The sequence below is a fragment of the Sporomusa sp. 246TCP1 genome (assembly GCF_057319775.1).
In genome coordinates this window covers 2476961-2592303 of sequence record NZ_CM170492.1, presented here as the reverse complement: position 1 = coordinate 2592303, position 115343 = coordinate 2476961, and the positions used below count along the sequence as shown (strand labels likewise).

Genomic DNA, 115343 nt, shown 5'->3' with positions numbered 1-115343 from the left:
AAATTAACAAGATTAGATGAGTGTATTAACTAAGGAGGAATAATAATGATTGTTTACATTTTCCCCGGGCAAGGTTCCCAGTGTAGAGGAATGGGGGAAGCACTATTTGATGAGTTTAAAGAGTTAGTAGCAAAAGCAGACTGTATTCTAGGCTATTCAATTAAGCAGCTTTGTCTGGAAGATCCATACGGGAATTTAGGTCAAACCCAATTTACCCAACCTGCCTTATACGTTATTAATGCATTAAGTTATCTAAAAAGGGTTGCTGAAGCCGGTAAAAAGCCTGACTATGCTGCGGGGCACAGTTTAGGCGAATATAACGCGCTTTTTGCAGCAGGAGTCTTTGATTTTGAAACAGGATTAGAGCTGGTTAAAAAAAGAGGGGAGTTAATGAGCCATGCTACAAGCGGCGGAATGGCGGCAGTCATTGGTTTAGATCAGGAACAAATTGCTGCTGTGTTACAACAGAATAATCTACAGAATATAGAGATGGCTAATTTTAATTCGCCTACGCAAATAGTAATTTCAGGGTTAAAAACTGAAATTGGAAAAGCAAAGGATATTTTTGAGACGGTTAAAGATGTGGCAATGTTTATTCCTTTAAAAACGAGTGGAGCGTTTCATTCCCGGTATATGTCGGGAGCTAAAGAAGAGTTTAAAGTATTTTTGGATGACTATAAGTTTTCTGATGTAACGATTCCTGTAATTTCAAATGTTCATGCCAGACCTTATCGGTTTTCAGCTATAAAACAAAATTTGATTGATCAAATGACAAGTCCGGTTAAATGGACGGAAAGTGTTAGATATTTGATGAGCCGTGGGGAAATGGAATTTGAAGAGATTGGCCCAGGCAATGTATTAAGTGGATTGGTACGCCGTATTAAGAGGGAAGCAGAGCCACTAATAATAAAAAACGATGATATTGACGAATGTATTATGGAGAAAGAAACTCAATGTAAAGACAGCTTAGTAAGCAAAAACCAACAAATGAAAGCTAAAAGATACGCCGAGGTACAAGCAATTGATGATGCAAGAACAACCAATGGAACTCCTTTTTGCATTACCCCTACATCGTTAGGAAGTGCGCAGTTTAAAAAAGACTATAAGCTTAAATATGCATATTTAAGCGGTGGAATGTATCGAGGCGTTGCTTCCAAAGAAATAGTTGTAAAAATGGGAGAAACTGGTATGATGGGTTTCTTCGGTACAGGCGGCCTGGAATTAGCTCAAATTAAAGATGGAATTCGGTATATCCAAAAAGCGCTTGACGCTGGACAAGCTTATGGAATGAATTTAGTACATAATATCCTCGACCCTGAAAAGGAAGAAAGAATGATAGACATTTTTCTTGAATACGGAGTTAAGCATATTGAAGCAGCAGCTTTTTTAAGTATAACGCCGACTTTAGTAAAATATCGCGCCCAAGGATTAGCTCGGGATAAACAGGGCAAGGTCACCACTACCAACAAGATTATTGCAAAAGTATCCCGCCCGGAGGTGGCGGAAGCATTTTTAAGTCCAGCCCCGGAAAGGATCGTCACAAAACTTCTGACTCAAAACAAGATTACTCAAGAACAGGCTAACTTACTAAAGGAAATTCCTATGACTGATGATATTTGTGCTGAGGCGGACTCCGGAGGTCACACGGATGGCAGCGTGGCATACGCTTTGATGCCGGCGATGATAAAATTGCGAGACGAAATGATGGAAAGGTATCAGTATCGTAATCAAGTGCGTGTTGGCGCCGCTGGCGGTATTGGAACTCCTGAAGCCGCTGCAGCAGCATTTATAATGGGTGCTGACTTTATCGTTACCGGCTCCATTAACCAATGTACGGTGGAGGCTGGCACCAGTGACATAGTGAAAAATTTATTACAGCAAATGAATGTTCAGGATACTGAATATGCGCCATCTGGTGATATGTTTGAACTTGGTGCTAAAGTTCAGGTATTGAAAAAAGGACTGTTTTTTCCAGCCCGCGCAAACAAGCTATACGAATTATTTCGGCAATATAATTCACTTGACGAGATTGACGAAAAGACAAAGAAGCAGCTTCAGGACAAGTATTTTAAAAAGAGTTTTGAAGAAATCTATGAAGATGTTAAAGCCTTGTATTCTTACCAAGAAATTGAGCGAGCAGAACGTAGCCCTAAACACAAGATGGCTTTAATTTTTAGATGGTATTTTGGGTATAGTAATCGTCTTGCTTTAACAGGTAGTGACGAATCCAAATTGGATTATCAAATTTATTGTGGACCGGCGTTAGGCGCATTTAATCAATGGGTTAAGGGAACGGCGCTGGAAAACTGGAAAAATCGTCATATCGATCAAATTGGTGAAAAACTTATGACAGAGACAGCAGAATTGCTTAATCATCGCTTGCAAGGTTTTGTGTTGAGTGGAATCTAAAAGTATCAGGGGAGAAGTTTAAGGAACCCTCCTGTTCAGTGTTGACAGGGGGGATTTTCATTGATTCCGAAAAAAAGCAAAAGGATATAATTCGGATGTTTAAAGTACTCAAAATCGTTTGAGGGATAGGGAGTTTGCTATATCATTAAAAAATGGGGTGTAAACATGTTTGGTATTTTTAATGACTACGCATATGGCTATGTGTTTATTTCTGTTGTCCATGCCTGTAAGAGACATGGACTTTTTGAAAGCATGAGTTCAGTTCATGCCTGTCGTTTCACAGAGCTTGCCCAAAATCTGCAAGCCAACAGCGGACATTGTCGAGTAGCATTGCAGATGCTGGAATCTTTGAACTGGGTATCGAGAACCAGTGCAAACGAGTACCTGTTAACAGAAGAGTCTAGTATTCAGAAAAATATTCCTGAAGATATTACCGAGCTAATTAACTTTTCCATGAATGACTATTTAAATAAAAATACGACAGAATATGGACTCGGTAAATGGATGGAATTGATTAGACGGAGATGGGATATCAACAACCCGGTATTGGCAAATTTCCTCGATGGCGTATTGGTAATCCCCCTGTTTCTTGCTTTGCAAGAAACAGGATTGTTAGACGGTTCGGCCACGTCATTGCTGACCAAACTAAATTCTCCAGCTAAGGAAGAAATTACAGGTTTGTTTATAAATCAGGACTGGTTATCGCAAGATATGGGCGAATTTGTTTTTACCGATACGGGTCGGTTTCTTGTTGAGAGGATAGCTGTTTGGAGCAAGGATCTCGCAGAACTTCGGGCACTGATTCCACACATTCCCAAACTGATTTTTGGTGAGTGTAAATCCATTCTTTCATCAAACGACGATAGTTTCCGGCAGGAACAGTGGCTTTCCAACATGGAGGAGATTATTCTTTGCATATTTAATACCAGATCTTTGGCCGAACAACCTAAATATATAGTGAATATAGGGTGTGGAAACGGCACGCTTCTTAAATATATCTACGAAATTGTTAAAGCTAAGTCCGCACGCGGTAAGGTTCTCGACAAGTATCCCCTAAAAATGATCGGAGTTAGTTGGGATGAACATGCATTAGCGGAAACGGCCAATACGTTAGAAAATATTGACTACATAGTCTTAAAAGGCGATGTCGCCAATCCGCTGCAGTTGATGGCTGACTTACAGGCAGCCGGAATTCATGATCCGGACAGCATACTGCATATTCGCTATTTTCAAGACCACCGGCGTAACTTTGTACCGCCAGTTGACGGTAACATTTGGCCGAATATTTCATGGGGTGCCGCATATGTTGATGAGAACGGTGATGAAATACCAGGAGATTCAGTTCTGCAAAGCACAATGGAGCATTTTAAACGATGGACTCAGCTATTAGGCAAACATGGTCTTATTATATTTGAAAAACATTGTTTCGAACCTGAAATAGCCCGGGATTACTGGAACAGGATAGAGCATGTCCCCTGTGATGCGGTTCATCAATTTTCCCGGCATTTATCGGTGCCAGCGGACAAATTTCTGTTGACAGCGGCGGCGGCGGGTATGTTTCCCAGCGGGCATTATTTTTCTAAATACCCTGCGACGCTGCCACTTAATCAAGTGTCGATTAATCATTTGGAACAAAGAGAGTATAAGATTCGGTATGCTCGGGAAACTGATTTGCCGGTTCTTGAGCAATTAGAAAAAAAATGCTGGAATTCGGAATTGCAGAGGCCTATATCAGTTCTTGCCAAAAGAATAAAACGATATCCGGAAGGGCAGCTTGTGCTGGAATTTGGCAATCAAGTAGTAGGCGTCATCTACTCTCAGCGCATTGCTGCCCCGGAGAGTTTAAAAACCGCTTCGCTTAGAACGGTAGAAAATCTCCACCAGGCAGACGGAAAAGTAGTCCATTTATTGGCTATTAACATTTTGCCTGAAGCGCAGCATAAGAATTTGGGCAATCAACTACTGGAGTTTAGATTGCAATTATGCAGCCGGATGAATGGGATCGAAAAAGTGGTTGCTGTTACGAGATGCAAGAACTATCCTAAACACTCCGCCATTTTGCCTACAGAATATATCAAGTTTCGTAATGCCCAAGGGAGATTGGTCGACACTATATTACGGTTTCACGAACTGCATGGCGGGCGGATTATAGAATTGGTACCTGAATATCGGCCAAAAGATAAGGATAACCGGGGATATGGCGTTTTAGTGGAATATGACGTAATTAATCGGCAATGTTGCAGTCTTGAGGAGGGTGGCTCGCTTTCAGAAAAGGCGGTTGAAGGGTTCCCGACCAAGCGTAATTCTACCGAAAAATTTATTGCCGAGGTAATAAGCTCCATTTTAGGAACAGCAGCAGAAAATTTTTTCTTGGAGCGGCCGTTAATGGAAATGGGACTTGATTCAGCGGATTTACTTGAACTTAACGAGCAAATTAGTTATAAGTACCAACTAGCGCTTGAACCGACGTTTTTCTTTAAACACAATACACCGGAACAAATTATCACATATTTGCAAGAATACATTAATCAAATAAAGGATGAAACCGATGAAAAGGTAACCGGAGATAGTGATGTCTCCCAACAAAAACAATGTAATAACAGTGATAAGGAAAAACCGGCGATTGCAACAGCTAGTTTACAGTCACTGAGCGGGATAGCAGTTATAGGAACGGCTTGCCGTCTGCCGGGAAAAATTAGAAATAGTAATCAGTTATGGGATTTGCTGATAAGAGGTAAAGATGCGATTAGCACAGCTCCACCGCAAAGAATTAAATGGTCGGAAGACATCAATCCGGACAAAGAACACCGTGGAATTAACAGAGGCGGTTTTTTGGATGATGTGACCGGTTTTGACGCCGCATTTTTCCGTATATCTCCCCGAGAAGCGGAGTTAACCGATCCACAGCAGCGAATTATGCTGGAATTAAGCTGGGAATGTTTGGAGAATGCCGGATATCCGGTCAGGATGCTGGCCGGCAGCAAGACCGGAGTGTTCATTGGCGCCAGCGGGTCTGATTACAACCGCCTGCTTGACAGGCATTTGTCTGAAATTGAAGCTTATTACGGAACTGGAACATCCATGGCAGTACTGGCGAACCGGATTTCATACTTTTACGATTTCTGCGGTCCCAGTATGCAGATTGATACCGCCTGTTCCAGTTCTTTGGTGGCTGTTCACGAAGCGGTAAAATCGCTACAGATGGGAGAATGCGAACAAGCTTTGGTTGGCGGCGTCAATGTCATTTGTCATCCGGCGAACAGTATCGCCTACTACAAAGCCGGAATGCTGTCCAAAGACGGAAAATGCAAAACGTTCGACAAATCAGCCAACGGCTATGTGCGCGGCGAGGGAGCGGTGCTGCTGCTGTTGAAGCCGTTGGATCAGGCTATCCGTGACCAGGATTCAGTACTTGCCGTAATAAAGGGCACAGCAATAAATCATGGCGGACAGGCAGGCGGACTGACAGTGCCAAATCCGGGGAAACAAGCCGCTTTACTAGTGGAAGCTTATAATTCAGCGGGTTTTACGCCGGAAACGGTCGGCTATATTGAAGTACATGGCACAGGTACTTCATTAGGTGATCCCATAGAAATTAGCGGACTAAAAGAAGCATTTTCCCTGTTGGCGAAAAATGGGCTGAGCATGCAAAACCCCTCATGCGGACTTGGCTCCATTAAGACCAACATTGGCCATTTGGAAGCCGCGTCCGGTATAGCCGGCCTATTGAAAGCTATACTGTGCCTGCAGCGGCGGATGCTGCCCGCTTCGCTAAATTTTCGCGAATTAAACCCCCACATCAGTTTGGACAAAACTCCTTTTTACATCGTAAGCAAGAACCAGTCTTGGACTTTGCCGGAAAATCAGGCTTTGAGACGTGCCGGGGTGAGCAGTTTTGGATCAGGCGGGACTAATGTGCATGCGGTTCTGGAAGAGGCGCCCCCTATTACCAGACTTCCAATAAAGAAAAGTCCTTATTACTTGATTTGCTTATCAGGTAAAACCGAAGACGTTTTACGGCAAAAGGAGCAAGACATGGCGCACTGGCTTGAAGGGGAAGGACAGAATTATAATTTAGCTGATATTAGCGCTACTCTGATGTTAGGTAGGGAACATTTCGATGTTAGAGCGGCTTATGTAGTCGAAGATATTTCGGAATTTCTGGAAAAACTCAAAGTTATTTCGGAAAAAGGGCGGAGTGAGGGCTGTTTTTATGGTAATAGTGTCAAGCAAGAAAAACAGATTCAGCCGGTTTTTGCCGAAATGGGACAGACCATTCTTAAAGATATGAGTGTTGACCAGAATGTAAGTAATCAGGAATATCGTAATAAGCTATTGGCTTTAGCGGATTTGTATACTCAAGGTTATGATCTAAATTTGGATTTATTATGTGGGCATGAGCGGAGAATTCGCGTCAAGTTGCCCACATATCCCTTTTTCAGGGAGCATTATTGGCTACCTAAGACCAGCGGCAACGTCGGCGGGGGAATACTGAGTCAGGAGACGACAAAGATAATTCACCCTTTATTGCATGAGAATACATCCAATGTCACAGAGTTACGTTTTAGTTCGATTTTTACGGGACAGGAAACTTTCTTGGCTGACCATATGATAAATGGGCAAAAGATACTGCCTGCGGTGGTACATTTGGAAATGGCGCGGGCGGCGGTAGCGCAATTGGCAGGACTAGGGAGCAGTGACCGGAATATTATCTGTCTCAAAAATATAGTTTGGATCAGACCTGTTAGTTCGGGGGCGTGGCCTATCCGGTTACATATTGGACTATGTCCCGAGGTCAGCGGCCAATTTACTTATGAAATTTACAGTCAGCAGCGGGATAATGATTCCGAATATGTTGTTTACAGCCAAGGCAGTGCTATGTTAAGTCCGAAGGCAGCGCTGCTTTGCTTGGATTTGGCAGCTATTCAGGCTGAGTGCCAAAACAGTATCAGTTCCCATCAATGTTATGAGGCTTTTCGGGCTATGGGCCTTGAGTATGGTCCCGGGCATCAGGGAATTGAAAAAGTGTTTATTGGCTCGAAACAAATTTTGGCGAGGCTGGCTATGCCAACTGCCGTTGCGAAGATGAAAGAACATTTCGTAATACATCCAAGTATTGTAGATGCGGCTTTACAGGCTGCGTTACTGATTAATTCCGGGGAAAGCAGACTAGCGCTGCCTTTTGCTATGCAAGAGCTTGAAGTCTTCGACAACTGCCTGTCAGTACAGTGGGCATACATTCGTTACAAATCCAGCAGCGAAACAAGTGGTAAAATGCCAAAGTTTGATATAGATTTATGCGATGATCAAGGTGTGATTCGGCTTCGGATGAGGGGATACACAACGAGAGTTATGGAAGAAGCGAGAAACACTACAGAATCTTCAGCAGCAAATGGCACGTTAACCCTTTATCCATGCTGGAAAGAAAAAGCAATTCTTTCGGGCATTGATCCAATCGTCTATGACCAGCGTTTGGCAATTTTCTGCGAGGTGGATGGTGTTTGCCAAAACAGCACTGAAATCTCGAAAAAAGGCGTGCACTGTGTTACGTTGCAGATGTCACGGCGGCAAAATATAGCTGAACGGTTTCAGGATTACACAGCTCAGATTTTTGGCGAGATACAAAAAATTCTCAAAGAAAAATCTTTGGGTAGAGTTCTGGTACAAATTGTAGTACCAATTAACGATGAGCGACAACTCTTTGCCGGATTTTCTGGGCTGATAAAGACTGCACATTTGGAGAACCCGCAATTAGTCGGGCAACTAATTGAATTAGACATTATGGAGGGAATTATCGAAATACTGAAAACCAACAGCAGTTTTCCCCAGGACAGCCGGATTCGCTATCAGGACGGAAAACGATGGGTAGCTGGCTGGGATGAAACGGAGGCTTTTCTGGAAGCAACAAAAATCCCCTGGAAAAATCAGGGGATCTATTTGATTACTGGCGGTACTGGCGGTTTAGGTTTTATTTTGGCTAAAGAAATTGCTGGCAGAATTAAAGATGCGACGGTGTTTCTTATCGGTCGCTCGGAACTTAGTGAGGCTCAGCAAGAGAAGATAAGGGAATTGAAAACACTTGGTGCAAGGGTTATATACAAGCAAGTTGATGTAGTTGATGCCCAGGCTGTCGCCGCGTTATTCCGTAATATTCAAGATGCTTTCGGGAGAATTGACGGCATTATTCATTGCGCAGGAATAATACGGGATAATTACATTCTCAAGAAGACTAAGGATGAGTTAGGAGATGTTATAGCACCTAAGGTTTCAGGATTGGTAAACCTTGATGAGGCAAGTAAAAAATTTCAACTTGATTTTTTTCTGCTTTTTTCCTCGATAGCGGGAAGTTTCGGGAATGTTGGGCAGGCTGACTATTCTGCCGCAAACAGCTTTATGGACGCATATGCTAAGTACCGGAACTCTTTAGCAGCAGCGGGACAGCGGTATGGACAAACATTGTCAATCAATTGGCCGCTGTGGCAAGAAGGCGGCATGCAAGTTGCCAAGGAAACAAAAGAGATGATGCTGCAGGAAACGGGTATGGCGGCTCTGCCGACCGAAACCGGTATCTTGGCTTTGTACCAAGCTTTGGCGTCAGGTCAGGATCAAATGATGGTGCTAAAGGGAAATACCACCCGATTGAAGCAGAAACTGTTGTCGCCAGTGGCATTTATCGATATGCAAGAGAGAAAAGGTGGTAATTTGGCCGGTTTGGCTGTTATAGGAAACGAATGCAGTGGACTTACGGAAAAAATACAATTATTTTTAACGGGAAAGGTCGCCAGATCGCTTAATGTTAATATGGAAGATATTGACGCTGACAGTATATTGATAGAGTATGGATTTGATCAGATTATGTTGAATGATCTGATTAATGCGATCAACCAGGAGTACAAACTGGAATTGACTCCGACCCTGTTTTATGAACAACCAACTATTCACAAAATTACCGCATATCTGCTTACTGTGTGTAAGAGTGCTGTTTTGGAGCGGTTGGGGCAGTCGTTGCCAGAGATTGGAGAAAGGTACTCAATGTCGGCGAGAACAGAAGAAAAGACATTACCTAGTTTAAATCAGGATTTTCTTAAGGGAAAAACGACAACTTATCTAAAAAAATTGCTGTCAACTGTTCTCAAGCTGCCGTTAAGTCGGCTTGAAGCAAGTGATCCGTTTGAGAAATACGGAATAGATTCAATCATGACCATGCAATTGACTAACCAACTGGAAAAGGTGTTTGGCTCACTGCCGAAAACGTTGTTTTTTGAATACCATAACATTCAGGAACTAGCCGGGTATTTTCTTGAACTGCACCACAACCAGCTAGTAGAATTGGCGGGCATTCAGGAAACGGCGGCAACAGGAGGAAATCCCGCCGATGCCAGGAATACGGCTGAACCTGTAATATTGCAAGGCAGAGAGTGGCGCTCACATTTTTCCCCTCTTACTTCCAGGTTACGGATTGCGACGGAAACTTCAGATATTGCAATTATCGGCATAGCCGGACGCTATCCGGGTGCGAAAAATATTTACGAATTTTGGAAAAATTTACGGGAAGGCAGGAACTGTATTACCGAGATTCCCAGAGAGCGTTGGGACCACAGCCTATATTTTGACGAAGACAGGACTAAACCGGGAAAAACCTATAGTAAATGGGGCGGCTTTTTACAAGACGTGGATTTATTTGATCCGCTGTTTTTCAATATTTCGCCCCGTGAAGCGGAAATCATGGATCCTCAGGAGCGCTTGTTTTTGGAATGCGTCTATGAAACTTTGGAGGATGCTGGTTACACCAGGGAAAATCTTGCCGCTTGCAAGGGAACTGGGTTGGAGGGAAATGTCGGAGTTTATGTGGGAGTAATGTACGAAGAATACCAGTTATATGGTGCCCAGCGGACAATCCAGGGGCAGACGGCGGCTGTCTGGGGGATTCCGGCTTCAATAGCCAATCGGGTGTCATATTTTTGCAATTTGCATGGTCCCAGCATGGCGGTGGATACCATGTGCTCTTCCTCGTTGACGGCAATTCATCTGGCGCGTCAGAGTTTGCTGCGGGGCGATTGCGAAATGGCAATTGCCGGAGGCGTCAATGTTTCAATTCATCCTAATAAATACCTGTTTCTTGGACAGGGCAAGTTTGTCTCTAGCAAGGGGCGATGCGAAAGTTTTGGCCTAGGAGGCGACGGTTATGTGCCGGGAGAAGGGGTCGGTGCGGTATTACTGAAACCGCTCGCCAAGGCTGTTGCCGACAGGGATCACATTTACGGTATTATCAAAGCAACCGCAATCAATCATGGCGGAAAAACCAACGGATACACGGTGCCTAATCCCAACGCCCAGGCCGGCGTTATAAGAAAGGCTTTTTTGGAAGCCGGTATAGATCCAAAGACTGTCAGCTATATCGAGGCACACGGCACCGGGACGGTGCTAGGGGATCCAATCGAAATAGCAGGGTTGCAGAAGGTTTTCCAGGAATATACAACAGACAAACAGTTTTGCGCCATCGGCTCAGTCAAATCGAACATTGGGCATTGCGAGAGCGCGGCAGGTATTGCCGGCGTGACAAAAGTGCTGATGCAGCTTAAACATCGCCAGATAGCGCCGTCGTTGCACTCCCGGGCACTTAACCCCAACATTGATTTCAGCAATACCCCGTTTGTGGTTCAACAAGAACTTGCCGAATGGAAACGCCCGATAATCGAGGTCGACGGTCAAATCAGGGAATGTCCGCGGCTTGCCGGCATATCTGCTTTTGGCGCCGGCGGCGCGAATGCCCACATAGTGCTGGAAGAATACATACCTAAAGATCAGGTGCAGCCGTCAATAACAATTACCGCCGACAGTCCGGCAATAGTTGTATTATCGGCAAAAAGCGAACAACAGCTTAAAACGCAGGTGCAACAACTGCTGTCTGCAGTTGTTGCGTGGCACGCTGACAGCTTGGCAGATCTGGCCTATACCCTGCAGGTGGGGCGCGAGGCTATGGAAGAACGTCTGGGGCTGATAGTAGGCTCAATTACCGAACTTGAAGAAAAACTGGCCGATTTTTTAGCCGGGCGGGATGATGTTGAAGACTTATACCGGGGGCAAGTCAAACGCAATAAGGAGACCATGGCTGTTTTTGCCGCTGATGATGACATGGCGAATACAATCGTTGCGTGGGTAACCAAAGGGAAATTTGCTAAACTTGTCGATCTTTGGACCAAAGGTTTGGTATTTGACTGGAATCAACTGTATGGGCAGACAAAGCCCCGCCGGATTAGTCTGCCAACATATCCTTTTGCCAGGGAACGCTACTGGGTGCCTGAAGTCAGCCAAGAGGATAATGCGATGGAAGTTTCCACTCAGAATGACAGAGTCTGCTTAGTACCAAGGGAAAGATGGTTGCTGAAAAAACAGTGGGAACTGTGTTCGGCTGCGTCCACGCAGCACTTCAACCGTACTATCGCTATTCTTACAACAGCGGAAACGTACCAATTAGCTATCGAGCTTTCACGTTATTTTCCCGAGAATGAAATTTTGGCGATGGATGACTGCCGGGTATCTGTTCAGGCCGAGAATTGGAAAAAATATGATGGCTGTGTGGATATTACCGGCTGCGGCAAAAAAAGGAGCGAGTGGCCCGATTTGCTCATCTGGTTGCAGGGATTGGTTGAGTATGGACACCGGGAGGGCTTGCTGCTGCTTGGTGCGACCCAAGGGTTGGAGTCGCACCAAACGACGGACGTTAATTTGTCTGGTGCTTGCCGCGCCGGATTGTACCGTATGCTGCAAAGCGAATACAGTCACCTGCGGTCTCGTCATGTCGATTTGGCTCCGGATATGGATGTGGCAGCGGTGGCAAAACAGATTGCCGCAGAGTTTTACGTAGACAGTGAGGATGGGGAAGTTTGCTATCACAACGGGGCTCGTTACCGGGCTCATCTTAAAGCTGAACCGGTGGTGGAGCAGGTAAAATCGGAATTGGTGTTTTCTGCAGATCAAGTGCTCCTGATCACTGGCGGAACCCGCGGCATCGGCTATTTGTGCGCCAAACATTTTGTATTGCATTACGGGGTCAAACTTCTGGTACTTACCGGACGGGAGGCATTGCCGCCACGGGAACAGTGGGATTGCTTTCAGGGTCAGGATTCTTCCGCCGCGCAGAAGATTCAGGCAATAAAAGCTTTGGAAGCACTGGGGGCGAAGGTCCAGGTCCTATCGGTTCAGTTGACGGATGAACAAGCTGTGCAAAATAGTATAGAAAAGATAAGGAGAACGCTGGGGCTGATAGGAGGGATTATTCATTGCGCGGGAATTGGTGATTTTGAAAGTCCGGCGTTTATCCGTAAATCCCCTGCAAAAATTCAGCAGGTGTTGAGTCCTAAAGTTAACGGACTTGAAATCCTTTATCAAAGTGTTAAAAGTGAGCCATTAAAGTTTTTTGTGTTATTTTCTTCAGTTTCGGCGATTATTCCCACCTTGGCTGCGGGACAAAGCGATTACGCCATGGCCAACGCGTATATGGATTATTTTGCGACTGCCAACATTGCAGGCAATTGTCCGGTTATCAGTATTCAATGGCCCAGTTGGAAAGACACCGGTATGGGTGAAATTAAAAGCAAAGCTTATAAACTGACTGGTCTATTGAGCATGGCAGATGAAGAAGGCTTGCAATTGCTGGATCATATCCTTGCCCGCAACATAGGTCCGGTTGTAATGCCTGCCGTCGTTAACCCAGACTTGTGGCAACCGCAGCAACTGATGCAGCGCAGAATTGCCGGAAGCGTTGCATTGGATGGTTTGTCCCGGAATTTCAATATGCCGGATTCTCCGCCAAGTCCGGATAGTCTTATACAAGCCACGCAAGCCTGGTTGAGTTCATTATTTGCCCGGGAATTAAAAATAGATCCGGTAAAGTTTGACATAGATATTCCATTTCAAGATTATGGCATAGATTCGGTTTTATTGGTTCAATTATCGCGGCAAATTAACGCACTGTTGGACCAGGACATAGATCCCTCGCTTATGTTGGAATATTCCACAATCGAGTCGCTGGCAGCACGGCTGACAGGCAATTATGCCGCCGCTTTGGCTAAAAAGTTGGTGCCGGCAACATATAACCGGCCTGTTGCGCCAATTATCCAGGCGACAGAGTTGACCAAGAAAACTTATCAAGCGGCTAATCATTCGGACATTGCCATTGTGGGGCTGTCCTGCCGCTTTCCCGGGGCGGATTCATTGGATGGGTATTGGGAGATGTTGTTAGAAGGCCGGTCGGCTATACGGCTTGTGCCGGAGGAACGATGGGGTTATGCGACATCATTTTATGCGGGTTTATTAGACGATATTAGCCATTTCGATCCCGCTTTTTTTCTGATTCCCGAAGAAGATGCGCGGGCGATGGACCCGCAGGCTTTGGTGGTATTGGAAGAAAGTCTTAAACTATGGCATCATACGGGATATTACCCGCAGGAAATCAAGGGTAAACCAGTCGGAGTATACCTTGGTGCCCGCAGCCAGCACCGGCCGGACGAAGTCAGGCTTCGCCAGGCGCGAAATCCCATTATCTCAGTTGGTCAGAACTACCTAGCTGCCAATATATCGCAATTTTTTGATTTACGTGGTCCCAGCGTGGTGGTGGATACGGCCTGTTCTTCGGCCCTAACGGCGATGAATATGGCGATTCAGGCATTGCGGGGCGAGGAGATTGATTCAGCGCTTGTCGGAGGAGTAAGTTTGTTGACTACGGACGCGGCGCACCGGATATTTGAACAACGAAAAATATTAAATAAAGGTTTGGATTTCCATGTTTTTGATCAACGGGCGGGGGGAGTAGTACCGGGAGAAGGCGTGGGGCTGGTTTTATTAAAGACAGTGGAGCAAGCCCTTAAGGACGGAGATCACATTTACGCTGTGATTAAAGCGGCGGCCATCAATAACGACGGGCGGACTGCGGGTCCGGCGACTCCTAACCTTCAGGCGCAAAAAGCGGTAATGCAGGCTGCATTGGCGAGAAGCGGCAAAAGATCGGAAGAAATCAGCTATATTGAAACTAATGGATCAGGATCTGAGGTTACTGATTTGATTGAACTGAAAGCCATCCAGGCTGTTTACCGATCTGACAGTTCGGTTGCTTTAGGGTTGGGTTCGATTAAGCCTAATATCGGACATCCGTTGTGTGCTGAGGGGATGGCAAGTTTAATTAAAGTTGCATTAATGCTGCATTACCGGCAATTTACTCCTTTTATTTCTGGACAGCAGGCGATGACCCATTATGATATTGTAGCATCGCCTTTTTCCTTCTGCCGAAAAGCAATCGCCTGGTCGGAAACCCCATTAGGGGCGGCCATTAACTGTTTTGCTGACGGTGGGACCAATGCTCATGTAATTTTGGAAGCCTGGAGAGACGCAACTCTGCGGCAGGTAGCACGGCAGCCGCTACCGTTTCCGGAATTGAAGCGAAAGACTATTTATAATATTCCGCAGGTTATTTCTCGGAAAATGGTATGGGAATCATTCAATTAGGAGATTCATTTAGGAGGTAAGTAGAAAATGATTGCTGAGCAATTTAAGCTGTCTTTGAATAATCCCATAGTGAGTAATCACAAGGTATACGGTCAAGAGCTGTTGCCGGGTTTAGCGTACATAGACTTGATTTATCAAATATTTCGAAAAAATCATTATGATTTTACCGAACTTGAATTGCGTAATTTATCTATATACAGCCCGCTACTTATCGGGCCGGATTACGATGTTCTGCTCAGCATTCAATGCCGGGAAACTAGTGAGGGACAGTGGCTGATTACTATTGAAGGCGATGAGGAGCGGCAAGGAATTCCATTGTCAGGTAAAAAACGATATGTTACTGCCGAAATGTATAGACAGAAATCCGGATTGTTTGCCGAAGAACTGAATCTGTCGCTAATAAAACGGTCGTCCTCGCAGATTATCAGTTTGGAAGAAGTATATCAACAGTACCGTCGTCAAGAACTCTGTCATGATGGATTTATGAAAGCGGCGGGACAGGTTTACCTGGTGGATTCAGCCGTTGTCATCAATGTTGCCGCCGGACAGGATGCCTGGTCTACTGCGGACAGCTTTATGTTTCATCCGGTTCTCATTGACGGCAGCGCAATAGGAGCAGGGGCATTGCTTGCGGCTTTAGTACAAGGAGAGCAACGATTGTTTTTGCCACTGCATTATGAATCATTCCGCGCTACAGCTTTATTGCAAAAACAGTGTCTTACCAGAGTGCAGTCAACGAAAATACGCCGGAAAAATGAGCTTCTGTATTTGACGCTGGAGTTTTTTGATCAATCTGGAAAAAAGGTTGGGGAATTGGTAAATCTTGCTGTCAAACTAGTGCGGGATGCCGAGTCTATTAATCCTAACTTAAAGAAAAATATGCGGCAAACACCGGAAAATAAGTCGGACGAAAGCGCAGTTCACGCGGTACAATTACCGCAGTCAAGCGCGACAAGACATCCGGCTGAGCATGAACCGGTGATTTCTCCCCGGACGGAGTTTACCGACTCGGATACCGGTTTGCTAAATGTTGTGCAAAAATTTTTACAACAGGCAATCGCGGCGCAATTAAACCGGTCGCCCGAGGAAATAGAACCTGCGGTCGGCTATTACGATATAGGGCTTGATTCAGCATCATTGTTGGAACTGGTGAAGGTGTTGGAAAGAAAAACTGGTACACCGCTTTCCCCAACTTTGTTGTTTGAATATACGTCAATTCTCGTATTAGCCGATTATTTAGCCAGTAGCTATCCCGAATGTTTTTTGGAAGCGTCTGATGGCTGGCAAACCGCGATTCATGATAACAAGGTTGAGGAAGAAGCTTACGCTGCAACTGAAACTTTCCCGGAAATCGTCCACAGGGCGTTTGAACCCAATTCTGATGACGACATAGCCATTATCGGCATGGCGGGTCGTTATCCCCAGGCCAAAAACCTGCAGGAGTTTTGGCTCAATTTACAAGCGGGAAAAGATTGTATTGGCGAAATACCTGAATCGCGTTGGGATTGGCGGCGGTTTGCCGCTTTGAAATCCCCGTCAGGAAAGGATATGTCTAAATGGGGCGGTTTTCTTGACAATCCGGATTGTTTTGATGCTCAGTTTTTCCGGATATCACCTCGGGAAGCCGAGCTTATGGATCCGCAAGAGCGGTTGTTCCTGGAAACCTGCTGGGAAGCGATAGAAGATGCCGGTTATACACCCAAAACGCTGGTAGAACCATGCGGCAGGAATAACCGTCGGCAAGTTGGGGTGTTTGCCGGGGTCATGCATAAGGATTATACTTTACTGGGGTCAGAAGCTACAACCGGCGGGCAAGTATTTCCCGTATTGCCAAATACTGCGCCGATTGCCAATCGGGTTTCTTATTTTTGCAATTTTCATGGTCCCAGTATGGCGGTTGATACCTTGTGTTCTTCTTCGCTGACGGCAGTGCATTTGGCATTGGAGAGTATTAAACACGGGGAAAGCGAAGTGGCGTTGGCGGGTGGCGTGAACTTATCACTGCACCCTCACAAATATTTGACATATGGCATGATGGATATGTATTCCAGTGAGGGGCGTTGTCGCGCTTTCGGTAAAGGAGGCAACGGCTTCGTATCAGGTGAGGGTGTTGGCGTGGTTTTGCTGAAGCCGTTGCGAAAGGCTATCCAGGATCAAGATCATATTTACGCGGTCATTAAAGGTAGTATTCTTAATCACGGCGGCGCTGTAAGCGGGGTTACAGTGCCAAGTCCGGTAGCTCAGGCGGACATGATTCTGGCTTGCTGGGAAAAGTCCGGAATTAATCCGCGGACTATCAGCTATGTTGAGGCACACGGAACAGGGACGTCCTTAGGGGATCCCATTGAAATTGAAGGATTAATGAAGGCTTTTGAACGTCATACGGCGGATCGGCAATTTTGTTCACTTGGTTCAGTGAAGTCAAATATCGGACATACCGAGGCGGCTGCCGGGATCAGTGGTTTACACAAGTCCGTCTTGCAGCTTTATTACCGGACCCTTGTTCCTTCCCTCCATTCTGCGGAACTTAATCCGTATATAAATCTGGCCCAGTCTCCATTTTATGTGCAGGGCAAAACCGAGCAGTGGCAACAGCCGGAAATAATGGATGGCGGACGGCCGGTTGCTTTTCCACGTCGGGCAGGCTTAAGTTCATTCGGCGCTTATGGGTCAAACGCCCATATTATATTGGAAGAATATATTTCGCAGCAACAACAATTTTCGCAAATTGATGCATCCCAGACGGAACAGGTAGTAATTCCCCTTTCCGCCAGGAATAAAGAACGATTATGCTGCTACGCCAAAAAAATTATTAAATTTTTAAAAAATACTCTTTCTCCATCCCCGAATGACCCTGGGGGTCTTTTCGGCGAAACAGCCCGGACCGGTGGCCCGGTTGTTTTGATGGATTTGGCCTATACCCTGCAAGTCGGGCGAGAGGCGTTAGAAGAACGGGTGGCATTCGTGGTGCGGGATATCAACGAATTAATTCAAAAATTGACGGCATTTTTACAGGACCAAGTAATTGCCGATTGCTACTGGGGCCATGTTAAACAAAATAAAGACGCCGTTGCATTGTTGAAGGCGGATGAGGACTCCTGGGAACTAATCCAAACATGGATTACTAAACGTAAAATGGAAAAATTGGCCGAGTGGTGGGTAAAGGGGTTGGAATTAGATTGGCACTTACTATATACCGAGATTAAACCGCGTCGAATCAGTCTGCCAACTTATCCTTTTGCCCAAGAGCGTCATTGGATTCCTGAACCCGCCAAACCTGTTGGTGGTGCAGCCGTAAACCGTATGCTAGTCGGTGATCTTCATCCGCTGCTGCAGCAAAACACGTCGGATTTTACTGAACAACGCTTTAGTTCAGTTTTTTCCGGACAGGAGTTTTTTTTCGCAGATCATCTGGTGCAAGGCAAACGGGTATTTCCCGGGGTAGCATACCTGGAAATGGCATATGCGGCATTGCAGCGGGCCGCGGGAAGCGTGCGGCGAGACGCAAGGAACATGCGGTTGAAAAATGTGGTTTGGATCCATCCCATTGTCGTGGTGGATCGGCCAGTTCTGGTACATATAGGACTCTTGCCAAAAGACAACGGAGAAATTGCCTACTCAATTTACAGTGAGGTGGGAGAGGGAGACGGAGAATTAACGGTGCACTGTGACGGAAGTGCTGTTTTCGATCCGGTGGCGGAAATCCCGGCTTTGAATTTGCCTGATTTGCAGGCTAAATGCGATGGAAAGAATTATTCATCCGACCAATGCTATGAACTCTTTCGGGTGCTGGGGCTTGACTACGGGCCAGGACACAGGGGGATTGAGCAGGTTTATCTGGGGCAGGGGCAAGCGCTGGCAAAGCTGTCTTTGCCTGCTACGGTTGCCGTGACCATGGATCTGTTTGCACTTCATCCCAGTTTACTGGATTCCGCCGCGCAAGTATCGCTGCTACTGAATTCCGGTAATCCACAACTGGCGTTGCCTTTCGCCTTGCAACAGTTAGAAGTTGTTGGCAAATGCGAACCGGTTATGTGGGCATTTGTCAGATACGGTATTAATGGCGGGGCCCGGGACAACGGCAATAATCTGGATATTGAATTGTGTGACGAAACCGGCCGCGTTTGTGTGCGGCTACAAGGGTTAACAACAAGATTGCCTGAAGGAGGAATCAAGACCGACAGTATATCGCCGGCTGTTTCTTGCGCTGACGGAAAGGATAGCTTTCTGGCCACGTTTAAAGACCCCACGGGTCTTTCTAACAAGTTTTCCGGTGAATCGCTTGCGGGGACTGTAATGCTTAGCCCGGTATGGGACGTAACACCGCCGGAGCAGGGACAAGCCTATCCGGGCATTGGCGATAGGGTGGTAATTATTGGTGGGACGGAGACAGGTAGAGCCGCTATTAAACAGTGCTACCCGCAAGCACGGATTATTGATGTTACGGTTGATGATAGTATTGACGAAATAGCAAATAAATTGGGAGAGCAAGGTGCCATTAATCACATCTTTTGGCTTGTTCCCCCAAGTGTGGTAGCGCATCCGGGCGAAGAAGCAATTATTGCCGGGCAGAATAATGGTGTGTTGCAATTTTTTCGGTTTATAAAAGCCTTGCTACAGTTGGACTATGGAACTATGGATCTGGGGTTGAGTATATTCACTGTAGCAAGTCAACCGGTTCACAGCCAGGACATCGTGGACCCAACCCACACCAGTCTGCACGGATTGGTAGGGTCACTGGCTAAAGAATATCCCAACTGGCAGACTCGGCTGATTGACACCGAATCTGGGTGGGACTGGCCTGTTGCCGATATTTTGGCCTTACCGCCTGATCCCCAGGGAAATGCCTGGATTTATCGGGGGCGGGAGTGGTATAGGCAGAAACTGATTTTAAATCATTGCCCCAACCGGGAGCGGTCACTGTACAAACCCGGCGGCGTATATGTGGTAATTGGCGGCGCCGGCGGCATTGGCGAAACCTGGAGCGAGTACATAATCCGCAATTATCAGGCGCAAATCATTTGGATAGGTCGCCGACAGCAGGATACGGTTCAAGATAAAATTACCAGACTGGCCGGGTCGGGGCCGGAGCCATTGTATATTACCGCCGATGCTACCGACCAACAAGCTTTATACCAGGCCTATATGGAAATAAAGCAGCGTTTCACCAAAATCGATGGCATAATACACTCGGCAATTGTACTACAGGATCAAGGTTTGGCTGGAATGAGCGAGGAGAGATTTAAAGCCGGACTTTCGGCCAAGGTTGATATATGTGTGCGCATGGCACAGGTTTTTCAACATGAAACTTTGGATTTTGCACTGTTTTTTTCTTCTATTAATTCCTTTATCAAAGCAGCCGGACAAAGCAATTACGCCGCTGGTTGCACTTTTGAGGATGCATTCGCGCAGCGGCTTTCACGGGAATGGTCCTGCCCTGTAAAAGTCATGAATTGGGGTTATTGGGGCAGCGTCGGCGTTGTTGCGTCTGAAACTTACCAAAAGCGGATGGCGAAGGCCGGTATCGGCGCAATTGACGGGCCGGAAGCTATGGCGGCATTAGAGAAGCTCTTGGCCGGGCCAAGCGCTAGCATGGCGTTGGTTAACATCACCGGGCAGCAGGCATTGGTCGGAATTGACGCTGGAGAAGTTATTACCGTTTATTTGCCAAATCGCCTGCCTGGTATTCGAACCATTGCGCTGTCCAAAACCGAACAGTTTTCGGCAATTCCGGCGGTTAAACCGGAAGCAGGCGGGTTTACCGCAAATCTGGACGAACTGCTGGCCCGTTTGCTCTGGAACCAACTGCAGGCGATGGGTATGTTTACTGAAGAAAAATCAGTCAAAGCAAATCTTATTACCCAGAATGGGCTGGGTGAGATATATGAAAGGTGGTTAAGTGAAAGCATTGAAGTTCTGATCCGGCATAATTACTTGACCTGCGAAGGAGACGTTTGCACTGTAATCGCTCCGGCGGTGCCGGATGCGGCAGCAGCCGCCTGGACGGAATGGAATCGCAACAAAGACATCTGGTTGGCTGATCCCGACAGCAAAGCGAAAATCATCCTGCTGGAGAAAACTTTGCTGGCGTTGCCGGAAATTCTAGCCGGCAAGGTACGGGCGACAGATATCATTTTTCCCGGAGCTTCGTTTGAACTGGTAGCGGGAATATATAAGAACAACAATGTTGCCGATTTCTTTAATGCGGTTGTTGCCAATTGGTTGATGGCCTATATTGTTGAGCGGATAGGGAAAGACCCGGCTATCCGTCTGCGGATTATTGAACTCGGTGCCGGTACTGGGGGGACCAGCGCGGCAATTTTTGATAAACTGAAGCCTTATCAACAATATATTCAGGAATATTGTTATAGTGATATTTCCCAAGCTTTCTTGCGGTACGCAGAAGGGGAGTACGGGCCGCAAAATCCTTATCTGACCTACAAGATTTTTAACGTGGAAGCGCCGGTTGCCGGCCAAGGGATTGACCAAGGCGGTTATGATATCGTAATAGCGGCTAATGTGTTGCATGCTACTCGCAATATCCGACAGACCTTGCGCAATGTCAAAGAGGTTTTAAAAAACAACGGGGTGGTTATTTTAAATGAGTTAAGTACCAATTCATTGTTTACTCATTTGACTTTTGGCTTGCTTGAAGGGTGGTGGCTGTACGACGACGCTTCTTTACGCATACCGGGGTGTCCCGGCTTGCTGCCGGACACCTGGCGGCAAGTGCTGGCAAGCGAAGGCTTCAGTCCGGTTCTGTTTCCAGCACAAGCCTGTCACGAGCAGGGGCAACAGGTTGTCATCGCTCAAAGTGACGGAATTGTCCGACAAAAACGGCAGATTAATCGCCGGGCGGAACCAAAAGTTAAGACAGTGGAGCCTAAGCAGTTACTCCGGCAACAGTCCGCTCAGTGGTCGGCAACAACCAAAATAGAGGATTTGCTGCGGGAAAAGAGTACGGAATATTTCAAAAAGCTGGTGGGAGAAATACTTAAAATGCCGGTCGGCGGGATTGATTCCGCTGAACCACTGGGCGAATATGGCATAGATTCGATTCTAATCGGGCAATTAACTTATAGTCTGCGTAAGGTATTCAGCAATATCAGCACTACTCTATTCTTTGAACATCAAACTATTGACGCCTTGGTGGAACATTTTCTGCAAACGCAGAAGGCAGCTCTGGCTGCGCTGACCGGATTGGACGAACAGGAAAATGACGGAGTTGCCGAAAGTAATGGAAAAATGTTCGCCAAGGCGTCAACGGAGACGGTTACGCCTCGGTTGAGTAAGAACCGGCGGTTTCTTTGCGGATCGGGATTTGTCAGATCAGCACCGCAGATGCCTCTGGTGAGGGATATTGCGATTATCGGTATGGCCGGACGTTATCCGGGTGCCAATAATGTAAATGAATTATGGAAAAATCTGCAGGAAGGGAGAAACTGCATTACCGAAATACCTCAAAACCGGTGGAATTGGCGAAAATACTTCCTTGAAGGAAAAGGAAAATCGGGGTCAATATATACTAAATGGGGCGGCTTTATTGACGATATAGATAAATTTGATCCGTTGTTTTTTCAGATTTCTCCACGTGAAGCCAGGCAGATGGATCCTCAGGAACGACTGTTTCTGGAAACGGCTTACGTGAGTATCGAGGATGCCGGATATACTCCGGCATCACTGGGTGACAATAGAAAAATCGGTGTGTTTGTGGGGGTAATGAACAGTAACTACCCCACGGGAGTCAGTTATTGGTCAATTGCCAATCGCATTTCCTATATTTTTAACTTCCAAGGCCCGAGCATGGCTGTGGATACTGCTTGCTCGTCTTCCTTGACAGCGATTCATTTAGCGTTGGAAAGTCTGTACAGCGGCACAAGTGAATATGCCATCGCCGGTGGCGTTAATTTGATTGTAGACCCGGTTCATTATGTCAGGCTGGCGGAAATGACAATGCTGTCAGCCGGTGATCGGTGCCGGGCTTTCGGCGATCTGGCCGATGGATTCGTTGCCGGCGAAGGCGTAGGAGCAATTGTGTTGAAACCACTGGCTAAGGCTGTCACCGACGGGGATCATATTTACGGAATAATTAAAGGCAGTATGATTAATACTGGCGGAAAAACTAATGGATACACTGTGCCAAATCCCAGCGCCCAGTCTGAACTGATCGCCGGGGCATTACACCGGGCACAGGTTAATCCCCGGACTATCAGCTACATGGAGGCTCACGGAACAGGTACGGCATTAGGGGATCCAATTGAAATTGCCGGCTTAACTAACGCCTTTCGGCGGAGTACTGAGGATAACGGGTTTTGCGCAATCGGTTCAGTGAAATCAAACATTGGGCATTGCGAAAGCGCCTCCGGCATTGCCGGGGTGACTAAAGTGCTGCTGCAGTTCAAACACCGCCAAATAGCACCGTCATTACATGCCAAGGTGCTTAACCCCAACATCGATTTCTCCAGTACTCCTTTCATCGTACAACAGCAACTGGTAGAATGGGAACGGCCGGTAGTTGCTATTAACGGGGACAGCAAGGAATGGCCAAGAACTGCCGGCGTTTCATCCTTTGGTGCGGGAGGGGCCAATGCCCAAATAGTACTTGAGGAATACATTCCGGCCGAGGTGCATTCACCAATTACCCTCACACCGGAAAATCCGGCGATTATTGTCTTGTCGGCCAGGAATGAGGAACAATTGCGGGAAAAGGTAAAGCAATTGCTCACCTTTATCGAAGCAAGGCAACTTTCGGCTGCCGATTTAACCGATATAGCTTATACATTGCAGGTAGGCCGGGAAGCAATGGAGGAGCGTTTGGCGGTAACCGTCCATTCCTCTGTAGAATTAGCGGAAGAATTGAGGGATTTCATAGCAGGTAAGGACGGTATAGCAAGTTTATACCGCGGTCAGGTTAAGCGCAATAAGGATACTCTGGCAGTGTTGACTGCAGACGAAGATATGGCTAAGACAATTGATGCCTGGGTAGAGAAAAGAAAATACGGCAAAATTTTAGACCTGTGGGTTAAGGGGCTAGCTTTTCCCTGGGGCAAATTTTATGATAATGTGAAGCCTCGCCGGGTAAGTTTGCCCGGCTATCCTTTTGCCCGGGAACGGTTTTGGCTGTCTGAGCGGATTTCGGTCGGTGGCAAGCCAACAGGACGGGAGATGCGTTTAATTGGACGGGAGGAGGTACAGGAAACAACCTGCGCCTCCTCCCGAAAAATGTGCCTGTTAACAAAACAGTGGGAACTGTGTCCAGGCAAGCCGGGTGCGACAACCGATCGGAATGTTGTTATAATAACAACTCCTGAGACCAAGGAATTGGCGCTTAAACTGACACGGTTGATTGCTGACAGTAAAATTATGGACTTAAGTGAGGCTGGGCTAAAACTCCGACAGTCGGATGGTGAATGGCTGAATTTGGCGGGCTGTATTGATTTGGTAGGCTGCGGCCGGGAAAAGAATCATTCGGTTGAGTGGCTAGAGTGGCTACAGAGGCAGGTGGAGCAAAAACCTACAGACGGTTTCATGCTGCTTGGTGTAACCCGGGGACTGGAGTCTTTGGAGAACACCGCCGTGAATTTGTCCGGAGCTTTCCGGGCCGGGTTGTACAGAATGCTGCAAAGTGAGTATAAATATTTGCGTTCAAGGCATATGGACGCCGATCCGGCTACCGGTGACGTGGTGTTAGCCGAACAGATTGCCACAGAATTTTGTCAGAATAGTGAAGATATGGAGGTATGCTACCGGAATGGGATCAGGTACCGGGCCCGGTTGACGGAAGTGTCGGCAGGAGACGCTGATCAACCTTTATTAGCGTTCCCGGATAAGCATGTATTGTTGATTACCGGCGGGACAGGGGGACTGGGTTACTTATGCGCCCGGCATTTTATCAGCCGGTATGGTGTCAAGCGCCTGGTTATTACCGGACGGGAGGTAATGCCGCCGCGTGAGCAATGGGATTCATACCAGCGGCAGGATACGTCCGTGGCCAAAAAAATTCGGGCAGTGGCTGAACTGGAGGCGCTGGGCGCAGAAGTGCAAGTGCGGTCAGTTTTGCTTACCGACGAACGCGCTGTTCGGATGAGTATGCAGGAAATAGTAAATACCCTGGGTCCGATAGGCGGGGTTATCCATTGCGCGGGCCGGGGGGATTTTGATAATCCCGCCTTTATCCGCAAATCTATGGCCAATATGCGGCAGGTACTGGATCCCAAGGTGGTCGGGCTTGATGTTTTATATGACAGCGTAAAAAATGAGCCCCTACAGTTCTTTGTCCTGTTTTCGTCAGTATCGGCTATTATACCGACTCTGGCTTCAGGCCAAAGCGACTATGCGGCAGCAAACGCCTATATGGACTATTTCGCCGAGGCTAATGTTCATGGCTGTCCGGTCGTCAGTATAGAGTGGCCTAGTTGGAAGGAGGCCGGCACAGGTGAAGTCAAAAGCAGGGCCTACCGGCAAACCGGACTGCTTAGCCTGACAAATGAGGAAGGTTTACAATATCTTGACTATATATTATCTGGCAATATTAGTCCTGTTGTCTTGCCGGCAATGGTTAATCCGGATCTATGGAATCCTTCACGGCTGCTGCAGCGGAGTATTGAGGATACGGCAGCACCGGACGAAAAACAGGAAAAATATATAAATATTGCTGGCGTTAGTATAACAAGTACCCTGGCGCAGGTAACACAGGACTGGTTAGGGGCGTTGCTTGCCAGGGAATTGGGCATGTACCAGGCGAATCTGGAGGCAGATGCCCTACTGCAAGACTATGGCATGAATTCTATTTTGCTGGCGCAGGTCATTACCAAGATTGACCGGGATTTGGCGGGTGTGAGTTTGGAGCCTTCCGCCTTCTTGGAACACCCTACACTAAAAGGTATGACTGGTTATTTGCTGCGGACTTGTCCAGAAGCATTAAAAGCTCTGATGCCGTCAAATTCTGCGGATCAGGAAAACATTGTGCCGAGTAACCGGGAGAGACAGATATCGCCTCACTGGCGGCGGAGAAGAAATCAGCAATCAGTTGAGAACGAAGTTCACGACTGTCAGGAAAGAATCGCTGTAATAGGGATGGCCTGTCATTTTCCCGATGCAAGGAATATTGCTCAATACTGGGAAAACCTAAAATCGGGCAGGGATAGCATACGAGAAGTTCCGCAATCGCGGTGGAATTGGAAAGAGTATTATGAAAATCGAGGCTATCAAGAAGGGAAAAGTATAAGCAAATGGGGGGCATTTTTAACAGGAATTGAAGAATTTGACCCCCGTTATTTCAAAATCCCGGATTCTCTGGCGCCGCAGATTGATCCGTTGCAACGGCAATGGCTGGAGGTGAGCATGGAAGCGCTGGCAGACGCCGGTTATGCGAATAACTCTTTGTGGGGCCAAAGGGTAGGGGTATTTACCGGAGCCCGGACCGGCTGCTTCGCCGCTAAACTTGCCGGTTTCAACAAAAATAGGGTTATTGGTACAGGACAAAATTTTATCGCGGCGCATCTGGGCCATGTCTGCAATTTTACAGGGCCCAACATGGTTATAGATACCGCGTGTTCTAGTTCACTGACGGCGATTCATCTGGCGGTGCAGAGTATTCAAAGCGGCGAGTCGACGGTCGCAGTGGCTGGCGGTGTGGAAATTCTGCTGGACGAATCAGTTTATCTTAGTTTGAGCGCCGAAAAGATATTATCCCCGGGCGGCAGTTGCCGGACTTTTGACGCCGGGGCCGACGGAATCGGCATTGGGGAAGGGTGTGGCGTGCTGGTTTTAAAACCTCTGTCCCAGGCAATAAGGGATCAGGACAAAATCTACGGAGTTATTGACGGATCGGCGGTGAATAGTGACGGAAATACCATGGGAGTAACAACTCCCAATCCTGATGCCCAACGCAAACTTATTAAGACGGTAATTACCCAGGCCGGGATTAACCCGGAAACTATCGGCTACATTGAAGCGCACGGTACGGGAACGTTAATTGGCGATCCTATTGAATTAAAAGCACTGACTGATGTATTTACCGAGTACACCGGGAAAAAACAGTTTTGCGGTGTGGGCAGTGTAAAGACCAATATCGGCCATCTGCTCAGCGCGGCCGGAGCGGCTAGTATTATCAAAGTGCTTCTGGCAATGAACCAGCAGGAAATTCCGCCGACTTTGCATTGCAACAATCCCAATCCCAGGTTTAAATTTAAGGATTCGCCATTTTATGTTGCTACGCGCTTAAAACCGTGGGCTGGTGAAGGTAGTGTCCGGCGGGCTGGGATAAGCGCGTTTGGGTTGGGTGGCAACAATGCCCATATTATTGTCAGTAACGAGGGCGTACCTGCTACCCACCAGGCATCACTCACGCCGCGGGGAGATGAAATAATTTTTAACCGTAAGCGGTATTGGCCGCAAATGACGAAAAATTGCCAACAGGAAAGTGATGTGATGCAGGATTTTTTGGTGTATCATCCGCATAGCGAAGCCGAAGAATTTGAAGAATTCTTTCATCTGGAGGGGGAGTAAATCTTGGATACAAATAAAAAACCAGCTCAAACTTATGCACAGATAATCCGGAATTCAAACTATATTCTTCGTGACCATCGTGTACATGGTATCCGGACGCTGCCGGGCGTAACCCTGTTGGATATGATTTACCGGATATCTGCTACCTATCTTGGCACATTAAATATTGAACTGCGGCAAATTTTATTCAAGCAACCGGTAGTTACAGCAGAAAATTTTGATCAAAATGTAATGGTAACTTTTACACCGCAACAAGCTAATTGGGAGGTAGTTGTCACAAGTAACAAATTAGTGGACGCTAAGGTTGCTGATGCGCAGCGCGATACAATTATGGAATGTCTGCTTGTTTTGCATGATGCTGGACAAGACGGAGAAAAAATGGATGTCGGCAAATTCATTGCGGATTCAAAGCTGAAGTGGGACATGGATGACGTTTATGCTATGATTCGCCAGGTGGATATCAAACACTTTGAGTTTATGAAAACATTGGGAACTGTATATCAGCGGGATGATGAAGAGCTAATGCAGCTTCACTTAAGCGGGTTGGCGGAAAAATATCGTGATAAATTCCAGGCGCATCCCGCTTTTCTCGATGGTTCAACTTTGGCTGGGGCTTCTTTTCAGTTGAGTGGTATACAACCTCACAGGTTTTACAGCCAGGTACCCTATATTCCATTAATGATTAAGCGCTTTTGCATCCGGCGGCCTTTTCCCCAGGCAATTTACACTTATACCAGGAAACACGATTCTATTGGGGAACCCGAACCACTGCCGCCGGATCTTATCTCAACTGACATTACTATTTTCAACGAGTCAGGTGAGGTGTTGGCTGAATTCGAAAAATTAACCATAAAGCAGGTTAGGGATCCGCAACTGATTAGAAAATTGGTGGAACACAACAACCATATATCCATGTCGACAGTGAAATATTCCGATTTGCGGCAATTAGATCCCAGCGAAGTTGCGCCGCAGCCGGCAAAAGCCGCTCAACCCCATAACGCATCCCAGCAGGATATCGCCAGCTATCTGCAGCAGGAGATCGGCAATTTGCTGCACAAGGAAGCCGACGCTATTGGATTGGATAGTGGATTCTATGATTTGGGGTTGGATTCTACACAATTATTAGGATTAGTAAGAGTGTTGGAAGAAAAAATAGGGAAACAGCTTTATCCTACGCTCTTATTCGAATACTCAACAATCCGGCGCTTGGCGGAATATTTCACCGGGATGTGTGAAAATGGGCTGTATTTCAACCAACCGATAGATTCTGACGGCCAAACTCCCGATGATTTTACACCTAACAGCGATGACAATTTATTATTTTTTGAACCTGTCTGGAGCAGACAGAATGTTGTTGGGCAAAATATTACTACCAACCGTCATCAGGTAATCATTCTCTATAGCGAATGGCCTGAGTTGGAATTGGCTCTGGGGAGTATTGCCGATGTTGCCCAGATTTTTACTTTGGCCTCTAATAGTGCTGAGGTATCATGTCAGATAGAAGATAAATTTAACCAGCTTTTAGATATTTTGCAAAAACAGCTGCAGCAGAATTTGTCGTCAGAACTTCTCTTGCAGATTGTGACAGATACCAACCAAGAAGATATGTTTGCCGCTGCGTTAGGCGGATTACTAAAAACCGCCTATTTGGAAAATCCTAAAGTACATAGTCAAATTCTGGTTTTTGAGCATCTGCGTTCACAATCAACCCAGACCATAATTGAACGGCTGCAACAGGATGCCGCCGACCATGGACAAGGCAGTGTAGATATTTATTATCAGGGTGAAAGCCTTCTTAGGCATGTCCGGCAGTTGCGGGAACGGAACTATAAACAGGAACAGACGGTTTCCTATTGCAAAGAAAATGGAGTTTATGTTATTGCTGGTGGATTGGGTGGTTTAGGTTTTATAATCGCTAACCACCTTGCCGATAAATGTAAAGTTAAACTAGCGTTGATAGGCCGTTCCCAGCTGGATGCCAAAAAGGAAGAAAAAATTCAGCAACTAAGGAAAAAAGGCGCGGAGATTTTGTATTTAGCAGCAGACCTAAGCAACAAAACTGATTTGGAAACGGCATTTGATTCGATAAACGCAAAATTCGGCTATGTAACAGGCGTTTTTCATAGTGCGGGTGTGTTAAATGATCAGGTAATCATTAAAAAAAGTTCATCTGAATCTGAACCTGTATTTCTGGCTAAAGTGCGAGGACTTGATAATTTAGACAATATTACACAAAATGAAAAACTTGATTTTTTTGTTATCTTTTCATCTACTTCAGCTATTACCGGCAATTTAGGGCAGGCGGATTATGCAAGTGCCAATGCGTTCATGGATATATTCGTCCTAGTACGGCAGGAAAAGGTAAAACACGGCCTGCGTTACGGTAAAACACTTACTGTTAATTGGCCTTTGTGGTCCGAGGGGGGAATGCAAGTTGACAGTGGGCTGAAACGAAGAATGTACCTTTTATCAGGTATGAAACCATTGCCGACGCAAGCAGGCTTGGGTGCTTTAGATAGGTTGATGGATCAGGATATGGTCCAAGGCACCGTTTTTTGGGGCGAGGAAGACAAGATACGCAAATACATTGGCCAGTTGCCGGGCTTAGCCGGTGAAGACAGGGAGATAGTTGCAGACAAGCCAAATACTATGAATATTGCAATTAAAGCGGTGCTAAATCCGGGACAAGCGGTAGTCAGCATGGATGACATTGCAATTATCGGCGTAGCAGGCCGGTATCCAATGGCTGATACGCTGGAGCAGTATTATGAAAATTTGAAGACAGGCAAAGACTGTATTACAGGTTTACCTAAAAATAGATGGGAAAACTACAATTTTGCGTTTAACTTGGATGAATTTTATCAGTACGGCGGTTTTCTTACGCAAATAGATCAATTTGATCCGCTTTTTTTCAATATCTCGCCCCGACAAGCGGAAATTATGGATCCCCAGGCCAGGCTTTTTTTGGAGACAGCCTGGGAAGCTTGCGAGAACGCCGGATTTTGTCCGGACAGATTAAAACACAATTATCCAAAGTCAAGTGACCTGAGTGTCGGGGTGTTCGCCGGGGTATTTTGGAGTCATTACGAATTGTTTAGTGCGGAAATAACGCAGCGTGGCGTGCCAACGGCTTTTGGCGTGAGTCCGGCTGTCATACCGAACATTGTATCTTATTGCTTAAATTTTCATGGGCCGTCCTTGGCTGTTGATAGTATGTGCTCATCAGCTTTGACCGCTATTCATCTGGCATGTGAGAGTATAAAAAAACGTGAATGCAGTTATGCCATTGCCGGCGGAATTAACCTTGTTACCCATCCGCATAAATACATATTTCTTAAAGAAGCGCAATTTCTTTCGTCAGACGGGCGGTGTCGGAGCTTTGGGGAAGGCGGTGACGGATACGTGCCTGGAGAAGGAGTTGGGGCTGTGCTGTTAACAACGCTTACCCAGGCCGAACAAGAAGGTTATCCTATATACGGCTTAATTAAAGGTTCGGCATTAAACCATGCCGGAAAAACTGCAGGGGCGACCGTTCCTGATCCGGTTGCGCAATCAGAGGTTATTATTGATGTATTGGCAAAAACCGGAATCAATCCCCGGACAATCAGTTATCTTGAAGCTCACGGAACAGGCACCTCATTAGGCGACCCGATTGAGATTCAAGGACTTAAGAGAGCATTTAACAGATGGACTGATGACAAACAATATTGTGCCCTGGGTTCGTCTAAATCCAATATCGGCCACTTGGAAGCCGCGGCTGGGATTGCCGGGCTTACTAAGGTGTTATTGCAATTTAAACATCAAGAAATATTTCCGTCATTGCATTCGGCAAAACTAAATCCCTATATTCCTTTTAGTGATACCCCTTTTTATGTGGAAAAAAATCTTAAAAAATGGGGACAGCCCGAAGTTGAATTAAACGGAGAAAAGATATGTTGCCCCAGGCGGGCGGGCTTGAGTGCTTTTGGCGCCAATGGCAGTAATGCGCATATTATTATCGAAGAATATATTGCGACCGACAAACAACGACCAAGGATTACCATCCAGGAGGCAAGCCGGGTTATTATACCGATTTCCGCCAGGAATGAGGACTGTCTGAGAAAATACGTCCAAAAGCTCCTGGTATTCCTAAAGAACTCCAACAATGCACTTGAAGCCCCGAACGGGATTAAACCGGCGGAACTGGCCTATACTTTCCAAACCGGGCGGGAAGGGATGGAAAGTAGGGTCGTTTTTATTGTTAGCCATATGGTTGAATTGGTGCAAAAACTGGAGTTGTTTGTTGCCGGAAATGAAGATATTGACGACTGTTTTCACGGGGTAGTGAAAAAGTGTAAAGAAATAATTTCTCAAGCTACTGTTAATGAGGCTGTTGAGCAGTGGATTAAGGAAAAGAGTCCTCTCTTGGCAAAATTGTGGGTTCAGGGGGCAAGAGTTGAATGGAATAAACTTTATGGCGCTGTTAAACTTCGGAAAATAAGTTTGCCTACTTATTCTTTTGACCGGGAGAGGTATTGGATTCCTGAGACGGAATGTAATGATCAGGCAGCCGCGGGTACTGTTCTTCCAGCCGTACTACACCCTTTGGTACACCAAAACACCTCGGATTTAACCAGACAACGCTTTAGCGCGACTTTTACCGGCCAGGAATTCTTCCTGGCGGACCATGTGGTGAGAGGACAGAAAATGCTGCCGGGGGTGGCTTGCCTGGAAATTGCTCGGGTAGCGGTGGAGTTATCGGCGGGGGCAGTAATTGGGGACAACAGTATCTATCTGAAAGATGTGGTCTGGGTCCGACCGCTTATTGTTGACAGCCAGGCAGTTAATGTGCATATTGATATCTTTGCCGCAAGTAACGGAGAAATTACCTATGAAATATATTGCAACCCGGAAGACAGGGATGGAGAACCGGTAGTGTACTGTCAAGGAACTGCCGCCTTTAATACGGTGGCGGAAGTTCCCTGGCTGAATATCAAGGCTTTACAGGCGGAATGCAGTCAAGGCAGTCTATCGGCAGATCAATACTACGATGCCTTTAGAATGATGGGTCTTGAGTATGGACCGGGCCAGCAGGGAATTAACATTGCTTATGTGGGAATAAATCAAGTGTTGGCAAAGTTATCCTTGCCAACCTCGGTATTGAATACAGAAAAGCAATATGTTTTGCATCCAAGTTTGGCAGATGCCGGCTTACAGGCGTCAATCGGCTTATTGACAGGCACAGACGGTCATATTTTTTCCGTCAGTGCAGCCTCCCAACCGGCGTTGCCTTTTGCCTTGCGGGAAGTTGCAATCCTCGGGCAATGCATGTCGGAAATGTGGGCATTCATTAAATACAGTAGTGGCAGTAAAGCCGGGGATGAGGTGGTGAAGCTTGATATAGATTGGTGTGACGACCAGGGTAAGGTTTGCGTGCGGATGAAGGAATTATCATTAAAGAGTCAAGGCGGCGAAACAGGCCGGGATGATTTTGGCCCATTGATGCTTGAGCCTTGCTGGAAAGAACAAACCGTGGCGGCAGAGACAGCTGCCACGGTGCACGCCCGGCGGGTAGTGATATATTGTGAACCGAAGCAAGCTGTCATGACCAGGATAGAATCTCAACTGAACAATGGGCGATTTGTTGCATTAACGTCCGAACACAATAATGTGGCGGAAAGATTCTGCATTTATGCCGGCCTTGTATTAGAGGAAATTAAAAGTATTCTTCAAGACAAATCTCCGGATAAAACGCTGGTTCAGGTAGTGGTTGCCGGCCTAGGGGAAAACCAGTTGTTTTCCGGACTTTCCGGAATCTTAAGGACCGCGCAGCTGGAAAATCCGAAACTGATCGGGCAGTTAATTGAACTGGAATCAAATGATGATGAGGAAAATATTATAAAAATACTTGAAGAAAATAGCTGTTGTCTCGATAATAACTGGATCCGGTATCAGGACGGCGGGCGTCAAATTTCCGCCTGGAACGAGGTGGAATTTCAAGAAGCGAAAATGATCCCCTGGAAAGACCGGGGGGTCTATTTAATTACCGGCGGCGCCGGTGGCCTGGGACTTGTTTTGGCCAAAGAAATTGCCTGTAAAACTGGGGACGCGACCCTGGTTCTGGCGGCCCGATCAATGCTGAATGAGAATCGGCAAGCCAAACTTAAAGAACTGGCAGAATTAGGTGCACGGATCATTTACAAGCAAGTTGATGTGAGCCGGGAGAACGAAGTCAATGATCTGATTCGGACAATTTTGGAGGAGTACGGCAGTCTTGATGGCATCATCCACTGTGCAGGAGTGATCCGGGATAATTTCATCATTAGAAAAAGCAGCGAGGAATTGCAAGAAGTACTAGCGCCTAAAGTCACCGGACTGGTAAATCTTGATCAGGCAAGTAAAAATGTAAAACTTGATTTTTTCATTATTTTTTCTTCGCTTGCAGGTGCTTTAGGCAATTTAGGTCAAGCTGACTATTGCGCAGCCAACGCTTTTATGGATGCCTATGCTAAGTACCGTAATACCTTAGTGGCTATCAAATGGCGGCATGGTCAAACTTTATCCATTAATTGGCCGCTCTGGCAAGAGGGAGGGATGAGTGTTAATAAAGAAAGTGAAAAAATGATGAGGGAAAAATTGGGAATGATCGCCATAGGGACTCCGACTGGTGTTCAGGCATTGTATCAAAGTCTTACTTCTGGTAAGGATCAGGTGATGCTAATAGAAGGAGATATTCAACGACTCAAAGCAGAATTCCTAAAACCAATGTCCGCAACAAAAGCTGTTTCTTTTACTATAAAAGAAAACAAAGCAGTGCCGATATTTGCACAAGATTTGCTCCAAGAAAGGGCAACAAACTACTTCACAAAGCTGCTTTCTTCAATAATCAAATTGCCGGCGCACCGCATTGAAGTGGATACTCCCCTAGGAAAATATGGTATAGATTCAGTTATGGCCATGCAAATGACCAATCAATTAGAAAAAACATTTGGCTCATTATCGAAAACGTTACTTTTTGAATATCAGACTATCCAGGCGTTAATAGGATTTTTTCTTGAATTCTATCGGGACCGACTGATAGAATTGTTAGGGATTGAGGAGAAATCACTAACGATGAGGAATGACCAAAACAATGTAACTGTTATAGAACCTGTAAAATCAGGCCGTAGTCGCGAGGGTATGCGTTTTGCCTCTTTTCCTGCCCATCAAAAAGAAAAAGATAGCTTAGATATTGCAATTATTGGTCTTTCTGGACGTTATCCAGGTGCAAGGAATATACAAGAATTCTGGGACAATTTGTGCAATGGCAAGGACTGTATTACTGAAATCCCCAAAGAGCGTTGGGATTGTAACCAGTACTATGATGAAGATAAAAGCAAGCCGGGAAAAGCCTACTGCAAATGGGGAGGCTTCATCGAAGGTGTGGATCAATTTGATCCTCTTTTCTTTAATATTTCACCTCGCGAAGCGGAAATAATGGACCCGCAGGAACGTCTTTTTTTGGAGACGGTTTGGAATTTATTTGAAAGCATAGGATACACACGAGACATTCTACAGCGTATATATCAAGGCCAAGTTGGCGTTTACGTTGGAGCCATGTATCAGCATTATAATCTGGAGTCTCCAGTTTTCGGGTCTTTCTACAGCTCTATTGCTAATCAGGTCTCCCATTTTTTTAATCTCCAGGGACCCAGTATAGCTATTGACACCATGTGCTCATCTTCTGCAGTTGCAATTCATATGGCTTGTCAAAGTCTGAACAACGAGGAATGCCAGTTAGCAATTGCCGGAGGCGTAAATCTTTCAATTCATCCTAAAAAATATCTGGGAGCAAGTCAGGCTCAAATACATGGTAGTCATATTAACAGCAGAAGTTTTGCGGAGGGAGATGGTTTTCTTCCTGCCGAAGGAGTGGGAGCAGTATTATTGAAGCCGCTTTCTAAAGCAATTCAAGACAGGGATTCTATTTTAGCTGTTATTAAATCAACAGCAATCAATCATGGTGGATGTTCAAACGGCAATTTTGCACCCAATCCAAATGCACAGGAACAATTGATTGAAAATAATTTTCTAAAATCAAGGATCAATCCCGGGAACGTAAGTTATGTTGAAGCTGCGGCTAATGGTTCGGAATTAGGGGATGCCGTGGAGATTACCGCACTAACTAAAGTATTTGAGAAATATACGACCAATAAACAGTTTTGTGCAATTGGATCCGTAAAATCCAATATAGGCCACGCCGAAGCCGCTTCGGGAATTTCTCAACTGACAAAGGTTGTCTTGCAATTACAATATAAACTAGTAGTTCCATCAATCAAAGCAGAGCATTTAAACCCTAATATATGTTTAAATAATACCCCTTTTTACCTGCAACAAGAACTTCAAGAATGGAAACGGCCTGTGGTAAGGAGCCATAGAGAAGAAAGAGAATTACCACGCTGCGCAACGGTAAGTTCATTTGGAGCGGGCGGTTCAAATGCTCATTTGATTATTGAAGAATATATTCCCGCATATCAAGAGACAATTCAAAATTGTCCTACCACCCTGCCCCAAATTGTGGTCTTTTCGGCTAAGAATCAAAACCAGCTGCTAGAAGTTATCAAGCAAATGCTTGAGTTTATAGAACTTCAACAGGAGCTTTTCTTACCGGATTTCGCTTATACGCTCCAAGTAGGGCGTGAAGCAATGGAAATTCGATTGGCTATGGTAGTGTGTAATCAAGAAGAAATAATCCAAGGACTGAAAGATTGTCTTAAATTGATAGAAGAAGATAAAGAGATAGAGACTTCTGTACCTATTTTTGTAGGAGATTTGGCAGATGATAACTCGGAATTTAATAAGCTGCTTGTTGGGGAGGCGGATGGAAATGTAGTACAAGCATTTCTTGCCGAAAAAAAATTAGAGAAACTCGCTCACTATTGGACCAAAGGTGGCAAGCTTCGATGGGAATTACTACATGAAGGGGAAAAAGTTCGTAGAATAAATTTACCTACATATCCTTTTGCTAAAAAGCGCTATTGGATTTCTCCACGTAGAGAGGGCCATGGACAGGCAGAATTCATTCAACAAATCACGGAAATAAAGCAAGAAGCAAGAGTAAATCCTAACAATTCAACACAGGAAAATATCCAGAACCATATTGTATCTTTTTTGTCTCATGAACTAAAACTGCCTTGGGAGCAAATCAAGTTAAACAAAAATATCCAAGACTATGGTGTTGATTCAATCGTCAGCATGAAACTCATACGTAATTTGGAGAAATGCTTTCAAATCAAAATTGCAGGACGAGAGATGTTCGAATATAGAACAATAAACTCTTTATCAGACTTTCTCAATCAAAAACTAGAAAGCCGAAATAATCACGGAAATAAAAATATTGAATTAGAAACAATGCCTCGTCAACAGAGTGAATATGCAGGTGACTCAGTAATAGAAGCGTTGGAAAAATATAAACAAGGGATTCTAACGTTAGAAGAAATGGCAAATCTAGTGTAATAATGGGGAGGGAGCTAGTATGACGAAAAATGAAATTCTCGTTGCATATAAAGATGGAAAATTGTCAATAAGTGAAACTTATAAAAAATTGAGCAAACTTAAACACCATCCTCTTTCAGAAGGACAAAAAGGGTTGTGGATGCTACAAAAAATAGCCCCTGAAATGAGCGCTTATAATATTCCCATATGCTTTCGCATAACTCGGAATTTGGACATAGAAAAGTTTAAACAAGCATGCGAATTTATTTTAGAACAGTATCCAATTCTCAAAAGTATAATTGGAGAAGATAACGGAGTTCCTTACCAAAAAGTACAACTATCTCAATCTCTTGCCTTCCAGCAAGAGAACATTTCAAATCTGGAATCCCATGAAATTTTGCCGTATCTCAAAAAAATAGCAAAAGAACCCTTTTTTTTAGAATATGGCCCCTTAATGCGTGTTCATCTTTTATTTCGGACAGAGCTAGAACAATTAGTACTCATAACAATTCATCATATTGTCTTTGATGGAGCCTCCATTCTACCATTTATGACAACATTATTTGATATATATCAGAAGCTAGTTCAAGGCGAGATGCCAGTAGTAGTTTTAGCTTCAACAAGCTATTATGATTTTGTAGAATGGGAACAAAGGATGCTTATAAGCAAGGAAGGAGCGGAGCATCGTTCATACTGGCTACAGCAGCTATCAGGAAGTCTTCCGGTTTTGGAACTCCCGACTGATCGTCCCCGCTCTTTGCTTCCTAACTTTGAAGGGGAAGTATATTCAAAGTTGCTTTCATTGGAATTAGGCAATCAAATAAAGTCTTTTGCTAAATCTCAAAACATAAATCTAGCTGCCGTTTTTTTAGGGATTTTCAAGATGTTGTTGCATTGCTATACCGGTCAGGAAGATATTATTGTTGGAATGCCAACGATGGGACGTACACAAGAAAATTTTTATTCCCTAATTGGTGATTTTATCAATATGATGGCAATACGCAGTAAAATAACGGGGTCCCAGGTTTTTTCAACTTTTGTCAAAGAATTGCAGTTAACCATTCTTGATGGATTGGATCATGCCGTCTATCCTTTTCCTGCTGTGGTTAGGGAGCTGAATTTGCCTCGTACACGAGCGACGGCGTCGCCTGTATTTCAAACAGTCTTTGCCTATCAAAATTTTATGCCAGCCACAAGCTTGCACCACTATCAAGACATACTCTCGATAAATTTTGTAGAGGAATTGCATCAGGAAGGCGAATATGAGTTTGGATTGGAGGTTTTTGAACAGAAAAATACATTTATTTTGAATTTTAAATACCACCCCAATTTATTTGATTTACAAACAATTAATCGTATGATGAAGCATTATACAAATTTGCTTGAAAGAGTTATTAATAATCCTAATTTAACTTTGGATGAATATTCTTTATTATCCGCTGAGGAACAAAGAATGATGCTCTTTGATTGGGGTACGATCAAGAAAGAATATCCCCAAAATGGATGTATCCATGAACTTTTTGAGCAGCAGGTACGGAAAACGCCAAATGCTACCGCCGTAATTTTTGGAGATCAATTTCTAACTTACCGGGAACTGGATGAAAAAAGCACCAGACTGGCAATATATTTGCAAACACAAGGAATAAGTCCGGATTGCTTAGTGGGGATTTGTGTGGAGCGTTCAATAGAAATGATCTTAGGAGTATTAGCAATTCTTAAGGCGGGAGGAGCGTATGTACCTTTAGATCCAAATTATCCTGTAAAACGGGTGGAGTATATGATCCAAGATAGTAACACATCAATTATTCTTACCCAATCAGGATTAAGACAAAAAATATCTCAGATGAGTAGTAAGGCTAAAGTAATTTTATTAGACGAGTGTTGGAAAGAGGCGGAAGAGGCGGCAAAAAGGCAACGATCACTAAATCGAGAGGTGCGCTCTAATCATCTAGCGTATGTAATTTATACATCTGGAAGTAGCGGGGAGCCAAAAGGGGTGCTAGTTCAACACAATAATGTTTGCCGCTTACTTTCTTCTACAGATGAATACTTTAATTTTAATCAATCTGACGTATGGACACTTTTCCATTCATTAAGTTTTGACTTTTCGGTTTGGGAAATATGGGGTGCGCTCTTATATGGAGGGAAGCTCGTCATTGTTCCTTATGATGTCAGTCGTTCTCCGGAAAAGTTTTTTACTTTAGTTATCAAGGAAAAAGTAACCGTACTGAATCAAACTCCTTCAGCATTTATACAATTCAGTAATGTATGTTTATCAAGAACCGAAAGAAATTTAAATCTTCGATATGTTATTTTTGGTGGAGAGGCGCTGATAATAAAGAAGCTAAAACCTTGGTTTAGCAAGTTTGGAGATACCAAACCTAAGTTAATTAATATGTATGGAATTACTGAAACGACCGTGCATGTTACTTATTATCAGGTATGTGAGTCTGATACCGAAAAAGAAATTAGTAATATCGGAAGACCAATTCCGGATTTATATCTTTATATTCTTAGTCGAAAGCAGAAAGTAAACCCTGTTGGAATACCGGGAGAGATGTATGTAGGTGGAAATGGGGTAACTCGTGGTTATTTAAATCAACCAACTCTCACAGCAGAAAAATTTATTGATAATCCGTTTAATCTGGGAATGAAATTATATAAATCAGGTGATATGGCCCGATGGCTTCCAGATGGGAATATTGAGTTTTTAGGACGTGCTGATAATCAAGTCAAAATCCGCGGGTTTCGCATTGAATTGGGTGAAATTGAAAACCAGCTCAATAGCTATCAGGACATTGAAAATAGTGCCGTAATAGTGAAAGAACAGGAAAACAATAAGCAGCTAATTGCCTATTACGTTCTAAAAACTATGGATTCTGACAGGGAAGGGGGGGATAATGAGAGGCTTGATCCCGGTCTATTGCGCAGCCATTTAAAATCTAAATTACCCGATTATATGATTCCGGCAGTGTTTATTGCGATTAAAACGATTCCCTTAACAGTGAATGGGAAAACCGACAGAAAAGAATTGATGAATCGTAGTGAAATAGTTAGTAAACCGAAAAATACAAATCTTTCTATTCCCCAATCGGAAATAGAAAAAGAACTTTTAGAAATATGGCAAGAAGTTCTTAGGATTAGTGATATAGATGTTGACGCTGGCTTTTTTGATGTCGGAGGAGACTCTATTTTAGCAGTATCATTAGCGGAAAAAATAAAGAAAAACATGAATTGTGATTTTGATGTGACTACATTATTTGAATACCCGAGTATTAAAGACATAAGTAAATATATTAAATACAAACGGTCTGATTCGTTTGTGGAGATAAATAAGGGATTAGAATTTAATAATTTAAATGATGAAAAAATAACTAATTTAACAATTCATGAAAAGAGACTTTATCCTGAATATTATCAAGACAGCTTAGCTATTATAGGAATCTCTTGTCATTTTCCAGGAGCAAAAAACCAATTTCAATTTTGGAATAATTTATGTGAAGGTAAAGAAAGTATTAAGTTTCTTTCTAAAGAGGAACTTCGCAGATTTAATGTTCCGGAAGAATGTATTCAGGATACAAATTATATTCCTGTGCAGTCAACTATAGAAGGAAAGGATCTTTTTGATCCAGGGTTTTTCAATATTTCTGCCCGGAATGCGGAACTAATGGACCCTCAGTTTAGACATTTATTATTTCATTCATGGCAAGCTATCGAGGATGCCGGTTATATTCCTAAACAAATTCCTGAAACAAGTGTATTTATGTCGGTAACTAATAGCAATTACTTAGAACCAATGTCCCGGATAAAAATGAAATCAGCCAATATTATGAAGGATTCGAATGAGTATGTATCCTTTGTTTTGGCTCAAGAGGGAACAATTCCAACAATGATATCTCACAAATTGGGATTAAATGGGCCTAGTATATTTGTACACTCAAATTGCTCCTCGTCTTTAGTAGGATTGCATTTGGCTAGCCAAAGTTTACGATCGGGTGAAGTTAAGTATGCCTTGGTGGGTGGGGCTAGTATATTTCCTTCGTTAAACTTGGGGTATGTGTATCAATCCGGATTAAACTTTTCAAGTGACGGACACGTTAAAACATTTGATGCATCAGCAGATGGGATGATATCAGGTGAAGGTGTTGCCGTAATTTTACTTAAAAGAGCCATAGATGCGATAGAGGATAGGGATCATATTTATGCTTTGGTTAGAGGAATTAGTGTTAATAATGATGGAGCAGATAAAGCAGGATTCTATGCGCCAAGTATTAAAGGTCAAACAGAGGTAATTCAGAAGGTATTAGATTCAACAAAAGTCAATCCTGAGACAATTAGTTATATTGAAGCTCATGGAACCGGAACAAAATTAGGAGATCATATAGAATTAACTGCTCTAAGAGATAGCTATAAACGTTATACGACAAAAAAACAATTTTGTGGAATTGGATCTGTAAAAACAAATATTGGACATTTGGATGCAGCCTCAGGGTTAGCCGGGTGTATTAAAGTTGCAATGAGTTTATTCTATAACGAAATTCCTCCATCGATTAACTGCAAAATATCAAATCCTAATTTTGATTGGAATAATAGTCCTTTTTATGTTGTTGATAAACTTACGAAACGGGAAATAAGTTCCGTTCCATATAGAGCCGCATTAAGTGGTTTTGGGCTTGGAGGGACAAATGCCCATGTAATCTTAGAACAATATATAACTGCCGCGATACCAAAAGAATGTCATCCAGAATGTAATAGTAACAGTATTTCATATATCATTCCTTTGTCTGCTAAAAAGGATGATCGCCTTAAAGCCTACGCAGAAAAAGTCCTCGATTTCTTAAAAACGTCTTGGGAGTATAGTGGAAATAAGTGTAACTTAAAAGAAGAATCAATTGATGGTAGCACTCAATCTTGTATTAACTTAGCGGATTTAGCCTATACTTTCCAAGTAGGGCGAGAGGCGATGGGGAGTAGATTAGTCTTTATTGTCAATAATAGAAATGAACTAATTCAAAAATTGGAAGAGTTTATTTGTGGAAAAGAGAAGATAAAAAATTGTTTTAAAGGAAAAATAAAACAATCAAAAGATACTATTCAATTATTTGAAAAAGATGAAGATTTCGAAGCGGTAATTTACAAATGGTTTACAAAAGGAAAGTTAAGATATTTAGCGGAATTATGGATAAAGGGATTTGATTTAGACTGGGAGTTACTCTATTTCGATTCCAAACCTCGCCGAATCAGTTTACCAACGTATTCCTTTGCTACAGAACGTTATTGGCTGCCAGAGATTGATACCAGATTGGGCGAAAGCAAAATGCCAACAACTTCAACTAGTGCATCATTAATTCATCCTTTGCTGCATCAAACCACTTCAGACCTTACCAGGCAGTGTTTCAGTTCAACCTTTACGGGTGAGGAGTTTTTTCTGGCAGAACATATAGTGAAAGGTCGGCGGGTCTTATCTGGTGTTACTTATCTTGAAATGGCCCGAGCGGCGGTGGAGCAGGTAGTAGGTTTCAAGGAAAAAGATCAGGCTAGAATTCAGATGAAAAACGTGGTTTGGACCCGACCCGTTGTTGTAGGAAGTGAACCAGTACAGATACACATCGCATTGGTACCTGAAGATGATGGAGAGATCACATATGAAATTTATAGTGAGCCAAAAGGTATTGACATGGAACCTGTGGTTCATAACCAAGGCAGAGTGGCTTTGTCTTGGTCGACAGATGCTCCAACTTTGGATATTAAAAGCTTGCAGGATCAGTGCACACAAAGATTTCTGAGTTCTAACCAATTTTATGAAGCATTACAGGCAATTGGGGTTGACGATGGTCCAAGCCGCCGGGCGATTAAGAAAATATACATCGGTCATAATCAAATCTTGGTGAAGCTCTCCTTACCGTATTCTGTAACTAATACAATAAATCAATTTGTTTTACATCCAAGTTTAATGGATGCGGCTTTACAAGTGACAGCAGGCTTCATGACAAACTTATGGGATACAACAGTGTCTGATAGCATACCGCATGTCAAGCCAGCCCTGGCATTTGCTCTACATGAAATGGAAATTTTTAGTAATTGTACTTGCCAAATGTGGGCATTTATTCGTTACAGCGAAGCCATTAAACCCGGGGATAAGATAGGAAAATTTGATATTGATTTGAGTAATGAAACTGGGACAATTACTGTGCGAATGAAGGAATTTTCAATGAAAATGCCTGAGGAAAAAATTTCGACAAGTAATTTAGTGAATACAGTTTCTTCTGAAATGTCTAGAGATCCGTTTACGGGAACTATATTGACATCTGTATGGGACGCAGTATCGGTAAAGAAGGGTAAAAGGTTGCCAGCCACAACAGATCGGATTGTGATCATTGGCGGTTCTGAAGATAATCGGAACGCTATTCAACGATTCTATCCCTATGCACAGGTACTTGAGATCCAGTCTGAGGATACTATAGATGACATAGTTAAAAAACTGGAAGCACAAGGCTTCATTGATTATTTTCTGTGGATAGCTCCTCAATGGTCTTTTGAATCCCTAGCGTCGGATACATTAATTGATGAGCAAAATCAAGGTGTTCTTCAAGTTTTTAGAATAATTAAAGCCCTAGGTCTTATCGGTTATAGTGATAGGGACTTGGGCTGGATTGTTATCACCATACAGACTCAGCCCGTGCACAAAAAAGACGCAGTGAACCCAACCCATGCAAGTCTTTATGGGCTGATGGGCTTACTGGCTAAGGAATATCCGAACTGGAAGATCAGGGTAATTGATCTTGAAACCAATTGTGAATGGCCGATTGCCGATATTTTTACTATACCCTCTAACCCTGAGGGTAATCTTTTAGTTTACCGCGATCAAGAGTGGTTCCAGGAAAGGTTGATTCCTATTGAAAGCATACAAATGGATAAAATGTTGTATAAGTTGGGAGGAGTATATGTAGTAATTGGGGGTGCAGGTAGCATCGGAGAGGCTTGGAGTGAATATATGATTCGTACTTACCAGGCTCAGATTATTTGGATAGACCGACGGCTAAAAGACGAAACAATCCAAGCCAAACTGGACAAGCTTGCAACCTTTGGACCTGAACCCTATTATATTACAACAGACGCAACCGATCAGAAGGCTCTGCACCAAGCCTACGAAGAGATTAAACAGCGATATCTTAAGATTAATGGGGTAGTTCATTCTGCAAGTATGTTATTGGAACAAAGTCTGGCAAATACGGATGAAGAAAGGTTTCAGGCCGAACTGATAGCCAAGGTAAATGTGAGTGTGCGAATAGTCCAAGTTTTTCAAAAGGAACCATTGGATTTTGTGCTGTTTTTCTCTTCGGTCAACTTATTTGAAGAAGCTCCGCGACAAAGTAATTATGCTTCAGGCTGTACTTTTCAAGATGTTTTTGCTCACCGGCTCTCGCAGGAATGGTCTTGTGCGGTAAAAGTGATGAGATGGGGACAGTGGGCCAGTAGGGGGAGCGTTGCTTCTAAAACTTATCGGGAGCAAAAGTCCCAGGCAAGTGTAACATCCATTAATCTCCAGAAAGTTATGAAAAACTCTGAAATACTTATTAATGGACCGGTAGATCAGATTGCATTGTTAGAAAGCATGAACCTTTTGGCTATGGAAGGAATTAATTTTGAGGAATTAATTATGGTTTATCCGGAAGACCTTGTATCAAATATTCAAACTATCAAAAATTATATCCCAACTACCCTGAAAGAGGAAATATTTTTTAAAACACCTTTCATTAAGGAACCCCCGGGCGATTCAAAACAAGATTTACAAATTCAATATATAAAATCAGAATTCATTCAACGCATAAAGGATATCGATGAGGTTCTTTGCCGATTACTTTGGGGTCAATTACAGTCTATCGGATTATTTTCAGAAAAGAATCCGGTGATAGCTGACATCAAACAAAAAGTGGGATTGTGTACCTTATATGGTAGGTGGCTGGAAGAAAGCATAGCGGTTTTAGTTAGGAATAATTATCTCAGGTATGATGGTTATTCATGTACTGTGATTGATACGACGCCGATGGATATAGGTGCTATATGGCAGGAATGGGAACAAAAAAGAAGTATATGGTTGGAAGATCCTATCATGAAGGCGCAAGTAATCTTAGTAGAGGCAACCTTGCGAGCCTTGCCAAAAATTCTGACCGGAAAAGTACGTGCTACTGATATTATGTTTCCAAGTTCTTCTATGAAACTGGTTGAAGGGATTCACAAAAACAACATTATTGCAGATTATTTCAATGAAGTACTTGCCGACACAGTCGATGCATATATTCAAACACGACTCAGGCAAGATTCTTTTTCGCGAATTCGGATTCTTGAAATTGGAGCAGGAACTGGCGGAACAAGCGCTAGGATTTTTCCAAAATTAAAGCCATATCAGGAATACATCCAAGAATATTGCTATACCGATATTTCTAAAGCATTTTTAATGCATGCGGAAAAAGAGTATGGATTGCAGAACCCGTATTTAACTTACAAAATTTTCAATGTAGAAGTACCAGTTGCAAGACAGGACATTAACGCGGGCGGATATGATCTTGTGATTGCTACCAATGTATTGCATGCTACTAAAAATATTCGAGAAACCTTACGTAATGCCAAAGCAGTCTTACGTAAAAATGGTTTGATTCTATTAAACGAGATGAATGCTAATTCTTTGTTTGCCCACTTGACCTTTGGTCTTTTAGAAGGATGGTGGCTATATGAAGATGCAACGTTACGCATTCCGGGCTCTCCGGGATTATATTCCCAAACCTGGCAAGCGGTATTGGAAAGTGAAGGATTTCGGTCGATTTTGTTTCCAGTACAAGAAGACCATGATTTAGGTCAGCAAATTATTGTTGCTGAAAGTGACGGGGTTGTTAGGCAAAAAGAAGGGTTTAGAGCTAAAATAACCCCAGAAAAGCAGAGTATTAAGACCGGACGGTCACTCCTTATCCGTAAGATTCTAGCTCAAAATAAGTATCAGAAGCTTAACCCTATTTCTAGCGAGCCTGGTGTAAACGATTGTGAGGTTGAGAATCGTGTGAGGCGGATTGTCCGCGAAAGCATAGCGGAAACGTTGAAAATAAAGAAGGGACAAATCAAAGATGATCAAAGTTTTTTTGAATATGGCATAGATTCGATAATAGCTATCAATCTGGCCGACTTAATCAACCAACAGTGTCATATTACATTACAAACCATAGCGCTGTTTGATTATAATAATGTGGATCAACTGGTTCAGCATATTACTCAGGAACATAAACCGTATTGAAATGTTCACTAATGCTTCTTAAGAACTCAACTTTCTAAATTATAACAAGGCGTACATGCCTAATTTGTGCTGCGAAAGTTGAAAAACTTAAAAAATTATAAAAAAATAAAAAAACTAGAAGGAATTTTATTGAAAATATAGAATAAATTATAAAACATTAAAAAATTTTCCTTTTGCTTCTATCGCGGAGGCGCGGAGAAGTGAAAGGAGAAGTCATATAGCCTGAATGGGAACCGTATTTTAGGTGCTAATAGTATTCTTATGCCTTTTTACTCATAATAAAAATTACTTGATACTTATAATAATTTAAACTTAAAACCCTCCTGTTTACTTATGTAACAGGAGGGTTCAGTTACATTCCGCGCGAAGCGGTTTTACGCCTTTTGCTGAACCATCCGGCAACAGCGGGTGGACCGGATAACGCTGCCCAAGAGAAACTTGAACTTATTTCATATTCGCTGCCAGTCGTTTTTGTGACATCCATTAAAGATGGTTCTTTATTCCAAAGGGGGAAGGTCTATAGAATTTTCTATTCATTCATTAAAGAATAGGTAATGAATGACTGATGAGTATCATGGGAAAATAATACATCTCTAAATCACAGAATGTGCGGTAAAACAAATAAAAACTATATTTGGAGGAATGTTGCGGTATGAAAGAACAGATTGAGGAAAAAGTTAAACAATTATTATGCGAAGTATTGGGATTAGAGGACTCAATTAATGAAATCACTATGGATTCTAATCTAATTGATGATTTGGCGGCAGAGTCAATAGATTTTATTGATATTAGTTTTCGCTTGGAAAAGGATTTCAGCCTCGGTAAAGTTTCACTAAATGATATTTTTACATCATATCTACGGGAAGAAAATTCATATGATGAAAACAAAAAACTGAAAGATGAAAAAATTGATCAGTTAAAAGAATATCCGCATATTAAGGATGATCTACTTGAAGAAATCAAGCAAACCAAGGATTCGAAAAATTTGTTAAAGGTCAAAAATCTAGTGTACTTTACAGAATGGAAACTGTCCCATGGCTAAGGTGGAACCGGTTGTCATATCAGGTATTGGCATGGTAACTCCACTGGGCTGCGATTATGATAAAGTTTGGCGTGCGTTGCTTGCTGGAGAAAATGGTGTTAGTCGCTTGACCGGCTCCTACGAAAAGTTAGCAAAATACAATGTTTTTCTTGGCGGCGTGGCTCATAAGTTTTCGTTCGATGAGTTGCAAAATATTGCTAAACAATATAAAGCCAAACTTAGTAAATTGAATTTGACTACCAGAATGCTTGTTTATTCCGGACTCAAAGCTTTGGAAGACGCGAAATTACAACCAGCCGAAGATACAATAAAATATAACGTCGGCGCAATAATTGCATGTGGGTCACCGCTTTGTGAACAATATGAAGGGATTCCTGTGGAGGAAAGAAACCCAAAATGGTTTCTTGAGACATACCCCAATCTAATCCTATCATATCTTTCTATTGCGGCCTCTTTGAAAGGATACGGCAGTACAATTGTATCCGCATGTACTGGCGCTAATCAGGCTATTGGCGAGGGTTTTAAGAAAATACAACGCGGGGAGGAGAAGATCGTGCTGGCCGGCGGAGTGGATAATAAATTATCCGGTTTACATGCTGCCGGCTTTAGCCGCCTGGGGATGACCACTGACTGCGAGGATGTAGTCCATGCGCTGCGACCATTTGACCAGGACAGGAGTGGAATGGTAATTGGACAGGGAGCCTGTGTTCTAGTACTTGAGTCATTAGAAAACGCGAAAAAAAGAGGTATTGAGATAAAAGGCATGATTGCCGGATACGGGTGCGCATTGGATGGGGTTAGCATTACCGATTCATCTCACGAAGGAAAAATTCGGGCGATGAAAATGGCATTAAAGGATTCAGGCATTTCACCTGATAAGATTGGATATATCAACGCCCATGGAACTTCAACAAAGTCTAATGACGGCGAGGAAAGCATCGCGATTAAGCAGGTCTTTGGCAAAACAGCCTATTCAATTCCCATTAGCAGTACAAAATCAATGATGGGCCATACTTTTGCCGCTTGTGGTGCAATTGAAGCGTTTGTCTGTCTAAAAAGTCTCGCTGCGCAGAAAGTTCATGTAAATAGGAATTTCGAGAAAGGTGACCACATTTGTGATCTGGATTATGTAAAAGGTTGCGCGAGAGATGTCAATATGGACTATTGCCTAAGCAATACCAGCGGCCTTGGTGGATATAATTCATCAATCGTTTTGGCCAGAGTTTAATTGTTTAAGGAGGAGCTAATGAGCAAAAAGGCGGTAGTTACCGGAATCGGAATGTTGAGTCCAATTGGAATAAGAACTGACGATCATTTAGCCGCGATGCAAGAAGGAAGGAGCGCTGTTATTGGTGCGAAAAAATCTGCTGCCTATAATTATGGTCATATACCTGATTATAACCCGGGAAATTTTATAAAAAATAAAAAATCAATCAGGTATTTTAGTAAACAAACGATAAATGGCTGTTCAGCGGCAGAACTCGCGATGCGTGATTCACAATTATCATTAGAGCAAATAAGTAAAGACAGCCGGCAAAATGCACTCATTATCGGTGCCGGAATTACTCAAGGCCTTAAAACGTTGGGAGAAGCAATCGGGTCTTGCGTCAATTGTGATGGCGCCATTGATTATGATAAATTGGGCAATACCGGTTATCGTTTATTGCCTCCATTATGGATGCTTAGCAAATTGCCCAATACTACGGCAGGGCAAATATCAATTCAAAATTCAATCCAAGGCTTGAACTACAGTCTGGTGAATGGATTGAATAGCGGAATTGTGGCAATAGGCGAAGCGTTTTTGGCTGTGAAAGATGAGCGGGTGACCCGAGTGATTTGCGGTGGAAGTGAAGATGAAATCTTTGCCGACTATTTTTGCCGATTGAGTGAGGAAGGACTTGTTTGTGAATCAGATGATGATTCTAAGCCGTTTTGTTGCGAAAGCAAAGGATTTTTTTGCAGTGAAGGCAGCTGCATGTTTATAGTTGAGAACGAAAATGAAGCCCAAATTAGAGAAATTGGGGTTTATGGAGAAATCATCGGCTATGCAAATCATTACATACCTCACCTCACAAGCTTACATAATCCGGACGATATTGCAAAACATTTCAAAAAATCCATGTTGAATGCTTTGGAAATGGCCGGGATTTGTTATAGTGATATTGACTTTATTCAAGCCAGTGCTTGTGGCATTCCCCGGCTGGATTTAGCCGAAGCCGCAGCTATTAAAAACGTATTTGGGAAAAGTCCGTTTATAACTGCGGCACAATCCTATATTGGGAATACTCTTGCCGCATCCGGAGCCATTTCAGTGGCTTTTGCCTGTCTGGCGCTTCAGGCTGATATTGTTGCTCCCCTTGTTTACGCTGATAGTCTTTTCTTGGATAGTGAACTGAAATACGTTAAGTACAAAATGGTGGAGAATGAAAATAACATATGTTTAGTTAATGCATTCAGTTATTTGGGAGAGATTTGCAGTCTAATTATTAAAAAGAGGGAAAAAAGATGAGACGAGTAGTGGTAACGGGAATGGGAGCCGTAGCTCCGTTTGGTTTTGGTGTTAATGTATTATGGAACTCCCTTTTAGAAAACAAGAATGGCATCACAAAAATTAACAACAAAAACATCGGAGGTGAGATAGTTCAAATTGCAGGAGGCTTACCATCGGCAAATTTTGATCAATTAATTCAAGACGACCAGGAACTGTTTGCTCAACACCCGGAAGATGACAGTGTGAAAAGTTTTTTTGTTGCGGTTCGTGAAGGGTTAAAACAAGCAAATCTTGATCCCCGCCGTATGGAATCAACCGACCATATTGCAACATGCATTGCTGATCGGAAACTAAGTCTGATCCAGTATATTGATCAGTATGCACCGCTACTTAAAGAAGCAACAGATAACAGTGGTTTTAATAATGATAAGTATTATACGCTTCTAAATACGGCTAAAATTGGTAAAAAGGAACTATTTGATGATTGCGATTCAATTAACCATTTTGTTGCTCGAAACTATAATATAACTGGTCCGCAATTGAGTATAGCTACGGCTTGCGCGTCCGGAAACAACGCTATCGGGGAAGCTTTCTTGAAAATAAAGCATGGCTATATTGACATAGCCATCACCGGAGGTGCATACAATTTTGATTTGAGCAGTATGATCGGGTTTACCCGACTGGAAGCACTTACCCGTAACCCTGATCCTGAAACCGCTTGCAGGCCATTTGATGCCAACCGGGATGGTTTTGTTATGGGAAGCGGTTGCGGCATTTTAGTACTTGAAAGCCTTGATTCGGCCCAAAAAAGAGACGCCAATATTTTAGCGGAAATTTTGGGATACGGATATTTTAGCGACGCATACCGCTCAACTGATCCGGATCCGGAAGCGAAATCAAGTACAGCGACAATAAACGCATGCCTTGAAATGGCCAAGATTAATCCGGCAGATGTGGGGTACATAAACGCTCACGGCACATCGACAAAAATGAATGATATGACAGAGACAATAGCCATAAAAAATGCATTTAAAAATTATGCTTATTTAATCCCAATCTCATCCACAAAATCAATGATTGGTCATTCCATTATGGCAAGTGCGGCAATAGAAGGTATTGTCTGCATAAAAAGCATTAATGAGGGCGTTGTTCATCCTACAAGAAATTGGCGGGAAAGCGACCACGATCTTGATTTAGACTATGTACCGAATCAATGCCGTGAAGTCAAGGTGGAGTATGCGCTATCTAATAGTTTCGGATTCGGCGGGCAAAATACATCGGTATTATATGCTAAATTCAAATAAAAAATTTAGAGGAGACTTATGTGCGATGAATAGTGTAAACAACTTTCCAGAGCCGTCTCTTGATCGGACATTACTTGCTGATAGATATCCGCATCTAAGAAACAAGGTACAAGCTCATGGTAACCATGAGGAAGGAATCAGCTTAAAAATGAGAATAGATTCTTCCTATCACATTTACCTGAAAGATCATGTTTTTGGCACTGAATCGTTTGTTCCTGCGACTATGATTATGGAACTTCTGTTTGAAACGGCATTGTATTATTGTGAGTATTATTTGAATTTAGATGTAACAAATTTAAAACCGGTACAGCTTGTTGATTTTTCTATTTTACGTGCGTTGGCTATGACTCCAGGCAAGTCGTTGGATGTAGAATTTTTGTTTAATCAGGTGACAAAACGAGATAGTGTTATAGAATTCGACATTGAGATTATTTCGAAACGAATAAATAAATCTAATATGGTAATAGGGTCAAGAGTTAATGTCACTTCCAAAGTGGTACTTTCTACTGTGCCACTTAAGCAACACGATTTTATTTTGCCTGATCTTACTTACACATATTATCAGTTGCCTAAACAACAATATTACGCCAAATATTTTCCGTCATTGGGTCCGCTTTTCCAAAGTTCAACTGCCCGTTTTGCCGTCAGCGAGGATAAAACATGCTTTATTGGTGAATATGACTGCCTTGGTAAAGAGAAGAATTATATTAGCGGTCAAGAGAAAAGTTTTGTTACTTCGCCGCTTGGCAATGACTCTTGTCTACAATATACGGTGTTTTTTTCCCGGATTATTAATCTGATTGGCAGATTGCCTACTGGCGGGAAAAAACTAGAGTTTTATAAAGCGCATCCTCCATCAGGAAAAGTAAAAGTATTCGTGGAATGTGTTACTATAAACGATGATATGGTCAGCAATATTTATTCTTTTGATTCCAGCGGAATCATTTTTTTTGCCAATGAATTTATTGTAAGTAAATCTCCGTATCACAAACTGACTGAACGTGAAGTATTTGATAAGATGCTTAAGGAGTATAAGGTAAAGTCTTTAATTTGGTAAAATTTTCATAAAAATAAATATGAGGATTAATAAAATGAAAATGAAAATGTTGTACGTGTTTTTAGGTGATGCTATAGGGGACTATGAATTACCATTCAAACAAACAGGAGATTTTCGAATATTCAATTTAGTGGATCGAGATTTGGCGGATGGGGAAAATAGTCCTTTTGCCAAGGATACCACAAAATTTATCGATGTTTTTGAAGAAAACTTGATACAGGAACTAGTGTCAGACCTTATGCCGATTGATAATATTGTCATTTGTCCGTTGATAAATAACCTATTTAACGAGGCTCGTAACGTGGAAAAAGAAATAGATAATCTTTTGCAAAAAACCTTTTTTTTTATAAAAATGATTTATTTGCCTGTCATTCGTAATCGAGAGGTAAAGATATGGTTTTTAGACACCACGCAACTGGCAAGAAATATGTGCCGCCAACCAGAAGATATTCGTATAATGCATTGTTTTAGTGCCGGGTTAAGGGCAATGTCGAAAGTCGCCGCGCTAGAGTTGGCTAAAAAGGAAGTCAATGTTAACTTAATTGAAGTGAACCGAAAAAATTATTGGGCAAAATTAGAATCATTATTACTGGAGCTCTTTCAAGAAAAGAAAACATATATAACTGCCGGGGAATTATCAATTTGAAAGGAAAACTTGAATGGATAAGAAGATTGCTTTAATAACGGGAGGCAATAGGGGGATTGGCGCGGCGATAAGCAAAAAATTAGCTGTCGATGGTTATTACGTATGTATCTGTTGCCGTAATAAAAAAAGTGCGCTGCCTCTATTGGAAGACATTGCCAGTTCTGGCGGAGAGGGTGAAATAATAGAATTTGATGTTACCGAAAATGAACAGATTTTTGATGCTGTAAAAAATTACAAATTCAGACAGTTGGATGTACTTGTTAATAATGCAGGTGTATTAAAAGATAATCTCATTAATCAAATTGAGGTGAAAGACTGGAAGGTGGTTGCCTGTACCAACTACTTTGGTGTCTTGGCGGTTTATAAGGCTTTTACAGATAAACTAAAATCTTCAAAATTGGCTACAGTTATTAATTTATGCAGCATATCCGGAATCAGACCGCGAAAAGGGCAGTTAGCTTATGCAGTTTCAAAGGCGATGCTTATCGAATGGACAAAACAAATGAGTCGTGAAACTCATGACCCAATAAACTATTACGCTATTTCGCCCGGACCGGTGGCAACGGATTTAATTAAACAGTCGCCATGGTATAAAGATCCGACATCATCACAAAGAATTCCTCTGGGCAGATATGCTGACGTTGACGAAATTGCGCAGTTGGTTTCTTTCTTAGCAAGATATAGTGGCACTCTAGTAACTGGCTCAAACATCGTTATTGACGGTGGGTTTATTCAAACTATCAAAGAGAGGTGAACTGGTGTTAAAGAGGTTTGTGGGCTTAATGTGCCTAGTCAGGATGTGGTGAAAATAATGAAAATAGACATTGATCAAAAGTTTAAAGATAGTAAAAAACGAATAATAAGCTATTTTGTCGGCGGTAATCCAAATTCCAAACAATGCCTTTTATTTCTCAATGGTTTGTACATCGGCAACGAATCTTGGATTAAACAACAGCGATATCCTTATTTCCGAAAAAATTACAAATTAGTATTTGTCGACTATCCCGGCGTAGGTGGTTCGATTGAAAAGACTGAAGAAGAATTTGGTTTTGAAGACATAGTAAATGAAATTAAAGTTATTGTTGAAACAGAGGGTTATGAGAAAATGTACGTAATTGGTTATTCCGTGGGAGGAATGATTAGCCTTTGGTTTACGTACAAATTTCAAAATTGTGTTGATGGTTTAATATTATTGAATTCCGGAGTTAAAACCAATATATATATTGAAAAAATGATTGGCGGGTTATTGTCACTTTTAGATGATGGGGCAAGTTTGAAGAATGCTTTTAAGTTTATTTATCCATGGAACCATTCGCCGGAATACCTTGAGAAAGTCTCTGATGTGGAGAATATCATACTTCAAAATTATGCGGAATACAACCAAAATAGTCAGTCATTCAAATTATTATTAAAAGCTATTAAACATTGTCCGGATTTGGCAGCCGTTTTAGAAAAGATATCAGTCCCTACGTTGGTTATGAGTAGTGAAAATGATTTTGTTTTTCCAAGGGCTTTTCAAGAGGAAATTGTCGCTGGAATTAAAAATTCCTCTCATTATCTTTTGTCAAATTGTGGGCATGCTTCGTTTATTGAAAAATATGAGGAAGTAAACAATTGTATTAAGTTATTTTTAGATAAATTACATATATACATTCCACAGTAAAGAAGTTTGCAGGCACAGGTAGGTGATGATGCATTGACAATACACCACCTACCTACAAAAGTCTTTAACATGTTGTATTATAGAAAGCGAGGTTAAAAAATGATTTTTAAAGATGGAATAGATATGGAAAAATTTCTAAGTGATTTTTCCCAAAAAAGTTATACAGAGATATTTAGTATACGTTCACGTTTAGAACAAAGCGACTGGGAAAGAAAAGCATTAACTAATCTTCGCGAAACGATTTTTAAAAATAAAAACCAATATCCTGCCAATAAGAATGTATTATATGTACATATTCCGTTTTGTGCTACCAGATGTGAGTATTGTCCGTATTATACAAATCTATATAATCCTGCGGTAGTAGCTCAATACCTTGATGCTGTTGAAAAGGAAATCATTTCTGTTAAAGATACGCCATATATTAAATCAACGATATTTAGTTCATTGTACTTTGGCGGAGGCACACCTTCTTTGCTTAGTGTTGATCATATTAAGAAAATCTCTGAGATTATTTTCAATAGTTTTTCCTTTGCAAACGGAGCCGAGCTGTCTTTTGAGTCAAATCCATCAACATTAACTGAAGATAAAATAATAGCTTTAAAAAATTGCGGCTTTAACCGGGTTAGTCTAGGAATACAGACTTTTAATGACCGTCTATTAAAGGAGATGGGGTGTGCCCACACTTCGGAAAAGGCCAGGAAAATAATTTATTTGCTGCTTGAAAACGGTTTTGTAGTAAATACTGATATGATCTATGGCTTAATTGGACAATCTAGGGGCGATTTGGAAATGGATTTGCGGGAATTGTGTAAAATAGAAAGTCCGCATCAAGTGACCATGTTTCCTCTACGGATTGCCGAACATACTCCTTTAGGGGAAGAACTTGGGAAAAAAGAAGGAATAACGATTCAATCTCATTTTAATAGATTATTACAGTATGACGCCATAGCAGAAAATACTCTAACATTGAATCAGTTTTTAAGAGAAGAGTATCCAATGTTTTATCATCGGGAGGGTTCTTTTCCACATAAGTACAATTCCACAGAAACACGGGTTATCGGAATAGGGGCCAGTGCCGGAACGTTACTTGACGAAGGGGAAGGTTGTAATTTTCATGATATTGAAGAATACTTTTCCGCTATCAATGAAAAACGGTCACCAGCGTTGAGTGGTATTCGGTTGAGTCAACAACAAGCCTATGAACGATTTGTCTTATACAGAATTTTATATACCAATCGATCTTTAAAAGATTTCAAGGAGCTTGTCTATAAAAGATTCTTTGAATACTATGATACTGATTTAACGGATGAATTATATTTCAAGGTGTTAAATGATATGAAAAAAATGCGGTTTGTTAAAGAAGAAGGGGAACACTTCATTTTTACCGATAGATTATGGAGAATTTTAAATAAAGTAAAAATAGGCATGCCGAGCATTATTTGAAACCAAAAGATTATTAAGGAGATGAAAACCGTAGCTACACCAGTTTGTTTTCTGAAAAGTTATCGTCCAGAGGCCAATAACACTATTAATGACCAGTTAATTGAGGAATGACAGCAAGTATTTGCTCTATGCGAGAAGTCAATTACCATAATAGTGTTGGAAGGTTAGCTGGACGTATTTTGTTTTGACGCCGATTTTCAAGGGATTCACGCACAAATGACGGGGGGTGGAGTGGCGGACAAAATATTGAACCGTAGTATGATCTGTGGCTGAAAATGGCTGCAGGACCGGACATTATCATTTTGCATGTCCGGTTTCATTAGGCGGAGGTTAAGGAACGGATTATCTCTTTATTTGGCAAGTAACTGCCAAGGTTTGTCCCGAATAAAATAGTTCAAACTTTTTTAAAAAATGCTATTTATGAGGTATAGCCGTGAGAGTATTTGCTACTGCGTTATTCGATATTGATGGTGATACTTTATGATAAAACCTGCAAGGGAGGTACATAAAATGCATGGTAATAATATTTATATCGATATGGTGGACCTAATTAGACTTGAGCAGACTTTTAGGGCAGCCTTATGCTGCTGTAATCTTTCGGGAAAAACGGAGTATGAAGGGTTAATTCAGCACTTGAATATTCAAGAACGCAGGTACTATAACACGTTGAAATTTGAAAGACGGATCAGAAGCTATCTTATGGGGCGTTTTGTTGCTAAACAGGCAGTAGCAACCTTAATTGGTGAAGAAAATTTGACAAATATTTGTATTCAATCCGGTATATTTACCCAGCCAATTGTAGTATCCGGCAAGCAAAATATTCAAGTCAGTATTACCCATTGTGAGGACTATGGGGCGGCGATTGCCTTTCCCGAAGCCCATCCTATGGGGATAGATATTGAAAAAATTGATTCTGAAAAAGCTGATGTTATAGAAAGGCAAGTAACAGAGACCGAAAAAGGCATGGTTAGATCAAAGGTACTCTCACTGTCTTATGAAACAGGACTTATTCTTTTATGGACAGCTAAGGAAGCGTTGTCTAAGGTTATTAAAACCGGTCTAACGACCCCATTTGAAATTTTTGAGATATCAAGAATTGAGCTCTGTGATAGTTTTATTATGAGTTACTATAAAAATTTTGCTCAGTACAAAGCCATCTCTTTTACGATTGGTAACTACATGTGTTCAATCGTTTATCCTGTGAAAACCGAATTGCGTTTAGATATTCAGTCTTTGAAACTGAACGATTCATAGGGTTTTCTTATTAGTAATCGTTGGTGATGTGTCAAAATGTAGTGCAAAGAATCAAAGAATGTCCGAATTTGCTTTTGCAAAATAAAGGTAAAATAGTAAATTTGTTGAAATAAAAAATAATGGTAACAATTTTTGCTCTTTTATGGGAGGTAAAAATATGGAAGAGTGGTATGTTTTGCGTACCATTTCTGGCAGGGAGGACATAACTTCATCTATTTGTAAAAAATTGTATTCTGAATGCGAAATCATTAATCCGAAAAGAAGAGTCATTTGGAGGAAAAGGGGACGTATTATAAGTATAATAAGGCCGTTATTTGAAGGCTATTTATTTGTATCAATTAACCGGGAAAACATTCAGGCATTTGATTGTCTACTACATAAAATGAGTATTGGTTGGTTGGTTTACAGTGCGGGCTCATTAATACCCATACTTTCTGAAGAAAAAGAGCTAATCCAAAAATTGATGGGTAGTGAAGGAATTGTTGAAATCAGTCAAGTTGAGAAGAATGACAATCAAATTAAAATTATTGAAGGACCTTTATTGGGTTTGGAGGAATTTATCAAGGGTTATTCTCGTAGAGAGCGGCGTATTACTGTAGAGGTTCCACTATTTCAAGATAGAAAGCGGGTGGAACTGGGGGGAATTTTAATAACTCCCAATAGTAAGTTATTGTAGACGCTGAAAGCATCTAAGCGTGAAACCAGCCTTACGATGAGGTCTGTTATTCGAAAAGAAGTAAGGCCCCTTGGAGATTACAAGGGGCCTAGGCCAGATGTGGAGTAATCGATTAGGAGCTTTTGTGGGTCAAAAGGTAGTTACTGAAATATGAGGTGACAGATTTGGACGGCGTTAGAATTCTTACAGCAGGTGAACAAGGCTTGGTAGTTGAGTTTGCCAACAAAATTGAGGCTGAATTAATAAGCAAGTTCACAAATTAAGAGGTATTTTATTGCAGTAAAATACCTCTTAATTTGTATACATGTTCGGATTTACGCCGGAGTTTTCCTATCTAGGCGGAATGTCAGAACGGAGTGCAACCCCGTGGTTGCAGAAGCCGCGCACTTGTATACCTGTCGGTTCGGTAGGTATACGCTGGTAGTCAGAACGAGTTTTACCTTGTAGAAAGCCCAGGAGGGGGGCAATTAATTGGCCGCACACCAATTAAAGCTTTAAAACCATTTGGTTTGAGATGAGCAAGGAAAGTCTGACAAGATAAGAAGAAGGAATAAAAGGGTTAATCATTAAAAAAATATGTTGACAGTTTATTAAACGTGTGATATTATATATAAATGTCGCTGTTGGTTGCGATTATGGAGATTGCTTCAAAAAAATTCCAGCCTTTTTTAAAAACGGGAAATTGCGGTACTGCATATTGTAGTATTGAGGAAAGTCCAGACTGCCACGACCTGAGATGGTCGTAATGTTCGTGCCCATTGCAAGGTGGGGCAGGGCGAATGCTCTGACGACGGCAAAATTGACTCACGTAGCCAAAAGTAGCCCTAAAGTGCACAGAGAATGAGTAGATTGGCGACAGTCTAGTGAAAAGTGGTAAACTCCACGAGGCAGAAACCCGAATTTTGGTAGGGGAACTTCCTATAGGGAATCAAACCGAAGGGGAGAACGCAGTTCCTGCGTTAGATAAATAATTTCCTAAAACAGAAACTGGCTTACGGTTTTTAAATGAAGGCTGTAATAATAAAAAAGACTCCGTAGCTCAGCTGGATAGAGCGTTTGACTACGAATCAAAAGGCCGCAGGTTCGAATCCTGCCGGGGTCACCATTGATATTTCAAGGGTTTTACGAGATTTTCGTAAAGCTCTTTTTTCGTTTTCATAGCAGTTTTACAACAACCGTACAACAACGCGGCAGAAACTGCATTTTCTAAAACTTTAATGTAGTGGTGTTTCATGATTGATCGGAGCGACCGGAAAGGAAGAATTGAGCCATGAGGCGACAGGCGCTATGGGGCGTGCTGATGCATCTGTTAGGCCTTTTGGGCTACAGCTATACAACGCTGTCGCGGGCCAGGAGCGAGCTGGTGGCGGTCGGTCTGCTCATTTATACGCCCCGCTCCGGCCGGTCAGCGCCGTATTATGAATTGCAGTCCTTGAGTGCCAAAGTTGTGGATAAATCTGTTGATAACCTTGTGGATAAACCGCGTTTGGTCTTGGTAAAGCCGTTTTGTCAACCATAATGGTTGGCAACCTGGTTACATTATTTAAACGTAAACTTTATTTATAAACGTAAACCAATAATAGTAGTAGAGCCTGTGACTATGTGGACAACAAGGGGGGGCTGGCATGAATAAGGTCTTTCTGGTAGGAAGCTTGTCCCCGGACCTGGACATGCGCTATACAATGAGTGGCAAGGCAGTTTGTTCTTTTTCCCTAACGGTAAATTTTAAAACCAGGGTACGGGAAGAAATGGATGCCATTGACTGCGTGGTCTGGGATACGCTGGCGGAGCAGATTGGTCAGGAGGGAGAACGATGGTTGTAGTGAAAATGCCGCAGAGCAGCACGATTGCCGTTAAGCTGCAAAAGGGCGTGACCACGAGCGGCAGTCCGGCGTATGTGACCCGGAACTATACCGCCAAATCGGCAGCGACCGATCAGGATTTGTTCGATGTCGCTCAGGCGCTGATGGGGCTGCAGTCTTATCCGGTTGCGGATATTGCCCGTGTGGATAATGCCAGCCTGGTCAATCAATAAAACTACAGGCGTTAGCCAGGAAGAAGGGAGGATAGAGCGATGGCTGATACCAATACAAAAGACGTTGGAAATGATCTTTGCCACCACTGGCGGCAAAGAGGTTACCGTGGCGGTAAAAGACCCCAAAGAGGGTCTGACGCTGGCCGCAGTACAGACAGTAATGGCCACTATTATTGCCAAAAATGTGTTTTCCAGTACCAGCGGCGATTTGGTGACCGCCAAGGAAGCGCAAATCCGCCAGTTGGCAATCAATGAACTGAAGTAATGATAAGGAGGTCGTGTCATGGAAGAAATGGCCCGTTTGACGGCGACGTACGGCTTTCCCATGGTAGTGGCCTTCTACCTTTTGGTCAGACTGGAAAAGCGCCTGACCGAGCTGACCAACGCAATCAACCAGATGTGTAATTGCGTCGAAAGGATGGAGGTCACGAAAAAATGATATTAAAAACAGTGTACGGCCCGCCGCCGGCGGATATGGAGCGGATTGAGGCGGTGGAAGCGGAAGGGGAGAATTGTATCCGGGAGCAGGAAACGCCGGCAACTGCTCCGCCGGTGCAAACACCGGGCGGCTGAACCTGGCCCGGCAATGGAATAGCAACGCAGGCAAGCCATTGACACTCGCGTCGGCAGCGGTCAATGGTTTGCTTTTTGGGTCTAACGCCGTTATTTTGTCGTTCGTAGCCTCTCCTGTACATTACAGGGCAGAATGGGTTCACCAAACGCTGATTAGTCGCACCCGAGCCGGAGGACATGGCATAGTCGCTACTTGTTGTTGATGCAGTACGGGGTGCTTGAGAAGATAGAGATGGTGTCAATTACCGGATTGCGGTAGAATAAAAGTAGCCTAACATGCATGGTTTAAGGCACAATGAATATAGAAATTTAGAGGTTTGAACATGAAAAAAATTTATTTGATTGGCGGGACAATGGGAATAGGAAAAACAACTACTTGCCAACTCATTAAGGTCAAGCTAAATAACAGCGTATTTCTTGACGGAGATTGGTGCTGGGATATGCACCCATTTCAAGTAACCGAAGAAACAAAGCAAATGGTAATGGAGAATATTGGCTTCCTTTTGAATAGCTTCATCAAGTGTTCTGCTTATGAAAATATTGTATTTTGCTGGGTCATGCACATTCAAACGATTATTGACGAGATCATTTCACGCCTTGACACGACGAACTGCAAGGTTTATTCGATATCGTTAGTGTGCAGTGAACAAGCATTACAAACTCGTTTGAGAAAGGCTGTCGATGCCGGCATTCGGACGGAAGATGTAATTTGCAGAAGCATAGAACGCTTACCCCTTTACGATAAGTTAAGCACATATAAAGTGGATGTATCAAACATTCTTCCTGAACAGGCCGCCGATCTCATTATTCGGAAATGTTGGGTATTCGAATTATTATGTTGAAATCAATTTAACATAATATATAGCGTGTTCTAACCAGACTATATATTAGCTTAGAAAGTGCACATTTACTGACAAAATCCCTTTACAATAGGTGGTATAATTAGAATCATTTAAATAAGGATGGTTGGTTATGGAGCAGAACATAGTCATTGTAACACCGCGATTAATCCTTAGAATAATTACAATCGATGATTATCTGGAAATATCAAAAATTTTACAAGACATTGAAGTTATGTATGCATGGGAGCATGCTTTTTCTGATGAGGAAGTTCGTGCTTGGATTAATGAAAACATTATGAGATACGATAGAGATGGTTATAGCTATTGGGCTGTAATTAAAAAGTGTACTGGTGATTTGGTTGGCATGTGTGGGCTAATTGCAGAGAACGCAGATGATGAAGACTATATTGGCATTGGATACATATTCAACAAGGCATTTTGGCACCAAGGCTTAGCATTTGAGAGCTCAAATGCTTGTAAAAACTATGCTTTTTTCAATTTGAATATTTCAGAGTTAACTGCTCAGATAAGACCTGACAACTTCCATTCCAGACATGTTGCGGAGAAACTTGGTATGTCTGTCTTCAAGAACTTTAATCAGTTGTACAGAGGTAAAATGGTGCCTCATATTTTGTACAAATGCTCAAGGTAGTTTTACGATGAGCAGCCACTAAACCCATGTGGCCGCACATCGTAAGCCTGTTTTGTTTGCTATAGTCTGGCTGGCAGAGGGAGAGCACCGGCCACGGCGGCAGCAAGGGAGCCGCGAACTGCGCGGCGGGGAAATAAAAAGGCCGCCCTCGTGTTGAGAAGGCGGTGCGGTTACTCTGGTTAAAGCTAAAAATTTTCCTGTTCGCTCTGGAAGAATATGCTATAATAAGCGTAAGGTTGTCAAGGGAGCGGTTGGCCACACCCTTTTTGAAAGGGGGTGGTATGATGACAATATTTGAGGCAATGTATCTGATGATAGCATTTGCAACACTTGTTGTTTTAATCGCAACAATAGGTAAGGGACGTCCGCGCACGCATTTATACGCCGTTCGGCGTCCCTTTTCCCTTGTTTCGCACCGTACGTGAGACTTTTGCCTCATACGGCGCTCCATCAAATCCTTATGACTTTCCAGTGACAGCTTTTCTCTCATCCTTATAATTTTGCGATTGATCTTCGCAGTATTTTTCGGCGGCAGTTTTGAATGAATTGTGTCGTGACACATTTTGCAGACACTGGCTAGATTAGATACCCGGTTTAGCCTATAAGCAGGCAATAGAGGACGAACATGATGGAAATCAATATCATTTTTGGCCAATGTTTTTTCGCAAACCCTGCATTTCCCTTTATCCCGGTTCAAAGCATAAGCACGGTTGAGAAAATACTCGAAAGTATATTGGGAACTGTGCTGACATTTTCCTAGCCTTTGGTTAAGATGAACAGAGAGTAATTCATCTTGACGAGGAAGAAGCGGAGTTTTACCGGTGCGCGTCTGATATAAACTACGCCCTTGCTGCAAATAGGGTATTTCTTTTTGGTTTTTCAGCTCCGGTTTCTTCCAATGGCAAAACAGCAATGATGTGAGTCCGATGATTTGATCTTTAATGAAGACTGCAGGTATGTGGCTATTGTACTTTTGGTGAACCTTGTGCAGGTTGGTTGTTTGATTAGCCGGGATTTTCTTTGCACCCAGTTTGTACATTTCACGGTAAGACAGATAGCCCAGAATCCACGCATATTTCTTCATAGCGGCAATGACTTGAGTAGCCGTCTGATAGTAGTTGATAATACCCCGTATTTTACTATTAATCAGCTCAATTTTCTTAACGCTTGGTTCTGCCTCTGAATGGGTGCACAACTGGCGAATTTGTTGTCCAATCTCTTTGACTTTGGTTTTTAACCTGGTCATATTGGGTTTCGTGCGGGTAATGTAACCAAATCTCGCTTTCGTTGATTTTATGATTTTGTAAGTAAACCCCAGAAAATCAATGGACTTCTTTTTGAGATTGGTTATTTTGGTCTTTTTCTCCGATAAAGTCAACTTGAAATGAGTGGCAAGCTTATTACGAATGATCTGTTTCCATTTTTGCGCGTTGACCTTTGTATCGGTAATCAGTACCCAGTCATCACAATAGCGGATCAAATACGCCGGCTTTAAATGGCTGCGCAGTTTCAACGCTCTAATGCGTCCCCGTGGATAAGCATAGTTTGTTTTAGTACGCTTGTTTTCCCAGGAGTTAGCAATGAACCAGTCGAAGCTATTGAGGTAGACATTGGCAAGCAACGGTGAAATAATACCACCTTGTTGAGTACCCATTGGGTTTACCGCAATTTCGTTCATAACGCCAGCTTTGAGCATTTGTCTGATGATCATGAGGACGCGGCGGTCACGAATGCCCATATGCCAAAGTTGTTTTATTAGTTTGGTGTGGTTAATTGTGTCAAAGTATTGTTTGATATCACCCTCTACAACCCAGGAATATCCTGTATTGTGCACCAAGGTAGTTGTACGGGCCATAGCCATGGCGGTGTCGCGGTAGGGGCGAAACCCATAGGAGTGCGGGAAAAATTGTGCTTCCAGAATGGGTTCTAGTATCATACGGACGCATTCTTGGATCACACGGTCAGTTGCTGTTGGAATTCCTAATTTGCGCATTTGGCGGGTTCCCGGTTTAGGAATGTATTGTCTGCGGATTGGCTTTGGATGATAACCTTCCAATGATTGTTGTATTGTACGAATTACTTGCGGGTAGGGAAGTTCCAAAAGATTCCTCATAGTGAGATGATCTGTTCCGGCTGTGTCTGCGCCTTTGTTAGATTTAATATTGTGAAATGCCGTCTGAATGGTCACCGATGATGAGATTAATTCAAGCAGGCTGTGAAATTTGGGCAGTCTGTTTTGTTCCAGAACTGCTCTTGTCTTCGCATACAATTGATCCAGAATGTGTTGCAATCCCATTTCATCAGTTGGTGGTTTAAGGATGGGATAGTCAGATTGTTGTTCCAGGCCGGCATTCCTCCTTTTCATGGATTGTGCCTGCCGGTTTCATGTCAGGTATGGGCCACGCCTTCCCTGACAGGCTGTTTGGAAAAATGCGATAAGGATTGACTATGCCCCTTTGCTCCACGGTCATTACTCCGCTTCATCACTACTACGGGCTGCCGCCCTCCGAATTCAGCAAGCATTTCCTCTTGCTTAGAGACATTTGCTGGTATCAGCGTTTACATTCTCTTTTGGAGTTCCACTGTTTCTTGCACTCTGGCTTTACATGACGACTTTAGTCCCTTCCTGTAACCCGCCAACCGTTTCTTTATCCGTTACCGGAGGATGAAAAACTCCATACCTTTACTGATATGGGACAGAAATGCAAGTTTTATATCTTCATTTCCATGATTGGACTCCACTGGGGAGTAGACTTCTTCATTTAGAAATCTCATTTCTTACGAGCCGTACATACGGAAGTTCCTGGTGTGTAAACATGGTCGTTTTATAGCCCCCGACTACTTTGCTAACCGCTTCGCAGGTCTGCGTTTCGCCGACTTCACCGAGCTTCGTACCCCATGAGGATACCTCTCATAACGCACGTCGGAGTATTAGGGCCGGTCTGCCGGTATCCAGTCCGTTACAGGATATTCTCCTGTTTATTGGAGTGCAAAATTCGGATTTACTGTCATTCCGCTTGATTTTATTGCTCATTTCGGAGCAGATTGTTCAAGAACAGTGCGCACATAAAACGGAAATAACCGCCCCTGCCAAGGATTGCGGTTATTTCTTAAATAATCAAAACCGAGGCTAACCGTTTCCGGTTAGACAACCTATGGGGCTGACGTGCTACTAACACGTCAGTCCTTTTCTTATATTATACCCATAGACGGAAAAATATGCAAGCAGTCGAGAAAAAATCCCTGCCTGTAGGGCTTAGTTTACTTGCAATTCGTTTGAAATGAGCTATAATTAGAAATAGGTGGAAATGAAAAAGTCGCCGTGACCTGAAAGTGTTGGAGCACTTCCAGGCTCCCGCAGGTACACACACTACCTACACGTAACAGTCAAGCTGTCCACGACGACATTTCTATTATACAACGTTGCCCGTTTGAAAACAAGCGACGCGCAGAGTGTAACGGAGATGCCGGCAGGGCGAGGACAGACTGTGCGACTTCATGCAGCAGGAGACTAAGCCTATTCCCAATACACTGTCAACGGAAGGGCAAGCGTTCGCTTACATATTTCTTAACCGCTTTTCTGTTGAGGCCGGTTATGTTCCGGTTTATTGGTGTTGGGGATTTAGCAGACGATGAAGCAAAGCGCATGTGTAGGGTATAAAAACCTCGCATGTGCTTTTTAATTTCCCCCTATAAAAAAGCTGCCCGGCAAGTGCTTGCCATGATCAAGGGCCTTGCTGCAGCTTGCGATAGGGGGTATATACTTGTCCAGTGAAAGGGAAACCTCACGTATTTTGACAGTCTATTATACATACCTCAATGGTAAAGACCGGTGGCCGCTTATCCGTTTGCAAGGCAAATGGCTCCAGGAACTTGGCTTTCAGAGCGGTGATAAAGTTGTGATCGAAGAGCACAGCGGGGCTTTGCTCATAAAAGCTGTAGCCGATGAAATGACCGTAAAAGGTAAAAGCGAAGTCTAGCCGCTGCCGATGAGCGGAGGTGCATGGGTATGTGGGTCTATTTGGTGAGATGGTGGCGGGTGGAGACCGGGCTGTGGGTTTGTTACTGGAACGCGCTGGACCGGGATGACCGACCGAGCGTCCACTATTGTGACGACCACAGTTTGCTGCTGTCGGTCTTTTGACTGGTCGGGCTAATGGCCTTTGGGACAGTGGTACAGTTCTTGCAAGGAGGCTGCTGGTGATGCCGGCGGCTTTTTTGCGGTAGGAACTTTAATTTTCTCTTTGACTTCGAATAATTTTACAAATGATGCAAAATTATGTTTTTCTGGTTATTTTATACAGGATATGGGACGAAGGTCCCGAATCTTAATAAGTAATAATCGATATTACATGAGCAGGGGGAGTATATGAAAGACTGGAAGAAACTCTGGGCGTATGGGTTGGCAACGGCTTTATGGTTTGCATCACAGTTAGGATTGGCTGATGCTCCTCATGTTCTTTATGGGGATGGAATATACTGGAGAGGCTGAACAGCATCTGGAGGACTTATGGATTGATCCCCAGGAGTACAGCCAGCAGTTGTATGAGGCGGTATGGCATTTACATCGCCGGGGCATGAATGTATGTGAAACTATGGAATAGTGATTTTTGGAAGTGTTTAGGTCATACGTACAAACAGTCCGAAGTGTGGCTCGCCAATATTGGTAATACCGGGGGTGAAGAATTAATGAATATTGTAGTAATCGACTCTTCGTATTCTTGTGTCTTGGCTACTGATATCCGAGATATTAAATCTTCTTCGCAGTTGTTGCGGAAAAGGCTTTTTGATCTTGGTCGGTTATTTTGAGAAATGATAGTTGGTGACGAGTATGTTTTTGCTACGGAAATTACTACACCCATGGGTAGAATTTTTAAAGGATTGTAATGGCACCTGCTAGAACTGTTATTGCGAATGATATTTCAGTAGCTTTTTCCGGAGAAGCTTTACGGGGATATATGGATTTCGGTAGGTTGAGAGGCCCGGATGCTTTGTCCTCAGGAATAAGATATTTCTACTGAACTAAATGCATTTGATATAATAATAACAGGTTCATCTCCTGAATTTTTTGAAAGAAGGGAACATTGCTGATGCCACGACCCAAAACACAAGAAGCACAAGTATTGAACGCCTGTTTTTTGCCGAAGGACTTTGTTATTGATGATTTGCCTATTCAACCGGCGGCTGAGCTAAAAAAGTGGATAACGGCGTTTGAAGACGATAAATATAGCGCTCTGTTTCAGCTTGGATTTAATAAAAAGGAGACATGGTTTTCGCCTTCCCTCGAATATCTTCATCATCTTGCGGAGTTGCTGCTGAAAAAACTGAGCCAACAGCCCGAAATTGAGTTTAGTCGGGATGCCGTTCAAGTGGGTTTGACGGACGACGAGTTGTATAAATTCAAGGAAGAACTGCCCTTTGTCATTGGGATGGAATATGTAGACGACGACTGGATTCGAGCGGTGTGGAAATCACTCTTAGCTGTGTTCAAACGGGAAATAAAAACATATGACGGGACCGTCGCACGATATTTTACCGATCATAATGCCAACATCAATGTGGCAGGCAGGGTGTTTTTTCATTTGGTCGAGAATCAAGCGGAGCAGTACCCATTTGCCTTTATGGCGACTTATTCGACAAAACCGGTCAAAAGCAAGCGGGCAATTCATACCCCATTGAAAAATGCGTTAAAAGAATTCGACGGGGATGAAAGAAAATTGTTGTCGCTTATTTCGACGGTCATCAAGGCAGCTGAAAAGAGTGCTTTCATTTCGGAACTGCTAGAAAGCGGGGAACTGTTCTCACCGCTTAAGCTCACAACCGAAGAAGCATATACCGTTTTAAAGGAGACAACATTATATGAAGAAGCCGGGATTCTGTGCAGAGTGCCTGATTGGTGGCGTAAAAGAAGCAACTCGATTCGACTGTCAATCACAGTGGGAGAAAAAGAACCGTCCAAAGTAGGGCTGAAGGCCATTATGGACTTTTTGCCTTCATTGACCGTAGGCGATGAAGTGCTCACCGAGCAGGAATTGAGGGCTTTTTTGACTATGGCGGAGGGAATGGTTCAATATAAAGGCAAATGGGTTGAAATAGACAAAAGAAAATTGGCAGCGGTTCTGCAGGCTTTTGAAAAGGCTAAAGATCTGTCAGGCAACCAATCCTTTTCGCTCGGAGAGACCATGCGGCTGGAACTTAACCTGGGCAGGCTGCTGGATATTTCAGGTGATGAACTTACAGTTTCGGTTACGAACGGACAATGGTTCAGAAATATGAAGGAAACCTTGACTCACCCCGCTACCATGCAAAAAGTCGGCGTAGAGCCTTCGTTTCACGCGAACTTGCGCGCCTATCAGGAAACTGGGTATCACTGGCTAACCCAGATGTCGAAATTTGGTTTTGGCGCCTGTTTGGCGGATGACATGGGACTTGGTAAAACAGTGCAGATGATTGCCTTTTTGGAATACCAACGGATTCACAGTGGAGGGCAGATACTGCTGATTCTGCCGGCGTCGCTTATCGGCAACTGGCAAAAGGAAATCGAAAAATTTGCGCCGGAGATGCCATATCAGATACTTCACAAAAGCGATTTAAAAAATTCGAAAACCATCCAGCTCAGGGACGGAGTGTTTTTATACATTACTACCTATGGGATGGCAGTCCGCCTGGAAACGTTAAAAGACCGGCAATGGGACTGTCTTATTATCGATGAAGCGCAGGCCATAAAAAATCCTGTCAGCAAGCAGACCAAGGCAGTAAAGGCCATTCCCGCCAAAATGAGGATAGCCATGACGGGGACGCCGATTGAAAATAGATTGGGTGACCTGTGGTCGTTGTTTGATTTTTTGAATCAAGGATTGCTGGGAACAGGCAAAGAATTTACTGACTTTACAAAAGGGCTGGCAAAGCACGCGGATGGCTATACCAAGCTGCGCAAGATGATTCGGCCCTTCATGCTGCGCAGGCTGAAAACCGATAAAACTATTATCGCTGATTTGCCGGACAAACTGGAAATGAACGCCTACACTACCTTGTCCCAAAAGCAGATTGCTCTTTACAGGCAACTGCTTGGGCAGATTGCGGAAAAACTGGAAGCAGTGGAAGGGATGGAGCGCAAGGGGCTGGTGCTGGCAAGCATCATGAAATTCAAGCAAATCTGCAATCATCCGGATCAGTATTTGGGCCGGGAAGAATTTAAACCGGAGCATAGCGGAAAGTTTGAACAATTAAGGGAAATCTGTGAAACCATACGCGAAAAAAGAGAACGGGTTCTTATTTTCACCCAGTTCCGGGAGATGACGGAGCCGATTGCAGAATTTCTCCAAAGTATATTTGGCAAAGAGGGACTCGTGCTTCATGGCGGTACCTCGGTGAAAAGAAGAAGTGAGATGGTAGAACAGTTTAACGGCGAGCGTTATGTGCCGTATATGGTTCTGTCTCTCAAAGCCGGCGGTGTGGGCCTTAATCTCATGGCAGCCAACCATGTGATTCATTTTGACAGGTGGTGGAATCCGGCCGTTGAAAATCAGGCAACAGACCGAGCATTTCGAATTGGCCAGACCAGGAATGTCATGGTGCACAAATTTGTTACAACAGGTACGATCGAAGAAAAGATTGACGCCATTATCCAGGAAAAGCAGAAATTATCGGGAGAACTTCTGGTCGCCGGTGGTGAGCAGTGGATTACAGAGTATAACAACGCAGAGCTGTTGAAGATATTTGCTTTAGGTGGTGATGAATAATGGGGTATTATGGATTTCCAGAGTATATATCCGTGGCGGAGAAAAGGGAAAAGGCGACCAAGGCACTGGCAAAACTGCAAAAAAAAGATCCCGCTGTCGAACCTGTACTCATTGAAGGGCGAACACTGGCTAAAAACTGGTGGGGAAAGGCGTGGAACAAGAATCTTGAGAGTTATGCGGATTATGACAATCGAATTGGCCGGGGCAAAAGCTATGTGAGGAACCATGCCGTCCTGAATTTGAAGATATCCAAGGGAAAGGTAGAGGCCCTTGTGCAGGGCAGCGGCTCTAGGCCCTACGAGGTTGCGATTCGGATTGATGCTTTAAGTGGTGAGAAATGGGAACAGGTCACGGTCTTGTGCAATCATCGGATCGATTCGCTGGAACAATTGATTGAAGGAAAATTTCCCCAAGACCTGGGGGTTTTATTCACCGAGAAGAAGTATGGATTGTTTCCGGCTCCGAAAGAAATCCATTTTACCTGTAGTTGCCCTGACCGGGCAAGCATGTGCAAGCATGTCGCCGCGGTGCTGTATGGGATTGGGGCTAGGTTGGATGTAAATCCTATGCTGTTTTTTGAACTCAGGGCATTGGATGGGCAGGAACTAGTCAGAAAATCCATGGAACAGAAACTGGCCAGTATGATGAAAAACGTCGGCAAAACAAGCAGGCGGGAAATTTCGGAGAAGGATATTGTCAATATATTTGGGCTGTAGAAAAACAATGAATCGTTGCAAGAGCCACTCCTCAAAATAGTTTCATGGTGTAGTGTCCTTGCTGAAAACATAGCAATATCTGATAAATTTCGGATCACATTTTTGTTGCAGGGAGGATATTGGATAATAATGTAGAAGTATTATGCTGAAATAACACAACATAAATGATATAAATTTTTTTGTAATTTAGTTTTTGTTAAATTTAATATTAATTAATCCACTTTATGGCTTACGGGTTGTGGGAAGAAGAAGGGGGAAGAAAATGGGCAAGAATTAAAATAAACAAAACGTTTTTGTGGAACAATCCCTTGATAAATATTTTTAATAAAGGGAGGAGTTAGAATGAGAAAAAGATGTTTTATTTTTATGCTGATTTTAATGTTGTGCGTGGTTATTGGGACTGGCCAGAAAATTTATGCCGAAGGTTATAAGACGATAACCGACATGTGCGGTAACAGTGTTGAAGTGCCATTAGATCCAAAGCGGATCGCCTGCATGCACTGTGTTTCTCCTGAAAAAATAATGACGCTTGGCAGTGGGGACCGGATATACCTAATGGCAGAGCAGTCACCATGGGCTTACAAGCTTTTCCCGGAAATAAAAAATGCCCGTACTTCAAAGGGTGTAAAACCGGAAGAGATGCTGGATATGAAAATCGATTTCGTGCTTTACACTCCCGGCATGACGAAGGGTGAGCAGTATAAAGATGCAGGCCTGAGGACAGTATGCGCATTCTCGGCTGAGCAAAGGCCTATGAACATTAATGATTATATTGAAAGCTTTAAAAAACAGGTAACTTTTTTCGGTGATCTCCTGGGGCCGGATGCCGCTGCAAGAGCGGATAATTATAATAGATATTTTGATACAAAAGTAAAACAGATACTTGCTATAACATCAAAAATAGGTAAAGAAGAAAGACCTTCGGTTTATTATGGAGGTTTACACGGCAGTCTGCTGGGCAGCCAGGGACAAGGGAGCGTTATGCACTGGAATGTGGAAGTTTCAGGCGGGAATTATTTGCCGGAGGCGCTTAGTGATAATCATGCAAAGGCTTCAATGCAACAGTTGCTGTCATGGGATCCGGATATAATTATTCTTAGCGCATATGGCGATTCTCCGGATACTGTAATGAAAAATCCCGAACTGGCATCTCTTAAAGCTGTCAGGAACGGCAGGGTATATCGCATGCCAATGGGGGTTTACGCATGGGATCACGTAAGTAATGAAAGTGTGCTGCTGATGATATACATGGCTAAATTATTCTACCCTGACTTATTCAAAAACTGGGACATGATAAAAGAAATGAAGACATACTATTCCGAAATTTATGGTAAAAATATTACTGATAAAGATGCTGAAAGAATATTACAATGCCTGCCGCCGCAATAATTACAGGATGATTATTTTATCAGGATTTTGTTAAGATTTTACCGGCAATATTTAATTTTAAGAGAGGGGCCGAAAAGATTTAACTTCCATAAAAGTTTTCAACCGGTCGCAGTTTAGTACAATAAGATTTATGCGACATTGGCACTTGGGAAGATTGTATTCTTCTCAGGTGCTTTTTCTTGCCAATCTTGCATAAATCCTTACTCATTTCGCGTAAATGTATACGGCCTTTATCATTGGGTCCGTTTTGTGCGAGCTATAGTGTTTAAGTTTCTGGCAGGCACTGCGTTCATCATTTCAAAAAGCCATGGCGCGCCGAGTGTAATCCAAACAGTAGATAAACAATACCGGATATATCGGAAGAAAAGGTAATAATCTGTTCCCTCTTGAGGAAATGCCATCTTAAGGCCCAGCCAAATCGCCAAAAGTACTAATGTACCGGCAAGCATCCGTAGGAAAAGTTTTCTCCATTCGTCTGTCGGCACTGTACTGGTCGAAGATATATACTGCTGCTGGACGATTAGACCGAGCCACGCTCCTGATAGAGCCGCAGTAACAGAGATAACCTCTTTGCTTGGATGAATTGCCAACAACAATAGCGGACCTATTATGGCAAGTATTAAGTGTAGTTTAGGGGAGAGCGTTACTAATCGACAAATAACAATCTGTTCTACTGTGATAGCAGAGAGTAGCAATAGTAGCCCAAGTATCCATCCGGCCAATACATCGGTAACAAAATGTACACCCAGATATATACGTGAAAACCCTATAAGCAGAACCAGAAAGCCTCCGGTAAAGAATAAATGTCTCTTTTGCGTCAGGTGGGCAAGACCGAGCCAAAATACAAGTCCTGTCTGCGCATGATTGCTGGGAAAACTATAGCCTTCGGCATGAATGAGCTTTACGTCCGGTCGAAAATAAAATGGCCGCGGTTCTTGTATGAAATCTTTAATGCCTAAATTGAAATAATGCGATGTAAGTACCAAACAAGTCAGGCGTACGCCCAGGTGAAAATCTACACACCAGAAAATTAAAGGTAAAGCTAAAAGGTAGAATTCTTCTTCGCCTAGTGTGGTAACTATTTTGAAAATACCATCGACCAGCGGGCCGTGAAACTGCTGTATAAATAAGGTGACGTCTATCCCATAGGATAATATATCGCTCATTCTGTCTTCGGACCTCCTAATGTTGAATATGGGGAACACCCAATAAGGACGAATGCAACATAAAATCTGCATGAACTTTATTCAACGATTACTGCCGAATTCCTTCGTGAAAAAGAATATAAAACGTTATTAGCTAATTTATTCTCATAGATGATTTCCCTCACATTGTCTTTATCTGTAGTGTAGTTAGCAGCAATTTGTCAAACGGTATCTCAGGGTCTCACGTAGACCGACTCATAAGTAGTGGTATCAAAAAAAGCACGAAAAATAGCCAGTGGTGTAATAGCCAATATAATATGAGCTAAAAATGTTATGAATCGGAATACAAGGTAAAGTTGAAAAAAGTATATCATGATTGAAATTACAACCATGAAGATATATAATTTATATGTCAAATTGTAAATCACTCTCTTTGGCCCAGCACTAAGCTGGGTATTTTTTTTGTCTTCTTCCTGATTGGGCAGGTGGACGACATTCGCCAAGCCGCATCATCGAAAGCGGGTGACAAGGTATTACCAGGGACACGTCCAGGGAAAAGTAAACCAAGGTTGTCTTAGGTGGCCGGGGGTTGCGGAGTTAGGGAAAGTTTTGGAAATCTCTCGCTTAATATCTGAGGAAGGATTAGATAGTTTTGACTTAGTGAAGAATTTTGTGGTTTTGGCACAAAATTTAGTTTATCTGGATAAAGGATTTTATTTTATTGAAGGAGAATATTTTTATTATGATAAACACCAATATTTACCATACTTATTGGTGTTTGGGTTCGAAAAAACGCGGAGTTCATGGTTGGTTTTTTCAAGAAAATTATGGAGGTTTGATAATATGACAGCGTTAAAAAGGACCGTACTTTATGACAATCACGTAAAATCAGGTGCAAAGATGGTGGATTTTGGTGGATGGGAAATGCCGATCAATTATAAATCGGGAATCATTGAGGAACATATTTATACTAGGAAAAAGGCGGGCATATTTGATGTTACCCACATGGGAAGATTGGTTATATCAGGTAGAGAAGCTGCGGAATTTCTACAATATGTTTTAACGAATAATGTTTTTGCCCTTGACCTTAAGCAGGCGCAATATACCATGATTCCGAACGAGAATGGCGGAGCGGTTGATGATGCTTATCTTTACCGCTTTTATGAAGATGAGTATTTGCTTGTTGTAAATGCTGCTAACGCCGAGAAGGATTGGAAACATTTACAACGGGAAATAGCGAAGTTTGACGCAGGAATTACCAATAAGTCTAGCGAGATTGCTATGATTTCAGTACAGGGACCGGACTCGAAGAATATCATCAGTAAACTTACCGGCAGCGTTTATCTTACGGAACCGGTAAAGAACGCACTGGATATTCTTAAGTTTGACGGTAAAGAAGTGCTTATTGCCAGGACGGGTTATACCGGAGAGCCGTTAGGATTTGAATTGTTTATTAAAGCTTCTGAGGCAGCCGTAATTTGGGAAAGGTTGCTTGCGTATGGGGCTATGCCTATTGGTCTTGGCGCCAGAGATACGCTGAGGCTTGAAGCCGGACTACCTCTTTATGGACATGAATTGGGACTGGCCATAGACGGCAGGGAAATTCCGATTTTCTCCTGCCCTTTGGCTAAATTTGCCGTAAGCTTTGCTGCAGCCAAAGGCGATTATATCGGCAGAGAAGCTTTGGCAAAACAATATGAAGGTTATAAAAAGATAATGGAAAGAGATTTTGCCGATTTGGCGGCTTTGCCCAGAATAATAAAACCGATCGCATTGATTTATAAAGGTGTTGCCAGGGCAGGATGCAAGGTTTTCAAAGGTGATAAGGAAATAGGTTACATAACAAGCGCAACAATGGTGCCATATTTAAAAACCGAAGGATATGGGCTTGAAAGCATAATTACCGATGATAGAGCAACGAGAGCAATCGGTCTGGCCCTTCTTAATGGCGATGTAGAATTGAACGACAATGTGGAGGTAGAAATCAGAGGAAACAAGATAAAGGCTGTTGTCACGCAGTATCATCTGAAAAGTGATGCTCCTCCGTTTGCCAGACCGATTATCTATGGAGTTGAAGTAGATTGTAAATTCGACAGTTCAACAGACTACAAGACCAAAGCTTTGAATCTTATCGAAAGAAGCTGTCGGAACACCTTATGGAGACAGAAAGAAACTATTAACCTTATCCCCTCTGAGCAAACCCCTTCTTCCGCTGTCAGACTGTTGTCGGTGATGGATCCTTCTTTCCGGTATGCGGAGCACAAGAAAATGAAATCGTTCTATGACTACGATGTTTTTTACTATCAAGGTACCGGATTCATTGATGAGATCGAACATTTATTAATAGAAGAACTGAAAAAATACCTCAATTGTACTGCGGTAGAAACAAGAGTTGTCAGCGGTCAGATGGCAAACACTGCAGTTTTTAGTGCGATTATGGATTTCAAAAACAGGGTAAATAGAAAAAAGGACGCTTCGCGTTTGGGCTATGTATTAAACAATCACATCATCAGGGGGGGACACTTGAGTGCCCAGCCTATGGGCGCTTTGCATGACTACATAGCCATTGATCCTGTCACCGAAAAAAACGCAGTTGTCAATTTTCCGGTAGAAAAGGATAATAGTTTCAAAATCGATGTTGAGGAAACGAAAAAAGTCATAGAGAAATATAAACCGGAGCTTATCATTTTCGGTAAAAGCATGGTATTGCATAAAGAACCGGTGAGAGAAATACGGCAGTTTATTGATGAACAGAAAATCAATGCAATTATCATGTATGATATGGCCCACGTACTAGGCCTGGTAGGAGATTACTTCCAGAATCCATTTGTTGAAGGTGCTGAAATTGTCACAGGTTCAACTCATAAGACCTTCTTCGGCACCCAAAGAGGAATCATTGCCGGCAATTACGACAAGGCTGATTATAAATTCGGATTATGGGAAACCATCGAAACAAGGGCTTTCCCAGGAAGCGTAAGTAATCACCACCTTGGTACTATGCTTGGGCTGTTGATGGCAGCATATGAAATGAACAGTTTCAAAGATGAGTACCAGAAGAATATAATCCAAAATGCCAAGTATTTTGCAAAATGTCTTAAGAATGCCGGACTGGATGTTGCCGGCGATCCTTCCATATCGTACACGGAAACTCATCAGGTAATTGTGAGAGTGGGATATGGCACAGGGCCGGAAATAGCAAACAGGCTCGAAAACAACAATATCATCGTCAACTATCAGGCTACGCCAGAAGAAGAAGGCTTCTCGGCTTCCGGCGCAATCAGGCTTGGCGTTTCTGAAATGACGAGATTCGGCTTCGGAAACAAAGAGTTTGAACAGACGGCAGAATATATAGCGGACATCGTTCTAAAGAATAAAAACATCAAGGAAGAAGTTGCAAAACTTAGGAGTAATTTCATCGACATGAAATACTGCTTTACCGATGAGGATATTACGAAAAGCCTTGAAAATTTGATGTCCACTTTCTGAGGGAGAATTAAAATTCGGAGAATTTCAGTGATTAAGATATATCTGCGTGAAATTAAAACAAAGTTTCAAACACCGAGCAAGAGCATGGTATGATATAATGCTGGTACAGACTATACTCAAGGAGTGGGTTTATGTCCAGAAGAAAGCAGTGATCCGAATAGTAAATATTTGGTGGTCTGAAATTTTCGGGTTATCACCCGTAACACTCTTTGTTAAAATATGTACGAATTAGCAAGAGTGTTGATAAAGAATTGAGGTAATGCTTTGAATAGAGAAGACGAAATGAAAGAGTTGTTGGATACTCCCCCGCTACCTTCGCGTAAGCCATGGTACAAAAGATTCGGGTTAGGCGGGGCGGTTACTGTTCTGCTGGCTATACTAAAATGGAAGACTATTCTGAGTTTTCTTCAGGGAATCTTTTTCTTGTTTAAGTTTAGTAAATTTGGGCTTACAACAGTATCTATGTTTGCGATGATTGGTGTGTATGCTTGGTTTTATGGTATTTGGTGGGCGGTCGGTTTTGTCTCGCTTATTGCAGTCCACGAATATGGGCATATGTATGCTGCAAAGCGGCAAAACATCCCTGTAACGGCTCCAGTCTTTATCCCTTTTCTAGGAGCGTTAATTGGTATTAAGGAATCCCCTAAGGATGCCGCAACTGAAAGTATTATCGCCTATGGTGGGCCGCTGTTTGGTTTTTTAGCAGCAGGTGTTGTTCATACAGCTGCTTATGTATTTCATTCAACGCTGCTTTTCTCGCTGGCTTTTACTGGGTATCTCCTGACGTTATTTAACCTCATCCCGGCTTCGCCGCTTGATGGCGGGCGGATTGCTAGTGCGGTATCTCCATATATTTGGTTTTTGGGAATTCCCTTGATTGGGATTCTTATTTGGTTTAGCTTTAGTCCGATCGTAGTATTAGTTTTGTTGGCGGCTATTCATCGTGCATGGGAGTTCTGGAAGCATCGCAATGACTCCTATTATGATACTGATCCAGGGTTTCGACTAAAGATCGGGATTGCCTATCTAGCCTTGTTGTTGGCGAGTGGGGTGTTAACTTACGAAACGCATCTTATTGCAGAGGCGCTGCGACCAAGGTTATAAGGTTCTGATGAAATTAAGCTTAATTAGATATAAGCATTTTAAGCTAGTCGCCCAACTGCTATTGTTTTGTGCTCTTGGAGAATGGTTTCTACGTATTGAGCCTGTTCCATGTCACATCCGGCTAGTAGAAATACCTAGAGTGGCGGCTTGTGTTTCTAGGCTACGATAAAGATTCTTTTTGCTAAATAGTGAATAGTGTACTGGAGAAGGGTGGTAATCCGAGTGCTGTGTAACTATATAGTATAATTATTGGTGAAGTCGTCCTTTTCCTCCAAGATCTTTTCCGCTACTTTTATCCGGTTGCGACCTCCTCTTTTTGCCTGGTAAAGGGCTCCGTCAGCCGCAGCAATGATAGTCGACGGTGTGGTGTCTGAATCAGGCACCATAATGGCTATGCCTATACTAACGGTGACATGTGTGCTGATAGATGAGCCTGTGTGTTCGATACCTAGCTTTTCGACACCACCCCGTACTCTTTCTCCAACTCTTGTTGCGCCTTGCTCGTCCGTATCAGGCAGCACAATGGCAAATTCCTCTCCGCCATAGCGGGCAGCAATATCACCAGAACGTTTCGGTATGGTATCCAGCAACCTTGCAATCAATTTCAGGCAGTCGTCCCCGGTTAGGTGGCCGTACGTGTCATTGTAAGCTTTAAAGAAATCAATATCTATCATGAGCAATGACAAGGGCTTTTTCTCCCGTCTTGCTCGTTGCCATTCCCGTTCCAGAATCTCATCAAAATAACGGCGATTGGCAATGCGTGTGAGGCCGTCAGCTTGGGATGTTCGCCTTAGTTCTTCATTTAGGGTGAGCAATTTCGTGTTCGTAGCCGCGAGCTCATTAGAATAATGGGATATTGCGATTGTTCGCTCTTGAACTTTTTGTTCCAATTCGGCATTTAGCTCTTGAAGTGCTTCTTCAGCTGTCTGCCGCTCGGCTATTTCTTCTTCTAGTATCGCATTGATGTCCTGTATCTCAATTATTTTGCTTTCAAGCTTGGCATCTTTTTCTTTGAGTTGGCTGACAGTGTTTTCGATTTTCCAGTTCATGTTGATGAAAGTATCGCAAAGGGTCAATAGCTCGTGTAACAAATTTTTCGATAGCTTTTCTTGACCGACCATTTGGTATTCTTCGGCAGCGACCAATTTCGACTGTCGGATTAACCAGTCGATAGGCTGTTTAATCTGATTGGTTAGCCATGTAGCCAGAGGAAGAATTAGCAAAAGCATACAAATGGTGCCACCCGCCATCATGGCTAGTTGGTTATAAATAGGAACAAGAACTTCTTTTTCATTAATCTTGCCGATGAGCGTCCAGCCTCGATTAGGCACATCCAAGTAAGCTCCCATTACTTTATTACCCTGATAATCGATCCAGGTGGCTGTACCGGACTCGCCAAGCCGGATATTTCGAAAAGCATCGTCAGTAATCCTATACTTCATTTTGATAGGGCCTTTGATAATTCCCTTGTCAACCAAAGTGTGGATGTGTCGCGGCTCAGTTAGCATTATGCCTTCGCGATTAACCAGAAATACCTCGCCTGTTTGACCTATCCAATTATCCTGTAAGAGGGTTTCTAACGTTGACATTCTTACAGATCCAAGGATCAGTCCTTGAAAATTTCCCGAGTGGTCGTAAATAGGGGAGGAAAAATTGACTATGGGTAAGCCGCTATTTCGTCCAACAACGATATCGGAAATATACTCTTTTCCCGCTAGCGCAGACTCATAGTAAGGCTTGCCAATTGCAGACGGGTACTTAATACCAGTTTTAAGGGTGGACATTATGAAAATCCCGTCTTTGTTGATATAGGATAAGGAATCGAAATTGCTGTCACCCTGTTGCGCAAAATCGAGGGTATGTTTCATCTGCTGGTCGTTTAACGTTTGAAAAGCTTCTATTTGACTAAGCTTGCGAACATCGGCGGCCCGTTCCGTTATCCAGTAGTCTATTAGCCGATCTTGTAAAAGTACCCGCTGCTGGAGCATATCCAGATTCTGTTGTTTAGCTACCGAGATATGGCCAAGGGTGTATATCGTCATGATGAGCAGGCTGGGGATAACGATAAGCAGAAATGTCCATAATCTAAAGTGATGATGTAATGTCATGGGCACTTTTTCGACTCCTTAATTTAATTCTATATCATATTATATAATTCGACAGGCTGTTGGAACTTCCTGTAACGACGAAAAATGAGCTTTGAAAAAAGAGACACCCGGCAATACAATGGAGCTGTGCAGATCCGGACAAGAAAGGCACAAAACCGACGATAATTTATTCGGAATATGGAGAGCCGTATGCGGTGAAAGTGTGCGCCATGTCATTCAAGACTTGGAATTGTCCGAGTAACGGTCCAAAGCCCTTGGAAATGCGTATGGTAGGTAATTTTTAAGGTGTTTTTTCATTTTGTGTTACTAATCAATTAGCTGCTGATACATTATGTAGGCGTCTACGAATCCGATTTCCTTATGATTAAAGGCATTAGGTAACCTGCCTACTATGTTAAAACCGCACTTTTCCCAAAGATTAACTGCTGTTTGATTAGTTGATACTACAAAGTTATATTGCATTGCTTTAAATCCTAAGGCTCTCGCTTCTTTAAGGGAATGTTCACACATCACCTGACCTATTCCTTTTCCGCGTGCTTTAGAACTTACAGCATATCCAGCATTACAGACGTGAGAGCCTAAACCGGGCTGGTTTGGTTTCAAGAAATATGTACCTACTATCTGTGTGTTTTTTAGTGCAACATAAATTGCTGCTGGGGTTTCCATCCATATATGATAGGCTTCTTCTACTGTAGTATCAGGGGGGAAAACATATGTATTCCCTTGAGAAAAGATATCATCAGATACCTCCAATCAATTAATACAAAAGTTCCTTCTTTGAGAAAATCATATAGCTGATTTTGTACATAACAAAGTTCCAAACCAGTGCTATCACCGGGGAGCAACACAGCAGGATAAACACAAAGTTATCTGTAAAAGAAACGCCAAAAAAGGTCAGAATCTCATAGACGCCAAAGCAGATCGCAGCGGGAATAATTAAAGCAACAAGTGACAGCATACGAGCCTTTTCTGCACCGAACTTAAATAGAAGAGGGATGGACATACTGCCAAAAATCTCAGCAATCACCAAACTAACCACAGTAATAAACAGCAAAGTGAGGATGCTGCTTATGTTGCTGTAATCAACTTTGTGGACGATGATGCCGCCAATAGAACCAATCACCAACCCGGTGATAACACCGACAGCCGAGAAAATCAGCAGAACGATAAATTTGCTGGATACCAAGTCCTTTTTGGTAACTGGGGTAACCATAGCGTATTTCATCCACTTAGAGCTGTCATCAAAACTGAACGTAGTAATAACCATCATGCTGCATAAAATACCACTGGCGATAATATAGGCTTCCGGTCCGCTGAAAGGGATAAAAATAAAAGCAAAAACCAGCAGCATAAAAAACATGGATTTTACGTTGTGACCGATGTTATACAAATCTTTTAAAATCAAACTTTTCATTTTGCCTGTTCAGCACATCATCGCGCATGACAGGATCGAGGCCGCTGGTCGCTTCGTCCAGAATCAAAAGCTTTGGCTTATGAGAGAGTGCTATCGCAATGCAAAGCTTCAGCTTCATGCCCTTGGAAAATGTTTTGATTTCCTTGTCGGATGCGAGCTGGAATTTTTTTAAATATCCATTATAAATGGCTTCATCCCACTGTTTATAGGCGGCAGCCGAGATTTTGCCGACCTTGGCCGGTGTAAGGGTTTCATAGAAGTTGATACCGTCAAACACGACGCCGATATCCTCTTTGATTTGCTTGGGGTCAGAGGATAGTTCATGTCCCCAAAATGTCACGGTGCCATCATCTGTTCGGATGAGGTCAAGAATAGCGTTAATTGTGGTGCTTTTACCGGCTCCATTCTCACCGATCAGCCCCATGATAGTGCCTTTGGGAATAGAAAAAGAAACATGATCCAGTTTGAAATCAGGATATTGTTTCGTCAGGTTTTCAACCTGCAAAATAGGTTCCATTGTTAATCCCCCTCCTGGTAAAACATAGTCAGAAGCTCAAGCAGCTTGCTGAGCGGTATACCGCTGATACGTGCAATATTCACGGCTTCCTGTAAATGCTCTTCTGCTTTTCGCTGTTGTTCTTCCTGAAAAAATTCTTTATTTTGCGCCGATATAAAACTGCCTCGTCCAACTGTAGTTTCAATGAAGCCATCCCGCTGCAAATCCTCGTAAGCCTTTTGTACGGTAATAACACTGACATGAATAGATTTTGCCAATGCCCGCATAGACGGAATAGGGTCGCCCGTCTGTAATTCTCCGCTCATGATCATTGCCTTAATCTGCGAGGTGATTTGTTCATATATCGGCTTGCTCGTATTACTGCTGATGATAATTTCCACACGGCATCTCCTTTGTACTATGGTGTACTTATTAAACAAGTACATTATAGCTAGATTGAACACGTTTTGTCAATAGAGTTCTACAAGAGCTTTCCGTGAGACGAATCGCGACATCAAAATTACATCATATTGCCCCAACCCTTGATTTTATTGGATATTCGGAGAAATCTCGTTATGTTAGTGGGTGAAACCTCCAAAAATGTATTTCATTTTCAAGGAGCTTCGCTGCATTTTTTAAGTTGTTTGTCAACCTCTTTTTGCATTTTTGTAAAAAAAAAAGAACCAGGTACGCTTTTTCGTACTCGGTTCTTTTTGATATTCTTGTTCAATTCCTTAACTTAATGACATTGCCAATGCGGGTGCTATTAAATCTATTTGCTGGTGTTGTTTGACAATATGTTTAAAACCTCATTAATGTCAGGTAACTGTGCGGAAGGGTAAACTTTCACCCACATTACTTTGCCATTTTCGTCGACAATAATGTTAGCCCGTTCGGAATAGCCGTCTTGCTCACGAAAAATTCCGTAATCCATGGCGACCTTGCCATGCGGCCAAAAATCGGCTAGAATTTGCAGCTTTTTTAACTGTAACGCATAAGCCCATATTTTTTTGCAGGGTGTGGGGTCAACACTAAAGCCTAGGGGTATAGTGTTGAGGTTCTGAAATGTCTGGTAGTTAGTTTCAAGAGCGCGCATTTGATCGGTACAGACAGGTGTCCAAGCCAATGGATGCCAGGAAAGAAGTACTTTTTTGCCGCGATAATTTGTTAGGGTGACATATTGTTCATTGTTGTCGGTCAAAGTAAAGTTTGGTGCATCAGCGCCAACAGAAATAAGTTTCATAATGCAACCCCTTCTTTAAACTTAGTTACTAGTAGCATACCCATAAATACAGACTTACTTACCATCAAACTCAATATGGGTTAACAGACTTTTTTGAAAAAAACCGTTTCGTACACAGACAAATGTTACCCGCTTTTGGGTGATTACACTAAAAGAGAAAGCGCTGTCAAACGCGATAAAGCAGTGGCTGTGGTATCCGGTTCCAATAATTCGGTAATCAAGCTATTATATCTTGGCGCAAATGGGTTACAAGGTACAGACTTTGCATGACATGCCTACAAAAGAAAGACTGGGTGAATATCAATTTGTGATTGAAGTAGCCGGGTTTAATCCCGGGTTTACTTTAGGAAAATTGCTGATTCATCCAGATTTAGCATTGCAGGGAAGAGTGCTTGGGAGTTTTAATAACAAATAATAAAAACGTGTGTTTCAATTAAATAACCTTGGCCAAATTTTTGTTTTTGAATGTGGCTAGGTAAGTTATTGAGCGCTTTAAAATTCAATGTTTTTGTGATATCATCAAACGGTAATATATATCTTGTATTGAAAGGAGTTGTTGTTTTATGTTTAATAAAAGTGCAGTGGAGATTGTAACAATGCGGGAGGTGCATACAAAATAAATTAATGTATATACCTCCCAAAAGTTACCCTTAAAAACTTTTGGAGGGATATGAAAATGAGTAAAACAGATATGGAAAATATAGGACTCAGCCGAAGGTTTATTACTGAGTCTACTTTATATTCGAGTTTTTATATTGGGCGTGTCATTTCCCAATACAAAGACCTATACAAGGCCGTAACAGAGAATGGTGAGTTGGCAGCGGAAATTTCCGGAAAGTTTCGTTTCGATGCCAAAACTTTATCTGATTATCCGGCGGTGGGCGACTTCGTTATGCTTGACCGAAATGAGGATACCGGTGGGAATGCAATCATTCATCACGTTCTGACAAGGAAAAGTGCCTTTATTAGAAAGGCGGCGGGAACATCGAATGATGAACAGGTTGTAGCTTCAAACATTGACACGGTGTTTATCTGTATGTCGCTTAATAACGATTATAATCTTCGCAGATTAGAACGTTATCTTGGAATTGCCTGGGATAGTGGGGCAGTTCCCGTTATCGTGCTTACTAAAGCTGACTTATGCGATAATCTTCCTCAAAAGCTGTTAGAACTTGATACTGTCGCCTGTGGGGTTGATGTGATTGTTACTTCGAGTTTGACTGCGGATGGATGCGTATCTGTTCAAAGCTATCTTGGTAGTGGTAAAACTATCGCATTTATCGGCTCATCTGGTGTTGGCAAGTCGACCTTGATAAATAAACTCATTGGCCAAAACGATCTTCAAACCAAAGATATAAGGAACGATGATAGAGGTAGGCATACTACGACCAGGCGAGAACTAATTGTTATTCCGAGTGGCGGCGTTGTTATTGATACTCCAGGAATGAGGGAACTCGGGATCGAAAGCGCTGATCTTACAAAAGCCTTTGCCGATATTGATGAACTATCAACAAAGTGCAAATTTCATGATTGCACTCATACTAGTGAGCCAAACTGTGCAGTACAAAAAGCCATAAACAATGGCTTGCTGTCTGCGGACCGGTTTGCCAATTATGTAAAGCTGAAAAAAGAAGCTAAGTATGAGGGCTTAAATTCAAAGCAGATTGAGACTGAAAAGATTACTGCTATGTTCGCGGAAATGGGCGGAATGAAAAATGCACGAGAGTTTATCAAAGAGAAAAATAAAAGAAGGCGAGGTTATTAATCTTTTTGCCTTCATGTACTTGCAATTCATGTAAAAGAGTACTAATATTAGTAATAGGTGGAAATTAAAAAGTTAGGTCGCCGTGTCCCATAGGTGTTGGCGCACCTATAGGCACGAGCAGGTGAACACACACCTACACGTAACAGCGAACTGTCCACGACGACAATCTTATTATACCCGGTTGTTAGCTGAATTACAAGTTTTGACAATCGGGGTGTAATGATTGGCGCGTTAAGGCAGAAGGCTGTGCGACTGCATGCAATATTCGATGGTATCATATCTTGATACAGGTTTGGCAGGACACGCTGACGGGTTCTGTTATTTGAGTTGCTTCCTGTAGCTTGATGCTGTTGCAAAGATCGATTAGGATCGCATGTGTAGGGTAGAAATAATCCTGCATATGTGATCCTTTTTAATTTCCTCCTGTAAAATTCCCATTCATGGGTGATTACAGGAGGGCATAGAAGCCTCCAGATAAAATAAGGAGGGTGAGTTTAACTGACTTATGAATATCAGATACCGGGATTTTAAGAAACAAGAGACTGAGCTGTATGATAAAATTTGGCAACTATCTGAAGAACTTGATCGGCAGTATATCGAGGGAAAAGACACAACAGACACTATCCAGAGATTTGGGGAGGTATTGGAAGAATTTTTTTTATTCAGGACACAGGGAGGCAAAGATCCGCTAATTAACGGCAAACCCTAAACACAGGTGCTCCAGAACTGGGGAGTACTAGAGAATAAAAGGTAAATGGGATGGGTATCTCTAATAAAAGGTGAGATAAAGTTCATTAACCTGGTGATCTTGTGAGGCTTTACTGAGAAATTTATTGATTGATAGCACCGGATAAAATTTGTGCTGAAGTTAATAATAAATTTTGTAATACAATTATAATACTTAGGAGGGAATCATCTTGGGAGTAGTTGCACCAGTTACAAACAAAATGCAATTCTGTATTGACGCATGTCAAAAATGTGAACCCGACTTTTACAGTTAGCAGAACATAGAGAGCAGACAGAGTGAAATAATCTACTTGTAAAATGCGGACTTCCGCATTTTTTTATGCGTTTTTATTTATGTTATGCTACAGATATGCTATAATGTAAATGAGGTGATATTCAATGATTAAAAAAGATCGTGTAAAGCGTGGCGGCGTTATTAAGACTCACATCCGTGTTGTCGAAGGGTATCGCCCTGGACCAGGGCTACCCACAAAGCAGCGTACGATTAAAAGTTTTGGTTATCTCGAAGATCAGCCAGATCCCGAAGCTTTCATGGCTATGGTAGTGAAATTCGATGATAACTTTAAAGATACTGTTCCCTTACGAATCGAAGTTGCAGCTAATGCGATGATGTATGGTGAAGAAAATCGGCGACAGAACTACGGATACAAGTTCCTGGAAGCCGTTTATAATCTGCTCGAAATCAATTCATTCATCGAGAACTTTGAGAAATCACGCAAGTTTCGGGTGGAGTATTCACCCTGCGACATTTTTAAATTCTTAGTGTTGGCAAGAGTTCTTCATCCAGATTCAAAACGCGCCTCATGCCAATTGAAGGACGGCTTCTACGGGATGTGCACCGATTTTACATTGCCAGATGTCTACAGGTCGCTTGACCACTTCGCAGATTTTGAGGTGGAGTTGCAACGGCATTTAAACGAACGTGTTAAAGAAACGATCGGTCGAGACCTTTCCTATGCATTCTATGATGTGACTAATTATTTCTTCGAGATCGATTTCCCAAATGGCGAAGAGGATCTGCGAAAAAGAGGCGTATCGAAAGAACACCGCACTGACCCTATTGTCGCAATGGGGTTGTTTATGGATTCCAACGGATTACCAGTCAATATGTCGATGTTCCCAGGAAATACAAGTGATTCCCTTACGCTTCAGCCGACAATGAAGGATGTCAAGGATTCGTACGGGTTAGGACGACTGATTGTAGTTGCCGATAAAGGCCTCAACTCTTCGAAGAATATCAACGCAATTGTGAACAACGGTGACGGTTTTGTCTTTTCGCAGATAATAAAAGGGAAAAAAGGACAACGCTACAATGAAAAACTGTTTGATCAAAGTGGATGGACATCAAACGAACAGGGTACCTACAGATACAAGCTGTTCGAAGAAGAATACGAGGGTAAGGACAAGGACGGAAAAAAAGAAATCCGAGTAAGAAAAGTACTTTTATATTGGAAGAAGACTGAAGCCGACATGGCAAAGCGTAAACGGGAAGAAAAACTGGAAAAAGCTGCGCGTTCGGTCAAAAACAATGCCTATAGTATCAAAAAAGGTGTCGACGAATATACAAAAGAAGCTATCGTTGACAAGGAAACTGGGGAGATACTGGGAAACACGAAAAAGCTCCGCAGTGTGAATTTAGAAAAGGCGGAGCATGACGCGATGTATGATGGCTATTTTTGCATTATCAGCAGCGAACTTGACTACGATGAGCGCAAAATGCGGCAGGTATACGGCGGTCTTTGGCAGATAGAACAGTCGTTTAGGATTATGAAAACAGATCTTTATGCCAGACCCGTGTTCGTTAGAAAAATTGAACATATCCGTGCACATTTCTTGATCTGTTTCGTCGCCCTTCTCATCATCCGAATCATTCAGCACCGCATGGGAGAAAAAGCGTTGTCAGCCGAACGAATCGCAAGAACTCTGGGGGCTGCGACATGCCAGGTTTTGAAAGGCGGTATCATTCACCTTGACGATGTCGGCGGTGCGATCGCGTTTCAAAAAGCGCTAAACAAAAAAGGGGAAATAGTAGACACTTTGGCATATTCCGATAGAGATGAAATCGCAATGGACTACAAGATAATCCAGGACACGTTCGGCACAAGTTTTTACAATATTTATCCGAGGCAGGAGCTATTTAATAAATTCCTGAAAAATATTACTGTAGCATAACAAATTTTACATATGAATCAACTTGAATAAAGCCAGTAAATTCAACAATTATGAACTTCTTTTATCTTTCTAACTGTAAAAGTCGGGTTATAATACTTAGGAGGGAATCATCTTGGGAGTAGTTGCACCAGTTACAAACAAAATGCAATTCTGTATTGACGCATGTCAAAAATGTGAACAAGCCTGTTATGAATGCTTTAACGCATGCCTAAACGAGCCGGATCTAAACGCTAGGAAAAGCTGCGTAAGCATGCTGGTTGAATGCGCTATGATGTGCCAGATGTCTGTTTCGATGATGTCAATGAACGGGCAGTTTTCCAAAGCACATTGCCAGCTTTGCGCTCAAGTATGCGAGAAATGTGCACAAGAATGTGCAATGTTCAAAGATGAGCACTGTCAAGAATGTGCGAGCATCTGCCGGATGTGTGCAGAACAATGCAGGAAAATGGCTTCGATGTAGTACACGAGAGACCCTGAGTTTAAAAAACTCAGGGTCTCTTGGTTCTTACGGTCAGTATTATTCATATGTCCTGATATTAGAGTAGCTAATGCGCAGCAGCGATTCCAGGCAGGGTTTATAGGACATTTACTAGAATGGTTTACATGGAAAAATATTTATTTTTTGTATTTAAATGGATTTTAATTAGTTGACGATACTATATAAATAGTGTACAATATAAAAAAACATATTTGTGTTTTATGGAGGAGCCTGTCACTATTGGCTTCTCTTTGGCATTTTTGGGATGGCTAATATTACATTTTTGCCAGAAAGACTTTTATGAATCATTTTACTTAAAAATACATTAATATCCATAAGGCAATCGCCGAGTTCCTTTTAATGGAAGCGGGGGACCCGTTTTTGGGGTGAATCCTGTGAAACAGGTAGGGCAAATTTCTTTCTGTCCGAATCCGTCAGCTAACCTCGTAGGCGTTGAAAGAGAAGGATAAATTAGTCCTGCCAGTACTAAAAAACCAGTTAATAGGTTTTTTTAGGTGTCCTTCTCAAAGACTGATTTTATCAGTTAGCTACGATCATGCAGGATGAAGGTAGCAAAAAACTAATAACTACAGTTTTTAAGGAGGAGTTAGTATTGAAAAAAATTAGGATTGGTATTTTCGGTTTTGGGAAAACGGGCAAAGTAATTGCCCACGAATTCTTGAATGACAGTCAGTTTGCATTATCATGGGTGGTTCGAAAAGGTTATGCGGATCATCACAAATATGCAAGCCGCTTGTTGGGATATGAGTTTGATGCAGGTAAGATTTTTTCTATTGAGGATGTCGATAATGATTTTTTTCTTGAAAGGCCGGTTGATGCCCTTGTTGATTTTTCGGATTCTTCAGGGGTTTATTTATATAGAAAGGCAGCGGAAGCAGGAATTCCAATAGTATCTGCTATTTCAAAATACGAACAGGAGGAAATAGATCTGATAAAATCTCTTGCAAAGTATAATCAGGTACTATATTCTCCAAACATTACGTTAGGAATTAACGTTTTGATGGTAGCAGCTCAAATTTTGCAAAAAATAGCCCCTCACGCAGATATTGAAATTGTAGAGGAACATTTTAAAGGAAAACGCGAAGTGTCTGGAACGGCAAAGAGAATTGCGAATTTACTAGGTCTCAATGAGGAAGAACACCTAAATTCTATTCGTGTTGGTGGAATTGTTGGGCGTCACGAGATCATCTTTGGGATGCCTAATCAGACTATACGGTTGCAGCATGAAAGCATAAACAGGGCAGCCTTTGGTCAGGGGGCTATTTTTGCAGTGAAATGTCTTATAGGCCAACCTCCAGGACTGTATACTATGGAAACAATAATTGCAGAGATGTTTAGACAAAATATTCCGGTATATTAGATTGCTCTGAGACATAATCATTTAAAGTTAATTAAAAGAAAATGACCTGATACAAGAAAGGGTTAGGTAAGATATGCGCATTGTAGTTGCACCAGATTCATTTAAGGGTAGTGTGTCAGCAGTGGATACTGCAAATGCCATTGAGAAAGGAATTCGTCAAGTTTTTCCAGAATCAGAAGTCATAAAGCTGCCAATAGCTGATGGTGGGGAAGGAACAGTAGAAGCCTTAGTAACGGCTACTGGCGGTCAAATTATAGTTAAACCTGTAGTCGGACCGCTTGGTGATATGGTAGATGCCCTTTGGGGTATTGTGGGAGACGGCGAAACGGCCGTTATTGAGATGGCGTCTGCCTCAGGTTTGCCTCTTGTACCTAAGGATAAGAAAGATCCCCGTATTGCTACTACCTATGGTACAGGAGAATTAATTAAAGCAGCTCTTGATAGGGGTCTAAGAAAAATCATTATTGGTATTGGCGGCAGTGCTACTAATGATGGCGGCAGCGGTATGGCGCAGGCATTAGGAGTAAAATTCCTGGACGCTAAAGGACATGAACTTCCGTACGGAGGAGCCGCTTTAGCCAACCTGGATTGTGTCGACATGTCGGGAATTGACATACGGCTTAAGGATACAAAGATCATGGTGGCTTGTGATGTAGATAACCCTTTGTGCGGACCAAAAGGTGCATCTGCTGTGTATGGGCCGCAAAAAGGCGCTAGCCCGGAAATGGTTGTCCAGCTTGATGAGGCTTTGCGGCATTTTGCCGGAAAAGCACAAAAGGCAACAGACAAAGAGGTAGCAGAATACCCAGGAGCAGGTGCCGCCGGTGGACTTGGTGCCGGATTCCTGCTTTTTACCAACGCTAAACTGAGGCCAGGCGTGGAAATTGTTCTTGAGGCCATTAACTTTGAAGCGATAGTGAAATCGGCTCAATTTGTGATCACTGGTGAAGGACGCACCGACTTTCAGACGGCTTTTGGCAAAGCCCCTGTAGGAGTGGCTAAATTAGCCAAAAAATATAATGTTCCTGTATTGTGTATTTCAGGTGGCTTGGGACAGGGACATGAAGAGGTGTTAAAACAGGGGATTGACGGAGTGATGAGTATCGTTCCCGGCCCGATGTCTTTAGATGAGTGTATAGAGCGCGGAACAGAATTAATTGAAAAGGGAGCGGAAAGGCTTTGTTATATTGTTAAAGCAGGCATGCAAATAGGAGGACGGAATTAACATTTTAGCTAGACTTGTCATATAAATGGTGGTAAAATTTACATGAAAATAGTTGAATGTTAAGCAAACTCATTGAAAAATGAGGACGCAAAACCGTGGGTCTAAGACAAAAATGTTATGGCTGCCAGGTTGCAAATTGAGTTAGAAACTCTAATGCAATCTAGTAGCCTATTAATTTTGAAAGGAGTGGGTCAAATGCTGTAGTGTTTCAACCTATTATTTTTTCTGATAAGGTTTTCATGACCTAGTATAACGAAGAAATGGTATTGACTATGAAAGAAGGCGCGAACTGCATGTTTAAAAATCTAAACACAGCAACAAAAATTATCAGCCTTATTATAATAATGGCTATTGGAATGGGATTAATCGGTTTTACGGGTTTCTACTTTAATCAAAAAGCAAATACGGACGTGACTAAAATTTATGAAGATAATTTACTGCCGATCAAATGGATAAATTCATTTAGAGTCAATATTAGAGCTGGAGAAGCTATTACTGTACAATTGATATTATTAAATATTGGTAAAGATCAAGAACAGAAATTTACTCAACAGTTTGTTAAACTTAAAGATGAAAATGATGGTATAATGGCTAATTATGAAAAAATGAATCTTGATCTGGCCGAAAGAGAAAGAATTTCCCAAATAAAAGAAGCATTAAACTCATATAGAATCGAACGCCAAAAATCTTTAGATATAGCATCTACTGGACAAAAATTAGATGCCTACGAATACTATAGGAATTATGCTTTACCTCATCTCAATACTATGAATAAGCTCTGTGACGAACTTGCAGAAAATGATGCTAAAACAGCAGATGTGATAAACATTCAGAATGATTTGGATTTTGCTTTTGCTAATAAAATGCTTATTTGTATCCCGTTAATATCCATGATACTTGCTTTAGGATTAGGATGGTGGGTAGCAACAATAATATCCAAACCACTTACTGCAGTAGTTGCCAATGTGCAAGAGATTGCGAATGGAAACTTAAACGTACAGGACATTAGCTTTGATTCTAAAGATGAGGTAGGTCAGCTAACTAAAGCTGTTAATAGTATGGCTGAAAATCTTCGAATTCTTATAAAAAATGTAGCTCAGACGGCGGAGCAGCTAGCGGCTTCATCCGAACAGTTAACAGCAAGCGCGGAACAATCTGCACAAGCTGCAACCCAGGTAGCTTCAACAATCGCAGAAGTAGCGAGTGGAGCAGAAAAACAATCAAAGGCTATTGATGATACGTCAATTACAATTAACCATATGTCGGCCAATGTCCAACAAGCGGCTGCGGACAGTAGCGTTGTGGCAAGCACTACAAACAAAACAGCTGAAACGGCACAAAATGGTCTGGGGGCTATCGCCAAGGCTAACGAACAAATGAGCAGTATAGAAAAAACAGTAAATAATTCCGCAATTGTTGTCGCGAAGCTAGGAGAGCGCTCTAAGGAAATTGGACAAATTGTTGATACTATATCTGGTATAGCCGGGCAGACGAATTTGCTTGCTTTAAATGCCGCCATAGAAGCCGCTAGAGCAGGAGAACAAGGTAGAGGTTTTGCCGTAGTTGCAGAAGAAGTTAGGAAACTTGCAGAGCAATCCCAAGAAGCCGCAAAACAAATAGCCGATTTAATTGGCGAAATACAACTTGAAACAGATAGCGCGGTTGCGGCTATGACTGACGGTACTAAGGAAGTAAAAAGAGGAACGGAAGTGGTAACTTTAGCGGGTCAGTCTTTTGATAATATCGCCAGTCTTGTGACTGAGGTTTCTGAACAAGTTAAAGAAATTTCTACTAATATGCAACAGATGGCAACAGATAGTCAGCATATTGTTTTAGCAGTAAATAAAATTGATACTATAAGCAGCGAGGCGCTTGGACATACACAAACTGTCTCAGCAGCAACAGAAGAGCAATCAGCATCTATGGAAGAAATTGCAGCTAGTAGCCAGAGCCTGGCTAAAATGGCAGAAGAATTACAACATGAAATCCGGAAATTTAAAATCTAGGTCAACCTAGTCTTAATGCGCTGCGCATTGCGCATACTAGGCTTAAATGTTATAGGAGTGAAGTATATGCGCTTTGTACCTAAACGAGCTTTTTTTGAGCCTCAGGCGTTAGAATTTCCGCTTGGCAAAAAGATCTATGATAAATTGCTGGATTTATCAGTGCCTATTGAGTTAACAGGGTCTCATAACCGTGTTACCGGCATTCCGGGGAAAAACCAACAGCAGACTTTTAGTGAAGCCAAACGTACTCTTGTTGTAGGCGTGCGTCGAAGTACTAAATTCTCAGCATGCAAGCCATCGGCCCATTACCAGCTTCCATTAAATACTAGTTGTCCCGGTATGTGTGAGTACTGTTATTTGGCCACAACGCTGGGTAAAAAGCCATATTTGCGTGTATATGTCAACAATGAGCAAATATTAGAACAGGCCGACGAATATATAGCTGAACGCGCGCCGGATGTTACCATTTTTGAAGGAGCGGCCACTTCTGACCCTATTCCGACAGAATACCTGACAGGAGTATTGCGGCAAGCAATTGAATTTTTTGCCGAGCGAACATTGGGACGGTTTCGATTTGTCACGAAGTTTACGGATGTTGACTCTCTTTTGGCTGTTAGGCATAATGGCCGGACACGGTTTCGTTTTAGTCTCAACGCCCCAACTGTGATACGAAAATACGAGCATTTAACACCGACGGCGGCGGAACGGGTGGCAGCAGCGGTCAAAGTGGCTGCTGCCGGTTACCCGCTGGGGTTCATCATTGCTCCTATTCTTCAATTCGAGGGGTGGGAGGAAGAATATGACTGGTTGTTCCAATCCCTAAATGACCAGTTGCCCCAGACAGCCCGTAGGGATATTACCTTTGAATTTATCAGTCACCGTTTTACTAAGCGGGCAAAAAGTCAGATACTGGATTTGTTTCCGCAAACAACTCTCCCTCTGGACGAGGAAGCGCGACGATTTAAATATGGGCAATTCGGTTATGGCAAATATCTTTATCAGGATAATACAATAGCAACATTAAAGGAATATATGTTTGCACAGGCAAAGGCGTACTTTCCAGAGGCTAAAGTGGAGTACTTTGTATAATGTAATTCATCGTGAAAGATTTTTCATTTAAGATTAGTAGAGATGAACCGTATCATTGGTAACGGTGCAGAATTTCAAACAAAGAGTAGAAAACTGCCCTGTTTGCCCTACTAATTTATTCATATCATCTGAATAATATTATCAAAAACATCTCTATAACTTTTGCTTTGTGCGGTCGGAGTTGCTTGAATAACATACACTATATTTTTTCCCGGCAGAATAGTTATCTCTTGCCCTCCATATCCTCGGCAAGCGTAACCTCCATCAAATAACCACCATAAAAATCCATACTCTTTTGCATTTTGCGAGGGCAAAACAGCTGCCTTGACATATTTTTCATCGACAATATCTTTTCCATTATCCAGAAATAAAAAACCGATTTTGGCAAGGTCGCAAGCTGACAAATCAGACTGCGCCTCATGATTCGGATTTTTGCTTATATTATAATCAACATCATTTGAAAACTTAGCCCATGCGCCACTTGTTATTCCAAGCGGTTCATACAGGTTTTCTTTACAAAACACATATGCACTTTTTTCTGCCGCTTTTCCAATAATCGCTGATAATAATATAACATCCCATTCTTTATATACAAACTTTGTTCCGGGTACATTAGCCATAGCTGTGTCAGCAAGCTGTCCTATGCAGTTTGCTACTTTCCAGAGCTGTTCAAGCATTGGGCAATGATAATGAATGCCACCATTCCAATAAATTCCCGACGTCATGGTAAGCAAATGCCGAATTGTAATCAGTTTATGATATGGGTGATTATTTTCTGCAAACTCATCAAGATAATTTGCAATGGGCTCATCAAGGTGCTTAATATATCCCTTATCCAAACAGATGCCTATACAAATGGACAAAATGCTTTTCCAAATAGATTTAATGTTATTACGGCTATTTTTATCAAATCCATTGTAATATCTCGCTAAAATAAGTTTGGAATCCTTATAAAGCACGACGCTGTTTATCAGCCGGTATCGTTTTTGTTTGATATATTCATCTGTAAATTTTGTTAGATCCTCATTCACTTCAAATACCGACCTATAATAGAATTTTTATCAGCTTTTAATTTAGCAGGAGTTCCTGTCGCAATTATATTTCCGCCGTCACTACCTCCACCAACTCCCATTTCAATTATATAATCGCAGTTTGACAGCACGTACGGGTCGTGTTCTGTAACAATGACAGTATTGCCTTTATCCACAAGCTCTTGCATTAGTTTCATAAGCCGTAAACTGTCGTGAAAAGAAAGCCCTGTGGTAGGCTCGTCCAATATATAAACGGTATCTTTGGAATTTTGCCCCTTTGACAGTTCTTTCGCAAGCTTAATCCGTTGGCTTTCGCCGCCGGATATGGTAGGTGTTTTTTGTCCAAGAGTAATATAACTCATTCCGACACGTAAAAGTGTAGCAAGCATGTTTTCAATGGGTTTATCTTTACCTTTGAAAAATTCCGTCGCCTCATCAACAGTTAAGGTCAAAATGTCTCTGATGTTTTTACCATCAAGAGTTACTTCCAGTGCTTCAGGAATAAATCCTGTACCTCCGCATGATTCACACTCCAAATCTATAAAATTACCAAAACCTACATGATAGTGTACCTCGCCGTCACCCTTGCATACTTTACAGCCACCTTGGGAGTTTACGGTAAACAATCCTGCCGGTAAGCCGCTTTTTTGAGCAAATAAAGCGCGAATGCGGTCAAACATACCTGTATAGGTGGCAGGGCAAGAGGTACGGCTTCTACCGATTGGCTTTTGGTCTATAACAAGGCACTTTTTTATATGTTCCGTTCCGCTGATTGCTACATTATCGGTTTCAGATGAGGTTTCATCATCCTCATCATCAATCACGCATTTTGTATGCAAAATATCTTTTAATTTTGGTACGAGCGTATTGGAAATAAGGCTTGATTTGCCGCTGCCTGACACCCCAGCAACGCCTACTATTAAACCTAATGGAATAGTAACAGTTATATTCTGTAAATTATGTAAGCAGGCATTTTCTATCTTTAAAATTTTTTGCGTATTAATTGGTTTATACGTTTTTTTAACCGTAAAAATGCTTTCATTTTTCAAATAGGGAGCGGTATTTGAATGTTCGCAATATAAAAATTCGTTAAATGAACCTTGAAAAATCTTTTCGCCGCCATATATTCCCGCGTTTGGCCCTAAGTCAATAATATAATCGGCACAGCGCATGAAGTTTTCATCATGCTCAACAGTTATTACCGTATTTCCGCGTTCAACAAGATTTTTAAGAATTTTAATTAGCTTTGCTTTTTCTACTTCATGCAGCCCTATTGTCGGTTCATCAAATATGAAAATAATGCTATCCATTTCTGCGATAATGTATGAAGCCAAGAATAATCTTTGAATCTCGCCGCCGGAAAGTGTAGGGACAGGGCGTGAAAGCGCAAGATGATGTAAGCCAACATCAACCATGCAGTTTAGCTTTACAAGTATTTCACCAAGTAATGGCGTTTGCTTCAAAGTGGCTTTGTCTAAAAAAATATATAGGTCTTTAATGTACATTTTCTCAAGTTCAGAAATGGTTTTACCCATAATAACTGTGTGCGAAGCTTGTTCGCCAAGCCCTGTGCCTCCGCATTTAGGGCAAGAGCATTTATTCATATATCCTGCGCTGGTTAAGAGATATTCTATATATGACGCATTAAAGAGTAAAAAAATATCAAAAAGAAGCAACTATTGATAATTATTATTTGTTAAGAAAATGGTTTTTGGATTTTATGGCGAAATCCTTTGTCAATTAATTCATGACGAAGGGGTAGACACATGCGAGACATCCGCCAATTACCATCAGAAGTAATCCATCGAAGAGTCAAACGCCTCAAAAGAAAAATGAAGTCATGTAAGAATTCGCGGATGCAGGAACGTTATCAAACGATTTACCTGTATTTGCAAGGGTATTCAAAAGAAACAATTTCTCAAATAACTGGGCGGGCTCTTAGCACAGTCTATCGATATATTAATCTTTATGTTAATTGCGGATTAAAAGGCTTACGAATGAACCATTCGCCAGGCCGGCCAACCTTTTTAAGCGAAGAGCAATGCCAACAAGTGTATGATATGGTTGCACATCACGTTCCAAAAGACGCTGGATTTTCGGTAGAAATGAACTGGACAGCTCCCTTACTGCAGCAATGGATTGAGAAAACTTTTGGTGTAACTTACAGTATACGCGGTACGTTAAATTTGTTGCATAGCCTTGGATTTAGCTGTACCCGGCCCACATACACTCTGGCTAATGCAAATCCTCAAAAACAAGAAGAGTTTAAAAAAACTTTATGAACTGAAAGATTCGCTTTTGCATGGTACAATCGACCGTCTGCTGTTTCAAGATGAGTGCATGATTAGGGACTATCAAGCCATTTTTCGGACTTGGTTTCCTAAAGGAAAGCAAAGAATAGTTCCAACCTACGGAAAACACAGTGGTGTAAAGCTAATCGGCGTATTAGATTATGAAACCGGAGAAGTAGTATGTAGTCACTCTACCAGTTATGATGCACAGCAATTTCTCGCATTTTTGCAATTGGTGCTTGAGAAATATCCTGGTCAAAAAATCGTGATGATTTTGGACAATGCCCGCATTCATCATGCCAAACTGCTTCAACCTTTTTTGCAACAAAACAAAGAAGTACTTGAGTTAGTTTTTTTACCCCCATATAGCCCACAACTAAATCCAATTGAAAAAGTATGGGGTTGGCTCAAACGCACCTGCATCTACAATGTTTTTTTCAAATCAGTTGAGGAAATTGCTAATGCTGTATTTGCTTTTATTAATGATATTAATCGTAATCCGCTTAAGACCGTCGACCGCATTTGTGTTTAATTTTTCATTGTTTAATGCGTTGTATATAGACGGCCTGATGTAGCTAAAGCGCCATTTGTAATATGTGTTATCCACGGTATAAATCCAATAAAGGATGACTTACCATTATCGCCATATTTCAAATAAAATAATTGTTCATCCGTCAGTGTGGATAGTTTTTGTGTTGGCAAAAGGTTATGGTATTTATAAAAGCTATCAAGTATTTTTCTAGTGCTTCCTCGCTTACCTAAACCAAGAGAAACATCCTCTATTTTTTGTGACGAATCAGCAAACAACTTTTCTTCATCAAGCTGTTTAATAATCCCGCTGCCTAAACATTGTACGCACATACCTTTAGGAGAATTTTTCTGAAACATCTCCATTGAAAGAGGCTGACCATCGTCATATTTGTTGTCGTGTTCACCATAAGTTGCGAATAGCATTGCGAGCATATTACTTATTTTTGTTCTTGTTCCAACTGTGCTACGTGGGTTTGATTGACGGATAATACGTTGCTCTACTGCAACGGTTGGAGAAAGTCCTGATATACTATCAAATGTCGGGGTGCTATCCACCATAAATTGTGTGCCTGAAAACATTAAATAGCGCCTTTTACTTTCTTCATAAAGCGTGTCAAAGGCAAGGCTTGACTTACCGCTTCCTGATACGCCGGTAATAACTGTTAGCTTATTTTTGGGAATTGTAACATCAATACCTTTTAAGTTATGAACCCGCGCATTCTTTAGCGCAATATACTCATTCATGGATTTTTCCCTCATATCCCTTAAAAAAATAACTACTTGTTAAAAGGAGACGTCTATTTCGGCTTTAGAAATAGACGCCAGGTAGTGCTATATATTTATTGCGTTTATAAGTACTAGGTATACTGTTTAAGCTTTAGTGTAACATAGAATTAATTTTTCATTTAATCTCTGCTTTACACCTGGAGCTAATCATCAGTCCAATTGCAACAAGTAGTATAAAGAGTGAATAACCCGCCATTGATACCTTAAAACTGGTGCATGTAGATATTTTGGCTATTATCGGTGGACCAAAAAACATCCCAATACCCCAAAAAGAGTAATATGCCCCCGAAATCGTGCCTTTTAAATAGTCAGGTACAATCTCATTCAAAAAGCCCATTGAAGCGAGATGAAAAGTACCCATTCCTAAACTTGCAACTGTAAGTGCCAATAAGACTAACGGCATACTTAAGACCGGGGCGATAATTATCCCGGCAATTGTGACGAGAAGCCCTATAATCATAAATCTGTTCCGCCCAAATATGTCAGTTAGTGGACCGGTAATAACTTGCGAAAAGCTTATCGCCACATAAAACAATGAAAAGAACACGCCGATTTCAACTGAGCTTACGGATTTTTCTTGCAATAAGAATGAGGGTATAATTGTGAGAAATGTTCCATATCCAGTACCGTAAATAATGATCCCGATCAACGAAATACATGTTTGTCGCTGTCCGATCAACTTCAATATGCTCCGAAAATCAAATAAACTTGTCGATTTTAGTTCTTTTTTTGTTATCGGTTCTACCAGGAGGTTGATTACAACCGCGCCGGCTAAACAACAAAAAGAGTAAACAAGAAAAACCTCATTTCCGGTCAACGCCTTTGCCAATGCTATTCCCCCAAGTGGACCCAGAGTAAGACCGAAATGGAAGACAGCATTATATATCCCCATTACCTTGCCCTTATCCATTGGGAACTTTACTGATAGTAACGCCGGAGCAAGTGCCCAAATCGGTGCCTCCCCGATTCCTTGCAAAAATCGGGATGAAAACATCAACCCAGAGTTTGTTGCAAAGAAAAATAGCAATCCAGCTAAAAAACACAACAAGTATCCGACAATCAGAAACGGCTTAAAGCCAAACCTATCTGATAATCTACCCATAGGGACTTGGATTAGTATATAGGAACAGGCGAACGCCGAAGCTAGATATCCTACCGATTCCCCGTTTCCGTCAAAGTACACGATTCGTTGCGGCAATTCCGCAACTATCATACCAACTCCGAACATCATTAACAGCACTGCCAAATTTAGCCCCAATAGGGTTCTGTCCTTAAGAATAGTTGTCATTGAGTAGCTCCCCCTTTTTGTCCCTTTCAACCAAGGAGGATGCCGTCGATTGATGTAAGCAAGGCAATTTTTCCCCGGTTAAAAGGAGTTATACCTAGAATTGTCGTTGCTTACAGGTGGCGGTGGAGACAGCCTGTTTATCATACAAGCGGCTACAAATGTAACCGTAGATTCATATTTTTTTGACATAAAGACCTCCTTTCTTCAGCGCATAACACATGCAATGATTTATTCCTTATTATTTATAGGAAAATTGCCTAAGCGGTAATATAGTGGAAATAGTATGCTTGTATACGAGTTGTTGTTTCCCTTCATTTTCCAGGGTAACAGTGAAACTATCGAATCCCCTGACGATACCTTTTACCGGAAATCCATTTAACAAATGAATAATGACGGGGATATTTTCCTTTCTAGCTTGATTCAAAAAGTTGTCTTGTAAATTTAGTTTTGCCTTTTGCGTAGATGCCGAAGTGATGCTAGCGTTAGGATTAGTATTCATAAAAACCTCCCCTGCGTTTTATATTATAACAATAGGTGATAAAGGTATCATTTCGTTATTAACCACAAATTACCTTCTAAAAAAACCACGGCAATTCCCAAGCCGTGGTTTTTTAATGAAGATGAATTTAATAAGCGACTATAATCTACAATTGTACTTTCGGTATTCATCGGTGATGCAATACTTTCGTTTCATGCGTATAATTTTCAATTAGTTGCAATAAATGATATAATACTCTAAATAGTCCTTGTTTGGAGTAGATATATATGCATATTAGAATTTTAATTGACAATATAGGCAAAAGGTTTGGTGAAAGACTTCTGTTTTCAAATATCAGTGCCGAAGTTGCTAGTGGACAGTGTTTGTCAGTAACAGGCTGTAACGGTTCTGGTAAGTCTACTTTGCTCAAAATCATCACGGGACTGGTTCGACCAAGCACTGGGCGGATTAGGTTAACTTTGGATAATGCATCAAGCCCAAAAGAGCAAATCTCTTATACTGGTTTTGTATCGCCTGAAATGGCAATGTATACGGCGCTTACGGGAATCGAAAATATTATTTTCTGGACAAAAGTACGAGGTGTGCCTAGTTCTAAGTCTGAGGCTGAAAAGTTATGCTGTCAGGTGGGGTTAGGCGGAGCTGGGTGTGATCCGGTTGCCACCTACTCCACAGGCATGCGGCAACGCCTAAAACTGGCGGTTATTAAAGGTATTAATCCACCTGTATGGATCTTGGACGAGCCTTCATCTAACTTGGACGTCAGTGGAAGAATCATTGTAAAAGAGTTGATTGTTGATGCAGTCAGCAAGAATGCTGCCGTTATACTTGCTACTAACGAGGTCGAGGAGGTTCTATATGGCAACAGTACACTTGAGCTTTAGTAATGCAGTATGGGCAGTCTTGGTCAAAGATGCGGTATGTGAAATTAGAACAATGTATGCTGGCGGAGCGCTAATTATGTTCGCGTTGACCACGCTCTCAAGTGTCAGCATGGCGATAGCCGGAGCGCCTTTGCCACCGGAATTAGCCGCTGCCCTTCTCTGGGTTGTGCTATTTTTCTGTGCGATGGCCGGGTTGGCTCGGGTGTTTGTCCAGGAGCAGGAAGCAGGTACATTGCTGGGACTGCGATTATATGCTACTGGTCAAGTTGTCTTTTTCGGTAAATTGTTGTTTAACTTAGCTCTTTTATGCGGCTTGGCCTGCCTAGTGGTGCCGCTGTTTATCATTTTTCTTGCCGTTGAAGTTGGGAATTGGTTGCCTTTTATCACCATTTTGGCTCTTGGCTGTGCTGGAATAGCGACTGTGTCTACGTTGACAGCCGCTATGGTCATGTACACACAAGGTAAAAATGCGATCTTTACGGTGCTTACTTTTCCGGTGTTGTTGCCGCAATTTTTAAGCGCCATTGGTGCGACTGCCAAGATTCTATCAGGCGATATACCTGAATTAAGCGAATTGGTGTTTATGGCGGGCTATGACACCGCGGTTGTTGCCGCCGGAGTACTCTTGTTTGACTACCTTTGGCAGGATTAGGAGGATGTATGAATCTTAGAATAGTTGCATCATTAATTGCGGTATGGATAGCTGGAGTGCTGTTTGCAGTGTTTTGCCTGGTGCCGCCTGCCGCGGGACTGGGTTACCTTGTTCGGATTGCCTTTTTTCACATTCCGGTTGCCTGGGTATCGGTGCTGGCTTTTTTGGTGTCAGCCATAGCAGCTGGGCAGTATCTCAGAACCAGGCAGCGTAAGTATGATTGCTTGAGTGCCTGTTCGGCTCGGTTGGGTCTCGGCTTTTGCCTCTTGGCGACAGTTAGCGGTGCAGTTTTTGCCAAGCTGACCTGGGGAGCATATTGGAATTGGGACCCTCGGCAGACGACCGTGTTTATTTTGCTATTAATTTACGGTGCTTATCTGGCACTCAGAACAGCCATTGAAGAGACGGAGCGACGGGCGACGGTGAGTGCTGTGTATGCGCTGTTATCCTTTTTGTCTGTGCCCTTTCTGGTGTTTATTATCCCTCGCATGTACTTTTCACTACACCCAGAGCCTGTGCTCAACGGCACCGGCAAGGTGGCTATGGAGCCGATCATGCTGTATGTGCTGCTGGCTGCTGTGGGCGGGGCCACGGCTCTTTACTGTTTACTCTTAACCCGGAGTGTTGTCAGAACAACTGCGCGGCCAGGAAAGGGGCTATCAATATGAAAAAGTACCGTCTGGTTTGTCTGGCAGTCATTGCCGGGTTTATCACCTATAGTGTTTTTGTATTTCAAAGCTCAGTTACGCCTTATGTCACCTTTGCTCAGGCCAAGAGCGCCAAGAGCACCGTTCAGGTAAAGGGAATACTGGCCTCAGCTAAAGTAATGCAGGCTGAAGATGGAAGATACACTCAGTTTATGCTGCGTGATGATGCTGGTGAAGAAGCTGCAGTGGTGTATCGTGGCGTCAAACCTGATGGTTTAGAGCAAGCGACCGGCATAGTGGCAATTGGTAAATATACTAATGGACAATTCCAGGCAGACAAGTTGCTGGTGAAATGCCCGTCAAAATACCAAGGGAGTGTGAATCAATGATTAACTCTCAAAAATATGTATGAAAAAAAGGATTATTTGGTTTTATGTAGAATAATGTCCTTAAATTAATAGGAGATTCTTCAAGCCGGTAGATCTAAAACTCATGTCATGGTTTATTGGCCGTTAGGGTATATTGGGAAACTTGTATATCTGCCATTGCGCAATGAAGAACACCGCTAACAAGGTTCAGCGTTGCGCATTTATTTGTGTAATGTTGGATCTTAATTTTTTTTCGACGTACAGTTATTTATACAACGTACTAAAGGCATGCTTTAATTTGTTAACAATTTCACTATAATTAAATATGAGATTCTTCGAAGCTTGCAGATCTAAAACTGATGTCATGATCTGCTGGCCGTTAGGGTATACCAGGAAACAGGTATATCTGCCATTGCGCAAAGAAGAACATTGCTAATAAAGCAGTTTAGCGTTGCGCAAAGAAGAATACTAAAATAAGGTTCAGCGCTGCGCATTGATTTGTGTAAGGTTGAACTCTATTTTTTCGTCAAATAAAAGTTAATTGTATAGTAATGCATTAAAGATTTAACCCCATAATTAAATATGAGATTCTTCAAAGCTTGCAGGTCTAAAACTGATGTCATGACCTGTTGGCCGTTAGGGTATACCAGGAAACAGGTATATCTGCCATTGCGCAAAGAAGAACATCGCTAGTAAAGCAGTTTAGCGTTGCGCAAAGAAGAATACTGAAATAAGGTTCAGAGCTGTGCAGTGATTTGTGTAATGCTGAACTTTATTTTTTTGTCAAATGAATTCATTTTATCAAGGCTGAAACATCGGGAATTCAGGTGGAAAGTATTGCGGGTATTGGTTTCAGAGCAGGGTGTAGTAGGGGATGTTCAGGTTATTGCCAGTTCAGGTTATAGCCAGTTGGATCTGGCTGTAGTTACCAACATGCGTAGTTAGCAGGTTTACTCGGCGTTTAAGGAGGGCAGGCTTGTGGGTGGCAATTCCTGTTACGTTTAATTTGCAGTAGTGTCTTGACGGTGTGGACTAAGGGGGTGAACAATACCGTGGTCGTAATCATCAAAAATTCAAGGAGGAATTTTCGCAATGCACAAGAAAATGATTGGTTATCTAGCAATCCTTAATTGTTGTTTATTATCAGTGCCTGGCTTGACTTTTGCAACTGAAAGCGTGCCGGAGGAGTCTTTTACCTTAGACGAGGTGATAGTTACAGCAATTCCTTTAGAAAAATATCTGGTCACCACTAGCGTTATAACTGACAAGGATATTGAGGCTAAAGGAGCCCGGAATCTGGCAGACGCTTTGGAGGATGTTCCAGGCGTGAATTTGCACCGGGGGAAGAAAAATAACAATACACTGGATATCCGTGGGAGTGCTCTATCCTATACGAAAATATATATTGATGGTGTTTTAGTAGATCCGCTTTCTAAATTAAGTGGTGGAGCTGCGGACCTAGATATGTTCCCAGTGAGTAATATTGCCAAAATTGAGGTTATCAAAGGCCCTGCGCCTGTATCTTATGGGACAGATGCCATCGGAGGAATGGTTTTAATTACCACCAAAAACGGTAAGAACTATGAGGGCGGTAAAGTTTCCGTCGTCGGTGGGTCCAATGGCACGCTAAATGGCTCTGTTTCATACGGTGGAGGCGACGATAAGTTTAATTATTATATTAATGGCGGCTCCGAGCATACTGACGGCTATATAAGCAATGCGGATAGAAAGAGTACATATTTTAATACTAAACTGAACTGGAAATTTGAAAATGATGCATCGTTAACTTTTACAGGGGGATATTCTGATACTGATAAAGGCTGTTTAGCCCCTCTTGACCCTGCTAATGGTAAGCCTATAAGTTATAATACTGGCTTTTGGGCTGGATTAAATAATACAGAATTTAGAGACTGGGAAAAAAGTAACTTGTCTTTGCAATATGCACAGCAGGTTAATAGTAAACTGGATTATAATGTTAAAGTTTATCGGTTTACTGAGAAAAACGGCCTTTGGGCTAATGGGGCCGATCATGATCCGGCAGTGACGACAATCAAGGGTTATAGTACAAGCCGATGGAATGCAAGCTATTGGGATAGCACCTTAAATGGCGTGGAATTACAAGGTAACTATAAGTTAAACGATCTACATACTTTAACTTTTGGAACACTATACAATGATATCGACTGGAAAAAATCTAATTCTGATTTATCTGATCCGTACAATTATTCTTGGGATTCTTACAATAACAAACGCTATGGTTACTACGTGCAAGATAATTTTCTTCCCAACGAGAGAACTACCATTACTCTTGGCGTCAGGCGTGATGAAAATGAAGTAACCGATACTGCCACTATCAAGGATTCAGCCACTAATCCTACTATCAATGTGGTCTACCGGCTGGATAACAATAATACACTGCGGACTTCCTTTGGCAAAACCTGCAGTTTCCCTACGGTAGAGCAACTTTACGGTAAGAATCAAAATCCTGATCTAAAACCAGAAAAAGCTAAAAATTATGAAGTGGGGTTAAAACATCAATTTGATAAGAGTTTAACAGGCGACATTGCCATCTTTAAAAATGATATCCAGGATATGATTTTTTTGGCGAGTAAAAGTGTTCCTTACAATAATGTTAGCTATGCCAAAATAAAAGGTCTGGAGATCGAACTAAACAAGCAGTTTACTAATCGCTTAGACGGCTTTATCAATTATACCTATCTAGATACAACTGGTATTAAGAATGACGGAACAACTAGTATGCTTAAATATACTCCTCACAATATGATTAATTATGGAGTAACTTATCAGGCTGATAAGGGCTATAAGTTCAGACTTACTGGGCATTTTTCCAGTGAAAGAGCGACCTGGGATGATGGTACTGGGCATACCGCGACAGTTAAATCAACATATCCTACTCTATCCAGCTATCATATTATGGATTTGCAAATCAAGCGTCAGATTAACGAGAAACAGGATTGGTATATTACAGTAGCCAACATCTTTGATAAAGAATACCAGGATGAACTATTCTATCCGGCGGCGGGCAGAACCGTGATGGTGGGTGCTGATTACAAATTTTAAAGGAGGGACATTTTACCATGAATCTTATTAGGCAACAGGTTTTAATCATAGTGTTTGCAGCCTTTATTATGCTGGTCAGTGTCACTGCCAGTACTTTTGCCAGTGATTTATCTTCGGTAACGGTTTCGGCTTCATCACTGGTGCCTGGCCTGGAAGCGCGTTATACAATAAAATTTCACGTTGATACGGAATTGGACTTATCCAAAGGTAGCAGGTTGACTGTTTCGTTTTCTCCTGGGTTTACTATTAAGCAGAAGGATATTCAGGCTGCAGACCCGGGCTGTACTTTGGCTAGGCTGGAGTACAAAAATCCGGGGGAGCGGTTTTATGCGGTTGCATATGGTGCAACCAGTGTCAAAAAGGTAAAAGACGGTATACAATGCAGCTTTATCCCTCAGCCAGAGCAACTAGTCATACCTGCCAATACCGATCTTTATTTGACTGTTCCCGGTATTATCAACCCTTCATCGGTAGGACAAAATGGACTGAAGATAGTTATACATGATGCTCAGGGAACCGATTATTACGGTGCTGGTGTATTCAGCTTGGGTTTGCCGCCGGTTACGGTTCCAGCAAATTTGCGGCTTGTGGAGGATTCAGCGTATAAGGTACAACTGGCTTGGGAGCCTGTTCCTGAAGCTAAGCGCTATCGAGTGGTTTTTGCCACCCAACCTGACGGACAGTTTATTAACGCCCTGGATATAAGCAAGGAGCCTTCCCCTGGTGAAGAATGGCAGCTTACAGAAACGGCACATAGCTTTAGTGGTCGTGGCAACGGAGGGCTTACTCCCGGTCAGACGTATTATTTCAAAGTCCAGGCAGGCAATGAATTTGGATTTGGCCCTGCTTCGCCTGCCTTGGCAGTAAAGTTACCAGATATTAAACTAGTAACAAGTTACCCGCGAGATAAGGAACCCGGGATTGCTGTCTTGCCGTCGGGAAATCGTTTAACGGCGACTGTTGACCATCCAGTTAAGATTATCAATGAGCAAGCGATCCGAATTTATGAAAAATCATCTGGCGTACGGGTCAGGCAAGTCGGTATTACCGTAGAGGAAGCCAAGGGCAATATAGTAAACATAAATGCCAATCTTCGTCCAGGAACAGAGTACTTGGTGGCTTTTTATGAGGGCGCGCTGGCAAGTCAAGGGAACCCTTTTATCTGCAATCAAACGTTCGGTTGGACATTTACCACTGCAGTGGCAAGTAAGGGAGGAAAATTATGAAAAAGTACTATTGTTCACCCTTATTAGTAGTATTGGTTGTGGTGTTGGTATTGATCGTTTTTCCAGTAATGGCGGCCTATAAAGCTCACCATAATGATGGCGATACCGGTAATTTTTTGCAAGCCTATCCGGCAGCCAAAGACACTAAATTGGATAATTGCTATCTTTGTCATACTGGCGGGCAGTCTAAGGACAAGTACCTTGATACCTGTGATTATTGTCATGCCACATATGGCTATAAAGCGCCTCATCCGGAAGGGAGAATTCAAAAGACGCTTAATCCGTTTGGTGCAGCCTACCTTGCTGCTGGGCGCAGTGCTGCGGCGTTCGCTGCTATTGCAGAACTTGACTCTGATCGAGACGGTTTCAGCAATGAGCAGGAAATTAACCGCGGGTATTTGCCGGGCGATGTTAGTGACAATCCGACGGTAAAACAAGCAGCGGCAGTTATTTATACTAAGGAAAGGCTTATGCATTTACCAAGGACTAGCCAGTTTATGGCTGTTGACACAGCGAAATCTGGTGACTATTTTGCCACCTATACTGGGGTGCAGGTTTGGGAATTACTCAAGGATGCTGGCATTTTGGCAAATGCTACTGATATAACGGTATATTCTGCGGACGGCTATAGTCGAAATTATACAATCACTGAAATACGGCAGAGTTTTCCGCAAAGCAGGTTTATTTCCAGATATCCTTGGATAAAGTATCCCGAAACCACTACTTATCTGGATGGACAACAAATTAAAGGCGAGCTTCGATATTTATTAGCATATGAACGTGACGGCTATCCGCTGCTGGAAGGCCGGGCGAAGACTAGTGGGGATGGCGGCAAGGTTTTTATTAATGGTGAAGGCCCATACCGTTTTATTGCGCCATCTACCATACCAGTGGTTCCGGACCGGTCGGAATGGAGTATTGACCGTGATGACCCGCCATACCCGTACAATCCAGAAAGGCCGATTCTAAAGAATGCGGATTATTGTGGTAAAACCGTAGTTGCCATCCAGGTTAACACTGCAAATAAAAAATTATTTCAGTACGACTGGGATGGAAAAGCTTGGCAAATGGTTGAAAAAGGGGAATTAGTTGTCTACGGAGCTATTCAGCCACACCCATAATACGGTTTATGTATAGACCGTACAAAAGGTATTAGCCACAAAGGCACGAAGATCACAAAGGACCAGTAATAAACCTTTGTCCTCTTTGTGTCTTCGTGGTTCATTAGTTTATCCATAAATGGACCCAGTATCTCATTTAGGGAGGGAAAAATGGAAAAAGCAGTTAAAAAGACAATAAACCAAGTTTTGCCGGTAGGTCAAAAGGTTCAGATTGCTAAGGATGGTTGTGTAAGATTACCCGTTTCTTTGGATGCGAATCAAGAAGCACTATTTATTCGTACTGATAGTGGATATCAGTTAATTACCCTGGTACAGGATGCGAAAAGAGTATATATTGAGGTTACTACCAAATGCAATTTTGCCTGTATAACATGTATTCGTAGTTCATGGCAGGATGAATTGACGCATATGGAATGGAGCACCTTTGAGAAAATTTTAAATAGCTTAAAAGAATTGCCTGAACTGGAGTCGGTTCATTTTGGCGGGTTTGGTGAACCTTTGATGCATCCCAGGATTTTTGATATGCTAAAGGCGGTCAAGGAACTTGGTTTGAATGTGGAAATGATCACCAATGGTTCCTTTCTACAGGAAGAAGTCATTCAAAAACTAATAGGCCTTCAGATAGATGTTTTGTTTACCTCTCTCGATAGCCCCAATGAGGAAGAATATAATGAAATCCGGCAAGGGGCTAACTTTCAGAGCGTTTATGACAATATAGTAAATTTACAGGCTATGAAGCGGGAACGGGGGACTAAAAAACCGGAACTTGGAATTGAGTTTGTTGCCATGAAGAAGAACTTTGATCAGTTGCCCAAGTTAATCCGGATGGCATGGGATTTAAAAGCCAGCCAGGTTATCGTAACCAATTTGCTGCCCTATCATGAATCCATGAAGGATGAAATTGTCTACGATACTGATGACACTGGCGCGATGTTTGGTTGTCACTCTTATGAATCCTTGCTAACTTCTCTTAAGGCTAATATGGCCAATATGAAATTAAGAACAGAACGAAATTGTAAGTTTGTACAGGACAAGTCTTTATGTATTAACCATAAGGGAAACGTTAGTCCTTGTTACCCACTAATGCATACTTATCAGTGTTATGTATATGGTAGACAAAAACTAATGTACCCGTGTTATTTAGGAAATGTCAATGAAAAAACATTGCGGGAAATATGGATGGATTCCGGTTATGTTAATTTTAGGCAGACTGTTAATGATTATCGCTTTCCTTCTTGTACGGATTGCAAAATGCTTGACGGGTGTAATTATACGGATAGTAATGAAATGGATTGCTGGGCCAATAGCCCGTCGTGCGCCGAATGCCTTTGGGCCAGAAGAATTATAGCTTGTCCATAATAGCTTTCTATTAAAAAAGAATTTGGCAACATAGGTGGATATGATACAATTGACATTGGGAAAACTGTAGCTGAAACTTAATCGATTGATACACAATAGCAGCACTAAAGTAGGCTAGGAAATAGTGAAAAAAACGGAGGAAGGAAAGTGCCAGAGATATATTTGGACAATAGCGCAACCACTAGACCATATCCGGAGGTAACGGAAAAGGTCGTGAACATGCTAACAGAAGTATACGGAAATCCGTCGTCATTACATCGGCTAGGGGTGAAAAGTAAGTTTGAAATTGAGAAAGCCCGCCAAAGTGTTGCTGACGCACTTGATGTAACGCCTGAAGAAATTTATTTTACTTCTGGCGGCACAGAGTCCGATAACCTCGCCATAATTGGTGCTTGTTTAGCCAATTCCAATCGTGGCAAACGAATAGTAACCACTGAAGCTGAGCATGCGGCCGTAACTAAAACGATACGGGACCTGAAAAAACAGGGCTGGGAAGTGGAGTATGTTTCAGCACCTGGAGGTAAGCTGGATATGGAAGCTATGGAAAGGTCCATTAATGAACAAACCGTACTGGTAAGTGCCATGATGGTTAACAATGAAATAGGTTCTATTTTTCCCATAAATGAAATAAAAACAATAATTAAGCGAAAACATTCCCCGGCGTTGCTGCACTGTGATGCTGTACAGGGGTTTGGGAAAATACCCTTTACCGCAGCTGGCATTGGCGCCGATCTTATCAGTATCAGTGCGCATAAGATACATGGGGTTAAGGGTTCTGGCGCGCTTTATGTGAAAAAGGGTGTAAATATGTATACTACTATGTTCGGTGGCGGACAGGAACGCGGACTGCGCTCAGGGACGGAAAGTTCTCCGCTTATCGCCGCTTTCGGTGAAGCGGTACGGATAACTTTTGCTAATTTGCCCAAGGATATAATGCATATGACCAGGCTTCGGGATTATTGCGTCCAGGCCATAACTGATAAAATACCGAGTGCGGTTATAAATTCGAATAACCAGGGAGCACCCCATATCGTAAATTTTTCTTTGCCGGGGGTAAAAAATGAAACGGTCGTATATTATCTTGACAGTAAGGGTATTTATATTTCCAGCGGGGCAGCATGTAAGTCAAATCATACCCGAGGCCCTTCAGTGTTGGAATCACTTGGATTAAGCCGCGCTTTGGCTGACAGTGCACTACGGATCAGCTTTTCGCCTATGAATAGAAAAAGCGATATTGATGTACTCATTGAAGCCCTTGTCGAGTACTGCAGCATACCCGGTTCGGAGAGTCATATCATTAAATAATGCGAAAAGGTCACTCTCCTGCGCCTTCGTTAGCTTCATTTTCCACAACTGTCCAAAAACTATATTTCCCTCTGTCAGCTGGTGTTCAAAACTAACATTCCACTGACCATCCAACAGATGGTCAGTGCTGCAGTTCATTTCTATTCAGTAGAGATATGAACTGCAGCATGTTGAAGTATAAATGAATTTCAGTAAAGTTTCATATAGTGAATGTAAGAACCAAAAAGAGAGCTACCTAATTTGCTAGCTCTCTTTTTGGTTTATTCGTAGAAAACTTTTGCATTTTTGTTAGTTTATGCTAAAGATAGTTGGTACCAATATATCCCAGAAAAGTAACTTTACGTCCATGCTAACAACTCCCACCGACAATAGCTAACACAGCCATTATTTCAAAGTAGTAAATGACATAGATAATTGGTTTAATTAATCGAAATGCGGAGATATATTGAGATATATCATAATATTATTTAAATTTAGTTGAATATGATAGAATTTAGATATTTTTATTGATTTTTGCCAAATAATATGTTATTTTATTTATAGGAAGAGCTTCCAAAATTTAAAAATGAGGAGTGTTGTTTACAATGAAAATCAGCGGAAGAAACAAATTAGAAGCTACTATTAAAGAGGTTGTTAAAGGAACTGTTATGGCTAAAATCGTTATGGATTATAAAGGTACCGAACTGGTAGCCGCCATTACGATAGATTCTGTTGAAGACTTGAACCTCGTTCCTGGAGATAAAGTTACGGCTTTGGTAAAAGCTACTGAAATGATGGTGCTTAAGTAAGGATAGGGGCGAGACAAGCCGCCTCTGTCTTTAAAAATATGAGATGCAAGATGTTAGAACCCCCCCATTACTTGCTGGGCAAGTAATGGGGGGGTTCCATATATAACTAGTAACAAGAAGTGTTTTAAACCCGGCTAAGCATTGACCAGCAAAATAACCTCGACTTCGCTTCCGCTCGGCAACGGAGGACTATTTTCCGGAATTACAATAAGCGAGTTGGCAACCATCGCCGATTTCAGCATACCATTACTCTGCAGGCGTAAAGGTTCGGCTAAAATACCATTATCTTTTTGCCAGCACTGCGACCAAACAAAACGTTTTGCCCCTGTACTTTTATTAAACGGAGAGGCTAATACCGCTCTTACCCGTGGCCGCCACCATGTCTTATGACCGCACATCTTCATCAATATTGGCCTAACTAACTGTTCGAATGAAATAGCCGCTGCTGCCGGATTCCCAGATAATCCAAGATAAAGCTTGCCATTTTTTATACCAGCCAGCATCGACATTCCCGGTTTAATGCTTACTCTGTCAAACAATAAGGTAATTCCGAGTCTATCATACACTTCGCCAATTAGATCGTGATCACCTACCGAGGCTCCGCCTGTCGTAATTACAACATCACAGGTAGACGCATTCTCTAGCATTAGAGCTATTTCATCTACATTATCTAACACATTGCCCAGAAGGATAGTTTTTGCCCCGGCATCCGCAACTTGAGCACTAAGCATGTAACTATTGGAATTACGGATTTTTCCAGGAGTCAACTGATAATTTACAGGGATAATTTCACTGCCGGTAGCAATAATCGCGACCAGCGGCTTACGAAAAACACATACCTGCGCTTTTCCCAATACCGCCAGCATGCCGATTACTCCTGCATTTATTGCCGTACCGGCAGATATTACCTCTTCATCGGCTGAAATCTCTTCACCCTGGAAACAAATGTTTTTTTCTGCCCCATGACCATCCAAAACAATGATCTTATCACCATCTGCAATTGTGTCTTCAATACGTACAACTCCAGTAGCTCCAGGAGGCAGAGGGGCTCCAGTCATAATCCGGCAAGCCATTCCCGATGTAATAGTATGATGTGGAATATCCCCCGCGGGGACATAATCTACTTGACGTAAAATTACCGGTTTGCCAGGTACAGCCCCCTCAACATCTTTGGCTACGATCGCATAACCGTCCAAAGGAGACCTGTCAAATGGCGGAAAATCCATATTAGATACTATGGTTTCAGCTAATACCCTCCGCCAGCTTTCGCTTAACTCTATTATCTCTGTTGGCATAATTTGAACTAGATTTAACAACTTTTCCTGAGCCACTTCTAACTTTTCGGTCATTTTCCACCCTCCAGTAGTATAGTTATATTATACATTAGCTAGTTACATACAAAAAGGAAGCCCGTGTTAACGGACTTCCTTTGCGTAATGGCTGGTGTGAGAATTCCTTCTCACGCCCTGTTTACTATCGCCGATCTGGCGATAGTAACTCGGAACTCTTGATAGGATATATTCTCTTCGTAGCAACTAAATTCCTGCAAAAAGTATTATTCGGCAGGTATAATTATATTCAAGAGATGGGACAATTAAAAATAATTTATAAAATGTAAAAATTTCCTTAAAAAATTTTTTTTTTGCAGGAATCTTAAAGTATAGAAGCAAATATATATTATTAAGAGTTCCGAGTTACTATTTCCAGCCAGGAGATAGTAAACAGGGTGCAAAAAGGAATTTTTGTGCCTGCCATTATGCAAAGGAAGTCCGTATTACGGGCTTCCTTTTTGCTGTTTATGTGTTTATTTCTTATTCTGGTGAATACCCTTTGAAGAAATAGTAAAGAAAAGAGGTTCTAAAAAAGATTTACTAAAATATTTCACTAAAATATTTTTAGCACCTCTTTTTTTATAAAATCATAATTATTAAGGAGGGTTTTTATGAGTAAATTTATCCGTGTCGACATGGCAACGAAAAATGTTGCTACCAGCGAGGTTCCTGAAAAGTACGTCGGCATAGCAGGCCGGGCGCTTACTTCCAACTTCGTCGCCGACGAAGTGAAACCAACTTGTCATCCACTGGGGAAATACAACAAATTAATTTTTGCACCCGGCTACCTTACCGGTACCAACGCTGCTAATTCCGGTCGGCTTTCCTGTGGCGCTAAGAGCCCGTTAACCGGTGGTATCAAAGAAAGTAACACCGGCGGTACTTTTGGTCAAAAAATGGCCAAAATGGGCATTAAGGCACTTGTATTTGATGGAATTCCGGAAGAAGATAAGTATTTCATCGTCAAAGTTACTATGAACGATGTGACCATTGAAGACGCTCCCGCTGAGATCATTGGCATGGGTAACTACGAAGCCATTAAAGTTCTGCAGGCAAAATACGGCGCTAAAGCCGGTGTGGCTATCATTGGTCCAGCCGGTGAAATGAAGCTTATGGCAGCCAACATTTCCTTTGCTGATCCTGAAAGCAATATCCGCAGCGCTGGTCGCGGCGGCCTGGGCGCTGTCATGGGTTCCAAGAAGATAAAAGCCGTTGTTATTGATGATACTGGCGCTCCTGGTGTTCCCATTGTTAATCGCGAGGATTTCAAGAGTGCTGCCAAGCGATTTGCCAAAGCCCTTACAACTCACCCGGTCACCAGTCAGGGTATAACCAAATACGGTACCAATATTCTGGTCAACATTCTGAACGAAGCCGGCGGTCTGCCTACTGAAAACTTCCGCCGTGGCCGGAACGAATGGGCCAATGACATCGGTGGCGAAACTATGACTGCAACCATGGAAGCCCGCGGCGGTAAGCCTAGCCACGGCTGCCATCCCGGTTGCATCATGCGTTGCTCTCAGCACTATGTTGACAAACAAGGCAAATATATTACCAGCGGGTTTGAGTATGAAACTATTTGGGCTCTTGGCGCCAACGCCAAGATTAATGATCTTGACCTCATTGCCTATGCCGACCGTGAATGCGATGATGTTGGTGTAGATTCCATTGATATCACTGTTGCCATTGGTGTTTATATGGAAGGCGGTGTCATTCCCTGGGGCGATGGCAAGGCTGCCCTGGATTTGATTAAAGAAATTCGCAAAGGCACTCCCCAAGGCCGGATCCTCGGCTGTGGTGCAGCAACCGTAGGACGCGTCTATGGCGTTTCCAGGGTTCCTATCGTCAAAGGCCAGGCAATTCCTGCGTACGACCCGCGTGCGGTTAAGGGTGTAGGCTTGACCTACGCTACCACTCCGATGGGCGCTGACCACACTTCCGGTTATGCGGTTGCTACCAATATTCTCAAGATCGGCGGCGATGTCGACCCACTGAAAAAAGAGGGTAATATCGAACTGTCCCGCAACCTGCAAATTGCCACTGCCGCTGTTGACAGCACTGGTATGTGCCTGTTTGTTGCTTTCGCTATCCTGGACATCCCCGATGGTTTCCAGGCGTTGATTGATATGATTAATGCCCAGTACGGTCTGTCTCTTACTGCAGACGATGTTACTGATCTCGGCAAATCTGTTCTTAAGGCTGAGCGCGGCTTCAACCACAGGGCCGGCTTCACTAATGCCGATGACCGTTTGCCGGAGTTCTTCGAGGAAGAATGTGCACCACATAACACTACCTGGGACTTCACAGACGAAGAAATCGACGAAGTATTTAATTTCTAGGCACGTAAAGCCGGGCTTAAGCCCGGCTTTTTGGCTAAGTGAACTCGTTTCAGCTTAGTTGAAACATTGGGATTCAGGTGGAGAGTCTACTCCACCTGAATTAACGCCGCTTATCGCTGGTGATATCGTACTTCCAGTTGGTGTATTGATGATTATTGCACCAGTTTATTGCGCATAAAGTGAATGGCTAACAAGAAAGGAGTGGTTTGTATGACGATTGCTGCTTTGCCTATGATGGACCCTGTTTACGTGGAATGGGAAAAATTTTTACAA

The 115343-nt window shown here is 42.5% G+C and carries 69 protein-coding genes, 1 tRNA gene, 1 other RNA gene and 6 riboswitches (1 of these 77 cut by a window edge); of the genes, 57 read left to right on the top strand and 14 right to left on the bottom strand.

The window, feature by feature from the left end:
• The first annotated feature begins 45 nt into the window (after positions 1–45).
• The 27 genes from fabD (at position 46) to AC1ECB_RS12105 (ending at position 61840) form a co-directional block, all read left to right on the top strand.
• Positions 46–2409, top strand: a complete 2364-nt coding sequence (fabD, locus tag AC1ECB_RS12235) for an ACP S-malonyltransferase (protein WP_485668949.1) — start codon at positions 46–48, stop codon at positions 2407–2409.
• Between the two features lie 165 nt (positions 2410–2574).
• Positions 2575–14913, top strand: coding sequence for an SDR family NAD(P)-dependent oxidoreductase (locus tag AC1ECB_RS12230; RefSeq protein WP_485668948.1), 12339 nt, complete (start codon positions 2575–2577; stop codon positions 14911–14913).
• Between the two features lie 27 nt (positions 14914–14940).
• Positions 14941–27423: an SDR family NAD(P)-dependent oxidoreductase gene (locus AC1ECB_RS12225; protein ID WP_485668947.1), complete on the top strand. Its 12483-nt coding sequence runs from the start codon at positions 14941–14943 to the stop codon at positions 27421–27423.
• 3 nt (positions 27424–27426) lie between these two features.
• Entirely contained in the window at positions 27427–36897 is a 9471-nt protein-coding gene (locus AC1ECB_RS12220; RefSeq protein WP_485668946.1) for an SDR family NAD(P)-dependent oxidoreductase, read from the top strand.
• Between the two features lie 19 nt (positions 36898–36916).
• Positions 36917–46162, top strand: coding sequence for an amino acid adenylation domain-containing protein (locus AC1ECB_RS12215; protein WP_485668945.1), 9246 nt, complete (start codon positions 36917–36919; stop codon positions 46160–46162).
• 652 nt (positions 46163–46814) lie between these two features.
• Positions 46815–47204 carry an acyl carrier protein gene (locus AC1ECB_RS12210; RefSeq protein ID WP_485668944.1) on the top strand — a complete coding sequence of 130 codons (390 nt, stop codon included), beginning with the start codon at positions 46815–46817 and terminating at the stop codon, positions 47202–47204.
• Positions 47197–48432 carry a beta-ketoacyl-[acyl-carrier-protein] synthase family protein gene (locus AC1ECB_RS12205; RefSeq protein ID WP_485668943.1) on the top strand — a complete coding sequence of 412 codons (1236 nt, stop codon included), beginning with the start codon at positions 47197–47199 and terminating at the stop codon, positions 48430–48432. The genes AC1ECB_RS12210 and AC1ECB_RS12205 overlap by 8 nt, the downstream gene beginning before the upstream one ends.
• An 18-nt stretch (positions 48433–48450) precedes the next feature.
• Positions 48451–49713, top strand: a complete 1263-nt coding sequence (locus AC1ECB_RS12200; RefSeq protein WP_485668942.1) for a beta-ketoacyl-[acyl-carrier-protein] synthase family protein — start codon at positions 48451–48453, stop codon at positions 49711–49713.
• Positions 49710–50999 (top strand): beta-ketoacyl-[acyl-carrier-protein] synthase family protein, encoded by a 1290-nt coding sequence (locus tag AC1ECB_RS12195; protein ID WP_485668941.1) that lies wholly within the window; start codon positions 49710–49712, stop codon positions 50997–50999. The genes AC1ECB_RS12200 and AC1ECB_RS12195 overlap by 4 nt, the downstream gene beginning before the upstream one ends.
• Before the next feature lie 25 nt (positions 51000–51024).
• Positions 51025–52056: a hotdog family protein gene (locus AC1ECB_RS12190; RefSeq protein ID WP_485668940.1), complete on the top strand. Its 1032-nt coding sequence runs from the start codon at positions 51025–51027 to the stop codon at positions 52054–52056.
• A 34-nt stretch (positions 52057–52090) separates the two neighbouring features.
• A complete protein-coding gene (locus tag AC1ECB_RS12185) occupies positions 52091–52702 on the top strand; it encodes a hypothetical protein (protein ID WP_485668939.1) in 612 nt (203 codons plus the stop codon).
• Between the two features lie 13 nt (positions 52703–52715).
• Positions 52716–53456, top strand: coding sequence for an SDR family NAD(P)-dependent oxidoreductase (locus AC1ECB_RS12180; RefSeq protein ID WP_485668938.1), 741 nt, complete (start codon positions 52716–52718; stop codon positions 53454–53456).
• Between the two features lie 57 nt (positions 53457–53513).
• Positions 53514–54365: an alpha/beta fold hydrolase gene (locus AC1ECB_RS12175; protein WP_485668937.1), complete on the top strand. Its 852-nt coding sequence runs from the start codon at positions 53514–53516 to the stop codon at positions 54363–54365.
• 99 nt (positions 54366–54464) lie between these two features.
• Positions 54465–55808: a coproporphyrinogen-III oxidase family protein gene (locus AC1ECB_RS12170; protein WP_485668936.1), complete on the top strand. Its 1344-nt coding sequence runs from the start codon at positions 54465–54467 to the stop codon at positions 55806–55808.
• A gap of 510 nt (positions 55809–56318) precedes the next feature.
• Positions 56319–57062 carry a 4'-phosphopantetheinyl transferase family protein gene (locus AC1ECB_RS12165; RefSeq protein WP_485668935.1) on the top strand — a complete coding sequence of 248 codons (744 nt, stop codon included), beginning with the start codon at positions 56319–56321 and terminating at the stop codon, positions 57060–57062.
• A gap of 157 nt (positions 57063–57219) precedes the next feature.
• Entirely contained in the window at positions 57220–57738 is a 519-nt protein-coding gene (locus tag AC1ECB_RS12160; protein WP_485668934.1) for a transcription termination/antitermination NusG family protein, read from the top strand.
• A 304-nt stretch (positions 57739–58042) separates the two neighbouring features.
• The gene (locus tag AC1ECB_RS12155) at positions 58043–58162 is read left to right on the top strand and encodes a carboxyltransferase domain-containing protein (RefSeq protein ID WP_485668933.1); all 120 of its coding nucleotides are present in this window, start codon (positions 58043–58045) and stop codon (positions 58160–58162) included.
• Between the two features lie 246 nt (positions 58163–58408).
• Positions 58409–58738: RNase P RNA component class B (gene rnpB, locus AC1ECB_RS12150), an RNA gene on the top strand.
• A 28-nt stretch (positions 58739–58766) separates the two neighbouring features.
• A tRNA-Arg gene (locus AC1ECB_RS12145) sits at positions 58767–58843 on the top strand.
• A 165-nt stretch (positions 58844–59008) separates the two neighbouring features.
• Positions 59009–59257, top strand: a complete 249-nt coding sequence (locus tag AC1ECB_RS12140) for a hypothetical protein (protein ID WP_485668932.1) — start codon at positions 59009–59011, stop codon at positions 59255–59257.
• A gap of 106 nt (positions 59258–59363) precedes the next feature.
• Positions 59364–59561, top strand: a complete 198-nt coding sequence (locus AC1ECB_RS12135; protein WP_485668931.1) for a single-stranded DNA-binding protein — start codon at positions 59364–59366, stop codon at positions 59559–59561.
• Positions 59552–59773, top strand: coding sequence for a DUF1659 domain-containing protein (locus AC1ECB_RS12130; protein WP_485668930.1), 222 nt, complete (start codon positions 59552–59554; stop codon positions 59771–59773). Before AC1ECB_RS12135 ends, AC1ECB_RS12130 begins: the two co-directional genes overlap by 10 nt.
• Positions 59751–60038 (top strand): DUF2922 domain-containing protein, encoded by a 288-nt coding sequence (locus AC1ECB_RS12125; protein ID WP_485669327.1) that lies wholly within the window; start codon positions 59751–59753, stop codon positions 60036–60038. Before AC1ECB_RS12130 ends, AC1ECB_RS12125 begins: the two co-directional genes overlap by 23 nt.
• An 18-nt stretch (positions 60039–60056) precedes the next feature.
• Positions 60057–60212 carry a YvrJ family protein gene (locus AC1ECB_RS12120; RefSeq protein ID WP_485668929.1) on the top strand — a complete coding sequence of 52 codons (156 nt, stop codon included), beginning with the start codon at positions 60057–60059 and terminating at the stop codon, positions 60210–60212.
• Complete coding sequence (locus tag AC1ECB_RS12115) at positions 60209–60346, top strand: hypothetical protein (RefSeq protein ID WP_485668928.1); 138 nt, start codon at positions 60209–60211, stop codon at positions 60344–60346. Before AC1ECB_RS12120 ends, AC1ECB_RS12115 begins: the two co-directional genes overlap by 4 nt.
• Before the next feature lie 323 nt (positions 60347–60669).
• The gene (locus AC1ECB_RS12110; RefSeq protein ID WP_485668927.1) at positions 60670–61188 is read left to right on the top strand and encodes an AAA family ATPase; all 519 of its coding nucleotides are present in this window, start codon (positions 60670–60672) and stop codon (positions 61186–61188) included.
• A gap of 130 nt (positions 61189–61318) precedes the next feature.
• Positions 61319–61840 carry a GNAT family N-acetyltransferase gene (locus tag AC1ECB_RS12105; protein WP_485668926.1) on the top strand — a complete coding sequence of 174 codons (522 nt, stop codon included), beginning with the start codon at positions 61319–61321 and terminating at the stop codon, positions 61838–61840.
• On the opposite strand, the gene ltrA is transcribed toward AC1ECB_RS12105, so the two are convergent.
• Positions 61782–64205 (bottom strand): group II intron reverse transcriptase/maturase, encoded by a 2424-nt coding sequence (gene ltrA / locus AC1ECB_RS12100; RefSeq protein ID WP_485668925.1) that lies wholly within the window; start codon positions 64203–64205, stop codon positions 61782–61784. The two genes, AC1ECB_RS12105 and ltrA, sit on opposite strands and share 59 nt — an antisense overlap.
• A gap of 1399 nt (positions 64206–65604) precedes the next feature.
• Between ltrA and AC1ECB_RS12095 the strand changes: the two genes are divergently transcribed.
• The 6 genes from AC1ECB_RS12095 to AC1ECB_RS12070 all read left to right on the top strand — a co-directional run bounded on the left by AC1ECB_RS12095 (position 65605) and on the right by AC1ECB_RS12070 (position 71687).
• Positions 65605–65820, top strand: a complete 216-nt coding sequence (locus tag AC1ECB_RS12095; protein WP_485668924.1) for a SymE family type I addiction module toxin — start codon at positions 65605–65607, stop codon at positions 65818–65820.
• Between the two features lie 389 nt (positions 65821–66209).
• Entirely contained in the window at positions 66210–66332 is a 123-nt protein-coding gene (locus AC1ECB_RS12090) for a hypothetical protein (protein WP_485668923.1), read from the top strand.
• Entirely contained in the window at positions 66310–66444 is a 135-nt protein-coding gene (locus tag AC1ECB_RS12085; protein ID WP_485668922.1) for a hypothetical protein, read from the top strand. Before AC1ECB_RS12090 ends, AC1ECB_RS12085 begins: the two co-directional genes overlap by 23 nt.
• A gap of 486 nt (positions 66445–66930) precedes the next feature.
• Positions 66931–69582: a DEAD/DEAH box helicase gene (locus AC1ECB_RS12080; RefSeq protein ID WP_485668921.1), complete on the top strand. Its 2652-nt coding sequence runs from the start codon at positions 66931–66933 to the stop codon at positions 69580–69582.
• Positions 69582–70298: an SWIM zinc finger family protein gene (locus AC1ECB_RS12075; RefSeq protein WP_485668920.1), complete on the top strand. Its 717-nt coding sequence runs from the start codon at positions 69582–69584 to the stop codon at positions 70296–70298. The genes AC1ECB_RS12080 and AC1ECB_RS12075 overlap by 1 nt, the downstream gene beginning before the upstream one ends.
• Before the next feature lie 342 nt (positions 70299–70640).
• A complete protein-coding gene (locus AC1ECB_RS12070; protein WP_485668919.1) occupies positions 70641–71687 on the top strand; it encodes an ABC transporter substrate-binding protein in 1047 nt (348 codons plus the stop codon).
• A gap of 233 nt (positions 71688–71920) precedes the next feature.
• Here the strand turns inward: AC1ECB_RS12070 and AC1ECB_RS12065 are convergent, their stop codons facing one another.
• Positions 71921–72853, bottom strand: coding sequence for a phosphatase PAP2 family protein (locus tag AC1ECB_RS12065; protein ID WP_485668918.1), 933 nt, complete (start codon positions 72851–72853; stop codon positions 71921–71923).
• Positions 72854–73675: 822 nt separating this feature from the next.
• On the opposite strand from AC1ECB_RS12065, the gene gcvT reads away from it, so the two are divergent.
• Positions 73676–76318 carry a glycine cleavage system aminomethyltransferase GcvT gene (gcvT, locus tag AC1ECB_RS12060; protein WP_485668917.1) on the top strand — a complete coding sequence of 881 codons (2643 nt, stop codon included), beginning with the start codon at positions 73676–73678 and terminating at the stop codon, positions 76316–76318.
• 264 nt (positions 76319–76582) lie between these two features.
• The gene (locus AC1ECB_RS12055) at positions 76583–77422 is read left to right on the top strand and encodes a site-2 protease family protein (protein ID WP_485668916.1); all 840 of its coding nucleotides are present in this window, start codon (positions 76583–76585) and stop codon (positions 77420–77422) included.
• A gap of 233 nt (positions 77423–77655) precedes the next feature.
• Here AC1ECB_RS12055 and AC1ECB_RS12050 read toward each other — a convergent pair whose 3' ends face one another.
• The 6 genes from AC1ECB_RS12050 to AC1ECB_RS12025 form a co-directional block, all read right to left on the bottom strand.
• Complete coding sequence (locus AC1ECB_RS12050; RefSeq protein WP_485669326.1) at positions 77656–79530, bottom strand: sensor domain-containing diguanylate cyclase; 1875 nt, start codon at positions 79528–79530, stop codon at positions 77656–77658.
• A gap of 306 nt (positions 79531–79836) precedes the next feature.
• The gene (locus AC1ECB_RS12045; protein ID WP_485668915.1) at positions 79837–80283 is read right to left on the bottom strand and encodes a GNAT family N-acetyltransferase; all 447 of its coding nucleotides are present in this window, start codon (positions 80281–80283) and stop codon (positions 79837–79839) included.
• A 4-nt stretch (positions 80284–80287) separates the two neighbouring features.
• Positions 80288–80944 carry an ABC-2 transporter permease gene (locus AC1ECB_RS12040; RefSeq protein WP_485668914.1) on the bottom strand — a complete coding sequence of 219 codons (657 nt, stop codon included), beginning with the start codon at positions 80942–80944 and terminating at the stop codon, positions 80288–80290.
• The gene (locus AC1ECB_RS12035) at positions 80913–81461 is read right to left on the bottom strand and encodes an ABC transporter ATP-binding protein (protein WP_485668913.1); all 549 of its coding nucleotides are present in this window, start codon (positions 81459–81461) and stop codon (positions 80913–80915) included. Before AC1ECB_RS12035 ends, AC1ECB_RS12040 begins: the two co-directional genes overlap by 32 nt.
• Positions 81462–81463: 2 nt before the next feature.
• Entirely contained in the window at positions 81464–81841 is a 378-nt protein-coding gene (locus AC1ECB_RS12030; RefSeq protein ID WP_485668912.1) for a GntR family transcriptional regulator, read from the bottom strand.
• A 371-nt stretch (positions 81842–82212) separates the two neighbouring features.
• The gene (locus tag AC1ECB_RS12025) at positions 82213–82683 is read right to left on the bottom strand and encodes a redoxin domain-containing protein (RefSeq protein WP_021170978.1); all 471 of its coding nucleotides are present in this window, start codon (positions 82681–82683) and stop codon (positions 82213–82215) included.
• Between the two features lie 676 nt (positions 82684–83359).
• Here AC1ECB_RS12025 and rsgA point away from each other — a divergent pair.
• The 8 genes from rsgA to splB all read left to right on the top strand — a co-directional run bounded on the left by rsgA (position 83360) and on the right by splB (position 93546).
• Complete coding sequence (gene rsgA, locus AC1ECB_RS12020) at positions 83360–84448, top strand: ribosome small subunit-dependent GTPase A (RefSeq protein ID WP_485668911.1); 1089 nt, start codon at positions 83360–83362, stop codon at positions 84446–84448.
• A 505-nt stretch (positions 84449–84953) separates the two neighbouring features.
• Positions 84954–85157 carry a hypothetical protein gene (locus tag AC1ECB_RS12015; protein WP_485668910.1) on the top strand — a complete coding sequence of 68 codons (204 nt, stop codon included), beginning with the start codon at positions 84954–84956 and terminating at the stop codon, positions 85155–85157.
• Positions 85158–85573: 416 nt separating this feature from the next.
• Complete coding sequence (locus AC1ECB_RS12010) at positions 85574–87367, top strand: IS1634 family transposase (protein ID WP_485668909.1); 1794 nt, start codon at positions 85574–85576, stop codon at positions 87365–87367.
• A 112-nt stretch (positions 87368–87479) separates the two neighbouring features.
• Positions 87480–87827: a four-helix bundle copper-binding protein gene (locus AC1ECB_RS12005; protein WP_485668908.1), complete on the top strand. Its 348-nt coding sequence runs from the start codon at positions 87480–87482 to the stop codon at positions 87825–87827.
• A gap of 352 nt (positions 87828–88179) precedes the next feature.
• Positions 88180–88312, top strand: a riboswitch (cyclic di-AMP (ydaO/yuaA leader).
• Between the two features lie 146 nt (positions 88313–88458).
• On the top strand, positions 88459–89226 hold the full coding sequence (locus AC1ECB_RS12000; RefSeq protein WP_485668907.1) for a 4-hydroxy-tetrahydrodipicolinate reductase: 768 nt from the start codon (positions 88459–88461) through the stop codon (positions 89224–89226).
• A gap of 73 nt (positions 89227–89299) precedes the next feature.
• A complete protein-coding gene (locus AC1ECB_RS11995) occupies positions 89300–90451 on the top strand; it encodes a glycerate kinase (RefSeq protein ID WP_485668906.1) in 1152 nt (383 codons plus the stop codon).
• Between the two features lie 52 nt (positions 90452–90503).
• Positions 90504–90588: riboswitch (cyclic di-GMP riboswitch) on the top strand.
• Between the two features lie 156 nt (positions 90589–90744).
• Positions 90745–92457 (top strand): methyl-accepting chemotaxis protein, encoded by a 1713-nt coding sequence (locus AC1ECB_RS11990; RefSeq protein ID WP_485668905.1) that lies wholly within the window; start codon positions 90745–90747, stop codon positions 92455–92457.
• 66 nt (positions 92458–92523) lie between these two features.
• Complete coding sequence (splB, locus tag AC1ECB_RS11985; RefSeq protein WP_485668904.1) at positions 92524–93546, top strand: spore photoproduct lyase; 1023 nt, start codon at positions 92524–92526, stop codon at positions 93544–93546.
• 119 nt (positions 93547–93665) lie between these two features.
• Here the strand turns inward: splB and AC1ECB_RS11980 are convergent, their stop codons facing one another.
• Entirely contained in the window at positions 93666–94577 is a 912-nt protein-coding gene (locus AC1ECB_RS11980; RefSeq protein WP_485668903.1) for a serine hydrolase domain-containing protein, read from the bottom strand.
• On the bottom strand, positions 94574–96181 hold the full coding sequence (locus AC1ECB_RS11975; RefSeq protein WP_485668902.1) for an excinuclease ABC subunit UvrA: 1608 nt from the start codon (positions 96179–96181) through the stop codon (positions 94574–94576). The genes AC1ECB_RS11980 and AC1ECB_RS11975 overlap by 4 nt, the downstream gene beginning before the upstream one ends.
• Before the next feature lie 162 nt (positions 96182–96343).
• Here AC1ECB_RS11975 and AC1ECB_RS11970 point away from each other — a divergent pair.
• A protein-coding gene (locus AC1ECB_RS11970) for an IS630 family transposase (protein WP_485665795.1) occupies positions 96344–97400 on the top strand; the annotation gives its coding sequence in 2 pieces (ribosomal slippage) (positions 96344–96852 and positions 96851–97400; 1059 coding nt in all).
• An 11-nt stretch (positions 97401–97411) separates the two neighbouring features.
• Here the strand turns inward: AC1ECB_RS11970 and AC1ECB_RS11965 are convergent.
• The 3 genes from AC1ECB_RS11965 to hfq all read right to left on the bottom strand — a co-directional run bounded on the left by AC1ECB_RS11965 (position 97412) and on the right by hfq (position 99972).
• Positions 97412–98143, bottom strand: coding sequence for a P-loop NTPase family protein (locus tag AC1ECB_RS11965; RefSeq protein ID WP_485668901.1), 732 nt, complete (start codon positions 98141–98143; stop codon positions 97412–97414).
• A 157-nt stretch (positions 98144–98300) separates the two neighbouring features.
• Positions 98301–99473 carry an MFS transporter gene (locus tag AC1ECB_RS11960; RefSeq protein ID WP_485668900.1) on the bottom strand — a complete coding sequence of 391 codons (1173 nt, stop codon included), beginning with the start codon at positions 99471–99473 and terminating at the stop codon, positions 98301–98303.
• Between the two features lie 238 nt (positions 99474–99711).
• Positions 99712–99972 carry an RNA chaperone Hfq gene (hfq, locus tag AC1ECB_RS11955; RefSeq protein WP_485668899.1) on the bottom strand — a complete coding sequence of 87 codons (261 nt, stop codon included), beginning with the start codon at positions 99970–99972 and terminating at the stop codon, positions 99712–99714.
• A 266-nt stretch (positions 99973–100238) separates the two neighbouring features.
• On the opposite strand from hfq, the gene AC1ECB_RS11950 reads away from it, so the two are divergent.
• The 11 genes from AC1ECB_RS11950 (at position 100239) to AC1ECB_RS11900 (ending at position 111400) form a co-directional block, all read left to right on the top strand.
• Positions 100239–100853 carry an ABC transporter ATP-binding protein gene (locus AC1ECB_RS11950; protein WP_485668898.1) on the top strand — a complete coding sequence of 205 codons (615 nt, stop codon included), beginning with the start codon at positions 100239–100241 and terminating at the stop codon, positions 100851–100853.
• The gene (locus AC1ECB_RS11945) at positions 100828–101505 is read left to right on the top strand and encodes a heme exporter protein CcmB (protein WP_485668897.1); all 678 of its coding nucleotides are present in this window, start codon (positions 100828–100830) and stop codon (positions 101503–101505) included. Before AC1ECB_RS11950 ends, AC1ECB_RS11945 begins: the two co-directional genes overlap by 26 nt.
• Before the next feature lie 8 nt (positions 101506–101513).
• The gene (locus AC1ECB_RS11940) at positions 101514–102173 is read left to right on the top strand and encodes a cytochrome c biogenesis protein (protein ID WP_485668896.1); all 660 of its coding nucleotides are present in this window, start codon (positions 101514–101516) and stop codon (positions 102171–102173) included.
• A complete protein-coding gene (locus AC1ECB_RS11935; RefSeq protein WP_021170963.1) occupies positions 102170–102541 on the top strand; it encodes a cytochrome c maturation protein CcmE domain-containing protein in 372 nt (123 codons plus the stop codon). The genes AC1ECB_RS11940 and AC1ECB_RS11935 overlap by 4 nt, the downstream gene beginning before the upstream one ends.
• A gap of 66 nt (positions 102542–102607) precedes the next feature.
• Positions 102608–102725, top strand: a riboswitch (molybdenum cofactor riboswitch).
• Positions 102726–102841: 116 nt separating this feature from the next.
• Positions 102842–102961, top strand: a riboswitch (molybdenum cofactor riboswitch).
• A 137-nt stretch (positions 102962–103098) separates the two neighbouring features.
• A riboswitch (molybdenum cofactor riboswitch) is annotated at positions 103099–103218 on the top strand.
• Positions 103219–103357: 139 nt separating this feature from the next.
• A complete protein-coding gene (locus AC1ECB_RS11930; RefSeq protein WP_485668895.1) occupies positions 103358–103465 on the top strand; it encodes an energy transducer TonB in 108 nt (35 codons plus the stop codon).
• A 147-nt stretch (positions 103466–103612) separates the two neighbouring features.
• Positions 103613–105601, top strand: coding sequence for a TonB-dependent receptor plug domain-containing protein (locus AC1ECB_RS11925; protein ID WP_485668894.1), 1989 nt, complete (start codon positions 103613–103615; stop codon positions 105599–105601).
• A 17-nt stretch (positions 105602–105618) separates the two neighbouring features.
• The gene (locus tag AC1ECB_RS11920; RefSeq protein WP_485668893.1) at positions 105619–106827 is read left to right on the top strand and encodes an Ig-like domain-containing protein; all 1209 of its coding nucleotides are present in this window, start codon (positions 105619–105621) and stop codon (positions 106825–106827) included.
• Positions 106824–107948 carry a GEGP motif-containing diheme protein gene (locus tag AC1ECB_RS11915; protein ID WP_485668892.1) on the top strand — a complete coding sequence of 375 codons (1125 nt, stop codon included), beginning with the start codon at positions 106824–106826 and terminating at the stop codon, positions 107946–107948. Before AC1ECB_RS11920 ends, AC1ECB_RS11915 begins: the two co-directional genes overlap by 4 nt.
• Positions 107949–108098: 150 nt before the next feature.
• Positions 108099–109307 (top strand): tungsten cofactor oxidoreductase radical SAM maturase, encoded by a 1209-nt coding sequence (locus tag AC1ECB_RS11910; protein ID WP_485668891.1) that lies wholly within the window; start codon positions 108099–108101, stop codon positions 109305–109307.
• 147 nt (positions 109308–109454) lie between these two features.
• Positions 109455–110612, top strand: coding sequence for a cysteine desulfurase family protein (locus AC1ECB_RS11905; RefSeq protein WP_485668890.1), 1158 nt, complete (start codon positions 109455–109457; stop codon positions 110610–110612).
• A gap of 584 nt (positions 110613–111196) precedes the next feature.
• On the top strand, positions 111197–111400 hold the full coding sequence (locus AC1ECB_RS11900; RefSeq protein ID WP_485668889.1) for a TOBE domain-containing protein: 204 nt from the start codon (positions 111197–111199) through the stop codon (positions 111398–111400).
• Between the two features lie 134 nt (positions 111401–111534).
• Here the strand turns inward: AC1ECB_RS11900 and AC1ECB_RS11895 are convergent, their stop codons facing one another.
• Positions 111535–112749 (bottom strand): molybdopterin molybdotransferase MoeA, encoded by a 1215-nt coding sequence (locus AC1ECB_RS11895; RefSeq protein ID WP_485668888.1) that lies wholly within the window; start codon positions 112747–112749, stop codon positions 111535–111537.
• A gap of 326 nt (positions 112750–113075) precedes the next feature.
• Positions 113076–113183, top strand: a riboswitch (molybdenum cofactor riboswitch).
• 159 nt (positions 113184–113342) lie between these two features.
• On the opposite strand from AC1ECB_RS11895, the gene AC1ECB_RS11890 reads away from it, so the two are divergent.
• Both AC1ECB_RS11890 and AC1ECB_RS11885 read left to right on the top strand, forming a co-directional pair.
• The gene (locus tag AC1ECB_RS11890; protein ID WP_485668887.1) at positions 113343–115070 is read left to right on the top strand and encodes an aldehyde ferredoxin oxidoreductase family protein; all 1728 of its coding nucleotides are present in this window, start codon (positions 113343–113345) and stop codon (positions 115068–115070) included.
• 210 nt (positions 115071–115280) lie between these two features.
• On the top strand, positions 115281–115343 hold the 5' end (the start) of the coding sequence (locus tag AC1ECB_RS11885; protein ID WP_485668886.1) for a sigma-54-dependent Fis family transcriptional regulator. The gene runs 1944 nt beyond the window's last position; only the first 63 of its 2007 coding nucleotides appear in the window; its start codon is at positions 115281–115283; its stop codon lies off the right edge, out of view.

Excerpts from the sequence above, each read along its gene's own strand:
- fabD (WP_485668949.1), top strand. The coding sequence starts at position 46 with ATGATTGTTTACATTTTCCCCGGGCAAGGTTCCCAGTGTAGAGGAATG.
- AC1ECB_RS12230 (WP_485668948.1), top strand. The coding sequence starts at position 2,575 with ATGTTTGGTATTTTTAATGACTACGCATATGGCTATGTGTTTATTTCT.
- AC1ECB_RS12225 (WP_485668947.1), top strand. The coding sequence starts at position 14,941 with ATGATTGCTGAGCAATTTAAGCTGTCTTTGAATAATCCCATAGTGAGT.
- AC1ECB_RS12215 (WP_485668945.1), top strand. The coding sequence starts at position 36,917 with ATGACGAAAAATGAAATTCTCGTTGCATATAAAGATGGAAAATTGTCA.
- AC1ECB_RS12210 (WP_485668944.1), top strand. The coding sequence starts at position 46,815 with ATGAAAGAACAGATTGAGGAAAAAGTTAAACAATTATTATGCGAAGTA.
- AC1ECB_RS12205 (WP_485668943.1), top strand. The coding sequence starts at position 47,197 with ATGGCTAAGGTGGAACCGGTTGTCATATCAGGTATTGGCATGGTAACT.
- AC1ECB_RS12200 (WP_485668942.1), top strand. The coding sequence starts at position 48,451 with ATGAGCAAAAAGGCGGTAGTTACCGGAATCGGAATGTTGAGTCCAATT.
- AC1ECB_RS12195 (WP_485668941.1), top strand. The coding sequence starts at position 49,710 with ATGAGACGAGTAGTGGTAACGGGAATGGGAGCCGTAGCTCCGTTTGGT.
- AC1ECB_RS12190 (WP_485668940.1), top strand. The coding sequence starts at position 51,025 with ATGAATAGTGTAAACAACTTTCCAGAGCCGTCTCTTGATCGGACATTA.
- AC1ECB_RS12185 (WP_485668939.1), top strand. The coding sequence starts at position 52,091 with ATGAAAATGAAAATGTTGTACGTGTTTTTAGGTGATGCTATAGGGGAC.
- AC1ECB_RS12180 (WP_485668938.1), top strand. The coding sequence starts at position 52,716 with ATGGATAAGAAGATTGCTTTAATAACGGGAGGCAATAGGGGGATTGGC.
- AC1ECB_RS12175 (WP_485668937.1), top strand. The coding sequence starts at position 53,514 with ATGAAAATAGACATTGATCAAAAGTTTAAAGATAGTAAAAAACGAATA.
- AC1ECB_RS12170 (WP_485668936.1), top strand. The coding sequence starts at position 54,465 with ATGATTTTTAAAGATGGAATAGATATGGAAAAATTTCTAAGTGATTTT.
- AC1ECB_RS12165 (WP_485668935.1), top strand. The coding sequence starts at position 56,319 with ATGCATGGTAATAATATTTATATCGATATGGTGGACCTAATTAGACTT.
- AC1ECB_RS12160 (WP_485668934.1), top strand. The coding sequence starts at position 57,220 with ATGGAAGAGTGGTATGTTTTGCGTACCATTTCTGGCAGGGAGGACATA.
- AC1ECB_RS12155 (WP_485668933.1), top strand. The coding sequence starts at position 58,043 with ATGTTCGGATTTACGCCGGAGTTTTCCTATCTAGGCGGAATGTCAGAA.
- AC1ECB_RS12140 (WP_485668932.1), top strand. The coding sequence starts at position 59,009 with ATGAGGCGACAGGCGCTATGGGGCGTGCTGATGCATCTGTTAGGCCTT.
- AC1ECB_RS12135 (WP_485668931.1), top strand. The coding sequence starts at position 59,364 with ATGAATAAGGTCTTTCTGGTAGGAAGCTTGTCCCCGGACCTGGACATG.
- AC1ECB_RS12130 (WP_485668930.1), top strand. The coding sequence starts at position 59,552 with ATGGTTGTAGTGAAAATGCCGCAGAGCAGCACGATTGCCGTTAAGCTG.
- AC1ECB_RS12125 (WP_485669327.1), top strand. The coding sequence starts at position 59,751 with ATGCCAGCCTGGTCAATCAATAAAACTACAGGCGTTAGCCAGGAAGAA.
- AC1ECB_RS12120 (WP_485668929.1), top strand. The coding sequence starts at position 60,057 with ATGGAAGAAATGGCCCGTTTGACGGCGACGTACGGCTTTCCCATGGTA.
- AC1ECB_RS12115 (WP_485668928.1), top strand. The coding sequence starts at position 60,209 with ATGATATTAAAAACAGTGTACGGCCCGCCGCCGGCGGATATGGAGCGG.
- AC1ECB_RS12110 (WP_485668927.1), top strand. The coding sequence starts at position 60,670 with ATGAAAAAAATTTATTTGATTGGCGGGACAATGGGAATAGGAAAAACA.
- AC1ECB_RS12105 (WP_485668926.1), top strand. The coding sequence starts at position 61,319 with ATGGAGCAGAACATAGTCATTGTAACACCGCGATTAATCCTTAGAATA.
- ltrA (WP_485668925.1), bottom strand. The coding sequence starts at position 64,205 with ATGAAAAGGAGGAATGCCGGCCTGGAACAACAATCTGACTATCCCATC.
- AC1ECB_RS12090 (WP_485668923.1), top strand. The coding sequence starts at position 66,210 with ATGAAAGACTGGAAGAAACTCTGGGCGTATGGGTTGGCAACGGCTTTA.
- AC1ECB_RS12085 (WP_485668922.1), top strand. The coding sequence starts at position 66,310 with ATGGAATATACTGGAGAGGCTGAACAGCATCTGGAGGACTTATGGATT.
- AC1ECB_RS12080 (WP_485668921.1), top strand. The coding sequence starts at position 66,931 with ATGCCACGACCCAAAACACAAGAAGCACAAGTATTGAACGCCTGTTTT.
- AC1ECB_RS12075 (WP_485668920.1), top strand. The coding sequence starts at position 69,582 with ATGGGGTATTATGGATTTCCAGAGTATATATCCGTGGCGGAGAAAAGG.
- AC1ECB_RS12070 (WP_485668919.1), top strand. The coding sequence starts at position 70,641 with ATGAGAAAAAGATGTTTTATTTTTATGCTGATTTTAATGTTGTGCGTG.
- AC1ECB_RS12065 (WP_485668918.1), bottom strand. The coding sequence starts at position 72,853 with ATGAGCGATATATTATCCTATGGGATAGACGTCACCTTATTTATACAG.
- gcvT (WP_485668917.1), top strand. The coding sequence starts at position 73,676 with ATGACAGCGTTAAAAAGGACCGTACTTTATGACAATCACGTAAAATCA.
- AC1ECB_RS12050 (WP_485669326.1), bottom strand. The coding sequence starts at position 79,530 with ATGACATTACATCATCACTTTAGATTATGGACATTTCTGCTTATCGTT.
- AC1ECB_RS12040 (WP_485668914.1), bottom strand. The coding sequence starts at position 80,944 with ATGAAAAGTTTGATTTTAAAAGATTTGTATAACATCGGTCACAACGTA.
- AC1ECB_RS12035 (WP_485668913.1), bottom strand. The coding sequence starts at position 81,461 with ATGGAACCTATTTTGCAGGTTGAAAACCTGACGAAACAATATCCTGAT.
- AC1ECB_RS12025 (WP_021170978.1), bottom strand. The coding sequence starts at position 82,683 with ATGAAACTTATTTCTGTTGGCGCTGATGCACCAAACTTTACTTTGACC.
- rsgA (WP_485668911.1), top strand. The coding sequence starts at position 83,360 with ATGAGTAAAACAGATATGGAAAATATAGGACTCAGCCGAAGGTTTATT.
- AC1ECB_RS12015 (WP_485668910.1), top strand. The coding sequence starts at position 84,954 with ATGAATATCAGATACCGGGATTTTAAGAAACAAGAGACTGAGCTGTAT.
- AC1ECB_RS12010 (WP_485668909.1), top strand. The coding sequence starts at position 85,574 with ATGATTAAAAAAGATCGTGTAAAGCGTGGCGGCGTTATTAAGACTCAC.
- AC1ECB_RS11995 (WP_485668906.1), top strand. The coding sequence starts at position 89,300 with ATGCGCATTGTAGTTGCACCAGATTCATTTAAGGGTAGTGTGTCAGCA.
- AC1ECB_RS11990 (WP_485668905.1), top strand. The coding sequence starts at position 90,745 with ATGTTTAAAAATCTAAACACAGCAACAAAAATTATCAGCCTTATTATA.
- splB (WP_485668904.1), top strand. The coding sequence starts at position 92,524 with ATGCGCTTTGTACCTAAACGAGCTTTTTTTGAGCCTCAGGCGTTAGAA.
- AC1ECB_RS11975 (WP_485668902.1), bottom strand. The coding sequence starts at position 96,181 with ATGAATAAATGCTCTTGCCCTAAATGCGGAGGCACAGGGCTTGGCGAA.
- AC1ECB_RS11965 (WP_485668901.1), bottom strand. The coding sequence starts at position 98,143 with ATGAATGAGTATATTGCGCTAAAGAATGCGCGGGTTCATAACTTAAAA.
- AC1ECB_RS11960 (WP_485668900.1), bottom strand. The coding sequence starts at position 99,473 with ATGACAACTATTCTTAAGGACAGAACCCTATTGGGGCTAAATTTGGCA.
- hfq (WP_485668899.1), bottom strand. The coding sequence starts at position 99,972 with ATGAATACTAATCCTAACGCTAGCATCACTTCGGCATCTACGCAAAAG.
- AC1ECB_RS11950 (WP_485668898.1), top strand. The coding sequence starts at position 100,239 with ATGCATATTAGAATTTTAATTGACAATATAGGCAAAAGGTTTGGTGAA.
- AC1ECB_RS11945 (WP_485668897.1), top strand. The coding sequence starts at position 100,828 with ATGGCAACAGTACACTTGAGCTTTAGTAATGCAGTATGGGCAGTCTTG.
- AC1ECB_RS11940 (WP_485668896.1), top strand. The coding sequence starts at position 101,514 with ATGAATCTTAGAATAGTTGCATCATTAATTGCGGTATGGATAGCTGGA.
- AC1ECB_RS11935 (WP_021170963.1), top strand. The coding sequence starts at position 102,170 with ATGAAAAAGTACCGTCTGGTTTGTCTGGCAGTCATTGCCGGGTTTATC.
- AC1ECB_RS11925 (WP_485668894.1), top strand. The coding sequence starts at position 103,613 with ATGCACAAGAAAATGATTGGTTATCTAGCAATCCTTAATTGTTGTTTA.
- AC1ECB_RS11920 (WP_485668893.1), top strand. The coding sequence starts at position 105,619 with ATGAATCTTATTAGGCAACAGGTTTTAATCATAGTGTTTGCAGCCTTT.
- AC1ECB_RS11915 (WP_485668892.1), top strand. The coding sequence starts at position 106,824 with ATGAAAAAGTACTATTGTTCACCCTTATTAGTAGTATTGGTTGTGGTG.
- AC1ECB_RS11910 (WP_485668891.1), top strand. The coding sequence starts at position 108,099 with ATGGAAAAAGCAGTTAAAAAGACAATAAACCAAGTTTTGCCGGTAGGT.
- AC1ECB_RS11900 (WP_485668889.1), top strand. The coding sequence starts at position 111,197 with ATGAAAATCAGCGGAAGAAACAAATTAGAAGCTACTATTAAAGAGGTT.
- AC1ECB_RS11895 (WP_485668888.1), bottom strand. The coding sequence starts at position 112,749 with ATGACCGAAAAGTTAGAAGTGGCTCAGGAAAAGTTGTTAAATCTAGTT.
- AC1ECB_RS11890 (WP_485668887.1), top strand. The coding sequence starts at position 113,343 with ATGAGTAAATTTATCCGTGTCGACATGGCAACGAAAAATGTTGCTACC.